Raw genomic sequence first — 115343 nt, forward strand, 5'->3', positions numbered from 1 at the left:
TGTGCACCCGGCTCCTCAAACGGGGTGTGGACGGCGTCGTCGTCTGTGGTACTACCGGCGAAGCGCCGATGCTCACCAAAGAAGAACAACTTAAGGTGCTGGACGCCGTACTGGAAGTCTTGCCCGGCCAGCAGGTGATCATGGGGCTTTCCGGCACGCATATGCCGGTGATCCGCGCCATGCAGGACGCCATTTTAGCGCGTCCTGTCGCCGGTCTGCTTATCCCCGCGCCTTACTATATTCGCCCCTCTCAGGCCGCACTGGTCACCTGGTTTACCGAAATTGCCGACCACTCGACGGTTCCGGTTGTGGTTTACAACATCCCTTATCGCACCGGTGTACACATGGAACTGGACACACTTCGCCAGCTGGCTAAACACCCGCAGATTACTGCGGTGAAAGATTGCGGCGGCAGCATCGACCTGACGCTTTCACTGATTGCAGACGGTGAACTGGACGTTCTGTGTGGCGAAGATGTGCAGATTTTCTCGACCCTGAGTCTCGGCGGCGCAGGCGCGATTGCGGCCTCATCGCATATCTTCCCGGAAGAGTTTGTGGCACTGATTAAGCAGTTCAGAGAGGGGGATCTTATTGCCGCCCGAAAAACATTCTTTGGCCTTCTGCCGATGATCCGGCTGATGTTCTCCGCGCCGAACCCGGCGGCGATTAAATACGCCCTTTCACTCGACGGGCTGATGAACAATGAACTGCGTTCGCCAATGCTGCCTGCACCGGAAAATGTCGAAACGGCGGTACGCGATTTCCTGAACCAGCGTTCCCGCTGATTTCACCGGATGACGGGCGAAACGTCCGTCATCCCCTGCGTTATAAAGTGAACAATTGAACGCCCCGTCACAATTAAATCACTGACTTTTGCTCCCGCCGGTTCTAGGATAGAAGCAGACCTTATATCGCCGTGCAGCTGAATCCCGAAGCCGAAATGTTTCGCGGGCGCAGACTGGTAGCTCATCCAATGGAGTGTTTATGAAACTGTATTACAAACCCGGTGCCTGTTCCCTTTCTCCACATATCGTCCTGCGTGAAGCGGGTCTGGATTTCAGTATTGAGAAAGTCGATCTGGCGACCAAAAAGACAGAAACCGGTGATGACTTCCTGACAGTGAACCCGAAAGGACAAATCCCGACGCTGCTGCTCAGTGACGGCAGCATTCTGACCGAAGGCGTTGCCATCGTTCAGTATCTGGCTGACCAGAAACCCGACCGCCAGCTGATGCCGGAACAAGGTACGCTGGCCCGTTATCACGCGCTGGAATGGCTAAACTACATTGCGACCGAACTCCACAAAGGTTTCTCGCCGCTGTTCAATCCGAAAACGCCTGACGAATTCAAGGCACTGACCCGCGAAGCGTTGAGCAAGAAATTTGCGTACGTGGATGAATCCCTGAAAGGTCACGCATTCCTGTTGGGCACACGTTTCAGCGTAGCCGATGCGTATCTGTTCACCGTGATGGGCTGGGCGAAAGCGCTGAAGTTTGATTTCGCGGCGCTGACCGAGCTGAATGCCTATCTGGAGCGTGTGGCTGCACGTCCGGCTGTTGACGCAGCCATGAAGGCTGAAGGCCTGAAATAAGCACTTCCTGAGTTAAAAAAATGCCCCGACTGAATAATCAGTCCGGGGCATTTTTATTGAAGCGTGATGTCGCGTTTTACGCGGATCCGATCCTTACGCCAGTTACAATTTTACCGCCGGGAAATGATGTTCCGGTTTAACCATTTTGTCCTGCGCTGCGACGATTTGCAGCTCGTACTCACCCATCGAATGAGTAGTCAGCATTACTTCGTAAACAGCGGCAGTCACATGCTCCAGCGCTTTATCCAGTGCCTCGCCTTTGAGCAGATTCACCAGCAATAATCCGCTGGTCAGGTCGCCCACGCCAACCGGCTGACGTACACCGAAATCGACCAGCGGGCGGTCGATATGCCAGGCTTCATCCGCCGTCACTAACAGCATTTCAAAACGAACGCTGTGATATCCCGCACGGCTCAGATGTTTCACCAGCACGATTTTCGGGCCTTTCGCGATAAGCTCACGCGCCGTGGCAACGGCTTCTTCAACGCTTGCCACCGCATGGCCGCTCAGCAGTTCAAGCTCCAGCAGGTTTGGCGCAACGATATCGCAGTTCACCAGCGCCTGATTGCAGTGGAATTCCGCCACGCCCGGCGCCACGATACAGCCTTTCTCAGGGTGTCCCATGACCGGATCGCAAAAATACCAGGCATTGGGATTCGCTGCTTTCACCTTCCGGACAATCTCCAGAATGCTTTGCCCCTGTTCCGGCGAGCCGATATAACCGCTCAGCACGGCGTCGCAGTCTTTCAGGCGATCGATTTCCGCAATACCCTGCGCAATTTCGGTCAGATGGCTGGCGGGCATCACGCAGCCTGTCCAGTGTCCGTACTGGGTGTGGTTGGAAAACTGAACAGTATTCAGCGGCCAAACGTTTGCGCCCATTCGGCGCATAGGGAACTCAGCCGCGCTGTTGCCGGCGTGCCCAAAAACAGTATGAGACTGGATAGAAAGAATGCTTTTCATGAGGAATTTCCGATAGCAGCGTCATCGGTGGATGGCGGAATAGCTGAGATCACAGGTCAAAACGGGGAGCTTTTCGCTCCCCGTCGTGCCGGTCGTAAAACTTATGCCCAGAGCAGCAGGGTGTAGTTCTTTTTACCGCGACGCAGCAAGGTGTAGCGGCCAAACAGACGATCACCGTCAGTAAAGCTGTACTCGGTGTCAGTCTGTTTTTCACCGTTCACGGACACGGCGTTTGACGAAATCATAGTACGCGCCTGACCTTTAGACGGCGCCATACCGGCGATCACCAGTGCCTGTTGCAGGTCGGTATCACGCGGGACTTCAAACAGCTCCAGGCCATCCTGCGCCAGCTGGCCGAAATCGACTTCGGTCATTTCGCTCAGGGAACCGGAGAACAGACTTTGCGTAATACGTTTCGCGGCAGCCAGACCTTCTGCGCCATGAACCATGCTGGTCACTTCTTCGGCCAGAACGTATTGCGCGCGCGGTGCTTTACCGCTGTTTTTATCTTCTTCTTCCAGCGCATTGATGTCTTCGATGCTCATGAAGGTGAAGAATTTCAGGAAACGGTAAACGTCGGCGTCCGCTGTGTTGATCCAGAATTGGTAGAATTTGTACGGGCTGGTTTTCTTCGGATCCAGCCAGACTGCGCCGCCTTCGGTTTTACCGAATTTGGTACCGTCTGCTTTGGTGATAAGCGGAACGGTCAGGCCGAAGACCTGTTTCTGGTGCATACGGCGGGTTAAATCGATACCGGACGTAATGTTGCCCCACTGGTCGGAACCACCAATCTGCAAGACCACCTGATGGCGGTTGTACAACTCGGAGAAATCGTAACCCTGCAACAGGTTATAGGAGAATTCGGTGAAGGAGATTCCGCTGTCATCACGGTTCAGGCGCTGTTTCACCGCTTCTTTGTTGATCATCTGATTAACGGAGAAGTGTTTACCGATATCACGCAGGAAAGTCAGCACGTTCATGCCGCCAAACCAGTCGTAGTTATTCGCGGTAATGGCGCTGTTTTCGCCACAGTTGAAATCCAGGAAAGGAGAAACCTGCTGGCGGATTTTCTCAACCCACTCGTTGACCGTTTCGTTGGTATTCAGTTTACGTTCAGTGGCTTTAAAGCTCGGATCGCCGATAAGGCCGGTCGCACCGCCGACCAGCGCCACAGGTTTGTGGCCGTTCAGCTGAAAGCGCTTCAGGCACAGCAATGGCACCAGATGACCCAAATGCAAGCTGTCTGCGGTAGGATCGAAACCGCAATAGAGTGCAATTGGCCCTTGCGCCAGTTGCTCAGCTAACGCTTCTTCATCCGTTACCTGGGCAACGAGGCCCCGCTCTTGCAATTGTTTAATCAGGTTGCTGCTCGCCATCAAAGACTCCGTTTGTATGTACTGAAAATTATGTACTGAATGTGTGCAGATTCATGTCTGACATCATGCCGCGCATGTGCCTTTTCTCTCACCTTTACGGGGAACGACATAGAATAAAGCGCTCGTCGTCCGAGCGCTAGGGAATCGCGTTTTTTTTCGTGGTTAAGGTGCGAGGCGGTCTATTTTCCAGCCAGTTTCTGTTTCTGTTTCATCGCGCTGATAGATAAACCGGTCGTGCAGACGATGTTCGCCGCCCTGCCAGAATTCCATCGAATCCACTTTCACGCGGAAACCGCCCCAGAAGCTGGGAAGCGGCACTTCGCCGTTGCTGAATTTTTGTTTGAGTTCGAGGAATTTGCTTTCCAGCACGCCGCGCGCCGAGATACGGCTCGACTGCTGCGAAACCCAGGCGCCGATCTGGCTGTCTTTCGGGCGGCTGGTGAAATACTTCATGACTTCCAGCGTCGACAGGCGTTCTGCCTGACCGAGGACGATGACCTGTCTGTCCAGCATATGCCACGGAAACAGCAGGCTGATTCGGGAATTATTTGCTAACTGCTGCGCTTTGCGGCTGCCCAGATTGGTGTAAAACACCAGCCCTTTTTCGTCATAGTGCTTTAACAAAACGATACGCTGGAAAGGCTGTCCGCGTTCATCAACGGTGGCCACAACCATCGCCGTCGGATCCGCCAGGCGCGCATCGCAGGCCTGTTTCAGCCAGTGTTCAAACAAAGGAAGCGGTTCAGGAGTTAGATCTGCGCGACGCAGCCCGCCGCGCGTGTATTCACGGCGCGAGTCCGCAATATCAAATTCTTTGTTATCAGCCATATGGATTCAAATGCGTCTCTGAGGAAGGTAAAATGCATTGTGCACCCGACGCGTCAGGATCTCAACGTCCCTGACGCAGGGTTTTGGAAAGCGGAAAGCGAGGCTATTTCTGGACGCAATCGTCGATAATGACGTTATCCCCGCGCTGGACGAAGGCCTGATTGCCTTTTGACCAGAAGGTATAGCGGCCATCGCTGTAACGGGTTCCTGATGCGGCTTCGACCTGTTTGAGTTTCAGCTGCTCGCCATCAAGCACCATGCTCACCTGCTGTGCCGGTTTATCCAGCGTGACGGTCAGTGGCAACGTACCGCACTGATAATGTAATTCTTCCGTCGGGCTTTCAGCCTGATGACTGAACTGGCTGCATCCTGCCAGCGTTAATCCGGCTAACGAAGCGATAATCGCCTTTTTCATGTGGTGCTCCCTGTAGGTTCTGGTTTACCTCCGTTATGTACCACGCCAGATGGCGCAGCACATTGAGATAAAACCGAGAACGCATCAGGGACGGCTTGAAACCACCGGATAAATCGCGCCAAGCACGGTTTCACGGCTGGCACCGGTCACGGACGGCAGATTCCCCGGCTGGCCGGATAACGTTCTGAATGCCAGCCACGCAAACGCCAGCGCTTCCATATCATCACCGCTGATGCCACAGGAATCCGTAGTGCAGACTTCAGTCCCCGGCAACATCGCCGAGAGCCGCGCCATCAGTAATGGATTACGTGCGCCACCGCCGCACACCATCAGACGATCGCAGCCGCCGGTCAGCTGAACCTGCTCGGCGATGCTTACCGCCGTCAGTTCGGCCAGCGTGGCCTGAACGTCAGCGGGGGCAATTTCCGGTGATCGCGCCAGCTGTTTTTCAAGCCACGCCATATTGAAATATTCACGCCCGGTGCTTTTCGGTGCAGGCTCGGCAAAATAGGGATCCGAGAGCATCTGCTGAAGCAACCGCAGATTGACCCGTCCCTGACCAGCCCATTCCGCACCTTTATCGTACGGCTGGGCTTTATGACGCCAGATCCATGCATCCATCAGCATATTACCCGGCCCGGTGTCATACCCGCGCACCGGTTGCCCCGGCAAAAGCATAGAGAGATTGGCAATACCGCCAATGTTCAGGATCATTCTGCGTTCTGCCGCGTCAGACAGTAATGCCTGATGGAACGCCGGAACCAGCGGTGCGCCCTGCCCGCCCCACGCCATATCGCGGCGGCGGAAATCGCCCACGGTAGTAATACTGGTCATGGCCGCAATACGGTTGTTGTCGCCAAGCTGCATCGAAAAAGTGGTTTTGCCTTTTGGCTGATGCCAGACGGTCTGCCCGTGGCAGCCGATCGCCGTAACTTCGTCCGCCGGGATGTTGGCACTTTTCAGTAAGCCTAAAACCGCTTCACCAAATAAAATTCCCAGCTGTGTATCGAGCTCGCCAACCTGTTCAAGCGTCACCTGTTGCCCCTGGCACATCCCCAGAATGGCATTTTTTAACGCCAGAGGAATGGGATGAGAATAGCTCGCCTGCTGCGCCACCATGCGTTCATCAATGGCAGCCAGCACAACATCAACACCATCGAGACTGGTGCCGGACATCACCCCGATATAGCGACCTGACTTCATAGATAACATCCCCAACTCCTCAGGAAAAACGTCCGACAAAGTAATAGCCACAGAGTAATCGGTATTTAGAGAGCAGCGCCATGAGTTACTGAATTTTTTATTACGCCGTGTGATGACTTCGTGTTTTTCTTGTTACGGTTTTTTATTTTTGAAAAAAGGTGTGCTGCAATAATCGCCAATAACAACATAAAGCGCAGGAATTTTGATTTAACAGATGGCTGTCTAAAACTTAAACCTGCGTTTATTATTAGTTGAGTCCCTCTCTTGTATACTGGAGATAGTGAAGTGAATATGTGTTATGACACCCTCGACACTGATGTTGAACTGTGTACTGTTTTTTCTCTGTTGCTGCCGCTACTCTGAAAGATGTGCAGCAGCATAAAAAAGGAGCTCTTTATGATTAAGCGTTTACTCGTCGTCGCCCTTGCCGGTGCAACCCTTGCTGGCTGCGTCAACGATAATTCTCTGTCTGGCGATGTTTACTCCGCATCTCAGGCTAAGCAAATTCAACAAGTTACCTACGGGACTATCGTTTCTGCACGTCCTGTACAGATTCAGGGCGGGGATGATGCGAACATCGTCGGCGCTTTGGGCGGTGCGGTGCTGGGTGGCTTCCTGGGTAACACTGTCGGTGGCGGTACTGGCCGCAGCCTGGCAACCGCCGCAGGTGCCGTTGCCGGTGGTGTAGCCGGTCAGGGCGTGCAAAGTTCTCTTAACCGTTCAAACGGTGTGGAACTGCAAATCCGTCGCGATGACGGCAGCACAATTCAGGTTGTTCAGAAAGCTGGCCCGACCAAATTCAGCGTCGGTCAGCGTGTGAGCATGGCGAGCAGCGGCAGCACCATTACTGTCTCTCCTGGCGCCTGATAGCTTTCGCCGCAAAACAAAAAACCGAAGCCAATGGCTTCGGTTTTTTTTATGCGCCCTGCTTTTCCGGCAGAGCAAATACAACGCTGTGTGACGTAAAAAAAAACGCAATTCTTATGATTTGCTTTGCAGGGAAGCGATATTTTTTTCCAACCGGGACAGCATTCCGCCCAGTTGTTCAATTTCTGCAGACGACATACCGGACAAAATTTCTTTGCGCGTGGAATCAATCACCGACTCCATTTCACTGATGATAGGTTCCGCTTCTTCAGTCAGCTTGATGCGTTTAGCACGGCGATCGCTGGCACAAGTCTGACGGGTGATCAGTTTCTTTTCTTCAAGCTGATCCAGCGTGCGGACCAGAGAAGGTTGTTCAATCCCAATGGCTTTTGCAAGCTGAATTTGAGACTGTTCAGGAGGTAACATATTGATATTGTGCAGTGTTACCCAATGTGTTTGCGTGAGTTCCAATGGTTTTAGCCGATCGTCAATCAACGCACGCCAGGCACGAACTAATCGTGCTAGATCTGACCCCAGATTCGATTCCAATTATCCCCTCCTTATAATTAGCATGCTAAGATAACTCCCCAGAGTTTAGCTTAGTTTTAGGAACTTTAATCGAGAAATTACAATTCTATATATAATGGTAGGTACTATTGCATCCGGAAGCGGGTCGTCTGCTTCCAAAGGTAAACTTGTTTATAACACAATCACTGGCAGAGATTAATATTGTGAATGCGCAAATGTTTCACTCAGGCTTCCCCCTACCGGATCTGGTCCTGGGTGCCTCACTTTATTTCCCCCCGATGTTCAAAGCATTTTTACTGGGGCTGGTATTCTGGCTTCTGATACACCGGGTTCTGCGTGATTGGATTTATTCTGGTGAAGTCTGGCATCCCACCCTGATGGATTTATCCCTTTTTGTTATCTCTATTTGTGCCGCACTGATGCTTATGGTGAACATCTAAAAATGAAATTTAAGACACTCAAATATTTCTCTACCGTGCTGGTTTTTGCGGTCGCTATATGTGCGGGCTGGTGGATGTGGAATTACTATATGCAATCGCCGTGGACGCGTGACGGCAAAGTTCGCGCTGAAATTGTCGACATCACGCCTGAGGTTTCCGGACGGATTATCGACATCAATGTTCATGATAATCAGTTCGTAAAAAGCGGCGATCCGCTGTTCAGCCTGGATCCGGTACCTTTCAGAATCGCTGTCGATAATGCGCAGGCGGCGCTGGCAAAAGCGGCAGCCGATTTAGCCAAAGCGGAACATGAGGCAACGCGCCGTCGCGGTCTGGGCACCAACGTTATTTCTGCCGAATCGCTGGATGAATCGAATATCAGCGCCAAAGCCATGCAGGCTGCATATCAGGCTGCTCAGGCGTCTCTGGAACAGGCAAAATGGAATCTGAGTAAAACCAATATTGTCGCGCCGACTGACGGTTATATAACCAACCTGCAAACCCGCAAAGGGAATTACGCCACCACGGGCACCCCGCTGGTGGGGCTGGTAGATATTCATTCTTTTTACGTACTCGGCTATTTCGAAGAGACGAAACTAAAAAGTATTCGCGAAGGCAGCCAGGCTGATATCACTTTATTTAACGGGAATATTCCGCTTCAGGGGCGCGTCGAAAGTATTGGCCGCGCCATTTATGATCAAAGCCTGGATACGCCGTCGGATTTGCTGATGAACGTGAAACCTAATGTGCCGTGGGTTCGCCTTGCACAGCGCGTTCCGGTGCGGATTAAGCTGGAAAATGTCCCGGAACATGTCGTTCTGGTGGCGGGTACCACCTGCACCATTTCCATCCGTAATTAAGGCCCTGCCGTGAACCTTTCCTGGCTCGAGTGGAAAAATACGCCGTGGGGCAAAGCGACCGGCGGCCAATGGCGATACGCATTGCGCAATTCCATCGCCATGATCCTGGCGCTGTATATCGCCTTTGAATTCCAGATGGATGAACCTTACTGGGCGCTGACGTCCGCGGCAGTCGTGAGTTTCCCCACCGTTGGCGGCGTTATCAGTAAAAGCATCGGGCGTATTATTGGCAGCCTGCTGGGTGCGGTGGGCGCAGTTTTTATCGCCGGACACTGTCTGAATGAGCCGTGGTTGTTTACGTTTTCTATCGCTGCCTGGCTGGGCGTCTGTACGTATATTTCCAACCACTATCAAAATAACGTTTCGTACGCCTTCGCGCTGGCCGGTTATACGGCGGCGATCATCGCGTTTTCGACCGTAGACGTGACCGACACAACGCAGATTTTTGATATCGCTCAGGCACGCGTCGGGGAAGTGATCACCGGTATTTTGTGCGGCGGTTTCATGATGATGGTTTTGCCAAGCACCTCTGACGGCGACGCCCTGCTCACTTCCCTGCGAAAAATGCACACACAATTGCTGGAGCACGCGCAGTTGCTGTGGCGGGCCGAAATCAATGAGCAGATCCGTACTTCGCATGAAGGACTGATCGGGCAAATTCTGACCATGAATCTGCTGCGCATTCAGGCTGTCTGGAGCCATTACCGCCTGCGGCGCCAAAACAACGTGCTCAATTATTTGCTGCATCAGCAACTGCGCATGACCAGTTACATTTCCAGCCTGCGCCGGATGCTGCTGAACTGGCCCCATCCACCGGAAAATCTTGCCGACGTATTAACCGTTTTACTCGATGAACTCCGCAAACCGGACACGGATAAATATAAGCTGTCGAAAATCCTTCAGTGCATTAAGCCTCATGACACCGCAGATTTTCGCCATCAGGCATTCTGGAAGCGGCTGCGTGATTTTTGCTGGCTATATCTGCGCAGTGAACGCTGGCTGCGCCGTGTTGAAAATGCCAATACCGCAGAAGCAGAAACGCTGCAACCGCCAAAAATCAGCCATCTCGCTCAGCATACTGACACCGTTGAAGCCGCTTATAACGGCCTGCGAACGTTCCTGTGTATTGTTATCGGATGTGCGTTCTGGATGACCACGCAATGGGATTCCGGTGCCGGTGCCGTGGCGCTGACCGCCGTCAGCTGCGTGCTTTATTCCTCAACCGCATCGCCCATCGGCAGCATCACGCTGTTAATTAAATCGCTCGGCCTGTTATTCATTGGCTGTTTTTTACTGAAATTTGGCCTGATGGTGCAGATAGATAACTTCTGGGTGTTCTGCGCGTTCTTCCTGCCGATGCTGGTGACTATGCAGATGATGAAGCTGCAATACAAAAAGTACGCCGGATTGTGGGGCCAGATGATCGTGTTTATGGGCTCGTTTCTTGCCGTTACAAACCCGCCCGACTTCGATTTCGGATCGTTTATGAATGACGGCGTCGCCAAAATTGCGGGCGTCATGCTGGCGGGGATTGCGTTCCAGGTTTTACGCCCAAGTTCGGATAAACGTAAAAGCCGCCGCATTATTCGTGCACTGCGCCGGGACTTTATGGATCAGCTCAGCCGTAAACCTTCTCTGAGCCATTTCCAGTTTGAATCCCTGATTTACCACCGGATGAATCAGCTCAATCAAAGTAAAGATCAGCTTTCGCGCACCTGGCTGCTGCGCTGGGGCGTGGTGCTGCTCAATTGCAGTCACATCGTCTGGCAGCTACGCGAATGGGAAACAAGATCCGACCCGCTTTCTGCGGTACGTGATGTCTGTATTCATTGTCTGAAAGGCGTGATGACGGAACGTGGCGTCAGCCATGCAAATCTGGATGGTACGCTGGCTGAATTACTGCGTATGAGTGAATCACTGGCGCATCATCCTGAACCGGCGGCGCGCGATCTGGCGGGTGTCATCTGGCGTTTATATTGCTCGCTGTCCCAGCTGCAACAGGCGATTTCAACGGATGACGGCCCGGCGGATCCTGCGCTTACTGCCACAAAACCCGCCTGACCGTTAAGACTCAAAACGGGTTACGGAACATCGTAACCCAGAGCCGCTTTACGGATGCGGAACCACTGCTGGCGCGTCATCTCAAGCGATAATGATTTCAGTGCTGACGCCACGCGTTCGATTTTGCCCGAACCGATAATTGGCAACGGCTGTGAAGGCAGGCGCATCACCCACGCATAAACCACCTGCTCAATGGTGTCTGCACCGGTTTCATTGGCCACGGCCTGAAGCTCGTCACGCAGAGGCTGGAATTCTGCCTCGCTGAACAGGCGACCGCCGCCCAGTCAGGACCACGCCATCGGTTTGATACGCAGCTGCTGGCAGAGATCTAAGGTTCCGTCGAGAATAGCGGGCTGATGAATCGGAGAAATTTCCACCTGATTGGTGACCAGTGAAAACGGCAGGCGCGACTGCAAAAGGCTGAACTGCGCTGGCGTAAAATTGGAGACACCAAAGTGTTTCACTTTGCCGCTCTTATGCAACTGCGTGAACGCTTCTGCCACTTCGTCGGCGTCCATCAGCGGATCAGGGCGGTGGATCAGCAGTAAATCCAGAGAATCCGTATGCAGATTGCTCAGGGATTTCTCAGCGCGTTCAACGATATATTTATGATCGGTAATGTAGTGACCAATCTTGTTGTCGGGGTTTGCTCTGGTGGCGATACCGCATTTGCTCACCAGCTGCATTTTTTCGCGCAGCGACGGTTTCAGACGCAGAGCCGCGCCAAACGCCGCCTCACACTGATAATCGCCATAAATATCCGCATGATCGGCGGTCGTGATACCCAGCTCGATATGCTGCTCCATAAACGCCAGAACCTGCTGCTGCGTCATATTCCATTCCATCAGACGCCAGTAACCGCAAATCAGTTTTGAAAAAACCGGGCCTTGCGGCGAAATCGAAGTGCGTGCTTCCATTATGATTCCCTTAAGTTTTTCGTATTTTCAAGCGACAGAATACACAACGTCTGTGACGCTGTATTGATGCGAAGCGGAAGAATTGCAAAGAAGCAGACCGCCATCACGACCCTGACAATCCGCGTTACGTCTTCAGAACAGTTCGGGTTGTTCCGGCAGCGGTTCGTCCGGCTGTTTTCCGGCACGCTGCTGCCGCGCTAAACGTTGCTGACACAAGCGCAGCACATGGCGTTTTTCCGTATCAGTCATTTTTATCCAGCCAAAACGTTCTTCGCGGCTGCGCAGGCAACCACGGCAATAACCACGTTCATCGGCCTGACAAATTCCGCGGCACGGACTGGGGATGTCGAAAAACTCAAGCTGCTGGGCCACACGCCCTCCGCAAATAACGGTGAACTTTTATTCAAGACGTTTTCCCGCCATCCCGCAAGATGATTTATCGCCCGATGTCTCAATCTTCAAATATCTGCAACACGGCGCTGCTACCTTACGCGTGGCTGTTTATTCTGTCTGAAAACAGCCCTACTGTTTCCCCGACATCAATAAGAAAACAGATGTTTGCCCTCACCTCAGCCGGCACCCGCCGGCTCTTTTTTCTTCATTTCTCGCCCACACAGTGATACTACGCAGGGTAAGTTTTTTCGAAAAGGCACCGTGCGCGTAGTCACAAGCGCCCCGGATACGATAGAAAGAGCCATGAATAAACGGTCGTATGCGGGGAGTTCGCTCCATAATGTCATACCGATCAATCCCATAATTTCGGAGTTACTCAAAATGACTAAGCTTTTCACCCCTCTTGTTGTTGGTAAAAACACCCTGCCAAACCGCGTGTTTATGGCGCCACTGACCCGTCTGCGCAGCATTGAACCGGGTGATATCCCGACGCCGCTGATGGGTGAATATTACGCACAACGCCACAGCTCCGGCCTCATCATCACCGAAGCGACACAAGTTTCCTTCCAGGCGAAAGGTTATGCGGGCGCACCCGGCCTGCATACGCCGGAACAGGTTGCGGCCTGGAAAAAAATTGTTGCCGGCGTGCATCAGAAAAACGGCCACATCGCCGTACAGCTTTGGCACACCGGCCGGATTTCGCACAACAGCGTTCAGCCGGACAACCAGACGCCGGTCGCGCCCTCAGCGGTCAATCCCAATACGCGCACCAGCCTGCGTGATGAGCAAGGCCACGCCATTCGCGTCGATTGCCCGACACCGCGCGCGCTTGAGCTGAGTGAAATCCCAGGCATCGTGAATGATTTCCGTCACGCGGCAGCCTGTTCAGCAGAAGCCGGTTTCGATTACATCGAACTGCACGCGGCGCACGGTTATCTGTTGCACCAGTTCATGTCTCCGGCCTCTAACCTGCGCGAAGACCAGTACGGCGGCAGCATTGTAAACCGCACACGTCTGACTCTCGAAGTGGTAGACGCCGCCATTGACGCCATCGGTGCTGATCGCGTCGGTATCCGTATTTCCCCGATGGGCCCGTTCAACGGCCTGGACAACGGCCAGGATCAGGAAGAAGCGGCAATCTATCTGCTGGATGAACTGAACAAACGTAAACTGGCCTACCTGCACATTTCAGAACCTGACTGGGCGGGCGGCAAACCTTACACCACAGAATTCCGCGAAGTGATCCGCGCGCATTATCAGGGCGTGATTGTCGGTGCTGGCGCGTATACCGCAGAGAAAGGCGAAGAGCTGATCGAAAAAGGGTATATCGATGCCGTGGCGTTTGGCCGCAGCTACATCGCCAACCCGGATCTGGTCGAGCGCCTGAAATCACATGCTCCACTCAATGAACCAAAACCTGAAACCTTCTACGGCGGCGGTGCTCAGGGCTATACCGATTACCCAACGCTGTAATCAATAATAAATTTTTACGCCTTCTTTGCGGCAGCCGATGCCCTCCGGTTGCCGCTTTTTTTGGTTAGTCATTCAGCAACTGATTGCCGTTTTACGGACAAAACGGTCACTATCAGTTAGGCTTGAAATAATAATCATCATCCTGCAAATAAAGAGGAAATTATGCGTTTACTCCATACCATGCTTCGCGTCGGCGATCTGCCACGTTCAATCAGCTTTTATACTGACGTTTTAGGCATGCGCCTGCTGCGTTCCAGCGAAAATACAGAGTATAAATATTCACTGGCTTTCGTGGGTTACACCGAAGAAAGTGAAGGCGCCGTGATCGAGCTGACCTACAACTGGGGCGTAGACAGCTACGACATCGGTACCGCATATGGTCACATCGCGCTGGGCGTTGATAACGTGGCGCAAACCTGCGAAGACATCCGCAATGCGGGCGGTAAAGTGACACGTGAAGCAGGCCCGGTTAAAGGCGGTTCAACCATCATCGCGTTCGTGGAAGATCCGGATGGCTACAAAATTGAGCTGATCGAATCCAAACATGCCGGTCAGGGTCTGGGAAATTAATCCTTTGCAATAAAGGCATTAACCACGGACAGGGGCGCTGATGCGCCCTTTTTTATTGCCAATTTCTCCGTGCCCCTGCAACGGGTGACAAAATTTGTCATAATGCGCGCTGAATTCGATAAAGATTAAGAAGCTAATGGCCGAGAATAGTGACATTAACGCCCTGAAAGGTCGTTTTCGTGGTTTTTATCCCGTGGTGATTGATGTGGAAACCGCCGGATTTAATGCCAAAACTGATGCGCTGCTGGAAATTGCCGCAATCACGCTGAAAATGGATGAGGACGGCTGGCTGCAAAGCGACGAGACCGTGCATTTCCACGTTGAGCCTTTCGAAGGCTCGGTGCTGGTGCCGGAAGCTTTGGCTTTTAACGGTATCGATCCGACCAACCCTTTGCGCGGTGCGGTCAGCGAATACGAAGCGCTGCATGAGATTTTCAAAGTTATCCGCAAAGGGATGAAAGAGCAGAACTGCAACCGGGCGATTATCGTGGCGCATAACGCCAATTTCGACCACAGTTTCCTGATGGCCGCAGCCGAACGCGCGGGGCTAAAACGCAATCCTTTCCATCCGTTTGCCACCTTTGATACCGCCGCGTTAAGCGGGCTGGTGCTCGGGCAAACCGTGCTGGCGAAGGCCTGTATCAGCGCCGGTATTGTGTTTGACAGCAGTCAGGCACACTCCGCCCTGTACGACACTGAACGCACAGCAGAACTGTTCTGCGAGCTGGTGAATCGCTGGAAACGTCTCGGCGGCTGGCCGCTGGCACTTTCTGCGGATGAAAACGAAGCGGAAGAAGCGCCGGAAGAGAATCAGCAATAATTTTCGCGGCTTTCATGCGGTCGAAAGGACAAATACAAAGAGCGACATAATGTCGCTCTTTTTTTACCGGTAACCCCGGGTCAGGCTGCCGGTACTTCTGAATCGCCCTGAATTACTCTTCAGAGGATTTGTATTTCTCAGCCGTTTCTTTGATCAGCTGTTGCAGTTCACCGCGCTGGAACATCTCAACCACGATGTCGCAGCCGCCAACCAGCTCACCATCAACCCACAGCTGCGGGAACGTTGGCCAGTTTGCAAATTTTGGCATCTCAGCACGGATATCCGGGTTCTGCAGGATATCAACGTAAGCGAAACGCTCGCCGCACGCAGACAGCGCCTGAACGGCCTGTGCAGAGAAACCGCAGCTTGGCAATTTTGGAGAACCTTTCATGTACAGCAGAATCGGGTTTTCAGAAACTTGCTTCTGAATTTTTTCAATCGTTGGAGTGGTCATTTCTTGCTTCCTCAAGCCGGTACAGGCTGTCACGGTCATTACTCTTCACGCGCAGCACACAGAGACGGTGCGCAATCACAATGCTTTCTATTGTAACGATGGCTGCCACCAGATAAAAACGCCAATTTTTGTGTGGTCTTTCTCAATACTGGCATTTTCCTAAACAATCTTCAGCGCTTGCGTTCAGGCTCACATATTTAAAGATTCATCGAGAATAACATTTTTGCCGTTCCACGATAATGTCAGATTTGCAAAATCCCATTCTTTAACTTAAATAATAACATGATGAAAAGTGGTTATTTTTTTGACTAAAAATGGCGGTTATTTCGACATAAAAAAAGCTATTAACTTTTTCTCACAATATGATCTAGAATCGAGGCAATTCGTGCTTTTTTGTCTCGTTCTTTTAGGCAATACTCTGACATCCCTGATGTTTAATCCTACCACTCATGGTAACGAAGCTATGCGCTTACTGTTCACGCTTTTTGTGCTGCTCTTTACCCAGCTGTTTCTGAATATGGCTCATGCGTCGCCACAGACTCGTGTTGCGGCCGACCAGCGAAAGAGTCATGTCAACCAGGTCACGCCTGAAGAACGCCGAAAGCGAAAAACGGCAGCCGCGAAAACCAGCAAGAAAACCAAAGTCGCGCCGGTTTCAGAACCTAAAACTCAGGAAAAAAATTCGAAGAAGAAAGTCAAAAGCACCGAACTGGTTAAGCGAAAGACGTCTTCTGAAAAAACAGTAAAAACGACGCGGGCCGAGAGTAAAAAAGAAAAAACACTCAAGACAACCCGGGCCGAAGCGAAAGCAGAGAAAGAAACGAAAACCCGCTCTCTCGCTAAAAACAGCAGTGAAAAGGCCAGTAAAAAAGAAGCGTATGGCCGCCACCGCAAAGGCAAAAAGTTACGTGAAGAAGACAGTAAACCGATAACGCTCAGCGCAACACACAAGAAACGTTATCAGCACGCACAACAAACCGCGATGACGAAGCTGATGCACCAGGTCGGCAAACCTTACCGCTGGGGCGGAACGTCACCGAATACAGGTTTCGATTGCAGCGGACTGGTTTACTACGCATACAAAGATTTGATCCGTATTAAAATGCCCCGCACAGCGAATGAAATGTACCACTTGCGCGATGCGGCTCCGGTCAAACGGGGTGAATTAGAATCCGGCGATCTGGTGTTCTTCCGGATTAATAACCGCGGCGCCGCAGACCATGTCGGTGTTTACGTAGGAAACGGGAAGTTTATCCAGTCACCGCGCACCGGCGAAGACATTAAGATCACCTCACTGGGTGACGATTACTGGCAAGATCATTATGTAGGCGCACGTCGGGTAATGACCCCTAAGACGATCCGATAATAAACAATTCGTTAAGTCTGAAGTTTCGCTAATCAGCCATTGAATAGCATTTAACGAAGAGTTTCTGCAGGGAAGAGTATCGGCGGAATGGGTGACTGCGTAAAATTGAAAAGGGCGATTCCTGTTATAGGTAATCGCCCTTTTTTATTGCGGCTTACACGCAAATCAGTTCATCACTGCGGTGAAGCTGAAAGCAATAATCACGAGCAAAGCGCAGACCGTAGTGATCAAAGAAAATTTCAGGTTGCTGTCCATCAAACCCCCTTACGGATCAAATTGTGGCGTTCGTTTAGCCACACTAAATGTGTGCCAACGCATTTTCTCACAATTCGCATTTAAAATCTTGTGCTGAATGACAACAGGTTCATGACAATTTTACTTCCACTTTCCTGCATTATAAGTGAAAATTGTCGGTTACCACGCCTGTGTGCCGGTCGATTTCACCCGAGAGCATTTCACGCCTCACTCTGAATAATCCACCCAACGATTTCACTGCCCTTTTCGAAGTCAGCAGATAAATCCACGCAAGCAAACGATTAACATAATGCTAACGTGCTGAAACACGTGAGCACAGGAGTCATTTTTTACATGGCAACGATTAAAGATGTCGCAAAGCGCGCTGGCGTTTCCACCACAACCGTGTCGCACGTCATCAATAAAACCCGTTTCGTCGCCGAAGAAACCCGAGCCGCGGTTCTCCTTGCAATCAAAGAGTTGCACTATTCTCCCAGCGCCGTGGCACGCAGCCTCAAGGTCAATAACACCAAAACTATCGGTCTGCTGGCAACGTCCAGTGAAGCGCCCTACTTCGCCGAAGTGATTGAGGCCGTGGAAAACAGCTGTTTCTCAAAAGGCTATACGCTGATTTTGTGTAACTCGCACAATAATCTGGAGAAGCAACAGGCCTACCTGCAAATGCTGGCGCAAAAGCGCGTCGACGGTTTACTGGTGATGTGCGCGGAATATCCGGACGAATTGCTGAACATGCTTGAAGAATACCGCTCCATCCCGATGGTTGTGATGGACTGGGGCGAAGCGCGTAAGAATTTCACCGACAGCATTATCGATAACGCGTTCGAAGGCGGTTATATGGCCGGACGTTATCTGATTGAACGTGGTCATCGTGATATCGGCGTGATCCCGGGGCAGCTGGCGCGAAACACCGGCGGCGGCCGCTTCCAGGGCTTTGTGAAAGCACTGACAGAAGCCAATATTCCTCTTCGTGAAGAATGGGTCGTTCAGGGCGACTTTGAGCCGGAATCGGGCTATCAGGCCATGCACAAAATTCTGATGCAGAAAAACCGTCCGACGGCCGTATTCTGTGGCGGCGACGTGATGGCAATGGGCGCAATTTGTGCCGCCGATGAACTGGGCCTGCGCGTACCGCAGGATATTTCCGTGATTGGCTATGACAACGTGCGTAATGCGCGCTATTTCTCGCCGGCACTGACGACAGTTCATCAGCCAAAAGAACGTCTGGGCGAAATGGCCTTTACCATGCTGCTGGACAGAATTATCAGCAAACGCGAAGAATCGCAGACCATTGAAGTGCATCCGAAACTGGTTGAGCGCCGTTCCGTGGCCGACGGCCCGTACCGCGATTACCGCCGTTAACTTTCAATAACCGCCTGTGCCGCAGGCGTTTTTTTTGTCAGTCGCGCAACCATTCCCGGTTCATCGTTTCCGTATCGCCCATGTATTCCAGCAGCCACGCCAGCGAAGGCGACGGATTGCTCTGATCCCACGTCAGGCAGCACGGGCTATCCGGAAAGGTATTTTCCAGCGACAGAACCTGCAATTTTTGCTGTTCAATCCAGGGCGTCACGCGGTGAACCGGCATCATGCCAACACATAAACCTTCGTTCAGACATTCCACCGCACACGTCCAGTCGGGAACCACCAGCCGCCGCTGGTTATCCAGCGTCCAGGTATCGCGTTTCGGCAATGTTCGCGATGTATCTTCCAGGCAAAGCGCCGGATAAGGCCGTAACTGATCGTCACTCAGTATTCCCGACGTCTGCGCCAGCGGATGTTGGGCGCTGACCACACAATGCCAGTCCATAAAACCCATATCGCGGAAATTGAACCGTCCTCCGACGGGGATCGCCCGCGTCGCGCCGATGGCGACATCCGCCCGCCCGTCTACCAGCGCGTCCCAGACACCGTTAAAGACTTCCGAATGAATGATGAGTTCGGTATCCGGGAAATGGCGGTAGAAATCCAGCACCAGCCGCCGTGTTCGCGCAGGTTTAACGATACGGTCAACGGCCACCCGTAATTCTCCGCGCCAGCCGTTGGCGACCTGCTGACACTGGCGGCGGGTCGCTATCATTTTTTTTGTCAGAACGCGTGCTTCATCGACAAAAACTTTACCGGCAGGAGTCAGAACGACGTAGCGGTGTCTGCGTTCAAACAACGAAACAGCCAGCCATTGTTCAAGCTGGCGAACGGTATAGCTGATGGCAGAAGGAACCCGGTGCAAGTCCTGCGCAGCAGCGCTGAAACTGCCTGTTCGGGCGACAGCATCAACCACTTCAAGAGCATATTCTGACCACATCGTTTAGCCTTCAATATTTTTGATAGCAGATTGCAAATATTAGCGTTTCACAAGCCTGTTATCAAAGCGTTAAACTCCGCATCCGATACGATTTCCGCGTCAAATCATCTGCAATAAATAAATTAAAGAGACAATAATGAAACCCTCACTTGGATTTATGCTCTATCTTGCCGGGCTGAGCATGCTTGGCTTTTTAGCGACAGATATGTACCTTCCGGCCTTCAGCGCGATGCAAACCAGCCTGATGACCAGCCCGGGGATGATCAGTGCCAGCCTGAGTATTTTCCTTGGCGGATTTGCCATCGGCCAGCTGTTGTGGGGGCCACTGTCCGACAAGATTGGCCGCAAACCGGTATTGCTGATTGGCTTAGCGCTCTTTGTCGTCGGTTGTCTGGGCGTGTTGTGGGTTGAGAATGTCCGCGCCCTGCTGGCTCTGCGTTTTCTGCAAGCTGTCGGCGTCTGTGCCGCCGCCGTCACCTGGCAGGCGCTGGTGGTGGATCGTTTTTCTGCCGATGTTGCTAAAAAAACCTTTGCCAGCATCATGCCGCTGGTTGCGCTTTCCCCTGCTCTGGCACCTTTACTGGGCGCCTGGGTTCTCAACCATTTTGACTGGGAAGCGATTTTCGTTCTGCTGACCGCTGTGGCAGCTATCTTACTTATCACCACGTTCACACTGCGCGAAAATGCGCCAAAGGTTCATGCTCCTGCTGATAAAGCCGGTTTCGCAAAGCTTCTCGCTTCGCGGGTTTACAGCGGTAACGTGATGATTTATGCCGCCTGCTCTGCTGGCTTTTTTGCGTGGCTGACCGGTTCCCCGTTTATTCTCAGCGACATGGGATATTCCCCGGGCGTGATTGGCCTGAGCTATGTTCCGCAGACGATTGCTTTCCTGCTGGGCGGTTTTGGATGTCGTGTGCTGATCAGCAAAACGGATGGGAATAAGATCCTGCCGTGGCTGCTGGCAGGTTATGGCGTCAGTGTGGCGGGTCTGTTCGGCGTGGCTATATTTACTGATGCGGGGCTGGTGAGTCTGTTAATTCCCTTCTGTCTGATGGCTTTGGTGAATGGCGCGATTTATCCCATTGTTGTCGCAAATGCATTAATGCCATTTCCTGCTAATACAGGTAAGGCCGCGGCGTTGCAAAATACCCTGCAGTTGGGTCTGTGTTTCCTCGCAAGTTTGCTGGTTTCCGCATTTATTGTGCAACCACTCATGGCGACAGTCACCACGATGCTGTCTACACTACTGTTGGTAGTTTTAGGCCGCTGGCTGTCACTGCGCCGGGAAGAAGGGCAATCTGGTGAACAGGAACCGGAGCAGAAACAGCAGGCACGGCATGCGAATTAATAGTGATAATGACTATAAGTAACAATCACTTAATGGACATTTACATTCGCAGCGATTAACTATTGAGAATGCCAGCCGGCGAGCCTATACTCAACTGAACCCAATAAAATAGCATTTTTACAATACTTTTATTACATACTTAGCGTCGGCGCGAGGATCGCGTCACACTATTTATTCTGGTTCGTTTTTCAAGGATGATTTTCCTGCCCACATTTTGTGTGCAGGCGTTCTTCTAATTTCCTCTGTTGGTGTCGAATATCGGACGTGGCGCAAGCCGTCTGTTCTCATAAAGACCTGCACAAATAGCCTTTGCTTTTCCCGGCAGGTTAATAAGTCAGAAGAGAAAGTGATGGAGAAGCTATGAGTTCATCGTGTATAGAAGACCAAAGCATTCAGGACAATCAGTGGTATCGGATAGTCAGTGAAATGCTGGCTACGGCAGACATCCAGGTTAACGGTAATCGCCCTTTCGACCTTAAAGTAAAAAACACTGACTTTTTCAAGCGTGTTTTACAGGAAGGTTCTTTGGGTCTGGGTGAAAGTTATATGGATGGTTGGTGGGAATGCGAGCGCCTTGATATATTTTTCCAGCGCGTTCTCCGTGCCGGTTTGGAAAATAAACTCCCCCACCATTTTAAAGACACACTACGTATCGCGGCAGCACGCCTCACCAATCTTCAGTCCCGCAAACGGGCATGGATCGTCGGGAAAGAACATTACGATTTAGGTAATGATTTATTTACCCTGATGCTCGACCCGTACATGCAATATTCCTGTGGCTACTGGAAAGATGCCACGACGCTTGAAGAAGCGCAGGAAGCTAAACTCAAAATGATCTGCGATAAACTGCAACTGAAACCGGGCCAGCGTATGCTCGATATCGGCTGCGGCTGGGGTGGATTATCTGAGTTTGCAGCCCGCAATTATGGCGTCAGCGTCGTCGGCGTTACGATTTCTGCCGAACAACAAAAGCTGGCCCAGAAACGCTGCGAAGGCCTGGACGTCACCATTTTGCTGCAGGATTACCGCGATCTTAACGATCAGTTCGACCGTGTTGTTTCCGTCGGTATGTTCGAACATGTGGGTCCAAAGAATTATGAGACCTACTTTAATGTCGCCCGGCGCAACATCAAACCTGACGGCATTTTCCTGCTGCACACCATAGGTTCTAACAAAACAGATCTGAGTGTCGATCCTTGGATAGATAAATACATCTTCCCCAACGGATGCCTGCCATCTGTCCAGCAAATTGCTCAAAACAGCGAGTCATTGTTTGTGATGGAAGACTGGCACAACATCGGCGCAGATTATGATCGTACTCTGATGGCCTGGAATGAACGTTTCCAGAAACACTGGCCTGAACTGGCAGAACGTTACGGCGACCGTTTTCACCGGATGTTCACCTACTATCTGAATGCCTGTGCGGGTGCTTTCAGAGCGCGTGATATTCAGCTCTGGCAAGTTGTGTTCAGCCCTGAAGGTGTGGATGGCGGGATGCGCGTGCCGCGCTAATGCGCAAAATTTTTTTACCGCGCTACCAAAGCAAAAAACCGGACGTTAATGTCCGGTTTTTCTTTTTGGTGCTTCTTCACACACGTGCTGAAAATAATTATTCAGCCTTTTCGATCATCGCCTGCGCTGTGGCTATTGCGGCTTCGCGGCTGGCCAGCACACGTTCAACCGTATCGACGATGGCCTGCGTTTGCGGATCAATTTCAATATTAATTTTATCCCCGAGACGCTTAGTGCCGAGCGTGGTTCTTTGCAGCGTTTCAGGAATTAAATGCACACAAAAACGGGTCCGGGTCACTTCCCCGATGGTCAGGCTGATACCATCAATCCCGATATACCCTTTATGTAATACATATTTCATTAAATCTTCATGCGGCATGCGGAACCAGATTTGACGGTTATTTTCTGACGTCAGAATTTTCGCCACTTCGGCAGTACAAATAATATGCCCGGACATTAGATGCCCGCCGATTTCATCATTAAAACGCGCTGCTCGTTCCAGATTGACCTGATCACCGACGTTCAGATCGCCGAGATTGGTCAGACGCAGGGTTTCTTTCATCAGATCGAAACTGACTAAATCCCCCTTCACTTCTGTGACCGTCAGACAACAACCGTTGTGCGCGACAGAAGCCCCCAGCTGGAGGTTATCAAGCATATCCTCAGGCAGACGCACTACATGGGTACGGAAATTCGGTTTTTCGTCAATGGACACGACCGTTCCGGTTCCCTGAACTATTCCGGTAAACATAGCCTATTCCTCAATGTTTAAATCTGCTGTATTAAGACGACGCTAAGGTCAGTTTGCCGCAGAATTAAATGAAAGCCAAATCTCTGCGGACAAAAATAGTCTGGGATTGAAGGATTTCATTATTTAACCGGTCATTAACAGCATTGTTTGCTTAAAAATATTGAAGATGTACAATCTTCTGGCTATTTTCCGCTCTTAAATGCCGCCACGTGTGGCGTTTTTTATTCAATATAATCAACAAAAAAAGGTGTATCAGTGCAGAAGTACCTTGCAGAGGCGCGGGTATTATTGGCGCTTGCGATCCCGGTCATCCTTGCGCAGGTAGCCCAGACCGCCATGGGCGTTGTCGATACCATTATGGCCGGTTCAGTCAGTGCCACCGATATGGCTGCGGTTGCCGTCGGCACCTCCATCTGGCTGCCCGCGATTTTATTCGGCCATGGTTTATTACTTTCACTGACGCCCACCGTTGCTCATCTGAACGGCGCCGGCCGCCGCGATAAAATCGGCCATCAGATCCAGCAGGGATTCTGGCTGGCTTCCGGCGTTTCCGTACTGATCATCGCCGTCTTGTCTCAGTGTGATCATCTCATCGGGCTGATGCACAACATCGATCCTGAACTGAGAGAAAAAGCCGTCGGTTATTTGCACGCCATCATGTGGGGTGCACCGGGGTATTTATTCTTTCAGGTATTACGCGATCAGTGCGAAGGATTGTCAAAAACGAAACCCGGCATGGTCTTCGGGTTTATCGGCCTGCTGGTGAATATTCCCGTTAACTACATCTTCATCTACGGGAAATTTGGCGCGCCGGCTCTCGGCGGCGTAGGTTGTGGTGTGGCGACGGGCACCGTTTACTGGGTCATGTTCTTCATGATGCGATTTTACGTGCGCCGCAATTACACGATGCGCGATATCGTTGCCCCTTCCCGCTTTGCAAAACCTGACTGGCCGACGCTGCGCCGTCTGATTCAGCTCGGGATGCCGATTGCGCTGGCGCTGTTCTTTGAAGTGACGCTGTTTGCCATTGTCGCGCTGCTGGTTTCACCGCTAGGTATCGTGGCCGTCGCCAGCCATCAGATCGCGCTTAATGTCGGCTCACTGATGTTTGTGATCCCCCTTTCGCTGGGCGTTGCGGCAACGATCCGCGTCGGCTCGCGGCTCGGTGAATCTTCGGTAGAAGGCGCCAAAGTGGCCGCTTACACCAGTATTCTGACCGGCATTCTGATGGCCTGTTGTACAAGCATGGCCGCCATCATTTTCCGTGAACATATCGCGTCACTTTATAATGACAATGTCGAAGTGGTGACGCTTGCATCTCACCTGCTGATATTTGCCGCACTGTTCCAGATTTCAGATGCAATTCAGGTGATCGGCAGCGGCGTACTGCGCGGATACAAAGATACGCGTTCGATTTTCTATATTACGTTTGTCGCCTATTGGGTCCTGGGATTGCCGGTGGGCTATGTGCTCGGGCTGACTGATCTGCTGGTGCCGCAAATGGGGCCAAGCGGATTCTGGTGCGGCTTCATTCTGGGTCTGACTTTTGCGGCGGTCATGATGACGTTTCGTATGCGCTGGTTACAAAAACAACCGTCATTTACTATTTTACAAAAAGCAGGCCGTTGATCTGATTTGGGATAGCGTGGTTTGAAATTCCGCGGGCTGCGAATGTGATGCAGCCCGCGGAAAATTTCGTCATCTGACCGGCCGTTATGCCTAAAAAAACAACGCAATGCGCATTAGCTCGGCAATCACTCACAATATGACAGTAAAATGTCTTTTTTCCCTTGCCAGCATTCAGAGAGGTCGCTAATATTCGTCCCCGTCGCCAACACTGGCTGACACCGAAGAAAACGATGCGTCCGTAGCTCAGTTGGTTAGAGCACCACCTTGACATGGTGGGGGTCGGTGGTTCGAGTCCACTCGGACGCACCATTCTTCAAAGCTTTACCGTTGCACATTGTGCGTCCGTAGCTCAGTTGGTTAGAGCACCACCTTGACATGGTGGGGGTCGGTGGTTCGAGTCCACTCGGACGCACCAAAGCAACGTTCTCTCTCCTCCTTTCTGTTTTATACTTTCCCTGAACACTTCCAGTTTCTGAATAAATCTGATTTGAATTTTCCGTTCACCCTACTTCTGAATTTTAAATCGCTCCGCCGTCATCCGTTTGTATTTTTTTAAGATTATTTCTCAAATGTGGCATTTTCGAAGGTACCGTGACGAAACTGTTATCCCTTCGGGTTTTTGCTCTGCCCGCTTTGGATAATTGCGCAACAAAGCTCTGTCATCTGCCCTAAGCTTGCGCAGCATCACGTTTTTTATTTGGTTTCCCTCCCCGTTCCCCTCTATAATACGCATCGTCTCTTCGATTGAATGGTTTCAGCCCCTTGATCTGTCGATATCGCACTTATAAAAGCGTGACCACTCCAGTAGCGATGATTAATCGCACAAATCGCTATGCTTTGGCTGAACTTAATACACCATTCCTTTCACAGTCTTCTACGCTTAGTAATGATTTGATTCAACCAGGCAACACCTCAATTCCGCGCGGGCAGCCATGCTGTCAAGCAAACACTTTTCCAATCCATCACAACTTGTAGATAAAATCGTCATGAAAAAGACCAAAATTGTTTGTACCATCGGGCCGAAAACCGAATCCGAAGAAATGCTGACCAAACTGCTTGATGCAGGCATGAACGTTATGCGTCTGAACTTCTCTCACGGTGATTACGAAGAGCACGGTCAGCGCATCCAGAATATCCGCAATGTTATGGCTAAAACCGGCCATAAAGCAGCAATCCTGCTGGACACCAAAGGTCCTGAAATCCGTACCATGAAACTGGAAGGCGGCAAAGACGCTTCCCTGGTTGCGGGTCAGACTTATACCTTCACTACCGATCAGAGCGTTATTGGTAACACCGAACGTGTTGCTGTGACCTATCAGGGTTTCGCTGCTGACCTGAAAATTGGTAACACCATTCTGGTCGACGATGGTCTGATCGGCATGGAAGTCACTAACGTCACTGAAACTGAAGTGACCTGTAAAGTGCTGAACAACGGCGACCTGGGCGAAAATAAAGGCGTTAACCTGCCGGGCGTTTCTATCGCACTGCCAGCACTGGCTGAAAAAGACAAACGTGACCTGATCTTCGGTTGCGAGCAAGGCGTTGATTTCGTCGCGGCTTCCTTCATCCGTAAACGTTCTGACGTTCTGGAAATCCGTGAACACCTGAAAGCACACGGTGGCGAACACATCCAGATCATCTCCAAAATTGAAAACCAGGAAGGCCTGAACAACTTCGACGAAATCCTCGAAGCTTCAGACGGCATCATGGTTGCTCGTGGTGACCTCGGCGTTGAAATCCCTGTCGAAGAAGTTATTTTCGCGCAGAAGATGATGATTGAAAAATGTAACCGCGCACGTAAAGTGGTCATCACCGCAACGCAGATGCTCGATTCCATGATCAAAAACCCACGCCCTACCCGCGCAGAAGCTGGCGACGTTGCTAACGCCATCATCGACGGTACCGATGCCGTTATGCTGTCTGGTGAAAGTGCGAAAGGTAAATACCCGCTGGAAGCTGTGACCATCATGGCGACCATTTGCGACCGTACTGACCGTGTGATGCAGAGCCGTATCGATGGCCAGAACGAAAACCGTAAACTGCGTATCACCGAAGCTGTTTGCCGTGGCGCTGTAGAAACCGCAGAAAAACTGGATGCTCCGTTGATCGTTGTTGCAACCAGCGGTGGTAAATCTGCTAAAGCTGTGCGTAAATACTTCCCGCACGCCACTATCCTGGCTCTGACCACCAATGAAATCACTGCCCGTCAGCTGATCCTCACCAAAGGTGTTGTCACTCAGCTGGTGAAAGAGATTGCCTCCACTGATGATTTCTACCGTATCGGTAAAGAAGCAGCGATCGAAAGTGGTCTGGCTCAGAAAGGCGATATCGTTGTGATGGTTTCTGGCGCGCTGGTACAAAGCGGCACAACCAATACTTCTTCGGTACATGTTGTTTAATTAGAAACGTGACCCAAGGCATTAATAGACGTTGCATAATGCAGCGTCTATTTCTTCAAAAAGGCTCTTCTTACTTAAAAAGTGCTAAAAGCAGTAGCAGCAAAATTGGGATAAGTCCCATGGAATAAGGCTGTTTTCGCTGCAATTTTTAACTTTTTCGTAAAAAAAGATGCTTCTTTGAGCGAACGATCAAAATATAGCGTTTACCGGCAAAAAATTATTCTCATTAGAAAATAGTTTGTGTAATACTTGTAACGCTACATGGAGATTAACTTAATCTAGAGGGTTTTATAATGAATCGCACTAAACTGGTACTGGGCGCTGTAATCCTGGCTTCAACTATGCTGGCTGGTTGTTCAAGCAACGCTAAAATCGATCAACTGTCTTCAGACGTTTCTACTCTGAACTCTAAAGTTGACCAACTGAGCAACGACGTGAACGCAATCCGTTCTGACGTTCAAGCAGCTAAAGACGATGCAGCTCGCGCTAACCAACGTCTTGACAACCAAGCTCACGCTTACAAGAAGTAATATTTACTTCTCTAGTTCAATGGCGCACTCAGTGCGCCATTTTTTTTGCCTGTCATTCAGTCAGTTCCCCACTCTTCCGTTTCCGTTTCCTGAACATCCCCTGTTGTTCTCTTTCCCATTTTACGCCTTGTACGCCACCTCCTGAGCTTCGGAAACAATAAAGGAGCCCTATTGGCTCCTTTGGGGAAAATCGCTTCTTAAACGTTTTTGTATAACGTTACTGCGTACTTGCCGTCGTAACTGCAGGCGTATCCGCAGACACAGTTTGCGGCGCATTAGCTGCCGGTGGCATATCCGTCGCTTTATCACCCACACTGACCACTACGGGCATCCCTGAACGGCGCCTGATAGCCTCTTTTACAATCTCTGCATTGGTATCATCGCTTTTGATGAATTTTTTCATCGCAGCCGTCAGAAGAATAGGTTTAGTTTGCGGATCGTCCTTCTCGGTATGCGACAACGGCTGATGTACTTCAATGTAACGTTTGCCATCCGGCTCAACGTCAAACTTGATGGGCTGATTGACTATCTGAACGCGGGTGCCTTTTGGCACGGAATTAAACAGCGCTTCGATATCATCCGGACGCAAGCGAATACAACCGGAACTCACACGCATGCCGATACCGAAGTTAGCATTCGTCCCGTGGATCAGATACTGGCCGGTGCCGGCAGAAAGACGCATGGCAAACAGCCCCATCGGGTTATCTGGCCCCGCCGGAACCATACCCGGCAACGTGATGCCGTCTTTCAGGTAGGCTTTGCGGATGTTGGCAGTTGGCGTCCAGGTCGGATTCGGTATCTTCTGGCTTACCGACGTCACCATTTCCGGCGTATTACGTCCTAACTGGCCAATACCAATCGGATAAACAATGACTTTGTCTTCACCCTTCGGATAGTAGTAAAGACGCAGCTCGGCGAGGTTCACGACGATCCCTTCACGCTTGGTATCCGGCAGCAGCATTTGCGAAGGAATGGTCAGCACAGTGCCCGCTTTTGGCAAATACGGGTCGGTACCCGGGTTCGCTTCCAGCATCGCAATCAGCCCGATTTGGTATTTAGCCGCCACGTCCTCTAAAGGTTTGCCGTCATTGGGCACGACATACGTCGTGTTTTCGCCAATCAGGCGGCTGTTATCCGGCGGCAAGGGGTATTCTGCTGCACCTGCGGTCATGGAGTGTGTTGTCAGAAATGTGCCAACCAACATTGCCAGAAGGGGTAATGCGCGTCTCATACTCAGTCCTTTTTCGGCTCGCCTTCAGACCATCTGAAGCAAGACAATTATCTCGTCTTATAATACTAGCAGCGCAGAATCGGGTGGCAATCAAACCACAGAAAATCAGAAAGTTACCTTACGCAGATGCAGGGAAATACACAGAAGATAGTGGGTTGAAAAATCAGGAGTAAATGAGTTCAGACAGGGAGAAGTGAAGAAATGACTTTGCTCATTAGCAGACAATTCCTAATGAGCAAAGGTGTCGCGCAGGAACCGGTTTAGGCCAGCTCAGCCGCTTTTGCACGGATAGAACGAATCATGGCTTCCAGCCCCTGAGAGCGGGAAGGCGTCAGATGCTGGCTGAGTTCAAGCTCAGAGAAGAACGGACGAACATCCAGCTCCACCACATCACGCGGCGTTAAGCCCTGATACAGGCTGAATACGATAGCCACCAGACCTTTCACGATAGCGGCATCACTGTCGCCTTCAAAGGTCAGCGCACCCGTTTCATCCATGCGCATCACGATCCAAACCTGGCTCTGGCAGCCAGCAATCAGGTTTTTATCCTGACGATGTTCTTCAGGCAAGGCAGCCAGCTGGCCGCCCAGTTCAATCACGTACAGATACTTTTCTTCCCAATTCGGGCATCGGGAAAAATTTCTGACTAACTTATTTTTATCTGGCAAAGCCATAACGACGTCCTGCTCAGGGCCGTCAGGATTAACCCAACAGCCGGTGAATACGTTGCAATCCTGCGACCAACCGGTCGACTTCTTCACGGGTATTGTACATCGCCAGTGAGGCGCGGCACATAGCCGGAACACCGTAGAAGGACATTAATGGCATCGCGCAGTGATGACCGGTGCGAATTGCAATACCGTACTGATCGAGGAAACTGCCCACGTCGTAGGCATGGTGTTTGCCGAGATTAAACGCAATCACGCCAGCACGTGTTGCCGGGCCGTAGATCTGGATGTCAGGCACCTGCGCCATCGCTTCAAGCGCATAGCTCATCAGCTCCTGCTCATAAGCGTGGATATTCTCCAGCCCCAGTTCGGTGACATATTCCATCGCCGCGCCCAACCCCATGATGCCACCGGTGTTTGGCGTGCCCGCTTCAAAGCGCCACGGTGCCGCCGCAAAGGTGGTCCCTTCGGTCAGGCTGACGTGCTTGATCATTGAGCCGCCACCTTCCCATGGCGGCATCTGATCGAGCAATTCTTTACGACCGTAAAGAATGCCGATGCCCGTTGGCCCGTAAAGCTTGTGCCCGGACCAGACATAGAAATCACAGCCCAGCGCCTGAACATCCACCGCATGGTGCATGACAGCCTGCGCGCCATCGACCAGAACGGTCAGACCGGCAGCTTTCGCCTGAGGAATGATTTTCTCGATCGGGTTAACGGTACCCAGCACATTGGAAACATGTGCCAGCGTCAGCAGTTTAGTGCGTGGCGTAATCAGCTTTTCAAGCTGGGATAAATCCAGTTCACCTTCAGGAGTGAGGTGCCAGACGTCGATGTGCAGGTCGCGCTCTTTCGCCAGCATCTGCCAGGGAACGATGTTGGCGTGGTGCTCCATTTCGGTCAGAATAATGTGGTCGCCCGGCTGCAATAATTCGCGGCCATAGGTGTTGGCGACCAGATTAATGGCTTCCGTCGACCCTTTTACGAAGACGATTTCTTCCGCTGACGCTGCATTCATAAAGCGAGCGGCCTGAACACGGACGTTTTCCATCTGCTCGGTCGCTTCGGCGCTCATGGTATGAATGCCGCGGTGAACCGCAGCATAACCCTGTTCGAAGAAAGACATCTCACGGTCAATAACCTGACGCGGTTTCTGTGCGCTGGCCGCACTGTCCAGATAAGCCAGCGGCTGGCCGTTGACTTCACGGCTCAGCACAGGGAAATCGCTACGTACTCTTTCCAGTGGAAAACTCATTACGCACCTCGATTGAGTCGGCCTGCAATACGGGCAATCACGACTTCACGCAGGGTTTCATTCTCAATGGCTTCCGTCAGTTCAGCAGCAAACGCAAAGATGATCATTTGCTGAGCATCCTGACCGCTGATCCCACGGGTACGCAGATAGAAAAGCTGTTCGTCGTCGATACGACCCACAGTGGCACCATGGCTACATTTCACGTCATCGGCATAAATTTCAAGCTGAGGTTTGGTATCAACTTCAGTGTGCTTGCCCAGCAACAGGTTGTTGTTGGTCATTTTTCCGTCAGTTTTCAAAGCGTGCTGCGCCACCTTGATCATGCCGTTGAAAATCGCTTTTGCACGATCGTTCACAATTACTTTGTGCAGCTGATTGCTGTTGCAATAGCCTTTGTTGTGTTCCAGGTAAGTACGGGTATCAGCAATTTCAGAATCAACAGGCAATACCAGACTGTTGATGTTCAGATCGCTGTTTTCACCGTTCAGTTGCGCACTGGTGTTATTACGGGTCAGGCCCGCACCCAGCAGGAAACTGTGGCTGGAAACACGGGAATCACGCCCGATAACCAGATCGTTGTGCGAGAAGTGGAAGCTGGCCTGGCTTTCGAAGGCCAGTTTGTAATGCGTGAAACTGGCATTATCGCCCACTTTTACCGTCATACGCGCACCGGTGAAATGACCGTAATCGTTAAGGCTCAGGTAATGTTCGATGACTTCAGCGCTTGCACCGTTTTCAATCTCGATATGATAACGGTGATGAACCGTGTTCATTTCGCGAGACTGATCACGACCGCTGCTCAGATGCAGCAAATACAACGGCTTATCAGCCTCTTTACCGGCAGCCAAACGCACAGCAAAAGAATCCTGCGCCAGGCTTTCCGTCAGGTGCAAAAAGACTTCGGACTGAATCGGATCCGGCAGCGTTTGCTGCGCAGCCGCGTTCAGTTTTTCAATTTCGAATGCGCCGGTATTTTCGTCACTCAGGCTCGCATCAAAACGGCCATCCACGAAAACCAGACGATAGCAATCAAGCGGCAAAGCCAGTGATTTAACATTCTCAACTGTCAATGCCTGCTGCTGCGGGGCGAAGAACTGATTGCCCAGCAGTGAGGAAACTGGCGTGTATTTCCAGTCTTCAAGTTTTGCGTGTGGAAAACCAAGGCGAAGCACCTGTTGCCAATGTGCATGCGCATGAGCAGATTGTTCACCACCCCGGCTTTCAAAAAGACGGTAAAGCTGCTGCATGGCGTGCGAACTGCCCGCCGCAGGTGCATTACTCTTCGTCGGTAAGCCAGCCATAACCCTGCTCCTCTAACTGTTTAACCAAGGTGAAATCGCCGGATTTAACAATGCGGCCCTGATACAGAACATGCACGTAGTCAGGCTTGATGTAGTCGAGGATACGCTGGTAGTGGGTCACAATGACGAATGAACGTTTGCCGTCGCGCAGTGCGTTAACACCGTTAGAGACGATTTTCAGCGCATCGATGTCCAGACCGGAGTCGGTTTCATCCAGAATGCACAGGCTTGGCTCAAGGGCCGCCATTTGCAGAATGTCGTTACGCTTTTTCTCACCGCCGGAAAAACCTACGTTCACTGAACGGGTCAGCAAATCCGCAGGCATTTTCAGCATGGCTATTTTTTCTTCGATGAAATCGGCGAAATCAAAGCGATCCATCGGAGCCTGTTCGCGGTACTTACGTACAGCGTTTACCGCAGTTTGCAGGAAGAAATGGTTGGTCACGCCGGGAATTTCTACCGGATACTGGAAGGCCATAAACACGCCTTCACCGGCACGATCTTCCGGAGCAAGCTCCAGCAAATCTTTACCGTTGAACATTACGGAGCCTTCGGTCACTTCGTAATCTTCACGGCCAGCCAGTGTCGCGGAGAGTGTACTTTTACCTGAGCCGTTCGGGCCCATGATGGCGTGTACTTCACCCGGCTTGATCTCGAGATCAAGTCCTTTCAGAATTTCCTTTTCTTCGACACGGACCTTCAAATTCTTAATGCTTAACATACGTATCCTTGAGTTTGCGCCTGCGCGCTCATAATTCTGTTTATGCTTTGACTGTGCTGAACTCAAACCTGCCCGGCGCCGACGTCACACCACGCGGCGACGGGAGGAAAAGCGCTCGGAAGATTAACCGACGCTGTGTTCAAGGCTGATCGCCAGCAGTTTCTGTGCTTCGACAGCAAACTCCAGCGGCAGCTCGGAAAAGACATCTTTACAGAAACCGTTAACAATCATGGAAATCGCGTCATCTTCGCTGATACCACGCTGCAGACAGTAGAACAGCTGGTCATCGCCGATTTTGGAGGTCGTGGCTTCATGCTCCAGCTGCGCTGTGTTGTTACGCACTTCCACATACGGGAAAGTATGCGCGGCGCTGTCCGCACCAATCAGCATGGAATCACACTGGGTAAAGTTACGGGCATTTTCAGCACTTGGCAGGATCTTCACCAAACCGCGATAGCTGTTCTGGCTGTGGCCTGCGGAAATACCTTTGGAGATGATGGTCGATTTGGTGTTTTTACCAATGTGGATCATCTTGGTGCCGGTATCTGCCTGCTGTTTTCCGCTGGTCAGTGCAACTGAGAAGAATTCACCGATTGAGTTATCGCCTTTCAGGATAACGCTCGGGTATTTCCAGGTAATCGCTGAGCCGGTTTCAGACTGCGTCCACGACATCTTCGAGCCCGCGCCTTCACACAATGCACGTTTGGTCACGAAGTTCAGGATCCCGCCGCTGCTGTCTTTGCTGCCGGAGAACCAGTTCTGCACGGTGGAATATTTCACTTCCGCATCTTTATGCAGAATGACTTCAACCACGGCCGCGTGAAGCTGATACGTATCACGAACCGGTGCGGAACAGCCTTCGATATAGCTGACGTAACTGCCTTCGTCGGCAATCAGGATCGTACGTTCGAACTGGCCGGTTTTTGCCGCGTTAATACGGAAATACGTGGACAGTTCCATCGGGCAACGGACGCCTTTAGGGACATACACGAAAGTACCGTCAGACGCGACCGCCGCATTCAGCGCTGCAAAGAAGTTATCCTGCGAAGGCACAACGGTACCGAGGTATTTACGCACCAGATCCGGGTATTCATGAATGGCTTCGCCGAATGAGCAGAAGATAACGCCTGATTCAGCCAGCTTTTCGCGGTACGTTGTGGAAACGGAAACAGAGTCAAAAATGGCATCAACCGCCACTTCTTTCCCTTCACGCACAGGAACACCCAGCTGTTCAAACGCTTTTTCCACTTCGCTTGTCAGGTAGTTTTTACCGTCAAGCGCAGGAATGCTGTGAGAATTTTCAGGAGGTTGTTGCGTGGCTCCAGGCTGAGAACCACAGGTATCATCACAGCTGCCGCAAGAAGGCGCAGAGTAATAGCTGTAATCCTGATAGTCGAGTGGCGTGTAATACGCTTTCAACCAGTGAGGTTCTTCCATTTTCAACCAGGCATGATAAGCCTGCAGACGGAACTCCAGCATCCACTCCGGCTCATTGCGCTTTGCGGAAATGGCACGCACGACATCTTCGTTGATGCCTGATGCTAATTCATCGGTTGCCAGCTGGGTGAAGAACCCTTCCTTATAGTTCGTCTCCTCGCCGACCCAAGACTGCACATCATCTGGAATTTCTACGTTGCTTCGTGACATGTTGGTTACATCGCTTTGTTTACAATAATCTTAAAGACTGTTTGCCCGGCTGACTTACAGGCCGAAACTTTCACCACACCCGCAGGCATGCTGAGCTTTTGGATTATTGAATTTAAATATCTGATTCAGCCCTTCGCGGACAAAATCCACCTCGGTTCCGTCAATGAAAGGCATCGCCTTCAGCGGAACAAACAGCAAAGCGCCGTCATGCTCAAACACCAGGTCATCGCTGGCCGGTTGTTTGGTTAAATCCAGAACGTAGCCAAAGCCGGCGCAGCCCGATTGTTTTACCGAGAGCTGGAGACCTTTGACTTCTGGATCCTGCTCCATCAGGTTCTTCACCTGTTTGGCCGCAGAATCAGTCAGGATCACACCTTGCCATACGTTGTCGTCTAAAGAGAAAGAGCCGACAGTTTCAGTTTGCATCTGTCTTACCTCATATTTTTACGGTCATAGAGAAGACCTATTGTCTCTATTCTAGTGATAAGATTTATCACTTCAACCTCTTGTTTTAAGAGGGTATAGCGATTGCGCATGAGGAAAGTCGCTCAATGTGCATCGGGTTTACATCTGGCTGCTGGCGGGTCTTGAACACCGCAACCATCAACTGATTGAATAAGTTGTCAATTTTTTGTTAAAAATTAAAATTAACCTTATATTTTGTGTGGCTTAATAGCTTTCATTGTGTCTATTATAAAACATTCATCGGAAATGCCTATTTATGAATTCGCCACAATCAAAATAATTAAAGCTCTTTTTGCTTACCTGCTTTGGCGCAACAAAATCAAAAAAACCGGATGAAAACGTTGATCCGGCGATTTTTTGCCAATATGATACTTATTCTTTGATAATGATTATCATTCAGATAACCCGGAATACTGAGAATGGCTCAATCGGTAAATGCGTGGTTGCAGGGCAAGATAGACGACTACAAATCGAGTGTCCGCGATGCCACCGTGGATTTCTATATGGCGGATGCCGCCTTACGACGTCCGGATGCGCATCTTTGCCAGCTAAAACGCTTTAACAGCATTTGCCTTGATATGGCCAATCTTTGCCTGCAAAACGGAGACGACCACAGTTACCTGCATGCTTTGTGCAAGCTCCACAACCGGCTGATCCTTGAAATCAACAGCGTTGTGCGTTGTGAACTCTTCCGTGTTCAGAGCTATCATTTTGCCAGACACACGCTAAAACTCATTTGTCAGTATTATGCCATGATGGGCATCTGGGAAAAAGCGACGGCATTTCAAACTGATTTTGCCAAGCGCGTTCCCTTCCAGCTTTAGTCAGTTTTCAATGTGTTAGAGAAAAACTTAAGGCAAATAAAAAAGGCGGACACATTACTGTGACTCCGCCTTTTGCATTGAGCTTATGGATATGACGTTGAAAAAATGCGCCAGCCTTATGGCCTGAACTTAATGATCAATGACCATTGTGGTCAGTCTGGACACACAACACAGACCGCCCTGCTCATCGAAAATCTCAATCTGCCAGACCTGGCTCCGTTTCCCGGTTCGCAGCGCACGGCAAACTCCGCGTACAACCCCTTCCCTCGCCGACTTCATATGGCTGGCATTTATCTCAACCCCAACCACCGTCTGATGACCTTCAGTGCACAGATAACCGGCCATCGACCCCATAGTTTCCGCGAGAACCACCGAGGCCCCGCCGTGCAACAGACCAAATGGCTGAGTCGTGCGCGCATCTACCGGCATCGTCGCCTCAAGAAAATCTTCACCCAGTCGGGTGAACACAATCCCCACATGCCCGACCATACATCCCTGACTGCGCTGATTAAGCGCTTCAAGATTTGCGCTCCTTTTCCAGAATGACATCGTGCTTCCTTATCGGTTAGGGGATGATATCCAGCAATGCCTGCAACGGATGGCGAACCCCGTTACCTTCAATACGTTTTACCTGGCTGCGGCATGAGTAGCCTGTCGCCAGGCAACGCTGGCGAGGCAACCGCTGTAAAGAGGTGTGCCAGGACAGCTCGTAAATCCCCAACGAATTCTCAAGGTTTTTACTTTCATGTCCGTACGTCCCTGCCATTCCGCAACATCCCACACTGACATTTTCCAGCTTCGCGCCATAGCGGGCAAAGATATCTCCCCACTGTTTGCTGCTGTTGGGTAATGCCGTGCTTTCAGTGCAATGGCCGAACAGATACCAGGACTCTCCGCTTTGCTGCTGTGCCGGTCGTTCGCCCAGCCAGTTATCCAGCCATTCATGTACCAGTTGAACCTGGAACGAGCCGCGTGATTCTCCAAGGATTTCCTTGTACTCGTCGCGATAACACAGTACCAGCGCCGGGTCGACACCGACAAGCGGCATACCTAACTGTGCCACACGATTGAGGAATACCGACGTCTTGCGTGCCGTTTTCGCGAAACGCGTCAGGAATCCTTTGATGTGCTGCGCTTTTCCGTTTGGAGAGAAAGGCAACAGCACCGGTTTTAGACCCAGTTTTTCAATTAACCGGACAAAATCAGCCACGACCTGCGCATCATAGAAACTGGTGAACGGATCCTGCACCACCAGAACGTATTCGCCGCGCTGTGCCGGAGGGATTTTTTCCAGCTCTTCAAGCGTCATTTTACTGGCGCGATGCCCCAGCAACTGCTCGCGTAACGTCGGGGAGGACAGCAAAGGCAAATCCACCATGCCAATACTTTTGCGGCTCATTTCCCTTACCCAGGGCTGCTTAAGAAAGAAGTTAAACAGCTTTGGCGCTTTAGCCATTATCGGTGCATAGCTTTCGACACTTGCCACGAAATGGTCACTCGCCGGGCGCAGGTAGCGGGTGTGATAAAGCTGGAGGAAGCGCGAACGGAAACCGGGAACATCAATTTTGATCGGGCACTGTGTCGAGCACGCCTTACAGGCCAGGCAACCCGACATCGCTTCTTTTACTTCATGGGAGAAATCGTATTCGCCTTTGTTGGCATGCCAGGTATTACGGGTACGGTCGATCAGGCTGCGGAAACTCAGGCCTTTTTCCGGCAGCGCATTTTCCAGCGCCAGCGGATCGACACCTTGTTCTGAAAGTAGGCGCAACCATTCCCGCACCAGACCGGCACGCCCTTTCGGAGAATGGATACGGCTGCCGGTAATTTTCATCGACGGACACATCGGGCTTTTCGCATCAAAGTTAAAGCACAGCCCGTTGCCGTTACACTCCAGAGCGCCGCGGAATGACTGGCGCACATCCAGCGGGATCCGGCGATCAAGAGTGCCGCGTTTCGGCGCATCGACCTTCATCATTGGCTCATCGCATTCCAGCGGCGCACAAATCTTGCCCGGATTAAGACGATTGTCCGGGTCAAAAACCGTTTTGATCCGGCGTAATTCATGGAACAGCGTTTCTCCGAAGAAAGCCGGGCTGTATTCGGCGCGGAAACCTTTACCGTGTTCTCCCCACAGCAAACCACCGTATTTGGCCGTCAGGGCAACGACTTCATCCGATATCTGCTTCAGCAGCATTTCCTGTTGCGGGTCACACATGTCCAGAGCCGGGCGAACGTGCAAAACACCGGCGTCCACGTGCCCAAACATGCCGTAGCTCAGGTTATGGCTGTCGAGCAATGCACGGAATTCAACAATGTAATCGGCCAGATGTTGCGGCGGCACACAGGTATCTTCTGCAAACGGCAACGGCTTAGCCTGCCCCTTCGCATTCCCCAGCAGGCCGACGGCTTTCTTACGCATATTATAGATGCGTTCAATTCCGGGCAGATCCGCGCAAATCTGGTAGCCAATAACGCCACCTTCTTTGTCGCTCATCAGCCCGTCCAGACGCTCACATAGCGCACTGACCTGATCTTCAATGAGGTCGGCATCATCTCCCGCAAACTCAACAATGTTGAGTCCCTGCATATCCTTACCTTCAACGTCGGTGATGTAATCACGCACGCTGTGCCAGACGATATCTTCACGGGCCAGATTCAGGACTTTGGAGTCAACGGTTTCAACCGACAGCGCTTTGGCTTCCACCATGAAAGGGGCATTGCGCAGCGCGGAGTTGAAAGAATCATATTTAATATTCACCAGACGCCGCACTTTGGGAATTGGCGTGATATTCAGACGCGCTTCAGTAATAAAGGCCAGCGACCCTTCAGAGCCCGTGAGGATGCGGGTCAGATCGAAGGTTTGCAGGTCATCACTCAGGACATGGCGTAAGTCATAGCCCGTCAGGAAGCGGTTTAATTTCGGGAATTTTTCAATAACCAGCGCACGGTTATCGCGGCAACTGTCCAGCACCGTACGGTAAATCCGCCCGATTACCGAATCTTCTTCACCGAGTTTATCCGCCAGCGCCACCGGCACGGCAACGGTATCGAGCATCTCGCCGCCGAGCACAATCGCACGAACCCCGAGAACGTGATCTGACGTTTTACCGTAAACCAACGAGCCCTGTCCGGACGCATCAGTGTTAATCATGCCACCGAGCGTTGCACGGTTGCTGGTCGACAGCTCCGGAGAAAAGAAATAACCAAAAGGACGCAGATAGTCATTGAGCTGGTCTTTAATGACACCGGCTTCGACCTTGACCCAGCCTTGTTCAACGTTGATATCGAGAATGCGGTTCATATGACGGGACATATCAACCACAATTCCACGGTTCAGCGACTGACCGTTGGTACCGGTACCGCCACCACGCGGCGTAAAGACCAGCGTTTTAAAACGTTCCTGCCCGGCAAGACGCGCAATCAGTGCAACATCAGACGTGGCGATAGGGAATAAGACAGCATCCGGTAACAACTGATAAACGCTGTTATCGGTTGCCATCGTCAGGCGGTCCGCATAAGTCGTCGTGACATCACCTGTAAAACCGTTATTTTTAAGCGCTTCCAAAAAATCGAGCACCAGCTGGATGACACCCGGCGCCTGAGAAATCTGTGGGATCATTGAATTATGACTCTGTCTTTGTTGTATGCCTGGCGGGCCCGAGGCGACCTGCCGGATCTGCGAGGCAGATCCACCCTGTTATTTACCCAGAATAAAAACTAACATACTTCGTTTTTAAGCGCTCCGTCTGGTTCACCTTTGTTGCATTTGTTTCATGACACGCCGCAAAAAGCACGACTGGCAACAACGTGTTGCAACTAATTGTGTGCGGCGCTATCCAAAAGCAGCCTGATGTCCCATGCTTATTTATCGCTATCCCAATGTAGCAGTATTTTTTAAGGCACAAGGCGCGTGCCTTACTTCGTTTATCCCAATGAGAAACATGAATGAATCTCCCAATTAAACGTTACGATTTGCCCCAGATTATGTTCGGGGTATTGTTCATAGCACTGATGACCATCGCCAGTATCTGGATTGTTCAGCCTTTTATTCTGGGCTTTGCCTGGGCTGGGATGGTGGTGATTGCAACCTGGCCGCTGATGATTAAATTACAGCGAATTCTGTGGGGGCGGCGTTTTCTGGCCGTCATCGTGATGACGCTGTTGCTGATCCTGTTGTTCGTTTTGCCGATTGCCTTGCTGGTCAGCAGCGCAATTGAAAATGGCGCGCCGCTGGTGGGGATCGCCACCAATCCGTCAACCCTTCACATGCCGGATTTCCACTGGCTAAACTCTATTCCTCTGGTCGGCCATAAACTTTACAGCGGCTGGCATACCCTCATAAACGGCGGCGGTAATGCCCTGATGAGCAAAGTTCAGCCTTATGTCGGGCAAACCGCTTCCTGGTTTGTCACGCAGGCCGGGCATCTGGGCCGTTTTATCGTCCACTGTTCTCTGATGTTGCTGTTTAGCGCGCTTCTTTATAGTCGTGGCGAGCAGGTCGCGATGGGCATCCGCCATTTCGCCGTGCGTCTGGCGGCAGAACGTGGCGATGCTGCGGTTATCCTTGCCGGTCAGGCAATTCGCGCCGTTGCGCTGGGCGTGGTGGTCACAGCGATTGTTCAGTCAGTGCTGGGCGGTATCGGGCTGGCAATAGCCGGTATCCCGTATGCGACGGTTTTAACCGTGGTGATGTTTGTTTGTTGCGTCGCACAAATAGGACCTTTGCTGGTGCTTATCCCGGCCATCATCTGGCTTTACTGGTCGGGTGATAATACCTGGGGTACGGTGCTGCTGGTCTGGAGTTGCGTCGTAGGCTCGCTGGATAACGTCTTACGCCCGGTGCTTATCCGTATGGGTGCAGATTTGCCTATGCTGCTGATTTTATCCGGTGTTATTGGCGGTCTGTTCGCGTTCGGGATGATTGGCCTGTTTATCGGCCCTGTCGTTCTGGCGGTATCTTATCGCCTGATTTCGTTGTGGGTTCACGAAGCGCCAGTACCGGATGCCGATCCGGAAGAAGCGCTAAAAGCACTCGATGAGTAATTGTTTCGCGAAATAATTTCATCCGGCGTTGTCTTGGATCTTAAAAGACAACGCCCTCTTCTTTATTCCTCATTCCTTCGTCCTATTTTGAAACCAGCAAAAACAATCCTTCTCATCTATTAGTATGAGAATAATACCTATTAGGACGATTCTTACAGACTAAATATCTCGAGAAATCTAGTATTATTAACAGTTCGGATTTCAACCCACTGATTTATATACAGGCTTTCCCCTAAGCCGGTATACCCCAAATTGCTGTGTGTAGTCTTTGCCTGTCTCCAATGACGGGCTTTTTTTTTATTTTATCTCCCCGGCGATTAATTACGGCACCTCCATTTTTCTGGTTTGATGTTTCAAAAAAAAAGGCCATTGCCCGAAAGCAACAGCCTTTATTTCATTTATTTAAACCTGACGTGTTTATTTACTTTTCAGCCAGCGCCAGCCAGGTTTGCACCACGGTATCCGGGTTCAGCGACAGACTGTCGATGCCCTCATCCATCAGCCATTGTGCAAAATCCTGATGGTCTGACGGGCCCTGACCACAGATGCCGACATATTTACCCTGTTTCTTGGCGGCTTTGATTGCCATTGAAAGCAAAGCTTTAACCGCTTCGTTGCGCTCATCAAAGAGTTCAGACACCACGCCGGAATCGCGATCCAGCCCCAGCGCCAGCTGAGTCATGTCATTTGAACCGATTGAGAAGCCATCAAAGTGCTCAAGGAACTGATCGGCAAGTAATGCATTCGATGGAATTTCACACATCATAATGACCTTAAGGCCATTCTCTCCGCGCTTCAGCCCCTGATTTGCCAGTTCCTTCACTACAGCCTCAGCCTGCGCCACAGTTCGGACAAATGGGATCATCACTTCAACGTTGGTCAGCCCCATATCGTTACGAACCCGTTTCATCGCCTCGCACTCCAGCGCGAAACAATCGCGGAAGCTGTCTGAAACGTAACGACCAGCGCCGCGGAAGCCCAGCATCGGGTTCTCTTCATGCGGTTCATACTTCTCGCCGCCCACCAGATTGGCGTATTCATTCGATTTAAAATCGGATAAACGCACAATCACACGTTTTGGCCAGAACGCTGCGCCCAGTGTCGCGATCCCTTCCGTCAGACGGGCAACATAGTATTCGCGCGGACTGTCGTAGCCCTGAATCAGTTTCTTAATTTGTTCCTGTAATTCCGGCGTCTGAGTATCGAACTCCAGTAGCGCTTTTGGATGGACGCCGATCATGCGGTTGATAATGAATTCTAAACGCGCGAGCCCCACGCCTTCATTTGGCAGACAGGCAAAATCAAAAGCCCGGTCCGGATTACCGATATTCATCATGATTTTCAGCGGCAACTTTGGCAGCTCATCGACTTCTGAGCTTTGTACCGTGAAGTCCAGTTCGTCCTGGTAGACATAACCGGTATCGCCCTCAGAACAGGACACCGTCACTTTCTGATTTTCTTTCAGTTTTTCAGTCGCATCGCCACAACCGACCACGGCAGGGATCCCCAGTTCACGGGCAATGATTGCAGCATGGCAGGTGCGACCGCCACGGTTAGTCACAATGGCTGACGCTTTTTTCATGATCGGTTCCCAGTCAGGGTCCGTCATGTCCGTCACCAGAATGTCACCTGCTTTCACATGATGCATTTCGCTGATGTCATGGATGATTTTCACCGGCCCGGCACCGATACGATGACCAATAGCACGGCCTTCAACCAGAACTTTGCTGCTGCCATTGAGCTGATAACGTTCCATTACCTGACCGTTTGAACGTACGGTCTCAGGACGTGCCTGCACAATGTATAACTTGCCGTTATGACCATCTTTCGCCCACTCAATATCCATCGGGCGGCCGTAGTGTTTTTCAATCAATAATGCCTGACGTGCCAGAGCCTGCACTTCGTCATCGGTCAGTGAGAAACGGGTGCTCAGTTCAGCCGGCACGTCTTCAATTTGTACCTGTTTACCGTGTTCCTGGCTCGGCGCATAAATCATGCGGATCTTCTTCGAGCCCATGGTACGGCGCACAATCGCAGGCTTATTTTTGGCCAGCGTCGGTTTATGCACGTAGAACTCATCCGGGTTCACCGCGCCCTGCACCACCATTTCACCCAGACCATACGCGGAGGTGATGAAGACCACCTGATCAAAACCGGATTCCGTATCGATGGTGAACATCACGCCCGCAGACGCGAGATCAGAGCGAACCATGCGCTGAACGCCCGCAGACAGCGCAACGCCGCGGTGGTCGTAGCCCTGATGTACGCGATAAGAAATGGCGCGATCGTTAAATAAGGAGGCGTAAACATGTTTCACAGCGATAAGAACTGCATCAAACCCCTGAACGTTCAGGAAGGTTTCCTGCTGCCCGGCAAAGGAAGCGTCGGGCATATCTTCCGCGGTGGCAGAGGAACGCACAGCAAATGACGCGTCTGGCTCGCCTTCAGAAAGCTGCTGATAAGCTTCACGGATGGACTGTTCCAGCTCAGGCTGGAATGGCGTATCAATGATCCACTGGCGGATTTGCGTGCCCGCCTGGGTCAGTTGCCCGATATCATCCACATCTGTTTTGTCCAGTAATTCGTGGATCCGATGGTTAACGCCGCTTTGATCAAGAAAATCATTAAAAGCCTGAGACGTAGTGGCAAAACCGTTAGGCACGGAAACACCCAGATCAGACAGATTAGTGATCATTTCCCCGAGGGATGCGTTCTTACCCCCGACTTTATCAACGTCGTTCATACCCAGTTGGTTGTACCAGATAACATTGCGTAAATCGGGATCGAGATGAGCCATGAAACAATCCTTTCTTAATTTATTCACAGTAAAAGTCAGTAGGAGTGTAAAACCGGTCGTGCAATCGTTGCCTGAGGCAATTGGATGCCAATAAGCAACGTTGTCATTTCGAGACTAGCATAATGATCCATAAGACATAGACAGGTGAATCGATCCAGCAAATTAAACTATTTTCGTTTAGGAAAATTCCAGAACGCTAAAATTCGTCAGCAACACGAAAACAACATAATCCCTTATGAATCAGTGAGAAGTGCGTAGTAGTTTCGCAAGTAAATTAACCATACCAAAGTTGCTGAAGTATTGCTGACGCAATTCATAAAGCTGCGAGATATCGCGGAAAATTTAAAATGCCATTTCATTTATTACAGCCATTTTGCGCACTGTCTCGCAGGGATTAAAGGAAGGTTATGGTTAAGAAGAATTATCCTTTTTATTTCCAGAAATTCTGGTTATTACTTACGGAGTCCCGACAAGGGAAAGTGAACCGATATAAATTTAGGAGCAATGAGTGGACAGATGCGTGTTTTATATTTCCGATGGCACGGCGATTACCGCTGAAGTGGTAGGTCATGCCGTACTTTCACAATTCCCGGTCAATTCGACGACCTACTCATTGCCCTTTGTTGAAAGCGAAGAACGGGCTCAGGCCGTCAGCCGCCAGATCAATGAGATTTTCGAAAAAACGGGCGCCCGCCCGCTGGTGTTCTACTCCATTATTGCGCCGAAGATCCGTCAGATTATTGAAAGCAGCGAAGGATTCTGCCAGGACATCGTTCAGTCGCTGGTCGCACCGCTTCAAAATGAGCTTGGCGTTGAACCGACACCGGTGGCAAACCGTACGCACGGTCTGACCGCCAGCAATATCAGCAAATATGATGCCCGTATTGCGGCTATCGATTACACGCTGGCGCACGACGACGGTATATCCCTGCGTAATCTCGATCAGGCACAGGTTATTTTGCTGGGCGTTTCGCGCTGCGGTAAAACCCCCACCAGCCTTTACCTGGCATTACAGTTTGGGATCCGCGCGGCCAACTATCCGTTTACCGCCGATGATATGGATAATATTCAGCTTCCAGCCGCGCTGAAACCGCACATGCACAAGCTTTTCGGGCTGACGATTGACCCGGAAAGGCTGACCGCTATCCGTCAGGAACGGGTAGAAAACAGCCGCTATGCGTCTTTACGCCAGTGCCGGATGGAAGTGTCTGAAGTCGAAGCATTATTTCGCAAAAACCAAATTCGGTATCTCAACAGTACAAATTATTCCGTTGAGGAAATTTCGGCGAAGATTATGGACAGCTTTGGTATGAGTCGCCGCATGTTCTGATTCATTTAATGATTTGGATGGCAGAACGTGCCGAGAGTGATTGAAATCATCTGTTTTTACGTTATTGTGATCGCCATCACTTCCCGGTATTCCTGCCGCAGCGAAGAAACAAATTTTCGAGAACACCATGTCACAAACAGATGAACTGCGTACGACGCGCATCGACAGCCTGATTACGCCTCAGGCACTGGCAGACAAATTGCCAATCTCCCCGTCGGTCGCACAGCATGTAATGGAATCACGCAAACGTATTGAAAAAATCATCAGCGGTGAAGACCCTCGCCTTCTGGTGATTGTTGGTCCCTGCTCTATTCACGATATTGAAGCTGCAATTGATTACGCAGGTCAGCTCAGCGTATTGCGCGAAAAATATCAGGATCGTTTAGAGATCGTGATGCGCACCTATTTTGAAAAACCGCGAACCGTCGTGGGCTGGAAAGGATTAATTTCTGACCCCGAACTCAACGGTACCTGCCGCGTGAACGACGGAATTGAACTGGCGCGTAAAGTCTTGCTGGCCATCAATCAGTTAGGAATTCCAACGGCCACTGAGTTTCTGGATATGGTTATCGGCCAGTATATCGCCGACCTTATCAGCTGGGGCGCAATCGGTGCGCGCACCACGGAAAGCCAGATCCACCGTGAAATGGCTTCTGCGCTGTCTTGCCCGGTTGGTTTTAAAAATGGTACTGACGGCAATACGCGTATCGCCATTGACGCCATCCGCTCATCACGCACCAGCCACATGTTCCTGTCGCCGGATAAGAACGGTCAGATGACTATTTACCGCACAGCAGGCAACCCTTACGGCCACGTAATTATGCGCGGCGGTAAAAAGCCTAATTATCACGCCGATGATCTTGAACAGGCCTGCCTGAGTTTGTCTGAGTTTGACCTGCCGCAACGTCTGGTAGTCGATTTCAGCCACGGAAATTGCCAGAAGCAGCATCGCCGCCAGCTGGACGTCGCCGAAGACATCTGCCAGCAAATCCGCAATGGCTCAACCGCCGTCGCGGGGATTATGGCCGAGAGTTTCCTGGCAGAAGGCACGCAACCTATTGTTCCCGGCAAACCGCTGGTTTACGGCAAATCCATTACTGATCCTTGCCTGAGCTGGGCTGACACTGAAACCCTTCTGTCGATGCTGGCTGAAGCGACCAATTCAAGATTCTGATCACCCCGAAGTCATCTTCATAAGGGCAACATATGTTGCCCTTTTTAATGCCCGCCCCAGCGCAATTCTCCGTCCCTTCAAACGCTTCCAGTGATTTTCCCCACGGCTTATCCTCCGTAAATTAAGGGGTTATCAGTAAATAATTACATTCCATCAACAAAAATTTTCTTGATGTGTTTGTGCAATGATTTGATAATGATTATCAAATTGATATTAATTCCCATTACCAGCAATGAAGTTAGCTGGTCTCTGGCCCAAATATTTTTACAAATCATTCACATAACAACGCGATTTTTTATCTGCCTGTTGGCAGATGACGTTAAGACAACGAGGAGACAGCAATGCATTCAGTTCACTATCAGGACTATTTACAGGCCAAAGAAGCCAATCCCGGTAAATATGCCCGCGATCTGGCGGGAATTTTAGGTATCAGTGAAGCCGAGTTAACGTCTTTACGCGTTTCGCATGATGCAGTGAAACTGGATGTCGATGCCCGTACATTGCTGGCCGCACTGGAAAATGTGGGCGGGACAAAATCCATCACCCGCAACGATTATGCTGTTCACGAACAGCAAGGGCGCTATGAAAACCAGCATCTCAGCGGCCATGCGGGGTTAATCCTGAATCCGCGCGCGCTGGATTTACGTCTTTTCCTTCAGCACTGGCTGCACGTTTTCAGCATGTCTGAAAACACAGCCCGCGGCGTGCGCCACAGTATTCAGTTCTTTGATGCACACGGCGACGCGGTTCATAAAGTGTATAACACCGACGAAACCGACATGGCAGCCTGGGACGCGCTGATTGCCCAATACAAAACTGATGTCAATCCTCCGCTGCAGATTGAGCCGGTCACGCCTGTGGCTCCGGCCAGCGCTTCCGATACCAGCAGTATCGATGCTGACTGGCGCGCAATGACGGATGTTCACCAGTTCTTCCAGCTTCTCAAACGCCATGATGTCACCCGCCAGCAGGCTTTCAAAGCAGTAGGCGACGATCTGGCATGGCGTGTCGAAAACGGTTCACTGACCCGTTTGCTGAACATCGCAAAAGATGATCAGAATGAAATTATGATTTTCGTTGGCAACCGCGGTTGCGTGCAAATCTTCACCGGCCAGATTGAAAAAGTGATGCCGCACGGCGAATGGATTAACGTTTTCAACGAACGCTTCACCCTTCATCTGGTGGAAAGCGCCATCGCAGAAAGCTGGATCACCCGTAAACCGACCAAAGACGGCTTTGTCACCAGCCTGGAATTATTTGCCGCAGACGGCACGCAAATTGCCCAACTGTACGGCCAGCGTACTGAAGGCACGGCAGAACAGACCCAGTGGCGCGAACAACTGGCACAACTGAGCAGCGAAGGCGTTGCCGCATGAAAACACCTCTGAAAGCGCTGATTGCCGCTGCGGCAATTTTGTCTGCACCCGTGCTCCACGCCGCAGAGAAACTGGTCAGCATTGGCGGCGATGTGACCGAAATTGTCTATGCCCTCGGGGCAGGCGAAGAAATGGTGGCACGCGACAGCACCAGCCTGCGTCCGCAGGCGGTACTGAAACTGCCGGATGTCGGTTATATGCGCCAGCTCAACACCGAAGGGATCCTCTCCATGCGCCCTTCGATGGTGCTGAGCAGCGAGCTGGCAGAACCTTCACTGGTTTTACAGCAACTGGCGCAAAACGGCGTGAAGGTCATTCGCGTGCCGGGCACAGCTTCTGTCGATACCGTACCTAAAAAGATTGAAGTGATTGCAGGCGCGCTCAACCGTCAGGCGGAAGGTGCAAAGCTGATTGCGACGTACCGTTCTCAGCTTGATGCCATCCATCACGATGCTTTGCCGGTAAAAATTCTGTTTGTCATGAGCCACGGCGGAATGTCGTCTATGGCAGCAGGCCAGAATACGGCGGCGGACGCGATGATCACGTCCGTGGGTGCGAAAAATGCCATGCAGGGCTTCAGCCGTTATCGCCCTCTTTCGCAGGAAGGCGTCATTGCCAGCGCTCCGGACATTTTATTGCTGACCTCCGACGGCGTGAAAACGCTGGGTGGCATGGATCAGGTCTGGAAATTACCGGGGGTTGCCATGACGCCGGCAGGCAAAAACAAGCGCATTTTAGTGCTTGATGATATGTCCCTGCTGGGCTTTGGCCTGCAAACACCGGTCGTTATGGCAAAACTGCGTCAGGCGGCGGAACAAGCGAAATGAGCAGCATGAGCCCCCCAATGCCGTCCCGACGCCGTTCTCCTGTCTGGGCGCTGATCGGCCTCGGTGGTGCTCTGCTGGTACTGGCTATTCTGGCAGCCAATACCGGCGCGATGGCGTTGTCGCTGCGTACTTTGTTAACGCGGCCTTTTGACGACGGGTTATGGCAAATCTGGCTGACCGTACGTCTGCCCCGCGTGCTGCTGGCCGTGGTGGTCGGCTGCGCACTGGCCTGTTCCGGTGCCGTGATGCAGGGTTTGTTTCGCAACCCGCTGGCGGATCCGGGTTTGCTTGGGATCAGCAGCGGCGCGGCGCTGGCCGTGGCGCTGACTATTGTCATGCCGCTTTCGCTGCCGCCGATTCTGGCACTCTACGGTCACATGATCAGCGCCTTTGCGGGAAGCCTGGCGATTTCGGCCATCGTGTTTGCGCTGAGCCGTTTCGGGCATGGCGGATTGTCGCGTTTACTTCTCGCCGGGATTGCCATTAATGCCTTATGTGGCGCGGCGGTTGGGGTTCTGACTTACGTCAGCGATGACCAGCAGCTGCGCCAGTTTTCTTTGTGGAGCATGGGCAGCCTCGGACAGGCGCAATGGCCAACGCTGGCGGTTGCCGCATCGTTAATTCTGCCCGCCTGCGTGGCGACATTATTCATGGCGCGTCGCCTGAATATTTTGCAGCTCGGTGAGGAAGATGCGCATTACCTTGGGGTTAACGTCCGCCGCACGCAGCTGCAATTATTGCTTCTGAGTGCGCTGCTGGTAGGCGCTGCAGTCGCAGTTTCCGGTGTTATCGGCTTTATCGGTCTGGTGATTCCTCACCTGCTACGCATGCGGCTGGGTGCGGACCATCGCTGGTTGTTACCGGGATCAGCCATGGCCGGAGCCTGCCTGCTGTTACTGGCCGACACACTGGCAAGAACGCTGGTCGCACCGGCTGAAATGCCGGTGGGCCTGCTGACCAGTCTGTTGGGTGGCCCGTATTTCTTATGGTTAATTTTACGTCCCGGAGTGCCGCGCAATGTCTGATCTCACTTCATTGCTGGTTGCGGAAAATCTGTCCTATTCCGCCGGGGGGCGTCGCTTAATTGACGACGTGTCACTCAGCCTGAAAAGCGGCGAAATGGTCGCGCTGATCGGGCCAAACGGCGCGGGGAAATCCACGCTGATGCGCATGCTGACAGGTTATCTGACGCCGCAGTCCGGGCATTGTACGTTACAGGGAAAACGGCTGGCCGACTGGACATCGAAGGATCTCGCCCGCACCCGCGCGGTGATGCGCCAGAACAGTACGATGGCGTTCGGTTTCAGCGTGCGTGAAGTGCTGACGCTCGGACGCTCGCCGCACGGCCAGCAAAATATGCAACATGCACTGAACGAAGTGATGCAGCAGACCGGTTGTATGACGCTGGCAGAACGCGATTACCGCCATTTGTCAGGCGGCGAGCAGCAGCGGGTGCAGCTTGCACGCGTTCTGATCCAACTCTGGCAACCGGCACCTGCCCCGCGCTGGCTTTTTCTGGATGAACCGACGTCGGCGCTCGATTTATACCATCAGCAACATGCATTGCGCCTGCTGCGCGAGCTGACCCTGAAAACACCATTGTCGGTGTGCTGCGTGCTGCACGATCTCAATCTGGCGGCGCTGTATGCTGACAGGATAATTTTGCTGCACAGCGGTAAAGTTGTCGCCAGCGGAACACCGGCTGAAGTGCTGAGCGAAGAAACGCTAAGCCGCTGGTATCAGGCCGATCTGAACGTCTGCCCGCATCCGGAAACCGCTTTGCCGCAAGTTTTTCTGCGCCAGTAAACACGGCCTCAAAACAAAAATGCCACAACACCGTTTCGGGTTTGTGGCATTTTTTAACTGCGTGTCAGCTGGAGCAGGAAATTTCCAAATGTTTTCCCCAGTCCGGCGGTAATGCCGCCATGGCATCGTGTTGCGGAGCATCGCTGTAGGGGTCGCGAAGCGCCTGATGCAGCTGTGTCAGCGCACTGATATCGTCTTTTTCCGCCTTTTCAATCACCTGCTGCGCCAGATAATTTCGCAAAATAATCCGCGGATTACTTTGCTTCATGGCCTGCTGGCGGGTGGCATCGTCGATATTTTCCGTCTGCAAACGCTCGCGATAGGACTGATACCAGCTGTCAAACGCCGCGCGATCAATGAATTCATCGCGTAATGGAGATTGCGCCTGTTGCTGTTCCACATGGCTGAGCAGCCGGAAAGTCTGCGTGAAATCCCTGCCTTCTTTCGCCATCAGGCTGAGCAATCCGGTCAGCAAATCGTTATCCCGTTTATCTTCCGTGAAAAAGCCCAGCTTACCGCGCATCAGCGCCCCGTAGGCTTTCATCAGCGCCGGTTCGTAGCAGCCCAGCGCTGCCTGCAATTGTTCGGTGCTCATCAGGCCGGACAGCGTTTGCGCCAGCCGGTGAAGATTCCAGTACGCCACCGCGGGCTGGTTATCGTAGCTGTAGCGTCCCTGATGGTCAGAGTGATTGCAGATGTACCCTGGCTGATAGTCGTCCAGAAAACCGTAAGGACCGAAGTCAATGGTCAGGCCGAGAACCGACATGTTATCGGTGTTCATCACGCCGTGCGCAAACCCGATACTTTGCCACTGCGCAATCAGCGCGGCGGTTCGCTCAACCACCTCGGAGAACCATTGCTGGTAACGCCGCGCCTCGTCCGGCTCACTTTCCGGCAACTGCGGCCAGTGATGGGCGATCACGTAATCCGCCAGTTGTTTCACCTGTTCGGGCTGTTTACGGTAATAGAAATGTTCGAAATGGCCGAAACGAATGTGGCTTTCCGCTACGCGCATCAGCATTGCGCCGCGTTCTGGCTGTTCACGAAATACAGGCTCGTCGCTGGTCACAATCGACAACGCGCGGGTTGTCGGCACCGATAAATGATGAAGTGCTTCGGACGCCAGAAACTCACGGATCACCGAGCGCAGCACGGCGCGGCCATCGCCCATGCGTGAATAAGGCGTCACACCCGCGCCTTTCAGATGCCAGTCAAAACGCTGTCCTGAAGGCAAAACCTGTTCACCAAGTAAAATCCCGCGACCGTCGCCCAGTTGTCCGGCCCATTGCCCAAACTGATGGCCGCTATAAACCTGCGCCAGCGGCAACATGCCGGGAAAGAATTTCTCACCGCACCAGAATTCCCGGTGCTCAGCGTTAAAGAGAGTGTCATCCAGCCCCAACTCGCGGGCCAGCGGTTCACTGTGGTACAGAAGGCGCGCGCCCTTCAGCGGCGTGGGCTGAAGCGCGGTATAAAAACCGGGTAACTGGTCTGCGTAATGATGTTCGAATTGCGGCATAAATCCCCCTTTTCTTTAGTGTAGGGCGGCATCGCGGTGATTAACACGGAGTAATAACAGGGAGATTGCGGAGCGCGGAAATGAAAAATCCCGGTGCAGCAGGCGCTGACCGGGATCATGGCACCAGAACTGAAGTTACCGATTAATGAAATTGGGCGGGCCGGACAAGCAGATTATCCAGCTCTGCCGGTTCCACACCCGGCCAAAGCAAACCTTTCATCCCCTGCACGTCGGTTTTACGCAACGCATCAAAGTAGGCCTGACTGTCCAGGCCATCCACCACAATATTGCGGCAAAACCGGTTAACATTTCTCAGGAGCGACGGCATAACAATGGCGAAATGTTCGCCCTCGAAAAGCTGCCAGAACAGATTTTTGTCCAGTTTCACCCACTGAAAAAGGTGATCGAAAACAGGTGCCATCGTGACGTTCCCTGAGCCAAAGTTTTCAAGCCATAAGGGAAAGTGCTGCTTCAGCGCCATCAGCTGAGGGTTTTTCCGGCCTTCAGAGAGTTGCGGAAATGATTCGCTCAGATTCAGATGAATAAAAGGATGTGCCTTAAAAGCATCGCGGAGATTTTCATCCTCGAGCAATAACGCCACCTGCTTTTCTTCCACGCCGATATTTAAAATTACCTGGTTATCACAAAACCAACGGGCATGTTCATTAGCCCAAATTTGTTGCTCATTCAGAAAACGTTGCAGCTGCGTCTGAGTGAGCAAATTCAGTACAAGCTCTGTTGGCATGATTAGCTTGCTGTCTGCGCTGGAAAAACGACACACTAATTCTATCGCGAGTAACTTCCCTTCGATTGAGTAAACCGGCTGGCACAGATAGCTGCTGTTAAACGCCGTATCGAATTGTATTTTCATTTTTGTCCAAAACATCAACGGCACTGCGAATTGATTAATAACTTTTTTGACTATCAATCAGATCATAAAGATACCGGAGCCCCGAGGCGTCACCGAAATATTAGAGAAATTGATATCAAGAAAGAACCTAGCCGGATTCAAGGGTCGAGCACTGATCTCGCGAACGGCAGAGAGATCAAAAAATGTAAGAATGTATGTCCCTTTTGCGCCTTCGTTTTGAGGCGTCTTTCGGTCAGAAAGGGGCTTTCGGACTAATCTTATCGTCAGTGGTGCAAACGCGCAACACAGTCTGTGAGCGCTATCAGACATATTTTGACAAAATTTTGATTATTAATTGTGCAATCGCACAATTAAGCATGTTACTTAATATTTTATCTAATGGTTATAGTGGCTTATGAAATGTTGCGCAAGTATCAGCAGCAAGAATAACGTGCGGTTCGGAAACCCGGTTGACTTTCTAACGCAATAATAAACCAGAGATTATTTCAAATATGTCTGCTGTATCATGGATAAAAGAAGGGGCATTAGAGACGGAGAGGCATTGACGAGTTTACCGGAACCCTTTTTTGCGGCAGAAACGGGTTCCGGTTATCTGGGTTTAGCGGATACAGCGCACCAGCCAGATTTGCAGCTCACCAAGCTCAGCCTGCATTGCCGGGTATTGTGCGGTGATTTCCTGACAGGTCAGTGCGACATCCTGCGCATGGTAACGCGTTCCCACCAGTGCATCAGCCAGCGCCAGCAAAGGCGCTGGATTCAGGCTGTCGGTAAAAATCTGCGCCCGGCTGATGGCGCCTTTTTCAACGTCAAAATGGATGTCCACTCCGCCCCAGACAAAGCGTTCATTGAGTAAATGGCTGAACGCCGGCGCTTTGCCGAAATTCCATTCCCAGCTGCTTTGTTTAGCAAACCGTTCCGGAAAACCGGGAATATCCGGGAAAACGTCAGGAGAGATAATTTCAGGTTCGACGCTGGTGCCATACCATTCGAAAAATGCGGCAGTCACGGCCTGACAGATTTGCTCGTGATTAATATCCGGAACAAATTCATTGAGGTTTGCTACCCGCGAACGGACAGACGTGATGCCTTTTGCCTGTAGCTTTTTAATATCCGGATTAAGGTAGTTTGCCAGACGGCTCAGGTCAGCATTGAGCAGCAGCGTGCCGTGGTGGAAACCGCGGTCGGCCGTTTCACGGTAAGCTGAGCCGGAAATTTTTCTTTCACCTCCGGCAGTCTGAACAACCAAATCGTTGCGACCGGATGCGCTGGCATCAATGCCCAGGCTTTTTAGCGCATTAAGAATAATACCGGTCGAGACACTTTTATCGTATTCCGGTTTGCCTGCCATAAACGTAAAACAGGTATTGCCCAGATCGTGGAAGACCGCCCCGCCACCGCTGCTGCGGCGCGCCAGACGAATGCCGTCTTCTTCCATCCTGCGCGTATTGCATTCTTTCCATGGATTTTGCGCCTGACCAATAACCACGGTTTCGGCGTTTCGCCATAAGAAAAGAACACGCTGCGTCGTCATCTCACGAAAAATACAGTCTTCCACGGCCAGATTGAACCAGGGATCGTAAGAGTCGGAAAGTAAGAGTCTGAGAGGTTTCATTGCATATTCATCCTGAAAAAGTCTGTTCCGATAATAACAGCAAAAATCAGGATGAAATACGCAGCGAAATCAGGGGATAGTTTATTTAATGCGGGGTGTCAGATGCGTCGTGCCTGCCAGTAAACTTTGCGCCAGTAAACATTATCGAGAGAGGAACGCGTTACGCCCTGGCTGGTCGAGGCGTGAATAAACTGGTCGGCAGTATCATAAATACCGACGTGTAATCCATTTTCGCCGCTGCCGGTTTTAAAGAAAACCAGATCGCCGGGAAGGAGTTCATCACGTGAAACCTTGGTGCCGATTTTGGTCTGATCGGCCGTGGTACGCGGCAGAACGACACCAAACCTATCGCGATAGGTGCGGAAGACAAAACCGGAACAGTCGACGCCGCTGGGCTGCAATCCGCCGTAGCGATAAGGCGCGCCGTGCCACTGACTAAGCTGATCGTTAAGCTCTGCGACAACAGTAATAGAATCGGCGAAACGTCCGCTTGGCGGTGGCGCGTGGCTGCTACAGCCGTTAAGAATCAGCGCAGCAACAGCCAGCAGGGAATACATGGATACGGATGACCAGCGCATAGTGCATTCCTTCTTGAATTGCATCACGGCAGGGTCAGACGCGGGAATTTGCGCGGACCGGATAAGTCGCCGTTATCTAAGAACTAATAGAATTTAGCGCTATTTTATCCGTCATCCAATATTTAATAATGTTTTTTATCGTTTAAAGCCGTTTTTAATGGACGTCTTTTACCGGTTTGCTGTGAATTAACCAGACACCGGATAAGATCAGCAGTCCGCCAATCGTTTTGGTTAAGCTGATGCTTTCATTGAACCACGGCAATGTAACCGCCGCGATATACACCAGCGCATAGCTCAAACTCAGTAAGGTATAAGCCCGGTTCAGCGGCAAATAACGTAATGCAAAGAACCAGCAGCCCATCGAAAACGCATACCCGCAAAGCCCCAAAAAGACGGCAATCAGCGGGTTTAAATGGCTGAGAATAAAAGCAATATTGAGCTCAGCCAGTGAAACCCACGGGATCTGCACCATGCCCCATTTCATCAGCAACTGCGCCGCCGTCACCAGCAGAACGCTCGCCCCGCCCCACAGATACCCTTTCATAAGCTGACACTCATCAGTGCAATACCGGCCATGATCAGCGCCACGCCACACCAGTGGCGGGCGTCAACATACTCCCTGAAAAACCAGCGGGCACAGAGCGTGATCAGAACAAAATTCAGGCTGAGCATCGGGTAAGCCAGGCTCAGCGGCAGAAGCTGCAACACGCGCAACCATAACAACATCGCGATGCCGAGCAACAATACCGCCAGCCCGAGCCAGCGTAAGACGCGGGCAACACCGTCACCCGCGACCTGTGCCGCCTGCTTCTGACAAAGCTGACCGGCACAGGTAATAATGCTTACGGCAAGAACCAGAAGGAATCCGGTCATGGAAGTTTTTTGTAGAACAGCAGCGCCTGACGTTCAATCTGCACCGTCTGGTCAGCCGGCGGGAGTTTGCCGGAGATACCTGCATTTCTATCAAGTCTGAGGATCACAGAAACATTTCCTTCCTGACGTGCTTTTTGTAACCATTCCGGGAAGTCCGCGGAATCGACAAATTTTGACTTCGCATCAGGATAACTCAGGCCATATTCCAGCTCACCCTTTTCACCAAACATGATGATATCGTCGCGTTTCAGAACCCAGGCTAAACCGGTTGCAATCCCCACATTATCTGACAGCACAAAACGGCTGTCCTGCAACATCGCAATATTTTTGCCAATGAACCCTTGTGGTTGCTTGGAGTCCATGACTTTTTGCGGGATCGCCTGCCCGACCAGAAGTGCCAGCACCAGCGGACATGCAGCCGCCCAGTACCAGCGTTTTTTCACGTCAGTCAGCGACATCGCACCGGCCAGCGCCCACACGGCAAAGCACAGAATACCAATCAGCGCGCGGGGCAATTCGGCGCGGGTGAACACGGCTTTAACATGCAGCGGTAAAATGCCGGAGATCACCAGAACCGCGACCGCCATCAGCACGCCGAAAACGATGTTAATGGTGCCATTGGCTTTCAGCGCCCGTAATTTTCCGGACTGACGGATCTGATCCAGATGATCGGCCATCAGTAAGGCCAGTGGCGCGAAACACGGCAGTATGTACGTCGGTAATTTACCCTTCGCTACGCTGAAGAAAATCAGCGGCATGATCGTCCAGCTCAGCAGGAAGAATAATTCAGGACGCAGCACACGTTTCGTCCAGCCATCGCGTAAAGCGCCCGGCAGCAGCCCAAGCCATGGCAAAGCACCCAGCAACAATACCGGCACGTAGTACCAGAACGGCGCTTTGTGTTGCGCATTGGATTCGGCAAAACGCTGAATATGCTCAACCCAGAAGAAGTAGCGCCAGAAATCCGGTGCCTCACGGGCAATAGCCAGCACCCATGGCAGGCTGAGTACCACCGCAGCCACAATCGCCAGCGGGCCCCAGCCAAACAGGGTTTTGAACCGTTTCTCACGCCAGACAATCGGCAGAACCGCAATCACCGGTAACGCGAGCGCCAGAAAACCTTTGGTCATAAAGCCCATACCACAGGCCAGCCCCAGCGCAATCCAGCTCAGCGCTTTTTGCCGTGTTCCGGAAACCCGCAGACAGAAATAGCTGGCAACCATCGCGGCGGTCATCCACAACGTGATCATCGGATCCATCACGCTGTACGTACCGATACTGAATACCAGTGTGAAGGAAAGGTAAATCAGCGTGGCAATGTACGCCGTCTGGCGGTTACGCCACATCAGATTCGCCAGCCAGAAGACCAGCAAGGCGCTCAGTAAGGTGCTGAATACTGAACCAAAGCGAACAGCGAAATTGCTGTCACCAAAAATCATCTGGCTGATGTTGTTAAACCAGTAACCGGCCACCGGTTTTTCAAAATAGCGTAAACCCAGAAGATGCGGCACAACCCAGTCGCCGCGCTGTAACATTTCGCGGCTGATCTCGGCATAACGGGTTTCATCGGGCTGCCATAACAGGCGGGAATTAAGAGGAACAAGATAAACCAGGGCAAAGAACACCAAAATTAAGGTGCTCCATACGCCTTTAAGGGATTTAGACATCAGGAAAAACCTTCTTGCTGACAGCCTAACCAGCCTTCCCGACCCGGGAAACTGGCACGAACCACTTTGCCTTTTGGCAACGTGCTGAGGTCCTGAGGCAACAAATCGCCCAACGCACAGAACTGAATCCCCTGCGCGGCAGCCCGAATCAATAACTCATCGAACTGGGCAGCCAGTGACATACCTTCAACTTCTGCATGAATGGTGTAAACCGGCACACCCTGATCCTCAATAATGGCGTTGAGGATAAAAACATTGAAGTTGTCCGCATTGATTTCGCCACCTGCCACTTCATCGTAAGTGGGTAACGTCACCGGAATCTGCACCGTGCCCAGCGTGCCGTTTTCCAGCACCGGCAGGAAAGGATATTTCCCACGACAGTCGCTGTTGTAGTAAAAATGGAACCGCTCTTTGACCTCAATCACGCGTTCATCGGCGCGCCATCCAGCAACGGCTGAACATTCCACATCATGACCCAGGCTTTTTTCCAGTGCATCCAGCCCCAGCTTAATTTGCTGCTCAAGCTGTTGCTCCGACCATTTACCCACTTTTGCCTGCCAGCCCTGATGATCCCAGGCGTGCAAACCGACTTCATGGCCGCGCTTGGCGGTTTCTTTCATCAGATAACCCAGGTCGCGGGCGATGAGTTTTCCCGGCCACGCGGTACCGGCAAGCAGGATATCCCAGCCATAAAGCGAGGCGGCATTGGAGCGAAGCATCTTCCACAAAAAGCGCGGTTTAAGCAGGCGCCACAAGTGGCGCCCCATGTTATCCGGCCCAACGCTGAAGAAGAAACTGGCGGTAATGTTATGTTTCGACAGGACTTGCAGAAGCTGAGGGACACCCTCGCGGGTGCCACTCCAGGTATCTACATCAATGCGCAGACCCACTTTCTTCATCACAGACACCGTTTCAGGCTTTGTCAGCATCAGGATTGACAGAACGCAGGAAGAAATCGAGCGTATCAGCGACGGTTTTATCCATGCCGATTTCCGGTTTCCAGTTCAGCAGACGGCGCGCATTTTTGATGCTTGGCGTGCGGTGCTCAACGTCCTGATAGCCTTTGCCGTAATACGTGCTGCTTTCGACCAGATTGAAACCGGCAAAAGGCGGGAACTGTGCGCGCAACGGGTGGGCTTCGAAGCTGCTCAGCAACATTTCGGCCAGCTCACGAATGCTTGCTTCGTTGGTTGGATTACCGATGTTGATGATCTGGCCGTCGCACAGGTTGTCGCGGTTTTCGATAATGCGGAACAGCGCTTCGATACCGTCATTGATATCAGTGAAGCAGCGTTTCTGCTCGCCGCCGTCCACCAGTTTAATCGGTGAACCTTCTACCAGATTGAGGATCAGCTGAGTGATGGCGCGTGAGCTGCCGATACGTGCTGCATCCAGGTTATCGAGACGAGGTCCCATCCAGTTAAACGGACGGAACAGGGTGAATTTTAGCCCTTCTTTCGCCCCGTAAGCCCAGATTACGCGGTCCAGCAGTTGCTTGGACACAGAGTAAATCCAGCGCTGTTTGTTGATCGGGCCGACGATCAGACGTGAGTTATCTTCATCAAACTCTTTGTCATCGCACATGCCGTAAACTTCAGACGTGGACGGGAAGATAATGCGTTTTTTGTATTTCACGCAGTCGCGGACAATCTTCAGGTTTTCTTCGAAATCCAGTTCGAATACGCGCAGCGGGTTGCGGGTATATTCGATTGGCGTTGCGATGGCCACCAGCGGCAATACGACGTCACATTTTTTAATGTGATATTCGATCCACTCGGAATGGATGCTGATATCGCCTTCAACAAAGTGGAAGTGCGGGTTATCCATGAAGCGGCTGACCGCGTCAGAGCTGATATCCAGACCGTAAATTTCATAACGATCTTCACGCAGCAGACGTTCGCTCAGGTGGTTACCGATAAAGCCGTTCACACCCAAAATCAGAACGCGGGTACGGCGTTTCATCACGGCCGTTGGCAGCGTGGCAACGCGCATGTCCGGCATAATGCCCAGTTCAAGCGCCAGACGGGAACCCTGTACATACAGACCATTTTCGCTCTGCCCTGCCAGCACTTCCAGCGCGCCTTCGCCACAGGCGATGGTCAGCGGATCAGAAGAAAGCACGGTGCCCGGCTGTTTGTCATGCTGAGTCGACAGCGGACGCGCACGCCAGATAGTCAGCTTACGCTGACCCAGGAATGAAAACGCACCCGGATAAGGTTCGGTCACGGCGCGGATCAGGTTGTTAATTTCTGTGGCAGATTTGTGCCAGTGAATTTCACCGTCAGCCGCAGTGCGACGTCCAAAATAGCTCGCCTGCGTTTCGTCTTGTGGCGTCAGGCTGATTTTACCGGCTTTCATTTCCGGCAGCAGTTTAGTCAGCAACTCTTTCGCCGCTTCACGCACTTTGGCGTGCAGTTTCAGCGCCGTATCATCCGCGGTAATCGCGACTTTCTGCTGGCCAACGATGTCGCCCGCATCAGGACGTTTCACCATTTTGTGCAAAGTAACGCCCGTTTCTGTTTCGCCATTCAGCAGCGCCCAGTTCACCGGAGCGCGGCCACGGTAGCGTGGCAACAGAGAACCATGCAGGTTAAAGCCACCGCGCGGCGCGAGAGATAAAATCTCTTCGCTCAGCATGTTGCGGTAGTAGAAAGAGAAAATCACATCAGGCTGCAAGGCTCGGATGCGGTCAACCCACAGCGGATGGTTAACATCTTCCGGCGCATAAACAGGCAGATTGAGATCAGCACCCACACGGGCAACTGAAGAGAAAAACTGATTTTCATTCGGGGCATCAGTATGGGTAAAGACTGCCTGTACGTCGTAGCCTGCATCAACTAAAGCCTGTAAACCAACGCAACCAATATCATGGTAGGCAAATACAATCGCTTTCATCACTCTTCTTCCTGACTGTTTTCTTCGGAACGAACTCCGACGACTTTTTGAACGAAATAACGGGGACGTGCACGAACATCGTTGTAGATACGCCCGATGTATTCACCGAGTAAACCCATACCGACAAACTGCGCACCGATAAACATGAATAACAATGCAAATAGCGTGAACACACCTTCAGCCGCCCATTCGGGGCCGTTGATGAGGCGCATTAAAATCAGGAACACGGCCAGCAGGAAACCGAAGATGGCAATCACGCTGCCTACTACGCTGAGCATGCGCAGCGGTGTTGTGGTCAGACAGGTGATCAGGTCATACATCAGGTTGATCAGTTTCATCAGGCTGTATTTGGAATCACCAAATTCGCGTTCGGAATGCTGAACCGGAATTTCTACCGTTTTGCGGGCGAAGGTATTCGCCAGAATAGGAATAAACGTGCTGCGCTCGTGGCAGTGCAACATGGCTTCGATGATGTGACGGCGGTAAGCGCGCAGCATACAGCCGTAATCGCCCATCGATTTACCGGTCGCACGCTGGATCATCATGTTGATCATTTTAGAAGCAGTTTTGCGGAACCAGGAATCACGGCGGTTTGCGCGAACGGTACCGACGACGTCGTAACCTTCATCGGCTTTCGCCACAAGGCGCGGAATTTCTTCCGGCGGGTTTTGCAGGTCAGCGTCCAGCGTAATCACCAGATCCCCCGTAACATGACTGAAACCAGCCATGATTGCAGAGTGCTGGCCGTAATTACGGTTAAGTAAAACCGCAATAATATGGCTGTCCGCTTCTTCAGCGGCCACGGTGAGCATATCGGCGGAACGATCCGCACTCCCGTCGTCGACCAGAATAATTTCGTATTGTTGCGTTAATTGTTTACACGCGGCCTGCGTCCGGGACAGCAACGCCGGCAGACTTTCTTCTTCGTTATAGACCGGGATAACTACCGAGACTTTACGAATAGGTTCATATTGCGCCACTACTGCGCCTCCAGAAGGGAAAAAAGAGCCGCGACAACACGGTCAACATCGCTGTCCTGCATATCCGGGAACAGCGGCAGACTGCATAAACGATCGGTATTCCATTCGCTGTTTGGCAAGCTCAGGTCAGGATAGCGTTCGCGGTAATATTTTTGAGTATGGGCGGCACGGAAATGCAAACCTGTTCCGATGCCCTGCTCTTTCAGGCGTTCCATCAGCGCATCACGGGTGATCCCGCAGCGTTCTTTATCCACGCGGATCATGAATAAATGCCACGCATGCAGATGCGGATACGCCGGAATGCCCATCGGCAGGAAAGGAGAACCCTGCAATTTATCGAGATAACGCTGCGCCAGTTCGGTACGGCGGGCGTTGATTTCCGTCAGCCGCTTAAGCTGAACAACGGCAATAGAAGCGTGAATATCGGAAAGGTTGTATTTGAAACCCGGTTCAATCACTTCCGCCTGCGGTTTGCGGCCCTGAACCTGACGGTCAAACGCATCGACAGCCAGACCGTGGAATTTCAGTGCACGGACTTTATCAGCCAGCGCGTCGTCATCGGTCGCAATAAGACCGCCTTCGGCGCAGGTCATGTTCTTGATGGCGTGGAAGGAGAAAATAGCGGTCCCCTGCGCGCCAATCCAGCGATCACGGTAACGCGTGCCTGCGGCATGCGCAGCATCTTCAATCACCGGAATACCGTGCTGATTTGCCACGGCATAAATAGGATCAAGATCTAAAGGCGCGCCCGCGTAGTGGACAGGAATAATCGCTTTGGTTTTCGGTGTGATGCCCGCCGCAACGGCTTCTGCGCTGACCATCAGGGTATCGGGATCCACATCAATCATGACCGGTTCTGCACCAAGCAGAACAATCATGTTTAGGGTGGAAACCCAGGTCTGGGAAGGAGTAATGACTTCATCGCCGGGACCAATACCCAGCGCCATCAACGCTACGTGCATACCGCCGGTCGCGGAACTGACCGCTATCGCGTGCTTACAACCGAAAGCTGCAGAAAAATCCTGTTCGAGCTGGTGTGTCTGCGGCCCGGTGGTGATCCAACCGGAGCGCAAAACCTGCCCCACAGCCTCAATCTCTTCATCACCCATCGACGGGCGGGAGAAAGGCAAAAAGTTTTCCATTACGCTATCCCAAAAGGTAATTAACTCATACCGACTTTAGACCGCATTTATTTAACCGTAAGTAAACGCTGCCCTGAAATTATGACTCTTATGATGTCGGTTTAAGCTTAATTTAACCTTAAGGATTTTCCAGTTTTGTGAAGTTAAACAGAAAGTAAATGGAGTGAGAATAAACAAGCAGAAAAAACAAAACCTTTCAATAACAGAAAGTTACATTATTCATTTTTCAATTAAAAAAATGAACTTTATGGAAAAAAAATGACCACTGTATTTTTTATGAACAATATAAGCACGCCGCCAATGTTGAAAACTCAATAATTATATAATTAAAGCGCTATTCATTAAACTCAGATTAATGTCGGTGTTGTCATTATCCAGCGACGCCCTGCCAGAGCATGTATCTGAAAGGGAACTTTATATACCGCAGAAAGTGCTTCTGCCTGCATAACCTCCGAACATTCACCTGCAGCGACCACTTCGCCCGCCGACATCAACCAGACCTGATGCGCGTGATGCAAAGTATGGTTCAGGTCATGATCACTGACGATAACGGAACGCCCTGCGGCACAAAACTCAGCCAGAAGCTGATCAAGTGCCTGCTGCTGAGCAACATCCAGACTGTTTGCCGGTTCATCGAGAAACAGTAACTGACTGTCAGGATTAACCTCCGGCCAGACCTGCAATAATACTGCGGCCAGCCTGACGCGTTGCCATTCTCCGCCTGAAAGATGCGTTACAGGCCGTGAAAGTTTATCGCTGAGCTGTAACGCATCACACAACCGGCCAATCGTATTTTCTAAAAGAGCCGGGGAAGCGCCCGGCGGCTGGTGCAATGACAGATACTGAAAGACCGGCATCAGCGACGCAGGCGTCAGCTGCTGACAAAGCCATGCACGCAGACGTGCCAGCCGCGGCCCTGAGATTTCTGTCAGGTTTTCCCCGCCGATAAAAACGTCACCGTCAGAACCGGAAATCCCCGCCAGCCGGGCCAGCAGGGTACTTTTTCCCGCCCCGTTCGGGCCGATAAGGTGGATCCGGCTACCGGACGAAACTCGCGCGCTAAACGCACGAAGACGCCCGCTCACACTCACCTCACGACATTCCAGCATCTGCGTTCCCTGCTCTTTTATCAACAATGGACTATTTTGTCAGTGCGGCTTTAATGGCACCGGTCAGCAGCGGATCTTCCGGCGTCATGTCCGGCGCGAAACGCCCAAGCACAGTGCCGTCGCGCCCAATCAGGAATTTTTCAAAATTCCACAGGATATTTTCCGGCTTAACAGGTTCACGACCTTTGCTGGCCAGACGTTCGTAAAACGCGCTGTCTTTCGGTTTAACGGCTTCCGGACGGGCAGCGATCAGCGCGGAATACAGCGGATGACGATGATCGCCGTTAACGTCAATTTTGCTGAACATCGGGAATTTCACGCCAAAATTCGTGGTGCAAAAGGTTTTGATTTCATCTTCTGTGCCCGGTTCCTGCGCACCAAACTCGTTGCACGGGAACCCAAGAACTTCAAAACCTTCCGGATGTAATTCCTGATAAAGGCTTTCCAGCCCTTCGTACTGCTTGGTCAGGCCACACTGCGACGCCACGTTAACGACCATAAGTACCGAACCTTTGTAAGCGCCTAAAGTCGTTGTTTCGCCATCGATAGTTTTCAGGGAGATATCAAAAATAGTGTTACTCATCGTTTAGTCCTGAGTTTTGTGGGTTAGGTAAAGGAAGAGCATAGCCGACCCTTCAGAAAGGATCAGCGGATTTGTCCGTTTCTGACCAGCAGCCAGATAAACACCGGAGCGCCGAGCGTGGCGGTCACAACCCCGACGGGCAGCTCAGCCGCATATAAACCAATGCGCGCGATAACATCGGCCAGCAGCAAAACTGCCGCTCCGCTCAGGGCGCAGGCCGGCAACAAACGGCGCTGATCGGTGATCCCGCAAAGCCGGAGAATATGTGGAATGACCAGCCCGATAAAACCGATCACCCCGGCCAGCGCTACGCTGATGCCCACCATCCAGCCGACCGAAAGAACCAGAATAAACCGCCAGGCGCGGAGGGATATCCCCAGTTGCTGCGCCTGTTGCGTACCCAGGGAAAGTAAATTGAGCACCTTTCCCTGAAAGATAAGCCACAGGAGAACCGGCAGCAGCATCGCGCCCAGCCAGATCTGATTCCAGTCCACGCCACCAAATCCGCCCATCATCCAGTACATCAGCTGGCGCAGATCGAGGTTGTCACTGAAATAAATCGCCCATGTCATGAGCGCACTGCACACAATCCCAATCGCGACACCAACCAGCAGCATCCGCGCATTAGTCAGCAGGCGTTTTCGCGCAACATACAAAAGAAAAGCCGTCACAATCAGCGCACCAGCAACGGCCGCGATACTCATGACCCAGACCGGCATAAATCCGTGACTGAGCATCACACAAAAAACCAGCGCTACGCCCGCGCCGTTTGCAACGCCAAGCAAACCGGGTTCTGCCAGCGGGTTTTCAAACAGCGACTGCATAACCGATCCGGCAACAGCCAGGCTTGCGCCGACCAGAATCACCGCAATCGCACGGGGCAGACGCAGCTGCCAGATGAAAAGACGCGCCTCGCTGCTCAGCCATTGATCCGGCCAGAGCCAGCGCTCACCCGCACTCAGGCTTAGCACACCAATCATCAGCAGCAATATGCTCAGCCCGGAGAGCCAGAGACGGTCGCGTGATTTTTGCTGGTGTTCGAGAGCAGAAAAAGTCTGCGGGACAGGCATAAATATCGGATTCCTGAGGCTGAATTCCGGTGGCTGGAATTTTACTATCCTACCGATATTAGGCAGTTAGCTCCACAACAGGGAAGCAGAAATGAAAAAAGCCGGTGACTGAGCACCGGCTTAGGACGTATTTTTCGTTTACGGGGGGATTAATGCCCCTGATGACCGTCCGGCGGGATCGGCTGACCGTTCCCGTGTTGATCATTATGTTGATCGTTATGACCGCCCTGCTGGCCGTTGCCGCCAGGATGACCGTTGTTGTTGCCACGGTGATCATCGCCGTTTGGACGGCCCTGATTATGTGGCTGTGGCTGCGGCCTTGGCGGTGGGTTCGAGTGCCTGCGCTGCGGCGGTTTGGAATCCCAGCGATCGCCATGCCAGTACATGCCATGCTCATTACGGTCACCGTAATGATGACCCTGATGCTCGTGCCACCACTGTGGTGGACGCCAGTCATAGCCATCCCAGTAGTAGCCGCGCTGATCCTGATCCCCGAGGTGGAGCGTTACGCCAGGGACGTTAACGTCAATAGAAACATTTGCCTGCGCGATCACAGGCAATGCCAGTGCACAACAAAGCAATAAGAGAGATTTTTTCACGATAGTCACGCCTTCTTTATTTTTTATGACGTGTTTTTTATATCAGCAGGGAATAGAAGTGAATATGAGAAATAAGCGTATTTTCGGATAACTTGCCGAGCCCTTACAATAAAAATACAAATATATCCTGATTGAAATAACTCAACAGGATGAAGATTATTATCTATTCAAATCTTATTACGACTCTAACAAATCTTAACGTAAGTCTGACAACAACGTTGTTGCGATCTCTTTATACTCGCCTTGTTTATTCAAACAAAGGATGTCTTTTATGCGTCGTATTTTAGCTTTATTTAGCGTAGCTCTGGTCGTCGTCAGCCTCAGTGGCTGTTTATTCCCGCCGTTCTGGGGCCCTGGTGGTGGCGGTCACGGTGGTGGTCATGGCGGCGGTGGCCCTGGTGGACCGCGTATGTTCTACAACCATTAATTTAATATTCTAATCTGACTCTTATATTTTCAGGTCACTTGTCGGGAGAATAAATGCGTGCGCATTTTAACCTGAATATACTGAGTTATTTCACTTAAGGGGCTTCGGCCCCTTTTTAATTATCATCGTTTACACACCAATTAATAATTACGCTCCCTTCCGGCCTTGAAATTTAATCTATCAGACTAATCCTGAAGCGCCCACCCCTTTAACACTATCTTTTCACTTTACGTGCTAATAACTTAAAAGCGTAAAATCACCCTACGGACTTATGTGAATGTGATCACAAAAAATGGGCAAAAAAAAGGCCGCTTTCGCGGCCTTTTTGATGATTTTACTTATTCTTTCGGAGTGGCATTCTCAACACGACTTTTCAATTTCTGTCCCGGACGGAAAGTCACCACACGACGCGCCGTGATCGGAATATCTTCGCCGGTTTTCGGGTTACGTCCCGGACGTTGGTTTTTGTCACGCAGATCAAAGTTGCCAAAGCCAGACAGTTTTACTTGCTCGCCATTTTCCAAAGCACGACGGACTTCTTCGAAAAATATTTCAACAAGGTCTTTGGCATCCCGTTTGCTCAGCCCGAGCTTCTCAAACAGGTGTTCTGACATTTCAGCTTTAGTAAGCGCCATAGGTTCAATCCCTCAAGGATGCTTGGAATCGCTGTTTTAGAGCCTCTACGCATTTTGCAACGGTAGCGGCGATCTCCTCTTCTTCCAGTGTACGGGCGGTATCCTGCAACACCAGACTGATAGCCAGGCTCTTATAACCCTCAGCTACGCCCTTGCCACGGTACACATCAAACAAGTTTACGCCAACTACCTGATTTGCGCCAACTTTCTTGCACTCTGCCAAAATATCGTCTGCGGGCACGTTTTCAGCCACAACAACAGCGATGTCACGACGGTTCGCCGGGAAGCGGGAAATCTCTTTCGCATCAGGCAGTACGCGGTCTGCGACCTTATTCCATAACAGTTCGAAGACAACAGTACGGCCATTGAGATCGAGTTTACGTTCCAGTTCCGGGTGTACTACACCAATGAAACCAATACGTTCGCCGCGTAAATAAATCGCTGCGCTCTGCCCAGGGTGCAGTGCAGGATTTGCTTCAACCTTGAACTGTACATCGTTCATTTTGCCGGTAAGCTCAAGAATAGCCTCAAGATCACCTTTCAAATCGTAGTAGTCAACTGCCTGACGCGCCAGATCCCAATGCTCTTCATTTTTCGTTCCGGAGATCACACCAGATAGCATGACGTCCTGACGGATACCCAAATCGGCTTGAGTATCAGGCACAAAGCGCAGGCCGCTTTCAAATATGCGCACGCGACTTTGCTGACGATTTTGGTTATTGACTACCGCAGTCAGCAGACCAGACCACAGAGAAAGACGCATTGCCGACATTTCGACAGAAATCGGACTTGGCAAAATCAGCGCGTCTTCGCCCGGATGAAGTAATGCCTGCACTTTAGGATCAACGAAACTGTAGGTAATCGCTTCCTGGAAACCACGGTCAACCAGAAGATTTTTCACACGTTTCAGCGACAGGTTAGCTTCACGGTGTTTGGTCATCACCAGGCTGGCTTTCACCGGGACATCAGGAATGTTGTTGTAACCGTAGACACGGGCAACTTCTTCCACCAGATCTTCTTCAATTTGCATGTCAAAGCGCCAGCTCGGTGCGACAGCCACCCAGTGATCGCCTTTATGCTGAACCAGGCAACCCAGACGGGTCAGAATGTCAGTTACCTGCGCATCTTCAACGTGATGGCCAATCAGGCGATCCAGTTTTTCGCGACGCAGGGTAATGGTTGCGGCTTTCGGCAAATCGGCTTCTGACGTTACATCGATAACCGGACCCGCTTCGCCACCACAAATGCTCAGCAGTAACGCGGTTGCGCGTTCGATGGCCTTGAATTGCAGCTGCGGATCAACGCCACGTTCATAACGGTGCGACGCGTCGGTGTGCAGACCCTGACGGCGCGCGCGGCCGGTGATAGACAGCGGAGCAAAAAATGCAGATTCCAGCAGCACGTCCTGAGTTTCGTCGTTCACACCAGAATGTTCGCCACCAAAAATACCGGCCATCGCCAGTGCTTTGCCGTGATCGGCGATCACCAGCGTGTCTTCGTTCAGTTTAGCTTCAGTGCCATCAAGCAGAGTCAGCGCTTCATCTTTTTTCGCCATACGCACAACGATACCGCCGTCGATACGGTTCAGGTCGAAGGCGTGCATTGGCTGACCGAGTTCAAGCAGCACATAGTTGGTGATATCCACGACGGCATCGATTGAACGCGTACCGCAGCGACGCAGTTTTTCACGCATCCACAATGGCGTAGGCGCCTTAACGTTGATGCCTTTGACTACGCGACCCAGATAACGCGGACAAGCCTGAGGAGCCTGAACATCGATAGAAATAGCCGTATCAATAGTGGCTTTAACCGGATTCATTTCCGGCTCAACCAGCGGGAGCTGGTTAATCACCGCAACGTCACGCGCCACGCCCAGAATACCCAGGCAATCCGCACGGTTTGGCGTCACGCTGATTTCAATAGTCGTGTCGTCCAGTTTCAGGAATTCACGAATATCGGTGCCCACAGGCGCATCCAGCGGTAACTCGATGATGCCATCGTGATCATCCGAAATCGCCAGCTCAGAGAAAGAGCACAGCATGCCTTCAGACGGTTCGCCACGCAGTTTGGCTGCCTTGATTTTGAAATCACCCGGCAATACTGCGCCCACTGTGGCGACGGCAACCTTAAGGCCCTGACGGCAGTTTGGTGCTCCACAAACGATGTCCAGCAGACGATCGCCGCCTACGTTTACTTTCGTTACACGCAGTTTGTCTGCATTCGGATGCTGGCCACATTCGACCACTTCGCCCACTACAACGCCGTTAAAAGCGCCCGCGACAGGTTCAACGCCATCGACTTCCAGGCCGGCCATGGTGATTTGGTCGGATAATGCTTCGCTGCTGATGGCTGGGTTTACCCACTCACGCAACCAGAGTTCACTGAATTTCATGTGATATTCCCGCCTTACTTAAACTGTTTGAGGAAACGCAGATCGTTTTCGAAGAATGCACGCAGATCGGTCACGCCATAACGCAACATGGTCAGACGCTCCATCCCCATCCCGAAGGCAAAACCGGAATACACTTCCGGATCAATACCGACGTTACGCAATACGTTCGGGTGCACCATGCCGCAACCCAGCACTTCCAGCCATTTACCGTTTTTGCCCATAACGTCAACTTCCGCAGAAGGCTCGGTGAACGGGAAATAAGAAGGACGGAAACGAATCTGCAAATCAGCTTCAAAGAAGTTGTTCAGGAAATCGTGCAGCGTGCCTTTCAGGTTGGAGAAGCTGATGTCTTTATCAACAATCAGGCCTTCCATCTGGTGGAACATCGGCGTGTGTGTCTGGTCGTAATCGTTACGGTAAACGCGGCCCGGTGCAACAATGCGGATTGGCGGTTGCTGATCTTTCATCGTGCGGATCTGAACGCCGGACGTTTGAGTACGCAGCAGGCGCTTAGCGTCAAACCAGAAAGTATCGTGGTCAGCACGGGCCGGGTGGTGGCCCGGAATATTCAGGGCATCGAAGTTATGATAGTCATCTTCGATTTCAGGACCGGTTTCCACGGTAAATCCGAGTTCACCGAAGAAAGTTTCAATGCGATCGATAGTACGGGTCACCGGATGCAAACCGCCGTTTTCGATACGACGGCCTGGCAGTGAAACATCAATCGTTTCTTCTGCAAGACGCGCATTCAGCACAGCGGATTCCAGCGTATTTTTCCGCGCATTCAGGGCTTCCTGAACCTGCGTTTTCGCTTCGTTGATCACTGCGCCTGCTGCCGGACGTTCTTCCGCTGGCAATTCACGGAGGGTCGTCATCTGGAGCGTCAGGTGGCCTTTCTTACCCAGATATTCGACACGCACGTTATCCAGCGCGGCGATATCCTGAGCACTCTCTACGGCTGCCTTGGCATTGGCAACCAGCTCTGCGAGATGTGGCATTGCTTTCCTCTTCTTCTGGCCAATATGGCCCGATGTAAAATAACCGTGATTAATCAGGGGCGCGATTTTGACCCTGAACCTTAGTGTATAAAGCACAGATACAAAAAAGCCTCCACGAGGGAGGCTTAGGCGCTACTTTTCGTTTCTTCTCTTACGCGCGAAAGCCTTCCTGAGTCAGGCGCTAAAGTAAAAAAAGAAACGGAAAATAGCAGCATTCATGCTTGCGTTACCTTAATGATTGTCTTTCTTGTGCCAGGACGTAAACGGGACTGTCAGTATTAAACAACGAATCAGCCTGTTTTTAAACACAAAATATAAAAGAGGGAGCAAGCTCCCTCTTTCACCTGACTTACGCCAGTGCTGCTTTCGCTTTTTCGACCAGAGCGGCAAATACCACTTTGTCGAATACTGCGATGTCAGCCAAGATCTTACGGTCAATTTCAATAGAAGCTTTTTTCAAGCCGTTAATGAATTTGCTGTAAGACATGTCATTCTGACGAGCTGCTGCGTTGATACGCGCGATCCACAGCTGACGGAACTGACGTTTCTTTTGACGACGGTCACGGTAAGCGTATTGACCAGCTTTGATAACAGCCTGGAATGCAACACGATATACGCGAGAACGGGCACCGTAGTAACCTTTCGCCTGTTTTAAGATTTTCTTGTGACGTGCACGTGCAATCACACCACGTTTTACGCGAGCCATATGCTCTCCTGAGTTTTATATTCTAGATTAAAAAAAGTGTATTTATGCGTACGGCAGACATGCAGAGACCAGACCCAAATCGTTCTTGGATACCAGGCCTTTTGGACGCAAGTGACGTTTACGCTTAGTAGCTTTTTTGGTCAGAATATGACGCAGGTTTGCGTGCTTACGCTTAAAACCACCGTTGGCGGTTTTTTTGAAGCGTTTAGCGGCGCCGCGTACTGTTTTGATCTTTGGCATTTTAAATTCCACTTCGCATTGTTATTAACATGAATCAGAAAGGCGAATCCAGCATGCGCGGTGCGAACACCGCGCAGCAGGATTACTTGGAAGCCTTACTGTTTCTTCTTAGGTGCGAGCACCATGATCATCTGACGACCTTCGATCTTCGTAGGGAAGGATTCGACAACGGCCAGTTCAGAATCTTCACACAGGTCTTTACGGACGCGGTTAAGCACTTCCATACCGATCTGTTGGTGCGCCATTTCACGCCCACGGAACCGCAGGGTGATTTTGGCTTTATCGCCATCTTCCAGAAAGCGAATCAGGTTGCGTAGTTTGACCTGATAGTCGCCATCATCGGTACCAGGTCGGAATTTGATTTCCTTAACCTGAATAACTTTTTGTTTCTTTTTCTGCTCTTTGGTCGACTTGCTCTTCTCGTAGAGGAATTTGCCGTAATCCATGATTCGACAAACTGGCGGCTCGGCATTCGGACTGATTTCTACTAAATCGACGCCCGCTTCCTCAGCTTTTTCAAGAGCTTCATTCAGACTGACAATACCAATCTGCTCGCCATCGACGCCGGTGAGGCGAACTTCTTGCGCGCGAATCTCTTTGTTAATGCGATTAGGACGCGCCGGTTGAACTCGTTTTCCGCCTTTAATACTTTATTCCTCCAGTTGATGAAGACTTCTGCTGCGGATTTCCGCCAGCAGTTTGTCAACGACTTCGCTAACATCCATGCTTCCCAAGTCTTTGCCGCGGCGGGTACGAACAGCAACTTTGCCTGATTCGACCTCTTTATCGCCACAAACTAACATGTAAGGAACACGGCGCAGCGTGTGTTCGCGGATTTTAAAGCCAATCTTCTCATTTCTCAAGTCGGCTTTAACGCGAATGCCTGCATCTTGCAGTTTTTTAGTTAATTCTTCGACATACGGCGCTTGTGAATCAGTAATGTTCATGATCACAACTTGCACCGGTGCCATCCAGGTCGGGAAGAACCCGGCGTATTCTTCGGTCAGAATACCGATGAAGCGCTCCATGGAACCCAGGATAGCACGGTGAATCATTACCGGGACCTGACGGTCGTTGCTTTCGCCAATATAGGAGGCGTTCAAGCGACCAGGTAATGAAAAGTCGAGCTGCACGGTACCACACTGCCACGCACGATCCAAACAATCATGCAAGGTAAATTCAATTTTCGGACCGTAGAACGCACCTTCACCCGGCTGATATTCGAATTCAATCTTGTTTTCGGTCAGTGCTGCGGCCAGGTCATCTTCCGCCTTAGTCCACATTTCGTCAGTACCAATGCGCTTCTCAGGACGGGTGGACAGTTTCACCACAATCTTTTCGAAACCAAAAGTGCTGTACATGTCGTAAACCATGCGGATACAGCTGTTCACTTCGTCGCGAACCTGCTCTTCAGTACAGAAGATGTGGGCGTCGTCCTGAGTGAAACCACGAACACGCATCAGGCCGTGCAATGCACCAGACGGCTCGTTACGGTGGCAGCTGCCGAACTCGGCCATACGCAATGGCAAATCACGGTAGGATTTCAGACCCTGGTTGAAGATCTGAACATGCCCCGGGCAGTTCATCGGTTTGATGCAATATTCACGGTTTTCAGAAGAAGTAGTGAACATCGCTTCTTTGTAGTTTTCCCAGTGACCGGTTTTTTCCCACAGTACGCGATCCATCATGAACGGACCTTTGACTTCCTGATAGTCGTAAGACTTCAGTTTCATACGTACGAAGGCTTCCAGCTCACGGAAAATAGTCCACCCATCGTTGTGCCAGAACACCATGCCCGGCGCTTCTTCCTGCATGTGATACAGGTCGAGTTGTTTACCGATTTTACGGTGATCGCGCTTGCCGGCTTCTTCCAGACGCTGAATGTAGGCATTCAGTTGCTTTTTATCTGCCCAAGCAGTGCCGTAGATACGTTGCAGCATTTTGTTATCGCTGTTGCCACGCCAGTATGCACCGGAAGTTTTCTGCAGTTTGAAATGATGGCAGAAACGCATATTCGGTACGTGCGGACCACGGCACATATCCACATATTCTTCATGATGATACAGGCCCGGACGATCGTCATGGCTGATGTTTTCATCCAGAATCGCGACTTTGTATTCTTCACCACGGCTTGCAAAGGTATCGCGCGCTTCCTGCCAGCTGACTTTCTTTTTAATAACGTCATAATTCTTTTCAGCCAGTTCGTGCATACGCTTTTCAAGCAGTTCGATGTCTTCCTGAGTGAGCGTACGATCTAAATCGACGTCATAATAGAAGCCATTATCGATAACCGGGCCGATAGCCATTTTGGTATCTGGCCACAATTGCTTGATGGCATGACCCAAAAGGTGCGCACAGGAGTGACGCAAAATTTCAAGACCGGCTTCGTCTTTAGCGGTGATGATCGCCAGTTGTGCGTCGGTTTCAATCAGATCGGTTGCATCAACCAGTTCGCCGTTAACGCGACCAGCGATACAGGCTTTCGCCAGACCAGGACCGATATCGAGAGCAACATCAAGAGGTGAAACGGGGCGATCAAAAACGCGCTGGCTTCCGTCAGGAAGAGTAATGACAGGCATGTTAATTCCTTAATCTACAGTGGTGCCCCACACGACAGAGCACATCTAGAAAAATATTTGAGTTTAATTTCATGTAGTTATTCACGCTATTCAGCTTTACTTTGCCAAATATAGGCACCCTGGAATACATCACGTAATTGTATCGGGATGCGACGTGAAAACAGACAGCGAGTTTACCACCCGTAAAGTGCGAATTTCCAGCAACCTGTGTTGCTTAAGATGGATATTTTTCGTGTAATCCCCTCCGGACACGCTAAGGTAAACACAAACGCTTTTCAAAAGGGAAATTTATGTCAGAAGTCAGCCTGTTATTTCAGGCCATCGGATTGGGTTTAGTGGTGATTCTTCCGCTGGCGAATCCGTTAACTACCGTTGCCCTCTTACTTGGGCTATCCGGAAACATGACAGCGCAGGAGCGAAATCAGCAGTCGCTGATGGCCTCGGTGTACGTTTTCATCATCATGATGGTTGCCTACTACGCCGGACAACTGGTGATGAATACCTTCGGGATTTCAATTCCCGGCTTGCGTATTGCGGGTGGCCTGATTGTCACATTTATCGGTTTCCGAATGCTTTTCCCTCAGCCGCACGTTGAAGAGAAGGTGCTGATGGAAAACAAAACCGAGGAGATGAAACGGCAGGATTCACCGAATATCGCGTTTGTGCCGCTGGCGATGCCAAGCACCGCGGGCCCGGGTACTATTGCGATGATTATCAGCAGCGCATCAACCATCAGGGAAGGTTCAGATTTTCCTCACTGGGTAATTTTAGTCGCGCCGGTGCTGATTTTCTTTCTGGTCAGCCTGATTTTATGGCTCACATTGCGCAGTGCGGGTGGAATTATGCGTCTGGTTGGGAAAAGCGGGATTGAAGCAATTTCACGGCTGATGGGATTCTTACTGGTCTGTATGGGCGTGCAGTTTGTGATTAACGGCGTGACTGAAATTATTTCTCATTTTCCGCCAGCAGCCTGATTCGCTACTGGCGGAAAACGAAATTTAACGCATCGCCAGATAGGCGCTGTTCACTTTCCACAGATAACGCGGAGCCTGAGGCGCCGGATGTTTCTGCTGCACATGCTGGTAAAACTCTTGCGGGGACATCTGATTAATTTTCGCAATTGCATATGTTTTATCTTTCGCGAAAGTTCTCAGTAAGGCCCCTGCCCCGTTAACGTAGGCCACCGTCGTTGCAAAACGACGGGTTTCCGGATTACTGATCCCCGCCAGTTGTTGCTGGAGGATACTCAGATACGCCGTGCCCAAGTCGATATTCATCGCCGGGTCTTTCAGTTCATGAGCGCTGGGCTGCCCGTAACGTCCTTTCATCCGGTAGGCATCGCGTCCTGCCGTTGAGGCCTTTAGCTGCATTAACCCAATCGCATTCGATTTACTGACAACGGTTGGGTTATATCCAGATTCAACCTGAATGATTGCTTTAACAAGTGTTTCGTCGACGCCGTAAGTATTTGCCGCCTGGTGAATAACATCACCATAAGGCCCCGGATGCATTAATGAAGTTTCGCTTTGTATGGGTGGCGATGGATTCAAAAAATGCGTGGTTTTAACCGGTGTTTCTTTAGCGCAACCCGCCAGTAAAAGCGCGGCCATCAAATAAAGAATTTTTGGTTTCACGTTTTCTCTCTCGCGACTGGGACGAGGGCTAGCATATACATCTTCTTCCCACACCTGAATATATTTTTAGTCTATTATTATTATTGTTTTGTTAAACAAGGGGGTTAGGCACATGTCGATAAGACAATTCTGCATATAAAACCTCTTTAATGTCACATATTCTGAAATTAACAGATTCATTGATTACACTCTCAGTTCAGCCACGTCGCAATACGCATAAATTAACAGCATCATCTGATTCAGCCGTGCGCGGGATCGGGTTTTTGAACCACAAAAAACGCTAACTTAATGAATTATCGGGCCAGTCAGAAGGGGTGATACCATGTGGCAAGCCGTCAATCGTTTGTTGAGTGAACACCTGGGCAGTGCTGAAATCCGCGAACGTGTTGAACTGCCGGGAGGAGAAATTCACCCGGCCTGGCGGTTGAGCTACGGTGACAGGGATGTATTCGTGAAGTGCAATGCGCGCGAAATGCTCCCTATTTTCGCGGCTGAAGCCGATCAGCTCGCCCTGCTTGCCCGAAGTCAGACGGTTCGCGTACCTGAGGTTTATGGTGTTGGCAGCGATCGTGACTACAGTTTCCTGTTGCTGGAATATATCCCGCAAAAGCCTCTGGATGCCCATAACGCCTACATTTTAGGGCAGCAACTTGCCGCGTTACATCAGTGGAGCGAGCAACTGCAATTCGGTCTTGATTTCGATAATGAGCTGGCGACCTTGCCGCAACCCAACAGCTGGCAGCGGCGCTGGGCGACATTCTTTGCCGAACAGCGTATCGGCTGGCAGTTGCAACTGGCGGCGGAAAAAGGAATGACGTTCGGCAATATCGAAGATATCACTGCAATGGTTCATGCCCGCTTACAGAACCACCAGCCTCAGCCTTCTTTACTCCACGGCGATTTATGGCCGCACAACTGTGGCCTTTCCGAACACGGACCGGTCATTTTCGATCCCGCCTGTTACTGGGGCGACAGGGAATGCGATCTGGCGATGCTTCCGCTGTATCCTAATGTTCCGCCACAATTATATGACGGTTATCAGAGCAAAACGCCGCTTCCGGATGACTTCATTTCCAGGCAACCCATCTACCAGTTATATTACCTGCTAAATCGCAGCAATTTATTCGGAGGGCAGCATCTCGTCGTTGCCCAGCGCGCTATCGAAAGGCTTCTCCACGACGATATTAATTAGCCTGATAAATTTTTTTATGCATAAACAAATAAGGCCTGAATAATAAAAATATTCAGGCCTTATTTATGAGAAAGACAAGTCAGATGTTACAAAAAGTAATCTCAGTTCAACCTGCAATTAAACCTAATAATTTCAAAACGAAATAGGCAACGACTGCAATAACGATGGGCAGGATATAGAGCGGGAAATACTGCACCAGGATTGTATGTCTCGGGATGACAATCCGTTCTTCAATTTGTGGTCGTGTACGCCCTTCCGCGCCTTTCGCCTGTTCGAGGATCAGCTGATCCTGAATGCCTTCACGGATATGTTTCACCTGACGGGACATTCTTGCGCCGGATGCCTGTAACGCCAGACCGACAAAAATCAGCCAGTAGATAATAAAGAACACGATGTTGGCGGTGGTGACGCCCTGCCCCAAAGCGGGAACGGGGGAGTTGTACCAGAAAACGTTAAGAAACGAGGTGTTGAACTTCACCATATCAACCATCACGTGGACGAAATCCAGCATAACGGCATTGATGCCCTGCTCAGTTTTAGTGTGTTCGTTAATAAAATTAAGCAATGAAATCAGTGTTGAAAGCAGCGCAGGGATAAAAATAATCCATCCTGCAATCCGTTTAATCACTGCCACGCGTCCGGCTTGTTGGTACGTCATGAATTCCCCTTGTTAGGACACCTAAAGCAACACGTAAGTTTACCCACAGAAAGTATTTTGCGCCCAATGTTTTAATCAGTTACTGGCGATGCTTGCCTGAAACAGCGCTTATGTCGGTTTTCCTGACCGTTCCTGTATCGGATTTCACCCTCAGAACCGGCGGTGTTAGAGTAAAGCGTCAATTCACTTTTACGGAGTCCGCTTTCATGGCTTATGTTCGCCCTGTTAATGCAGCAATTTTCGATATGGATGGTCTGTTAATTGATTCTGAACCACTTTGGGTTCAGGCAGAACTGGACGTTTTCGGTAGCCTGGGCGTCGATATTACCCAGCGACATTTACTGCCGGATACGCTGGGGTTGCGCGTCGATCAGGTGGTCAGAATGTGGTATCAAACGCTGCCATGGCAGGGGCCCACACAGGACGAAGTGTCTAAAATGATCATCGCGCGCACCATCGAACTGGTGGAACAAACGCGCCCTTTGCTGCCGGGTGTGAACCAGGCACTTGAGCTGTGTCGTGACAGCGGGCTGAAGATTGGCCTCGCGTCTGCTTCTCCTTTATTCATGCTCAGGGCGGTTCTTGAAATGTTCAACCTGCAATCCTATTTTCAGGTGATCACTTCGGCAGAAAACCTGCCTTACAGTAAACCGCACCCCGAAGTTTATCTGCTTGCCGCCGGAGAGTTGCAGGTTGATCCCCTGAACTGCGTCACGCTCGAAGACTCTTTCAACGGGATGATTGCCACGAAAGCCGCACGCATGCGCTCGATTGTTGTTCCCGCCAGTGAGTATCGCGAAGATCCACGTTGGGCGCTGGCCGACACCAGGCTCGCGACCCTTGAAGCTTTAGTGCCTGCACATATCCTCTGAGACATCTTCCCGGGTAAGCCGGCGCAGAAACACACCCCGCTTCTGCGCCGTTCCCTGCTTCAGCCTGACTTCGCATTTTCCCTGCCACATTTCCCCGAACAGCGTTTAATTTCGCGAACCTTGAACTGCCTCATAAAATAAATAAAACGTTATTTCATTTTTATTGAATTAACATGCCAATGAACCTATGCTGCGTTTCACAAGGACGAGCCGGGAGCTCTCCTGCTTCTGTACGCTGTCACTGCCACGCAACGGTCAGACTCGCCCGGCACGTCCTCCTTTATTGCAATCCTATGAGAGGCACCGACATGCAAGTTCGTCAAAGCATTCACAGCGACCACGCCAAAACGCTGGATACCGCAGAATTACGCCGCGAATTCCTCATTGAGAAAATCTTCGAGAAAAACGCCTATACCATGACCTACAGCCATATCGACCGCATTATCGTCGGCGGCGTGATGCCAGTAGAAAAGTCGGTTTCGGTAGGCGACGAAGTTGGTAAACAACTCGGCGTGAGCTATTTCCTCGAACGCCGCGAGCTGGGCGTGATCAACATCGGTGGGCCGGGGCTCATTGTGGTTGACGGAACAACTTATGAGATTGGCCATGAAGAAGCGTTGTACGTCGGCAAAGGCGCGAAGCACGTTGAATTCAGCAGCGTTGATGCCGTAAAACCCGCCAAGTTCTACTACAACAGCGCCCCTGCACACACGACGTTCCCCAACAAAAAAATCACGCTGGCCGAAGCGTCTCCTCAAACTATTGGCGATGCGGCCACCAGCAACCGCCGCACCATCAATAAATTTATCGTGCCTGACGTTTTAGAAACCTGCCAGCTGACGATGGGATTGACGAAACTCGAAGAAGGCAGCCTGTGGAACACCATGCCTTGCCATACCCACGAGCGCCGTATGGAAGTGTATTTCTACTTCAATATGGAAGAAGAAACCGCCGTGTTTCACATGATGGGGCAGCCACAGGAAACGCGTCATTTACTCGTTCATAACGAACAGGCCGTCATTTCGCCGAGCTGGTCAATTCATTCCGGTGTAGGCACGAAAAACTATACCTTCATCTGGGGAATGGTCGGCGAAAACCAGGTATTTGACGACATGGATCACGTCAAAGTCAGCGAACTGCGTTAACCCTTGTGCTCTGCTGCACGGCGGCGGAGCAAATCATCCTTTAATGGCGAACGTGCCGTGCAAAAGAGACTTTAAATATGATCCTCAATGCATTTGAGTTAAGCGGCAAAGTCGCAATCGTGACCGGTTGTAACACCGGGCTGGGCCAGGGTATGGCGCTGGGGCTGGCACAAGCCGGTTGCGATATCGTAGGTATTAACGTTTCGGCGCCAAACGAAACAGCCGAAAAAATCACGGCGACCGGCCGCCGTTTCCTCGATCTTCGCGCTGACCTGAGCAGCATTACGGGCATTCCCGAACTCATCGAAAAAGCGGTCAGCGATTTTGGTCATATCGATATTCTGGTGAACAACGCCGGTATCATTCGCCGGGAAGATGCTATCGAGTTCAGCGAGAAGAACTGGGACGACGTGATGAACGTGAACAGCAAGACGCTGTTCTTCATGTCTCAGGCTGTGGCTAAACAGTTCATTAAACAGGGTACTGGCGGCAAGATTATTAACATTGCTTCCATGCTTTCCTATCAGGGCGGCATTCGCGTTCCTTCTTATACGGCATCAAAAAGTGCCGTCATGGGCATCACCCGGCTGATGGCGAATGAATGGGCGAAACACAACGTCAATGTTAACGCCATTGCACCGGGTTATATGGCGACCAACAACACTGAACAACTTCGTGCCGATGAAGACCGCAGCAAAGAAATTCTTGATCGCATCCCCGCCGGACGCTGGGGTTTGCCGGAAGATGTCATGGGCCCCGTGGTGTTTCTGGCGTCGAAAGCCTCGGATTACGTTAACGGTTATACAATTGCCGTTGATGGCGGATGGCTGGCGCGATAATAGCCCAATAAGTGACAGCAAAAAGGCGTATTTTTGTACGCCTTTTTCTTTTTTATCATATCGTTGACAATTAGTTACAGGGTGTCTCTTCCAAGATTGTGACAGTTTCACTTATACTGGATAAAATAACAGTTATCCAGTTCGGACGCGTCATGACGGCGGAAGGCCACCTCATTTTTTCAATTGCCTGTGCAGTATTTGCGAAAAAGGCACAGCTTTCTCCGGAACTGGCGCACGGTGACTGGTGGCATATTATTGCTGGGTCACTGCTGACGTGCCTGCTGCCCGACATTGACCACCCAAAATCCCTGATTGGCCAGCGCCTGAAATGGATTTCCGCTCCGATCGCGCGGGCTTTCGGGCACCGCGGATTTACGCACAGCCTGCTTGCCGTCGCCGGAGGAATTTTTCTTCTGCGCACCCATTTCCCTCACGACTGGGTGATACCCATCGATGCCTTTCACGCCATGATTATCGGCTATCTGAGCCATATTCTGGCTGATATGCTGACGCCTGCCGGTGTTCCTTTATTGTGGCCCTGCCGCTGGCGTTTCCGTCTGCCCCTCATTAACAGCCAAAAAGGCAATCAGCTGGAGCGGACATTGTGCCTGATGCTGGTCGGGCTCACCCTTTTCTGGCCGGACTGGACGCCCATTATTGGAGCAATTAATCCCGATATTTTTAACCATATTCTAAAACTCTTCATCTGAGCAGCACAAAAACCCGGCTATCTGGCGCAATTTAATACGAATAGAGCGGAAAAGTTATAACGCATTCCTTTTGGATATAAATGATCGGGCACCCAACTGATATTCTTCACCCCAATGCTATGGGATGGTGCAATCCCTTCCGGGAACACCCGTTTTAAAAAATTATAAGTTTGGAGTCTGGTATGAATTTTCCGCTCGTGATTAACGTAGTGGTTTTCGTTGCCCTCCTTTTGCTGCTGGCGCAAACCCGTCATAAGCAATGGAGTCTGGCAAAAAAAGTTTTAGCAGGTCTGGCACTTGGTGTGGTATTCGGTCTGGCGCTGCAACTGATTTATGGTTCCGACGATCCGGTTCTTAAAACGTCAATTACCTGGTTCAATATTGTCGGCAACGGGTACGTTCAGTTGCTGCAAATGATTGTGATGCCGCTGGTCTTCGTGTCAATTCTGAGTGCAGTGGCGAAATTACATAATGCCTCTTCGCTGGGTAAAATCAGCTTCCTGACTATCGGCACTCTGCTGCTGACAACGCTTATCGCCTCTCTGGTGGGGATTTTCGTTACCGGCCTGTTCGGCCTGACGGCAGACGGCCTGGTACAGGGGACGCAGGAAACCGCGCGTCTGACCGCTATCCAGTCCAACTATGTGGGCAAAGTCGCTGACCTGAGCGTTCCTCAGCTGATTCTTTCCTTTATTCCTAAAAACCCGTTTGCCGATCTGACCGGTGCAAGTCCGACGTCCATCATCAGCGTGGTGATTTTCGCCGCCTTCGTTGGCGTTGCGGCACTTCAGCTGGTTAAAGATGATGCAGAGAAAGGCCCGCGTGTTCTGGCATTCATCGATACCCTGCAAGCCTGGGTGATGAAACTGGTTCGTCTGGTCATGAAACTGACCCCGTACGGTGTTCTGGCACTGATGACCAAAGTGGTTGCCGGTTCTAACATTCAGGACATCATCAAACTGGGCAGCTTCGTGGTGGCGTCTTACCTCGGTCTGGCCATCATGTTCATGATTCACGCTGTGCTGTTGTCTTTCACCGGCGTTAACCCGGCGAAATTCTTCCGTAAAGTCTGGCCGGTGCTGACCTTCGCGTTCACCAGCCGTTCCAGCGCTGCCACTATCCCGCTGAGCGTTGAAGCACAAACTCGTCGTCTGGGGATCCCTGAATCGATTGCCAGCTTCGCAGCATCCTTTGGCGCCACTATCGGCCAGAATGGTTGTGCCGGTTTGTATCCGACAATGCTGGCCGTCATGGTTGCGCCAACCGTGGGCATCAACCCGTTTGATCCGGTCTGGATTGCCACGCTGGTCGGGATTGTCACCCTGAGCTCCGCCGGTGTTGCCGGTGTGGGCGGCGGCGCGACTTTCGCAGCACTTATCGTGTTACCGGCCATGGGCCTGCCGGTTACCCTGGTTGCGCTGCTGATCTCCGTTGAGCCACTGATTGATATGGGCCGTACTGCCCTGAACGTAAGTGGTTCTATGACTGCCGGGACAATCACCAGCCAGCTGTTAAAACAGACAGACAAAGCGGTGATGGATTCTGAAGAAACCGCTGAACTGGCTCATCGCTGATCCCGGTTCGCTGAAAAACAAAAACCGAAGCCAAGGCTTCGGTTTTTTTATATCTGCATTATTTAAGCTGACACTCAGAACGGGTAGTCGTGAAAACCAATCTGCTCAGAAATGTTGCGCGCGGCGGTATGCAGCATTTCGACGTAGTGCGCTTTGCTTTCTTCTGAGAAACGGATAGTCGGGAACGAAATACTCAGACCCGCAATCACTACACCAAACCGGTCAAACACAGGAACCGCTATGCAACGAAGTCCCTGTTCCTGCTCTTCGTTATCTTCGCCGTAACCCTGCACGCGCACCTGATCAAGCGCAGTCTGCAAATCAGCCGCATTCATAATGGTGTTTTCAGTGCTGCGGGTAAATTCGATTTCCTGCAACAGCGCGCTGACTTCGGCTTTATCGCCCCAGGCCAGAAGCACTTTACCGATAGCCGTGGTGTGCAGCGGATTACGGCGACCAATGCGTGAATGCATGCGCAGGTTATACATCGAATCGATTTTATGGATGTAGACGATACCGTCTTCATCCAGCGCGCCCAGGTGGATCGTTTCGCGGGTCAGGCGGGACAGCTCACGCATCTGAATATCGGCACTGCGGATCAGATCCACATTTTGCAGCGCTTTCGCCCCTAACTCGAATAACTTCAGCGTGAGCGAATACTTTTCAGATTCCCCTTCCTGCGCCACGTATCCTAAAGATCTCATCGTCTGCAAAAAACGATAGACGGTACTTTTGGACATCATAACGCGCTGAGAAAGTTCAGTAATACCAATCTCCCGCTCTTCGCCCAGGGCCTGCAAAATGCCAAAAACTTTCAGAACGGAAGAAACAGAATCGGGTTGCTTATCAAGATCTGCGATAGCCATAGGATGAATTACCTGCTCGCGTGAGTTTTGTTTCAAAAAAAATAGAACGTAGTTTTTATTATAGTGGTAAGCATCGGCGAGAAGCAATCGACCCGATGCGTGAGAATGTAAGAACTGTTAAGCCAGTTTCAGAACTGAGAGATCAGTAAAAAATTCATTTCATCGTGTGACAATTGTCACTTTAACTTCATTAGCGTAGTAATATTCCCCTCTCTGATGACTACGCACTGACATAACTCATGACACTTACACCCAACGACGGGCTTCCCGTTCCACAACGCTACGGTGCGATCCTCGCAATCGCTCTGGGTATTACCGTTTCGGTGCTGGACGGCGCAATCGCGAATGTCGCGTTACCCACAATTGCCAATGATTTTCATGCCAGCCCGGCGGCCTCAATCTGGGTCGTGAATGCCTACCAGCTGGCAATCACCATTTCATTGCTCTCACTGGCGTCTCTCGGGGATATATTTGGCTATCGCCGCATCTATCAGACCGGCCTGTTGGTATTCAGCATTACGTCGCTCTTCTGCGCCCTTTCCGATTCGCTGCTGACGCTGACCGTCGCGCGCGTATTGCAGGGGTTCGGGGCAGCAGCGATCATGAGTGTGAATACCGCGCTGATACGCATTATTTATCCGCAACGTTTTCTGGGTCGGGGCGTGGGGATTAACGCGCTGATTGTTGCCGTTTCATCCGCCGCAGGACCAACGATTGCAGCGGGGATTTTGTCCGTCGCATCCTGGCAGTGGTTATTTGCGGTGAATGTCCCGATTGGTATTGTCGCGCTGATTCTGGGGCTGAAATTTCTTCCGGCCAACTCAACCCGCAGTCAGGGGCAGCGTTTTGATATCACCAGCAGCGTGATGAACGCGCTGACCTTTGGCCTGCTCATCAGTGCAATTAGCGGTTTCGCTCAGGGCCTGAACCATCTGCTGATTTTGGGCGAAGTGATCGCTCTTCTGGTTATTGGCTGGTTCTTTGTCCGCCGTCAGTTGTCGAAACCTTTCCCGTTGCTGCCGGTGGATTTGCTGCGCATTCCGATTTTCAGCCTGTCGCTGGGCACGTCGTTGTGTTCTTTCAGTGCACAAATGCTGGCGTTCGTTTCACTGCCCTTCTTCCTGCAAAATACGCTGGGGCTGAACTCTGTAGATACCGGTCTGCTGCTGACGCCGTGGCCGCTTGCAACGATGGTGATGGCACCGATCGCCGGGCGTCTGGTCGAGCGTTTCCATCCGGGGATGCTGGGTGGTATCGGGTTGATTGTCTTTTCATTCGGGCTGTTTTCGCTCTCACTGCTGCCGCCAGAACCTACGCATCTGAACATTATCTGGCGCATGTTGCTGTGCGGCGCGGGCTTTGGTTTATTCCAGTCTCCGAACAATCACACCATCATCAGTTCCGCACCGCGTAACCGCAGCGGTGGCGCCAGCGGATTGCTGGGAACGGCACGACTTTTAGGCCAGACGACCGGTGCAGCAATGGTTGCCCTGATGTTTAACCTGTTCCCGTCACACGGGACACATGCCTCGTTAATTCTGGCGGGGGCACTCGCCGGTGCGGGTGCGCTGGTCAGCCTGATGAGAATGACGCAAAAAACCAGCAGCCAGCAAGCCGCTGAGAGTTCCAAACCGTAAGTTCCGGAAAGTAAAATGCCTGGCATAAGCCAGGCATTTTTTTACACATAAACGAACGGACGTTTATTTGATGTACTGACCGCTGCGCAGCGCTTCGATACGTTTGTCCAGCGGCGGGTGAGACATAAACAGCTCACTGAAAGACTTCGATTTGCCGTTGATACAAAACGCCATCATGCTGCCTGCTTCCTGCGGTTCATGACTGGTTTTCAGACGCTGCAACGCAGCAATCATTTTCTCACGACCAACCAGTTTCGCTGAACCGGCATCCGCATAGAACTCGCGGTGACGCGAAAACCACATGGTGATAATGCTCGCCAGAATACCAAAGACCAGCTCAAGCACTGTTGCCACGGCAAAATAGATCATCGGATTGCCGTTACTTTCTTCGCCATCACGGTTTCCGGAAAGGAAACCAGAAGCCACCTGCGCAATCAGACGCGAAATGAAGATCACAAAGGTGTTCACGATCCCCTGAATCAGCGTCATGGTCACCATATCGCCGTTCGCAATGTGGCTGATTTCATGGGCGATAACCGCTTCGGCTTCGTCCTGATTCATGCTTTGCAACAAACCTGTGCTCACCGCTACCAGCGAAGCGTCACGGCGCGCACCGGTTGCGAAAGCATTAATATCTGGCGCGTGATAAATCGCGACCTGTGGCATGGCAATGCCTGCCTGCTGAGACTGGCGACGAACCGTTTCCATCAACCAGCGCTCAGTTTCATTTCGTGGCTGCTCAATAACTTCACCACCCACCGAACGCAACGCCATCCACTTCGACATCAGCAACGAGACAAAAGCACCACCGAAGCCAAACAGCCCGGCCATGATCATCAGCCCCGGCACGCTGCTGGACTGGATGCCCGTCAGGCTTAAGACCAGCCCAAAGACCAGCATAACCGCCAGGTTAGTCAGCAGGAACAACGCTATACGCATCATAAAATTTTACTTCCTCATTGTTACTTCGTTGTTATTGATTGAGTCACACCACCGGCACATAGCCTGCACGGCTGTACTGATCCTATGGGCTTCTTGCCCAGATTCAAGAGTCCCTGCCCGCTAAAGGCCTAAAATCACAATACTTTACATTTTGAAGCGTTTTATTTCACAACCGTCGCTGAAATCTATGGAGTTTCCGCGTCCCGGCAAGCTTTCCTGCCCGGTTTAGCGCATAAAAAAAGCGCACCGGAGTGCGCTTTTCATCTGACTACCGGGTGAAGAATTACTTCGCCGCGGTCTGGTTGCCCTGAGCTTTTTCCAGATTGCCCAAGTCAACGGCAATGTGGTCAGCTTCATCGAGATAAGGATCCGGCGCCACGTAATCTTTCGGCAAATCGTCGAGAGATTTCAGCGGTTTCTTACCTTCACGTTTGAAGCGTTCGTTCAGACGGCTCAGACGTAATGCATCGTCCTCTTTGTCCTCTTTATCACGCTGTGCGTAATTAAGGGAGGCGGTATCACGTTTGTCCTTCAGCGCTTTATAACGGGTGATATCCTGCTGGATGTACTGGAACTCAGGATCCTTCGCAATACGTGCTTCATGATCTTTCAGCAAATCAGGCAGGAACGGTTTCATGTCGCCCAATTTGGTGTAAGTCGCCGCGTTGATGCTATCCCACGGAAGCGCGTTATCTTCGAACTTCTCACCCGTTTCAATCGATTCAATACCGGTTGGCATCAGAATATCCGGGGTAACCCCTTTACGCTGAGTACTGCCGCCGTTGATACGATAGAATTTCTGGATTGTGTACTGCACAGAGCCCAGCGCAGGCCATTCCGGACGCAGCATCTGATCATAGATGCGGTTTAGTGAACGGTACTGCTGCACGGTCCCTTTACCGAAGGTCGGCTCACCGACAATCAGCGCACGGCCATAATCCTGCATTGCGGCGGCAAAGATTTCTGAAGCTGACGCACTGAAGCGGTCAACCAGAACCACCAGCGGGCCTTTGTAGTAGACGACGCCATCGGTATCGCTGTCCTGACGGATACGACCGTTGTTATCGCGAACCTGCACAACAGGGCCACTTGGGATAAACAAACCTGACAAAGAAACCGCTTCAGTCAGGGCACCGCCGCCGTTGGTACGGAGATCGATAACCAGGCTGTTGACGTTTTGCTTCGCCATTTTCTGTAGCTGGACTTTAACATCGTCCGTCAGCCCCACGTAGAAGCCCGGAATGTCCATCACGGCCACTTTTTGGTCGCCGACGTTTTTGATGGTCATTTTGACTGCGCGATCTTCCAGACGGATTTTTTCGCGTGTCAGGGTAATAACATGGTTTTTAGCATTTTTGCCCGCAGGCAGGATCTGCAGGCGTACTTTGCTACCTTTAGGTCCTTTGATGAGCGCGACGACATCATCAAGACGCCAGCCGATCACATCAACAATTGGGGTTTGCTTGCCGGCCTGAACCTGGCCCACACCCACAATACGGTCGCCAACCGCAATGGATTTGCTCTTGGCCGCCGGGCCTCCAGCTACCATTGAATTGATGACGGTATAATCATCGTCACCCTGCAAGACGGCGCCGATACCTTCCAGAGACAGGCTCATCTCGGTATTGAACTGCTCGGTGCTGCGGGGAGAGAGATAATTGGTGTGCGGGTCGATTTCATGCGCAAAGGCATTCATCACCAGCTGGAAAACATCTTCGCTGTTGCTCTGCGTCAGACGTTTCATCGCAAAATGATAACGTTTGGAGAGCACATCGCGGATTTCCTGATCGTTTTTGCCGGTCAGTTTGAGGTTCAGCTCGTCATATTTGACTTTCGCATCCCACAACTTATCCAGCTCAGCGCGGTCTTTCGGCCACGGTGCTTTACTGCGATCAAGCTCAATGGTGTCGTTGCCAGTGAAATCCATCGGACGCTCAAGCACTTTCAACGCGTAGTCATAGCGTTCAAAGCGACGTTTTTGCGCCAGATTGAATAAGGCATAAGGCGTGGTTAACTGACCGGATTTCAGTTCCTCACCCAAAGTGGCACGTTTATCAGTAAACTGCGCCACGTCGGAAGCCATGAGTACGTTATGGCCATAATCGAGCATGTTGAGGTAACGGTCGAAGATTTTCGCTGAGAAATCTGCATTAAGGTCGAACTGACGATAATGTGAACGGGTAAAGCGTGCGGTCACACGCTCGCTTACCGTTGCATCCTGCGGATCTTGCGTCAAATTAGGGAGTTGAGCGAGAGTCACCGGTGCACTCTCGTTCGCTGCAAAGCTGGTATTCACCAGCCCTGCCCCTGCCATTAACAGACCCGCGATAACGCTTAATCTGACAAATTTGTTCATGCCTGAGTTGGCCTCCGTATCAGAACTGCAAGTGTTCTGCGCGCACAATCATCGCCAGACCCGAAGAGAGCTGAACGCGAACACCGTCTTTGGCAATTTCCAAAACGGTTGCATCCATCGCACTCTTACCTGCTCTGACTTTGATTTCCTGGCCAATTTGCAGTTTTGAAATGTCTGTTACTGGCACCTGACGCGGTTCACGTTTTTCCTCACGCGGTGGGCGAGGTGTACGTGGTTTGCGATTTTCCTGACCAGCCACAGCTGCGGGCGCATTTTCACGACGCGGCGCAGGTTTTTTAGCGGCCGGACGTGGACGACGTGGCTCAGTGGTTTCACCGGCTTCACGACGTTTAGCCTGTTGTTCTGCACGTTGTGCCTGAACGCGGGCTTTTGCTTCTTCCAACTGTTTACGGGCATGTTCGACGTGCTGCTCTTCGAGAACGCCACATGAATTACCATCAAGGTCAACGCGTTCTGCGCCAACTTTAACGCCATACAGATAGCGCCAGCTTGAGGTATACAGACGCAGAGCAGAGCGTAACTGAGTTTTGCTCAGATTCTCTTCACCTTGCACGCGCTCGACCAAATCCGCAAAGATACCGATCTTTAATGGGCGTGCTTCGCCTTCGGCGGTAAAACAGAGCGGGAACCGCTCAGCCAAAAAGGCGATGACTTCTTTACTACTGTTCAACTTAGGTTGATTTTCCATGAAATTTCCTGATTACAACGGGTTTGCCAACCGGCGCAGGCATGAACAGGCGCCATTATAATGACGCCATTATTAAATGCCACGTTATCCGACGATCAACTTACGATCAGATTGACATATTTTTCAGCATCGCAGTTTTCGAGATGCTGGCAAAGCCCGCTGACCAACTCTGTCAGCCCCTGTTCATCGGCTTCATCGAAGCGCTGATAAACGGTGCTATCAATGTCTAATACGCCAATAACTGTGCCTTTCACCGTGATGGGAAGGACAATTTCGGCATTACTTGCAGCGTCACAGGCGATGTGGCCCGGGAAGGCATGAACATCACCAACACGCTGTACGGCATTTTCTGCAACAGCGGTACCGCAGACGCCTTTTCCTACCGGAATACGCACGCAGGCAATTTTACCCTGGAATGGCCCCAGCACCAGCGATGTGCCGTCCATCAGATAAAAACCTACCCAATTCACGCCGTCAAGACGCTCAAAAAGTAAGGCACTGGCGTTCGACAGAGTCGCAATAAAATTGTTTTCTCCGGCGATCAACGCGCTCAAATCACGTTTTAATTCCGTGTAGAATGCTTCTTTATTCATGTAGTAACCAATAATAACCTAAGGGCACTGAGCCGTTCTGGTGTGCTTAACCCCTATAAAATAAGCATTAAATGCCCATATGAACAAGGTTAATCCTGTGTGACATCAAAAAGACTCACCTACAATAACTGTTTGCCGACCGCATAATACGTTATTTTGTCAAAAAAACCTGGCTGATATTGGCTCAATGGCCTCGCCTGACCCCTTCGGGGGATGCGTAATTGTAACAACAGGTATTCTTTACTATTCCAGGTACTATGAAAATACACACAATTTCAGCCCAACTGCCGCATATTCGCTACCAGCGGTGCAGTGAATGTGACTACCTTTTTGCGCTTCCCGCTCTGTTGCGGACGCAAACGGCGCACTGTCCGCGCTGTAACGCCAAAGTCGAAAAGGGTCGGGTTTGTTCCCTGCCACGTCTGATCACGATTGCCATCAGCATTTTACTGCTGATGCCGTTTGCCTATACCGAGCCCCTTATCAGCATCCGCCTTCTGGGCACGCGTATTGACGCCAGTCTGCTGGAAGGAATCTGGCAAATGTCGCGTCAGGGCGATCCGGTCACCGCCAGCATGGTCGCGTTTTGCACTATCGGTGCGCCGCTGACGCTGGCGCTCTCCATTCTTTACCTGCATTTTGGCAGCAAACTGGGCATGAACCTGAAACCCGTGCTGCTGATGCTCGACCGCCTGAAAGACTGGGTGATGCTCGATATCTATCTGATTGGCATGGCCGTCGCCAGCATTAAGGTCAAAGAGTATGCCGACATTAATGTCGGGATTGCGCTGGCGGCGTACCTGATGATGACCGTCATGGTCACGCTGACGATGATTAACCTGAATATCGAACAATTGTGGGAAGAGTTTTATCCGCAGCGCCAGCCTAAAGGCGTGCCCTCTTCGCTGCGCTTGTGTCTGGCCTGTAAATTTACCGGACAACCGGATGAACGAGGCCGTTGTCCGCGTTGTCACGTACCGATGCGGCTGCGTTATAAACACAGTTTGCAAAAAACCTGGGCGGCGCTTATTGCGGCCATCATCTTCCTGATCCCTGCGAACCTGCTGCCGATTTCGATTATTTATGCCAACGGACAACAGCTGAAAGACACCATTTTCTCCGGCGTCGTGTCGCTCGCCACGTCAGGCAACGTGCCGATTGCCGCCATCGTGTTTATCGCCAGCGTTCTGGTGCCTTTCACAAAAGTTATCGTGATGCTGACGTTACTGATCAGCATCCATTTCAAAGCGATTCAGGGATTGAAAACGCGTATTCGCCTCTTACGGCTGGTGACCTGGATCGGACGCTGGTCGATGCTCGATTTGTTTGTTATTTCATTGATGATGTCGCTGGTAAATCGTGACCAGCTTTTGTCATTTACAATGGGACCGGCTGCCTTTTACTTTGGCTCTGCCGTGATCCTCACCATTCTTGCCGTTGAATGGCTTGATAGCCGCTTGATTTGGGATGCACATGCAACAGGAAACGCCGAATACACCGACTGAAGCACGGATAAAACACAGGCGCCGGATTTCACCCTTCTGGCTTCTGCCGTTTATTGCTTTACTGATTGCCGGATGGCTGATTTACAGCAACTACGAGGAGCGCGGGACGACTGTTACTATCGATTTCCAGTCAGCGGCGGGCATCGTTGCTGGCCGTACGCCTGTGCGTTATCAGGGCGTTGAAGTCGGATCGGTCGAATCCATCAGCCTGAGCAAAGATCTGCGCACCATTCAGGTAAAAGTCAGCATTAAAAGCGATCTGTCTGACGCGTTGCGCGAAGGCACTCAGTTCTGGCTGGTGACGCCGAAAGCATCGCTGGCGGGCGTTTCCGGCCTTGATGCACTGGTGGGCGGTAACTACATCGGCATGATGCCAGGCCCCGGTAACGAGAAAGATCACTTTGTCGCCCTCGATACACAGCCGAAATTCCGCCTGAATACCGGCGAACTGATGGTTCATCTGCACTCAAAAGATCTGGGCTCGCTGAGCACCGGTTCGCTGGTGTATTACCGTAAAATCCCGATCGGAAAAGTTTACGATTACGACATCGAAAGCGGCAACAACGGTGTGACGATTGATTTACTGATCGACACGCGCTTTGCCAATCTGGTCAAAGACAATACGCGGTTCTGGAATGTTTCCGGCTTTAAAGGCGATTTCAGCCTGAGCGGTGCAAAAGTTCAGATGGAAAGCCTGGCTGCGCTGGTCAACGGCGCGATCTCGATGGATTCTCCGAATGACGGGCAACCCGCCAAAGCCGACCAGTCTTACGTTCTTTACCCCGATCTGGCGCAAAGCCAGCGCGGCGTGGAAATCGACCTGGATTTGCCGAATGGCAATGGCCTGTCCGAAGGCCAGACACCGCTGATGTACCAAGGTTTGCAGGTCGGTACGCTGACAAAAATCACCTTGCAGCCGGATAACAAAGTCACCGGGAAACTGACCGTCGACCCTTCCGTGCTGGATATGATGCGCACCGGAACGCGCATCGAAATGAACAGCCCGAAACTCAGCCTGAATAATGCCAATATCAGCCAGTTGCTGACCGGCAACACGCTGGAACTGATTCCGGGCGACGGCGATGCGCAGAAGCATTTCACCGTCCTCGACAGCAACCAGCGTTTGCTTCAGGATCCGGCCACCAGCAGGATTCAGCTGGTTGCGCCGCAAAGTTATGGTATTGATGCGGGCCAGCCAATCAAACTGTATGGCATTACCGTTGGTCAGATCATCGATCGCACACTGACAGATGAAGGTATTTTGTTTAATGCCGCTATCAAGCCGGAATACAAAAACTTACTGCATAAAGACAGCAAGTTTGTTGTCAACAGCCGCGTTGATGTGAAGCTGGGTATCGACGGGATGGAAGTACTGGGCGCCAGCGCGCAGGAATGGGTGGATGGCGGCATTCGCATTATTCCGGGCGGAAAAGGCGAACCCGCGCAGAAATATCCGCTGTACAGTAATGCGGAAAAAGCCGCTGAAGGCATTCAGGGCGATCAACCCGGCGCTACGCTGACGCTGACCGCGAAAAGCCTGCCAGACATTCAGGCCGGTTCCGTGGTGCTTTACCGTAAATTCCAGGTGGGCCAGATTGTGAACGTGCGCCCGAAAGCCAGTGAATTTGACGTGGATGTCTACATCCTGCCGCAATACCGCAACCTGCTGACCGAAAAGAGTATTTTCTGGGCAGAAGGCGGAGCCAAAGTTCAGCTTAACGGCAGCGGCCTGACCGTTCAGGCATCGCCGCTGGATCGCGCACTGAAAGGGGCGATCAGCTTCGATAACTTTGAAGGCGTGCTGACCAGCAAAGGCACCAAGCGCATTCTTTATGATTCCGAAACCTCCGCACGCGCCGTGGGCAGCCAGATCACACTCAATACCTACGATGCCAGCAAACTTTCCGCGGGCATGCCAATCCGTTATCTGGGGATCACTATCGGCCAGGTGGAATCCCTGAAACTGGATCCTCAGCTTAATCAGGTTTCCGCCAAAGCCGTGCTGTACCCGGAATACGTCGACAACTTCGCCCGCCGTGGCACACGCTTCTCGATCGTTTCACCGGAGATTTCGGCCGGAGGTGTCAGCAATCTTGATACCTTGCTTCAGCCGTACATCAACGTTGAAGCCGGAAAAGGCGTCCCTGCGCGTAACTTTGATTTGCAGGAATCCACCATTACCGATTCGCGTTACACCGACGGACTGGGCATTGTGGTTGATGCAGCAGAAGTTGGCTCACTGCAAATCGGTACGCCGGTGCTGTTCCGCGGCATCGAAGTAGGTACGGTTTCAGGCTTCTATCTGGGCGCGATGGCTGACCGAGTAAACGTGACATTGCGCGTCAGTAAAAAGTACCAGTATCTGGTACGCGAAAACTCCGTGTTCTGGCTGGCCTCCGGCTATGACCTACAGTTCGGTCTGACCGGTGGCGTATTCAAAAGCGGAACATTCCAGCAGTTCATCCGCGGCGGGATTGCCTTTGCAACGCCACCGACCACCCCGCTGGCACCGAAAGCCGCCAACGGCAACCACTTCCTGCTCAATCCGGAAGCGCCGAAAGACTGGCAAAAATGGGGAACGGCGATCCCAAGGAATTAACCGATCCCGCGCTTTCAGAGGCCACCTGCGGGTGGCCTTTTCATTTCATTCGGCCAACACCCGCGCCTTCATATGCCGGCAAATATGCTAAACTCCGCGGCAGAAAACACCTTCAGTTCTGGAAACCAACTCTTGTCAAAGCTCACCACTGCCAGCGATTTCGCTGATAAATTACCTGCCGCCTTTCTGGATGCGACGCGCGCAATCATGCCAGCCAGACTGACCATGGAAGATTTTATTGCGATATGCCAGCGCCCTCTGCGCCCCAGCCTGCGGGTCAATACCCTGAAAATCAGCGTGACGGATTTTCTCGAAATGGCGTCAGGATTTCAGTGGGATTTAGAGCCAGTGCCCTGGTGTGCCGAAGGTTTTTGGATCAACCGCCACGCCCTGGATGATTCCCGATTAGGTAACGCGCTGGCTCATCTCGCCGGGCTTTTTTACATTCAGGAAGCCAGCTCCATGCTCCCCGTCACGGCCCTGTTTGCTCACGACACACAGCCTGCGCTGGTGATGGACGTTGCCGCGGCTCCGGGCTCAAAAACGACGCAGATTGCCGCACAGATGGAAAACCGCGGGGGCATCGTTGCCAATGAGTATTCCGCCAGCCGCGTGAAAGTGCTGCATGCCAACATCAGCCGCTGCGGCGTGAGCAATACCGCGCTGACCCATTTCGACGGGCGCGTGTTCGGTGCCGCGCTACCCGAAACGTTTGATGCGATCCTGCTGGATGCGCCCTGCTCCGGCGAAGGCGTGATTCGAAAAGATCCTGATGCCATGAGCAACTGGTCAGAAGCCAGCGTGGCTGAAATTGCTACCACGCAACGCGAGCTTATCGACAGCGCGTTTCACGCCTTAAAGCCAGGCGGCGTTCTGGTGTATTCCACCTGCACGCTCAATGCGCAGGAAAATCAGCAGGTTTGCCAGTGGCTGCTGGATACCTACGCCGGTGCGGTGGAAACAGAATCTCTGGAAGATCTATTCGATGGCGCGCAAAAAGCGGTGACACAGGAAGGTTATCTCCACGTATTCCCGCAGATTTATGACAGCGAAGGTTTCTTCGTTGCCCGTTTTCGTAAAACAGACTCTGTACCGCGTTTGCCGGTTCCCGGATATAAAGTCGGCCGCTTCCCGTTCTCGCCACTTTCACGTCAGGACAGCGCGGAAATAATCAAAGCCGCCGCCAGCTCCGGGCTTTCATGGCCTGAAAAACAATACACATTGTGGCAGCGCGACAAAGAAATCTGGATCTTCCCGGCCGTGCTGGAACCCTTATTCGGCAAGGTCAGATTTTCGCGTATTGGCGTCCGTCTGGCTGAACGCTTTCCGAAAGGTTTCCGCTGGCAGCATGAAGCCGTTGTTGCTTTCAGCGTCAATGACGCCAGCAACCGGTTTGAAATTGATGATGAACTGGCACAGAACTGGTTGCGCGGCGTCGATATTTATCCTGAAAACACCCCGGCGACGGATGAATGTCTGGTGACGTGGGCAAATCAGCCGCTGGGGCTGGCAAAAAAAATCGGCAGCCGGATTAAAAATAGCCTGCCCCGCGAACTGGTCAGGGATGGAGCAACGCGGCACCAGACATTTTCGAACGATTAATTAATTTAACTCTTTCAGTAATTTTCTGTGCCACAGGATCCTCCTGCTGGCGCAGAAAATTCTAATAATCTTTTCTTAAATTCGATAAAAATAAGTCTGCTATGCTTTTAACCTGATTCTGCGCCGGTACATTTTTAGGTGAAATCAGGGTGACAAACTGCATGGAACAAATGACTGTGAAAAATTTTGTGCTACATATATTGGATATCCTTTTATTTTATCCATATAGGTTAATGGAATTATAAGTAGGAATAATCCTAGCCTGACATGTATTATTGCCCTCAAGATAACATTGCCGGTGATATATCATTTTTAGATATAAATCATAGTGCCTGATGTTGAGTAAAGACCTGCCAGTCGGAGAAGTATCATGTCGGATGAAATGAAACTCGAATCAGCAGATGGCCTGCTTTTACAGCAAATGGCCAGTCTGCGGGATATTATCGATAACAATTCTGACTGGATCTGGGAAGTCGATGCACAAGGACGTTACGTCTTTTCCTCAAATAAATGCATCGAGTTTCTTGGCATTCCGCCCGAACAAGTTTTAGGCAAAACGCCTTTTGACTTCATGCCGCCTGACGAAGCCAAACGCGTGGGTGAGCAGTTCGCTGCGATTGTTGAACGCCGCGCCCCTTTTGGCGGATTACTGAACCGTAATATCCGGCCGGATGGCAGCGAAGTGATTCTCGAAACCAGCGGTGTTCCGCTGTTTGATAACGACGGCAATTTCCGCGGCTATCGTGGCATCGACCGTAATCTGACCAGTCTGGATCAGGCTCCCGGACAACGTCTTTTCCAGCTCGAAACCATTTATTCCAACGCCCCTGTTGGCCTGTGCTTTATCGATCTGCAAATGCGTTATGTCACCGTGAATGATGCGATGGCCAACATCATTGGTCTGCAACCGTATGAAGCAATTGGCCGCAAAATCGGGGTTTTCCTGCCCGGCCTTTCACCTTTGCTCAATAACGCACTGGAGATGGCGCAGCGTAACGAAACGACGCCAGACCGTGAATTTTCCGTTCCCGGTAAAAATCAGGTTTTCTTCGTGCGTATCAAAGCGGCTTACGACGCACAAAATCAGCTGAACGGGCTTTCTGTGGCGATGACAGATATCACCAGCCTCAAGCGTATGGAGCGGGCACTGCGCGAAAGCCAGGAGCATTACCGCAACATGGTGGAACTGAACCCGCAAATCCCATGGACCGCCGACCCGCGCGGCATGCTCAATGACGTCAGCTCGCGTTTTCAACGCATCACCGGCATGACACGTCAGGATATTCTGGCGGATAAATGGATCCAAAGTATGCATGTTGAAGACCGCCGTGCCGCGGTTCAGACCTGGGAGCAATGCCTTAAAACCGGCGCGCCTCTGGATATAGAAGTCCGGTTCTGCCACGTTGACCGCGGCTGGAACTGGATGCGCATCCGCGCGGCGGCCAGTTATGCAACGGACGGCTCAATTCAGCGCTGGTACGGCACCGCAGAAGACGTTCACGAACGCAAATTGCTGGAACTTAAGCTGGTTAAAGCCAACCGTCGTCTGGAAATTCAGGCACGTACCGATTCACTGACCAAACTGCCGAACCGTCGCGAATTTAAAAAAGTGCTCAGTCACGAATATATGCGCGCCAAACGCAACCGTACGCCGCTGACCGTGGTGATGATCGACATCGATTATTTCAAACATTTCAATGACCACTATGGCCATCTCTCGGGCGATGCCTGTCTGCGTCTGGTGGCAAGAACGTTGCGGAAATCACTGAAACGCAGCACAGATGTGGTCACCCGTTTTGGCGGTGAGGAATTTGCCGCTATTTTGCCGGATACTGATTTGAAAGGGGCATGGATTGTCGCCCAGCACATTATGGAATCAATCGAAACGTTGGGCATCAAACACAGCTTCAGCGAGTTTAACCGCGTGACCATCAGTCAGGGCATTGCAACATACCGGCCAGATCAGGACCCGGATATCGAAGATCAGTCAGATATTGTCAGCGCGGCAGATGAAGCGTTGTATCTTTCCAAAAATAATGGCCGTAATCAGATCAACGCAATGCCGGTTTCAATCAGATTTAACCCGCTCTGAAAACAAATTAAAGGGGCCAGTTCGTTTATCAAACACTGGCTCCTTATTCCCTTCCTTCCGCACTTTGGTTTCCCCTCTGAAAATTCGTTTCTTCACTGCCATAAAAAATCCAGTGGCACTTTTTGTGCTGTCGACTATTCTGAGATCAGGGCGCCCAACTGGTCGTACCTGATGTTACTGAAATCACTGACGTCATCCTGGCAAGGAGTACCTGATGGGAAAATCGAGTATCAGAATTGGCAGTTATGAAATTGACGATGCACATCTCTCAACGCCTGAAGCAAAAGGCGGCGATAAAGTGCATATTCCGTGCAAGTCAGACCCTGATTTGTGCATGCAACTTGATGCGTGGGATGATCACACCAGCGTCCCGGCGGTTGTCGATGGCCGTCATTCTGTGTTGTATAAAGAGAAGTACGATAAGCAGAAAGATGAGTGGATCATGCGACTGGAGTAACACAGCATGGCGAACGGAATTGTGTTCGCCATGCCGCTTGCGGTCAGTCAGTGTCAGACACCAGAGCTATTCCGCGCCCGGCAAAAAAGCGGGCAAAAGTTTCAACCGGCAGGGTGACATCCTGCTGCGAGGAAATATCGTGACCCGACGGGTTATGGAAGGTTACAGATCCGGCATCAGCCCGCGTGACCAGAACCAGATGTCCGCCCTTACCCGGCGGAAAAGATTCAGGGATACGAATCGACGGATGCACCGAAGCAATGAAAAACCGGTGAACATCGAGCTGTGAAGCAATATCTTGCGCAGAAATATTCACTTTGACCAGTGCGGTCAGCCCTAACTCCTGCCGGACATACTCCACAAACGGCGCGTAAATAAGCCCTTTAATGTTATTCCCTTCACGGACATAAGCGCCGTACGCCTGGCTGCGCCGGGTCAGTTCGAGAACGGGCACGACGTTTCCGGAAACTGCCGCAAGCACCATTTTCAGGCAACACATTCCGCAGACATGGTTGGCCCATTCGATAAATTCTTCCTGAGAAGCCGCGCCAGACTGGCGCCAGAGGCGGATATCGCTGAGCGCAATATCACCAGCGATAATCCCCGCAGCGCAGGACGGATCTTCCCACTGGCTGAAATACGGTACTCCGCAAAGGGGTGAAAACGTATGAGGGTTTGCTGTATTGGCGGACATGACTCATTCCTGAACGACAGATCGACAACATCAGGTAGATCTTATGCCTTGGGGTTTTTTGGCCTGATTTTCCTTATCAGGCCACATGATGAAGTTAGAACTTTTCGATCATCCGGAATTTCATGAGCAACAGAGGCATGGTCGGTTCAAACATTTCATATTCTTCGAAGAAACGCTGATGCTCTTTACGCCAGTAAGCCAGCGTGCGGTCACCTTCACCTTCTTCCCAGGCATGCTGCTCTGTTACCTGATCAAACGGAACTTGTTTCACTTCGGTCAGTTGTACGGCACAAACCGGATTGTTGCGGCCATCGACTACAACAAACACTTCGCCCGGCTCAGGTTCCGGATCATCATCGAGATTTGAGCAGGTCGCTGTTTTGGTACCGGCCATGACACGTTTGGCCAGTTCATCTGCTGACGATTCAGTATCACCAAAAGACCAGCGTTCTGCGTCCCTGTATTTAAGCGGGATCTGCGGGATCATAATTTATCCTTTCAATTGAGATAGTTCACTGCCATTACAGTTAAACATTAGCACAAAAAAACCCGCCGCAGCGGGTTTTGAACGCCAGCATCAGACTCAGGGTTTGCAATTATCCGGCATTTTCTGTGGCCACTGGCGAGAGCTGCCCGCGCCGTATAAAACAGAAATGCCGCACTCTTTATCTAAGCGTGCGAGTGGCTTGCCAGTCTTGTCGATCATCATCGACATTGCCGGTGTCGATACAATCGCCACCCCACCGTCAAACGGTGAAACTGCGCTGTAAACAGGCGCGATCACGTAGTTACCCTGCGCATCCACAAAGCCGTAGGTAGTATCCGCTTTAGCGAACGCCAGGCCGTCATGAGGCAAACCGAGATCGGCGTAAGAGACAGCGTCAGCGGCTTTCCCCTGCCCGTCAATCCAGGTTTTTGTGCCATCAGCACGCGTGAGAACAGCATGTCCGTCAACCATACGGCTGGCGAAACCTGCCACAGTCAGAACCAGTTTGCCGGTATTATCGACATAGCGTGTTGTGGCCTCACTGTTTTGCGGATCATAAGAAACAGGCCACGTGCTGCCCAAAGGCAGGCTCCATTTCCCTTCAGGCATCGCGGCGACACGCGCACCTTTGTCGTCAATCAGCTCAGATCCGGCAGCTGTTGTACGCAATGCGCGCCCCTGTGCAAAGGCGGAGCCCCGGGTATCGATAGCAGGTTGGATCTGCCAGTCACCTTGCGCAGATAAATAACCTTCCTGCGGCTGTCGGGATAGTTTCACCCAGTCACCCAGTGCGCTGATTCGGGTTTGCTGCTCATGAAGCTGGATATTGCCTTTGGCGTCCAGAAGCCAGGATTGCCCGGCGGCAGACGTTGCCAGAATGCGACCATCACTGAACTGATTTACCGCCAGACCGGCCGTCGGCGCAATCCGTGTTTTCGTATCATTGCCAATGATTTCTGCGATCACACCGGACTCTGGCTGATCGTCCGTTGCCGGTTGTGTCAGCAGCCACAAAGCAGAATTGATGCGCTTAACTTTGGCGTATTTAGCTTCCACCATGGTTTTACCCTGACCGTCAAGGATCCCCCAAAGGCCATTTGGCGTCTGAACAGCAACCTGATTGTTGGCATAATCACCCACATCCTGATAGGAAGGCTGAATGACGATTTTCTGGTTAATGACATCGTAAATTCCCCACAATGCCCCTTCAGCTGCCGTTTCGTGATAACGGAACCAGCCGTTACCGACCGACTCCAGATCAAACACATCCGGCAAATTGTAATGCTTACCGGCATGGTCGAGCGCCGTCAGCTTGCCGTCCAGATAATCCAGCGCGTAGCCCTGTACAAACGGAGATATGTTGTCTTCTGTCAGAGGAATAACCACTTTCCCTTGCGCATCAATCACGCCGGTGCCATCGGCCGTTCTGACAATAAATTGCCCGATATCTTCGCTGCTGTCCGCTGATTCAATATCCTGCCATTTGTTATCAATTTGCAGAGAGCCGTCCGGTTTCAGGAAACCAGCTCCTGTTTTGCTGGTCCCTGCCTCAGGGCGGATCAGAGCCAATGGCGACTGCGGGGTAACGTGATCACCGCCACCGTTGAGCGGTTCAATCCGGCTATTTTCAAGCGCGCTGATCGTCTTCTGATTCAGCAACGCCTTTCCGGTCGCATCAACAACATTCACGACGTCGCCCTGATCATTGCGCAGCCACAGACGGTGATTGATCACTTCCGCACTGGAAATTTGCGCCAGCCAGCCGACATTCTGTGCACCACCAATCATTCCACCTGAAGGCGCAACAATCGCGTTCACTTTTTTCTGCTCACCGCGGGTGGTCACCAGAAACTCACCGGTAGTCTGCCCCCACGGCTCGCTGGCGGCAGGCAACGTCAGAGGTTGTTTACGGCCGGGAACAAATACGATGAGATTTTCTTTCGGTGTCGGGTTAAGGACATAGTCCCCCGAAACCCGCAGAGAGGCGGCATCAGAATCGCTAAACGTTGCTATCACAACGGCGGAGTTATCCAGTAACTTCACACCATCAGCCGTTTTCGCCAGCCAGAAAGCGCCGGTTTCTTCACTTACTGATAAATACTTTTGCTCATCCTGGATGCCGTCTGCACGAATTAGCGTAATTCCGTCGGAATTTTTCGCGAGTGCCACTGCCGGATTACGCGGGTCGAGAGTAATTGCGGCGTACTGTGGTGCAACGCGCCAGCTCAGATTTTCATCCACGATGCCATAACCTTTGCTGGCATCGAAGGCGATGAATAATCCCTGAGTACCAAAAGGTTCAGCAACTTCCATTTTGTCTGTTGCTACATGGCGAACACCATTGGGGGAAAGCAGCACGCTGTTAAAAGACAATTGTAAACGTGCCGGAAGACCATTACTCAGAATGGCCTCGTCCACTAAATCATCCAGCGCTTTTCCAACCTGCGCGCCTTTACGATCGATAATCTGCGATTTCCCGGCTACCGTTACAACGGCTAAACCGGATTCAGTGAAAGGTTGTACCGCATCGAAACCCGGCTGAATCAGCCAGTTCCCGGTGGTATCAATAAACCCCCACTTTCCCTGTTGTTTAGCGGCTGCGACGCCGTAGTGATAATCACCGACATCTTCAAAGACAGGTTTTATAACCAGTTGCCCCTGATTATCCAGAAAGCCCCAGCGCTCACTGGCTGCGTCAGCAGCCGGTAAAAGCACAGCCGCGCGCCCTTCACGAACATCACGGATACACAGGTTTTGAACAACCGGCAACGCGTTACGCCGTTGTACATCGTTTTGCGAAGCAGGCAACGGAGCAAAACAACCGGAAGGTTCAGCCGCATTTGCAGAAGCTGTCAGCGTCAATAAGGCCAGTGCGCTGCTGGTATTCAATGCGCAAAGAAGTGCTATCCGTAGCCTTGAAGGTTTGCTGACAATCATTAATTACTCCCGGTACCGCATGAAGGCGCTTTTGCAGGCCAGAGATAAGCGCCTTTTGCGTCCACGATTACGCGCTGATTACAACGCACCTGAATTTTCGCCTGAACGGCACCTTCCGCGTTCAGTAAGCTGACGACACCTTTGCCGCCTGCCCATGCGTGTTTCTCGCTGAAATTATCGGCCCAGTCGAATTTAGGCAAGATAGCGAAACGGCCGGTCGTGCTGATATAACCAAAGAGATTGCCGTAAGTCGATTTCTTCATGGCTGTGGCAAAGTTATTATTCATAGCGCCAACCTGATCAAAATAAGAACCGATCAGTTTCTTACCTTGTTGATCAACGAAACCATAAAGCCCTTTGCTGTCGCGTAACGGGATAACACCGGCACTGGCTTTATCTGCCTGCAAGCTGTCGAGCCCGGCGAAACGCTGGATCTCATTACCGTCATTGTCATACAGCACCGTTTCGCCAGTCACGTCATCATTCATAGTCAGACGCACCAGCGAATTCAACGGTTGAGCCTGCTCGAAACCGTCCAGCGGAACAGCACCGTGATCGTTAATCAGCGTGGTATGCCCGTCGCTGACGGCACGGCTCCAGTTCAGTGGCGAAATGAAATTGAATTCTGTCGTATAAAAAGGCTGAATCTGCCAGTCACCCTGCGGGTTAATGGCACCCAAGTGAGGAGAGAAACTGAGCATTACCCAGTCGCCCTGCACTGAGCTTGATGAAGCTGCAATGGCTTTGCTGACAGGATAACGACCCGCGCTGTCTAACAGCGCTACGCCCCCTTCGGAAGGCTGGACCAGCCAATGCCCCTGCCCGACGGATTGTGGTCTTGCCAGCAGATCCCCGGCGATTGCCTGACCGCTGTTTGCGCTGTACAGGCTGTAATGACTCGAAAGACCACTGCGTTCGCCTGGCTGATCGTTATCTGACAGGGTGAAAACGCCTTGTCCGATATATTGGAACTTCCCGCTGCGGCTTGAATCCGGCGCAATTGCCCATACGCCGTTGGTGCCGATAACACCCCATCCGGCATCGGCTTTCGCCAGAGCGAACCCCTCATTGAAGGATTCGATTTGAGTAAACTGAGGGGCTGCTTTAATACTCTTGCTCGCAATATCCCATAAGCCCCAGCGACGGGCATCATTAGCACCTTCGGTGTAATACAACAGACCGCCGGAAAGACGCTGGGCGTTTTGCAAGATATCTGCTGGCACATCCGTTGCGCTGCCATTGCGGTCAATTAGGCGTTTGGTATCGGTATTATTAGTGTTTTCGACAGCCCAGGTGTAGTCACCGGAAAACGCGCTGATCTGCTGGTAAACCGGCTGAATAACCCATTTACCCGCGCCGTCTACCGCCCCCACTTTTTGGGTTTGGGTATGGACTATCAGCGGAGCCTGAGACGCATCGCCATCGATAGCAGCCCACTGAGGATCCGAAAGAACGTTCCCCTGCGAGGTCAAAATTGCCGGTGGTTTTGTGGTATCGGCAGGCGTCAGAACCGCCCATGGTAGCGTGTGCGCTACATCCGCAGTGACTTCCGGCAATGTGGCGATATCATCGGTCAGCACCGAGGTACCCAGTGGCTTCACCTGATAATCTTTCAGCGCCGCGAGCGTGGCATCATTGAGTAATGCAACGCCATTGTTGTCATAAACCTGAACAACCTGCGGAGTTTTACCTTCAGTCTGCATAACCCAGAGGCGGTTGCCCTGTTGCAGGAACTGAGGTTTATTCATTTTCAGGGAAACAACCTGGTTATCGGCCCCAACAATGACAATACCTTTGCTGCCCGTTCCCAGCGTTGCCTTGCCCCAGACGATAATATTTTCGGACTGATCGGCAGGAATATCCTGCACTTTTTCCAGTTTGCTGCTGAGCAACTGCCTGGAATTATCGTTGCCGGTAACCAGCCAGCTACCAGAGGAGAGAGGACGTACAGATTTATACTGTTCTTTATTTAATGAAACGCCCTGACGATCAACGAAACTCCATACGTTTTTGATTTTGACAGCAACCACGTCGCCGCTGAGCTGAGGCTCATCGCGCGCTTTCAGGATCATCGGATCAATTGCCCAGTCACCGTTTTCGTCCAGATATCCCCAGTAACCGTCATTTGCGGAATCACGCTTTTTAGCAGGGATGAGACCGGACTGCGGCAGATCGAGCGCCATAACATCGTCAGGCAGGGAAAGGGAACGATCGGTTGCAGCATTCCACAGCGTCGGGGATACCTGAGTTTGGACGCTTGCCAGCGCCTGTCCGCCCGCAAAACCATGGGTGTCGAGAGAAACAGCAAACGGCAGCGTTTTCACAACGGCACCTTTGCGGTCAATGATTGCCAGACGATTATCCGTGACGACCAGCGCCGTACCCTGTGCATTGAAATCGGTTGCGCGGGTAAAACGCGGTTCAATGACCCAGTGGCCTTTCTTATCGATGTAGCCGTATTGATCGCCTTTTTTAACAACGGCGAGATCATTAACAAATCCGCGCGCGTCGCTGAAATCAGGTTTGATTGCCATGTGCCCGGTGGTATCAAGATAGCCCCATAGTGGCTCACGTGATAACCCTACCTGAACAGCCGAAAGCCCCTGTTGAAAAGGTAGCTGGCAGTCTTTGGCCGTTTTTGCATTGCCACATGCCCGTAACTGCGAGTCATCCGCGTGTACCGGCAGGCTAAAAGTCGCATTCAGAACCAGGGCCAATGCGCTTAAATTTCTGAAATGTTTGAATTTTTCGGAGCAAATCATCCGATGCCCTTATAACTGGAGAAAATAAGAAAGTGTAGCGCACGTTTTTTTCATCACCCGCATTGTGCGCGTGTGAGACGGTAAAAAATCCGATAATAATCAATTTCAAGCGCACGCACATGCTATACACCTATAGGGTGTCAGCTTGCGAAAGAAAAAGCAGCTAATTTATTACCCTGTAACGAATGAATACACTTCATCACTGCATAGAAAGATAATCTTCGGATGTTACCATTCAATTTAATTTCTCACCGGTCATTAACCGCGCAACTACATTCACGCTGCATTGGTAAAAGTATGGTCATTTTCATTTACAGCTGCATGACTGACGAATAATTAATCTTCAGAAGAGTTTTACAAGTTTTGATTAATGTCATTATTCCCCCTGCTTTACTCTGGTTTTATAGGTTAAAGAGCGTTATGTGACCAAAATCACTCCTGGTCTGGGTGACGTAAAACCTGGCAGTGTTCGGTTACAGCGTATTTCAGGTGCTTTATCTTCATTGGGGGAAAGTCATGCCTATCGTTCGAGCCAGATTGAGTCTGTTTGGTGGCGACACTGTCGTCATTCGTTGTTCAGAAAAATGCCACATCCATCTGATGTGTGAAAATGATATTGAGCGAAATGGACGCCACTCAGGTTTCGGCGATATTTTGACGGTTAACGATCAAAATACGGCCTACGTTGGCATCCCTTATAAAGGGATCTGGAATGTGCTTATCGATTCCCAATGCGATTCTCTGGAGCATTCCATTAGCTACATGCCCGCTTAATCCTCTTTATCTCCTCTCCGACATCTTCATTATCTTGAGACGTCATATCAGGCGGATGCACAGCATTTGCCTGATATTTATAAAAATCTGCCTATGCCGGTACAAGCAATACAACGGTATAGACATGCGACCAGAGCGTCCAGAGTCAAAATCATTAATTACGCAGCATCGCGTAAAAACTTTAGCTCGTTACATCAATTACATACCGTGATTGAATTGAACATTCCATAATTTCAAAAACCCGGTTTTCTCACTGATTAATTGATTGCCAGCCGGGTTTTCGCATTGCATTCTGTTCCCTGTAATGACGTGGCACCGGTCCTGAGGCCGGATATCTTCCAGGCAAAAACAGATCCTCATAATGAATAATAAATCATTTTGCACCATCGCTGACGTGGCCGACCTTATTCCGGGGCTGCGTGAAGTGCGCCAACACCTGCATCAGAATCCTGAGCTTTCTAATGAAGAATCCGACACTGCCGCTTTAGTCGCTGAGAAGCTGCAGTCTCTGGGCTTTAAAGTCACGTCCAGCGTCGGTGGTCACGGGGTTATCGGTTCGATGACTCTGGGGACAGGTAAACGCAGTATCGGCATTCGCGCAGATATGGATGCCCTGCCCATCACTGAACTGACAGGTGTCAGTTATGCGAGTCAGTCACCGGGGAAAATGCACGCCTGCGGCCACGATGGCCATACCGCCATGCTGCTGGGAGCCGCCGAGCAACTGGCGCGCAGCAAAAATTTCTCAGGCACAGTGAACCTGATTTTCCAACCCGCTGAAGAAATTGGTTTCAACAGTGGCGCAGAACGTATGCTGGCCGAACAATTGTTCGAGCGTTTTCCCTGTGACGCGGTATACGGCCTGCACAATCACCCCGGTTATCCGGTTGGAAAAATGATGTTCCGCTCAGGCCCGTTCATGGCGGCCTGCGATACGGTAAATATCACGATCCACGGCAAAGGCGGTCATGCTGCGCGCCCCCATATGACCGTTGATCCGATTCTGGTCGCCAGCAGTCTGGTTGTGGCGCTGCAATCCATTATTTCCCGGAACATCGATCCCAATGAAACCGCCGTTGTCACCATCGGCTCATTACATTCAGGGCATGCGGCCAATGTGATCCCGGAAACAGCTTGCCTTGAAATGAGCGTCCGTTCATTTGATTCAGGTGTGCGAAAAATATTGGAAGATCGTATCCGTACGCTGGTATCAAATCATGCCGCAGGCTATGGCGCACGTGCTGAGATTGAATATGTACCGGGATATCCGGTGCTGGTTAATCATGATAAAGAGACGGCGTTCGCACTGGAGGTTGCAAAAGAGCTGGTCGGCGAAGAGAACGTGGTCGAAAATCTGGCCCCTATTTCCGGCAGTGAAGATTTTGCTTATTTCCTTCAACAAAAACCCGGCTGCTTCCTGCGCCTCGGTAACGGTGACAGCGCTGTTCTCCATAACCCTGCCTACAACTTTAATGATGAAAGCCTGAGTTTCGGTGCGGCTTACTGGGCACGTCTCGCCGAGCGTTATTTAGCCGATGAATAACTAGCGGCAAAAACCAAACAAGCACAGGCCAAAGTAAAGTTTGATTTTAACGTTTAATGTAAAGCGGTATCGGCGGGAGTTACATGTTGCAGAGTAAACTTACTCAGGTTTGACATAAATCGACATTAGGTTTGTTACCTTTATTCCCGAGGAAAACATTCCTTCTCCTGTGTCCACTATGAACTGTCCTTCATAGTGTGTAAGACCCTCGCAATACCCCTTTCAGCCCGCCCCGAGCGGGCTTTTTTTTATCTGCAGAATCACTGGCATCATCACGATGATATGCCATGAGTGACGCCGAAATATTTCCAGCGGCGCCACCCACATGATGGGAATTTTATTTATGCGTAAAATCGATCACCATTCTGCCCTTAATTTTGCCTTGTTCCATTTCGCGGAAAATAGCATTGATATCGCCCAATGGACGTTTAGTGACTTTTGGTACGACTTTACCTTCTGCGGCAAACTGGAATGCTTCCGCCAGATCTTCACGCGTACCAACCAGCGACCCTACAACCTGAATACCGTCCAGAACCAGACGCGGAATGTTCAGACTCATGGATTCAGGGGGCAGCCCCACTGCGACGATACGGCCACCGGCACGCATGGCGTCAACGGCAGAGTTAAATGCCGATTTCGCCGTTGCAGTCACAACCGCAGCATGAGCACCACCCACTTTTTCCTGAATGATTTTTGCAGCATCGTCTTTCAGCATATTGATGGTCAGATCTGCGCCCATCTCGGCAGCAAACTCTAATTGCAGATCGTTCACATCGATTGCGATAACTTTTGCATTAAACACATTCTTGGCATACTGCAACGCCAGATTGCCCAGGCCACCTAATCCATAAATGGCAATCCATTTACCCGGCTGGATACCTGAAACTTTCACAGCTTTATACGTTGTTACACCTGCGCAAGTCACACTGCTGGCTGCAGCAGACTCCAGACCGTCCGGCACTTTCACTGCATAATCAGCTGAAACGATACATTCTTCAGCCATACCACCGTCCGCGGTATAACCCGCATTCACAACCTGACGGCAAAGTGTTTCATTGCCGGTGGTACAGTACTCGCAGTGTCCGCAGCCTTTGAAGAACCAGGCGACGCTCGCGCGATCACCCACTTTCAGCGCAGTTACACCCGGACCAATTTTCTTAACGATACCAATGCCTTCATGGCCAAGGATCACGCCAGTCTTGTCACCAAAATCCCCATTTTTTACATGTAAATCCGTATGACAAACACCACAGCACTCCATCTGTAAAAGTGCTTCACCATGCTCCAATGCACGCAGAGTTTTCTCAACGACATTAACAGAATGGTCTTTATTGACAACAGCAGCTTTCATTTTCCTTTCCTCTCATTGTGGCGGAATATCAAAGTTAAAACTGTCACTCTGTAACTGCAATACAAATAATAATTATTTCATGTAATACAATAAATTAGGACTGTATTCCCAGGTTTACAAAGCGTGTAATCCTGCCAAAAAATCGGGTTGTAGTCTGAAAATGGAGTGAGAAAAGCTAATCCCTTTTAGTTAAAAACCCTCTGCTGATACACTTTCCGATTGATTCTTCTGAAGAATTTATTATTTATCGTCGAGGGCTACGTCTTGCTTTGGAATATCCTGACCTATTTTGGTGACAGTATGCTCATTTTACCCACCGGAATAACCCTCGCTTTATTTATGTTATGGAGGGCTGACAGCCCGGCAACAACATTAATATGGCTGATTACTCTGGGTATTTCGGGTCTTGCAGTGAGCATCTCAAAACTACTGTTTCTCGCCTGGGGTATTGGCAGCAGTACATTTAATTTTACAGGCTTCAGCGGACATACCACGATGTCTGCCACTTTATGGCCGGTGATGCTCTGGCTGATAAGCCAACGTTTTCAGCCTGACAGACGCAGGCTGATGATTGCTGTTGGGTATTTCATTGCCATTATGGTAGGTATCAGCCGGCTCGCACTGCATGCTCATTCCGTCAGCGAAGTGCTCTCAGGGTTAATCCTCGGCAGTCTTTGCAGCGGAATCTTTTTATATACACAGCGCAGCCGTGACATGCGCTATTTCACATTCACTCCATTAGTTATTCTTCTTATTCTTCCTCTGTCCCTTATGAGCATTGGCAAGAAAGCACCCACGCAGCAGTTCATCGAACATCTCGCCACGCAAATCACAGGCAAACAACCCTGGACGCGAGCAAAACTGCTTGAATGACTGGCGAAATTTACTGGGAAAAGGCTAAGGCTAAGAGAGCTGAGATGCAGTTATGGAATAAGCAGGAAGAGATGTAACTTACTGATTTAAAAAACAGGCAAAAAAAAGACCGAATACTTATTAATGTTATTTAGATCAATAATTTAAATTCATAATTGGCGATGGAGTGGCGGCGAGCTTTTTAACGCTGATTAGTAAACACTAATCTCAATCATAATTTCAGGGGGTTGCCTTAATCTGCACTCTCAATCACATGCCATTTTCTACCATACAAAGCTGCAGGTGTTGTAACACAGCTGCAATGGTTGGTGGAAATGATTTTGTTTTTTAATCATAGAGAAACTGGTTACTCTGACAGGCGCAAGGTGGTGTATCCGTGGCACTTATTGTAGTTGCATGAAAACAACCACAGATAACTGGCGTGTCGGAGATATAGCTCTCGCTTAAGTTAAAATATCTTGAGTAAATGATAATAAAATGTATTTTAGAACTGCATAGCAAAACGTAACAACTCATAAGGATAATGATTATAATGCAAATTGTTTCTATTATAAACTATAAAGGTGGAGTTGGTAAAACAACTGTTACTTCTAATTTGGCTGCTGAATTAGCATTCAGAGGCAAGAATGTTTTAGTTTTGGATATGGATGCTCAAGCAAGTCTCACGTTTTCTTTCTTAACTCCGGACTACTGGGATGAGCATCTGAAAAATGATAGGACTATTAAGAATTGGTTTGATTGTATAAGTCAAGGTGAACAAACTATGCCGCTTTCAACTCTTCGGATAAGACCCGATGAGGTAAATAGCAGCCTTGGAAGAAAAGGGGGTTGTCTGGATTTGATATCCTCTCACCTTGGACTAATAAATGTTGATCTTGAGCTTGCAACTTTACTTGGGGGTGCAAGCCCAAGTCAGACTCAAAAAAAATATCTTAAAGTCCATGGAAAACTTAGAGAAGAGCTTCAGATTTTAGCTAAAGAAATGAGTTACGACATCGTTCTTATTGATTGCCCTCCTAATTTCAATATAGTCACTAAGAATGCGCTAATTGCTTCGGACAAAATTCTAATACCAGCTAAACCTGATTACCTATCAACACTAGGCATAGACTATTTGAAGAGAAGTGTTGATTCTTTGGTAACTGATTATAATTTTTATGCTGATAAAGATGAAGATTATGGAAGAGTTTCTCCTGAAATACTTGGCGTAGTTTTTACTATGATCCAAATCCATTCAGAACAACCTATTGCTGCACAAAGGCAATATATTGCACAAACTAAACGCCTGCGCGTTCCCGTATTTAATTCTATTTTCAGAGAAAATAAAAGCATTTTTGCTGATGCTCCTAGAGATGGGATTCCAGTTGTATTAAATGTTTATTCAAACTCAACACACTCATCAATTGTTGGGGAGATAGAAGAGTTTGTAGATGAATTCCTTCTGAAGATTGGAGAATGAAAGTGAGTAAAGCTAAAACATTAACTTCACTTTTTCGTGAGCTGCAAGATGCCGTTCTTGAGCTTAGTGATGGAGAATTAGAAAAAGTTATCTCCGGTGAGTTTCAGTTTTCATTAAAGATTGTTAAAAAGAAAAATATTAATAACTCAAAGGCAAGTTTGATTGACAATTTCAGTTATGATAAATTGCTTGATTTACTCAACAAATGTGATTCCAGAGAACAAGGTAATGAGTTATTATCCAGGGAGTTAAACACGAAGTCTGAATATGAGAAGTTCGCTCGTCACGTTGAAGTTGCTGTGATGAAAAGCGATAAAGTCGATAAAATAAGAGATAATATTATTGAGTCAACTGTCGGAGCAAAACTTCGCTCTGATGCTATTCAGAATAAAAATTAAATAAATGCCGCCCCAAAAGGCGGCCATTTTTACCCTCCTGAGGAAGTCATATTATTTACTTTCACTTGATGCTACATCACTATGTTTTTATGTTCGACCTATCCTTTAGTTGAGATGACTTTCGTCACAGTATAGTGAGTTAACCCATAAAGATTACAGCCTTTCATACAACCTCGTAAAAACCAATCAATAAAAATGTGAATTTTATTGAAAAAAAAAGAAATTACAAAATTAGAATTTACCGCACAATAAAAACACAAGGACAATGAATTAATATGTTAGAAAAAATAAAAGTGTTTTTTTCAAGGAGCGAACCTTCAAATCTGCACAGCGCAATTTCCGAGAAAATAACAAAGGAAATAGACCCTGAGCCTTTACTCTCCTCCCAAGCTAAAGTAAATACCCAGCATAATGTTATTCATCAAAACGAGAGCTTTTTAATATATTTAACTTCCACTAATGATTTAGGATGGAAGTTAAATAACATACCGGATAAAACTCTACTTGCATTGAGGGAATTCATTTTTATTAATGGTCTAATTGGATTGCACATGAATAGATTAAATAAAAAAAGCGCCTCTATTTTTTTAGCTAATAGATTATATTATTGCCTTACCACAAAAGAACAATATGATGCAGTGCTGATATTTAAGGAAGTCAAGGACTATGTCAACAGTTTCGTAGGTTCCATCAAGAAAAGAGTAATAGAGACCCCTCGATTCTCTGTATATTTAAGCCGTAATAATAATATTGATTGGTGGTATTACCAAGACATACCTGAGTACATGGTCGATGCATTAGAAGAATTTGAGGTGTTGAAAGAATTATCAACAACTACCTTGCCGCAATCCTATAAATATATTGTCATGAATAAGCTAGCTTCCGCCTTAGCAAACGCATTCAACAAAGATACAAATGAAAAAGCAAAAGATTGCTTTAGAGATGTTAGAAAATTTTTGATATCTAAGTCAGAGTCATTCTTGAAATTAAAGCTTTTCTTAATTAGCATATCATTCTCTCTTCTTTCACTAATCACTGTCATCTTTTTATGCATCTATTTGCCTAGCGCTAAAATATATGCGATGGGGATAGGGGCCGGAGTTATCGGAGCAATGGTTTCCAGCCTTCAAAGAAATAGCTTTATTTCACTTGATAGTTACGCTGGTGAATATAGCTTATACTGCGAGAGCTTTTCAAGGATAATTATAGGAGCAGTTTTTGGATGTTTCTTAGTGTTTGGAATTAAATCTGAAATATTTTTAGCTCCTTTCAAATCTAATTTGCACGCGATCATATGCTTTTGCTTTATTTCTGGATTCGTTGAAAGATTCGTTCCTGAGCTTATTAATAGTGTAGTGAAAAAAAATGAACAAGGTAGTCAATCATGATAACAACAAACTAGCTATCAAAAACATCTCTATAAATAGAGTGATTAATTGAACGTTTATTATGTAAACGTTCCAACTAGATGCATCCCTGTTTCGCCCTCATTAAAAAAATCATTATAGGATTGGCCTATAAGGCATTTTTCAAAATAAGAACTACCAATCCTTTTACTATCACTTCATTTGTTAAACATTCAAACTCTCCATCACTTCCTACAATTCTAAGTTTATTACCAGGACGTTTAGATACTGCGTAAACATCCAAAGCACCATCGATATCTAACAGCCATGACCCATTTGATAGTTGGTTAACACCCATCTCAATCACCCATGCTGATTTTCCACTACGTACGTAGTTGAGGCTGTTGAAATTGGCCCCCTGAGGAACAAATGACTCATCGATATAGCAAAAACCGTCATCATCAAGTTTGCCAGCAAGAAGTATTTTTTTTGGGATTGATGGTGTTCCTGAGATTGCTGATTCTTCCTGAGACTCGGTATTCATCTCACCAGTAGCGAGCCATTCCAGTGAGGCGCCAGTATCTAATGCGCAGGTAATCACTACATCGCCAGGAAAATATTCCCTACGAAACCATGTACTAATCGTTCCTGTAGAAATCTCTAAATATTCACCTAATTCTTTCTGAGTCGTAAAACCGTAAGCATCCATAATTCGCTTAAGAACTGCCTTTCCACCCGTAGATAACATTTTTTTTAATAATGATTTTCCACGATCAGTTCTCAAACCTCTTGAAACATAAGTTTTTTTAAAATTTGCATTTGCAAACACACCATTAACTAACCAGCTGAGATCTGCACCGGTATCTAATGCGCATTTAATGATGGCGTTTCCTGGAACGCTACCTCTCTGCATCCAGGCGCTCACATTTCCCGCAGGTATCTCAAGGCACACAGCTAGTTCTTTCTGTGTTGTCACTCCATAAGAGGAAGACAAACGTTCAAGTACTTCAGATGCGTTAGGTTTAGATTCAGACATTGCTCACCTTAAAAACACAAAAGCATTTTACAAATCTACGTTTGTATTCTAAAGTGTCAACACACCACATGTTACACAGTAGAACTCAAACTGCTTAAAAGGAGATTTTGCTTTATGTCTGATCAGAATGCAATTCAAGTGCCTGTTGATAAGACAGTCGTTTCTAAGGAACTGTTAAACTCAGTAGTTTCGCAGCTCCTTCCAGCATTAGAGTCAGCCCTGTCTGCAACTATCGTGAACTCAATAAGTTTGCAACTGACCACCCTCGCTAACTCCCCAACAATTTCTAAGAAAGATTTTGCTGCAATCAACGGCATCAGCTCCGCAGTGCTAGAAAAGTGGATCGCCAACGGCGTAGTCCTGCTTGCACCAACTCCTACAACTACGATCACGCAACAACGTAAAAATCGCAAAACAGGTCAAATGCAAACTTTTGTGATGGAACGTCATGGCAATGCGCTGATCAACCTCGAAGCTTGGCGTCAGAAGAATCGTCAGCAAGCCATCAAGTGCCGATACATAAAGCCTTGAGTCAGAATATTCAAACAAGTAGGGACTAACAATGTTTGATTATCGTGTTTCCAAACACTATCACTTTGACGATGCATGCAAGGCTTTTGTGAATCGTCATAATCTCACCGAACTTGCAGCTCAGATGGGCACTAAGCCACAAATCCTGCGCAATAAATTTAATCCGGCACAACCTCACAAACTCACTTGCGAGGAACTTTTGTTGATAACCGATCTCACCGAAGACGCTGCATTGCTCGACGGTATGCTGGCACAAATTAACTGCTTGCCCTCTGTACCCGTCAATGAAATCGCAACATCTAATCTTTCGACTTACGCGCTACAAGCAACCGCTGCCGTAGGTTCAATCGCTGCAGATGCGGTAAAGGGCGGAACAGTCAGCTCACAAAGAAAAATGTCACTTCTGGCAGGCGTGAACGCCGGTATCCGACATTTATCGCTGATCGGTCTGGTTGTACAAGGCCGAGTACATGCATCACCGGCTCTGGCGTCTGCAGTGGGCGCTATCGCGAACGTGACGACTAACGGACTGCTGTAATCATGCCTATTTCAATCGCACCTCTTCTGAAGCAACAGAGTCCATCCCGTCATTTTGGTCATGGCTGGCTGGAAATGCCTGATGGAAATATATGGAACCCAGTAATCAAAAAGCGTCCCATTTGCCAGGCTCAGAAGAAAAGAAACTCTGTCTTAAAACGTATATTTAGTTGAGGTGATTATGTTTTTAGTTAATGAAGAACATATTCAAATTGGCAAGAAACATCTGTCAAAAATTAAACAGATGCTGGAACACAAAAAGAATGTAGCGCAGGAGACATTTGATACTCAGCCACTGCATATGCGCAAAACAATCTGCTTTCATGCTGGTTTAAAACAGCGACATGTTGACATGAAGTATGCAGAGTTAACGCCAACAGAAAGGCATCAAGTGGTTGCAGCATTGAATTCTTTACTGGGATTAACTGAATCACTGCCTAAATTTATCAGCGAAGACGACTGCAAAATAAATATTAAACACTAACCCACAACAAAATTAATAGGCGTCTACTCGCCGGGCATTCTTTTGCCTAAAAAACAGGAAAACACTATGAACAACATCATCAATAAATCTCGTCACGGCTTTGCTGGTTTACCGGTTACCGGTTTCGATATGGCGTCAGCAGCTGAAGGTGATTACACCCCTAAACTCACACTGATGCTGGACTCCGCGCGTAACGAAGAGCGCGCCAATCGTGCTGCAGTATTTGCTTCCCGTCTTGAGGCTATTGCCAGTTTCATCACAAAAAAGGAAATGACCGGCATCGAAGCCGCTGAAGCTTTGCGTGATGAAGCTACGCGCATTCAAAATGAAGCCGGAGATTTTCACTGATGGTCGAT

The 115343-nt window shown here is 50.6% G+C and carries 107 protein-coding genes, 2 tRNA genes, 1 other RNA gene, 1 pseudogene and 1 other annotated feature (2 of these 112 only partly in view); of the genes and pseudogenes, 53 read left to right on the plus strand and 58 right to left on the minus strand.

Annotated features, from left to right (window positions below; genetic code table 11):
- Together dapA and gstA are read left to right on the plus strand one after the other, a co-directional pair.
- On the plus strand, positions 1–785 hold the 3' portion of the coding sequence (gene dapA / locus IV433_RS13210) for a 4-hydroxy-tetrahydrodipicolinate synthase (protein WP_195814471.1). It extends 82 nt beyond the left edge of the window; only the last 785 of its 867 coding nucleotides appear in the window; its start codon lies off the left edge, out of view; the stop codon is at positions 783–785.
- A 199-nt stretch (positions 786–984) separates the two neighbouring features.
- Positions 985–1590 carry a glutathione transferase GstA gene (gstA, locus tag IV433_RS13215; RefSeq protein WP_195814470.1) on the plus strand — a complete coding sequence of 202 codons (606 nt, stop codon included), beginning with the start codon at positions 985–987 and terminating at the stop codon, positions 1588–1590.
- 102 nt (positions 1591–1692) lie between these two features.
- Here gstA and pdxY read toward each other — a convergent pair whose 3' ends face one another.
- The 5 genes from pdxY to anmK all read right to left on the minus strand — a co-directional run bounded on the left by pdxY (position 1693) and on the right by anmK (position 6375).
- Positions 1693–2553: a pyridoxal kinase PdxY gene (gene pdxY, locus IV433_RS13220; RefSeq protein ID WP_195814469.1), complete on the minus strand. Its 861-nt coding sequence runs from the start codon at positions 2551–2553 to the stop codon at positions 1693–1695.
- Between the two features lie 101 nt (positions 2554–2654).
- Positions 2655–3929, minus strand: a complete 1275-nt coding sequence (tyrS, locus tag IV433_RS13225; RefSeq protein WP_195814468.1) for a tyrosine--tRNA ligase — start codon at positions 3927–3929, stop codon at positions 2655–2657.
- 162 nt (positions 3930–4091) lie between these two features.
- Positions 4092–4757 (minus strand): pyridoxamine 5'-phosphate oxidase, encoded by a 666-nt coding sequence (gene pdxH, locus IV433_RS13230; RefSeq protein ID WP_195814467.1) that lies wholly within the window; start codon positions 4755–4757, stop codon positions 4092–4094.
- Between the two features lie 103 nt (positions 4758–4860).
- Complete coding sequence (locus tag IV433_RS13235) at positions 4861–5172, minus strand: MliC family protein (RefSeq protein WP_152325736.1); 312 nt, start codon at positions 5170–5172, stop codon at positions 4861–4863.
- 84 nt (positions 5173–5256) lie between these two features.
- Entirely contained in the window at positions 5257–6375 is a 1119-nt protein-coding gene (gene anmK, locus IV433_RS13240) for an anhydro-N-acetylmuramic acid kinase (RefSeq protein WP_195814680.1), read from the minus strand.
- A gap of 396 nt (positions 6376–6771) precedes the next feature.
- Here anmK and IV433_RS13245 point away from each other — a divergent pair, with 396 nt between their 5' ends.
- On the plus strand, positions 6772–7242 hold the full coding sequence (locus IV433_RS13245; protein ID WP_152325735.1) for an outer membrane lipoprotein: 471 nt from the start codon (positions 6772–6774) through the stop codon (positions 7240–7242).
- Positions 7243–7356: 114 nt separating this feature from the next.
- Here the strand turns inward: IV433_RS13245 and slyA are convergent, their stop codons facing one another.
- On the minus strand, positions 7357–7791 hold the full coding sequence (gene slyA / locus IV433_RS13250) for a transcriptional regulator SlyA (RefSeq protein WP_152325734.1): 435 nt from the start codon (positions 7789–7791) through the stop codon (positions 7357–7359).
- Between the two features lie 194 nt (positions 7792–7985).
- On the opposite strand from slyA, the gene IV433_RS13255 reads away from it, so the two are divergent.
- From IV433_RS13255 to IV433_RS13265, 3 genes are read left to right on the plus strand one after another with little or no spacing between them, the layout of a single operon-like run.
- Positions 7986–8210, plus strand: coding sequence for a DUF1656 domain-containing protein (locus tag IV433_RS13255; protein ID WP_152326335.1), 225 nt, complete (start codon positions 7986–7988; stop codon positions 8208–8210).
- A gap of 2 nt (positions 8211–8212) precedes the next feature.
- Positions 8213–9070 (plus strand): efflux RND transporter periplasmic adaptor subunit, encoded by an 858-nt coding sequence (locus IV433_RS13260; protein WP_195814466.1) that lies wholly within the window; start codon positions 8213–8215, stop codon positions 9068–9070.
- Between the two features lie 9 nt (positions 9071–9079).
- Positions 9080–11131 (plus strand): FUSC family protein, encoded by a 2052-nt coding sequence (locus IV433_RS13265; RefSeq protein WP_195814465.1) that lies wholly within the window; start codon positions 9080–9082, stop codon positions 11129–11131.
- 20 nt (positions 11132–11151) lie between these two features.
- On the opposite strand, the pseudogene IV433_RS13270 reads toward IV433_RS13265, so the two are convergent.
- Positions 11152–12048, minus strand: a pseudogene (locus IV433_RS13270) (aldo/keto reductase).
- A gap of 132 nt (positions 12049–12180) precedes the next feature.
- Positions 12181–12420: a DUF1289 domain-containing protein gene (locus IV433_RS13275; protein WP_195814464.1), complete on the minus strand. Its 240-nt coding sequence runs from the start codon at positions 12418–12420 to the stop codon at positions 12181–12183.
- A gap of 402 nt (positions 12421–12822) precedes the next feature.
- Between IV433_RS13275 and nemA the strand changes: the two genes are divergently transcribed.
- The 3 genes from nemA to rnt all read left to right on the plus strand — a co-directional run bounded on the left by nemA (position 12823) and on the right by rnt (position 15304).
- Entirely contained in the window at positions 12823–13914 is a 1092-nt protein-coding gene (nemA, locus tag IV433_RS13280) for an alkene reductase (RefSeq protein WP_195814463.1), read from the plus strand.
- 162 nt (positions 13915–14076) lie between these two features.
- Positions 14077–14484 (plus strand): lactoylglutathione lyase, encoded by a 408-nt coding sequence (gene gloA / locus IV433_RS13285; protein WP_195814462.1) that lies wholly within the window; start codon positions 14077–14079, stop codon positions 14482–14484.
- 136 nt (positions 14485–14620) lie between these two features.
- Complete coding sequence (gene rnt / locus IV433_RS13290) at positions 14621–15304, plus strand: ribonuclease T (protein WP_195814461.1); 684 nt, start codon at positions 14621–14623, stop codon at positions 15302–15304.
- A 112-nt stretch (positions 15305–15416) separates the two neighbouring features.
- On the opposite strand, the gene IV433_RS13295 is transcribed toward rnt, so the two are convergent.
- A complete protein-coding gene (locus IV433_RS13295) occupies positions 15417–15758 on the minus strand; it encodes a Grx4 family monothiol glutaredoxin (RefSeq protein ID WP_015697793.1) in 342 nt (113 codons plus the stop codon).
- 463 nt (positions 15759–16221) lie between these two features.
- Here IV433_RS13295 and IV433_RS13300 point away from each other — a divergent pair, with 463 nt between their 5' ends.
- A complete protein-coding gene (locus tag IV433_RS13300) occupies positions 16222–17124 on the plus strand; it encodes a C40 family peptidase (RefSeq protein ID WP_195814679.1) in 903 nt (300 codons plus the stop codon).
- 165 nt (positions 17125–17289) lie between these two features.
- Here IV433_RS13300 and cydH read toward each other — a convergent pair whose 3' ends face one another.
- Positions 17290–17379, minus strand: a complete 90-nt coding sequence (cydH, locus tag IV433_RS26400) for a cytochrome bd-I oxidase subunit CydH (protein ID WP_104922526.1) — start codon at positions 17377–17379, stop codon at positions 17290–17292.
- A 333-nt stretch (positions 17380–17712) separates the two neighbouring features.
- Between cydH and purR the strand changes: the two genes are divergently transcribed.
- Positions 17713–18738 (plus strand): HTH-type transcriptional repressor PurR, encoded by a 1026-nt coding sequence (gene purR, locus IV433_RS13310; RefSeq protein ID WP_104922527.1) that lies wholly within the window; start codon positions 17713–17715, stop codon positions 18736–18738.
- Positions 18739–18775: 37 nt separating this feature from the next.
- Here the strand turns inward: purR and punR are convergent, their stop codons facing one another.
- Positions 18776–19681, minus strand: coding sequence for a DNA-binding transcriptional activator PunR (gene punR / locus IV433_RS13315; protein ID WP_195814460.1), 906 nt, complete (start codon positions 19679–19681; stop codon positions 18776–18778).
- 136 nt (positions 19682–19817) lie between these two features.
- On the opposite strand from punR, the gene punC reads away from it, so the two are divergent.
- Both punC and cfa read left to right on the plus strand, forming a co-directional pair.
- Complete coding sequence (gene punC, locus IV433_RS13320; RefSeq protein ID WP_195814459.1) at positions 19818–21029, plus strand: purine nucleoside transporter PunC; 1212 nt, start codon at positions 19818–19820, stop codon at positions 21027–21029.
- Between the two features lie 360 nt (positions 21030–21389).
- Positions 21390–22541 carry a cyclopropane fatty acyl phospholipid synthase gene (gene cfa / locus IV433_RS13325; protein WP_195814458.1) on the plus strand — a complete coding sequence of 384 codons (1152 nt, stop codon included), beginning with the start codon at positions 21390–21392 and terminating at the stop codon, positions 22539–22541.
- A 97-nt stretch (positions 22542–22638) separates the two neighbouring features.
- Here cfa and IV433_RS13330 read toward each other — a convergent pair whose 3' ends face one another.
- Positions 22639–23292, minus strand: coding sequence for a riboflavin synthase subunit alpha (locus tag IV433_RS13330; RefSeq protein WP_195814457.1), 654 nt, complete (start codon positions 23290–23292; stop codon positions 22639–22641).
- Positions 23293–23547: 255 nt separating this feature from the next.
- On the opposite strand from IV433_RS13330, the gene IV433_RS13335 reads away from it, so the two are divergent.
- The 5 genes from IV433_RS13335 to IV433_RS13355 all read left to right on the plus strand — a co-directional run bounded on the left by IV433_RS13335 (position 23548) and on the right by IV433_RS13355 (position 27850).
- Entirely contained in the window at positions 23548–24921 is a 1374-nt protein-coding gene (locus tag IV433_RS13335) for an MATE family efflux transporter (protein ID WP_195814456.1), read from the plus strand.
- Between the two features lie 232 nt (positions 24922–25153).
- A tRNA-Val gene (locus IV433_RS13340) sits at positions 25154–25230 on the plus strand.
- A 29-nt stretch (positions 25231–25259) separates the two neighbouring features.
- Positions 25260–25336 (plus strand) — tRNA-Val (locus IV433_RS13345).
- 571 nt (positions 25337–25907) lie between these two features.
- The gene (gene pykF / locus IV433_RS13350; RefSeq protein ID WP_015697801.1) at positions 25908–27320 is read left to right on the plus strand and encodes a pyruvate kinase PykF; all 1413 of its coding nucleotides are present in this window, start codon (positions 25908–25910) and stop codon (positions 27318–27320) included.
- 293 nt (positions 27321–27613) lie between these two features.
- A complete protein-coding gene (locus tag IV433_RS13355; protein ID WP_013576093.1) occupies positions 27614–27850 on the plus strand; it encodes a major outer membrane lipoprotein in 237 nt (78 codons plus the stop codon).
- Positions 27851–28067: 217 nt separating this feature from the next.
- Here IV433_RS13355 and IV433_RS13360 read toward each other — a convergent pair whose 3' ends face one another.
- From IV433_RS13360 to sufA, 7 genes are all read right to left on the minus strand, one after another.
- Entirely contained in the window at positions 28068–29081 is a 1014-nt protein-coding gene (locus IV433_RS13360) for a L,D-transpeptidase family protein (protein ID WP_152325721.1), read from the minus strand.
- Positions 29082–29341: 260 nt separating this feature from the next.
- Positions 29342–29755 carry a cysteine desulfuration protein SufE gene (gene sufE, locus IV433_RS13365; RefSeq protein ID WP_195814455.1) on the minus strand — a complete coding sequence of 138 codons (414 nt, stop codon included), beginning with the start codon at positions 29753–29755 and terminating at the stop codon, positions 29342–29344.
- 28 nt (positions 29756–29783) lie between these two features.
- Positions 29784–31004, minus strand: a complete 1221-nt coding sequence (sufS, locus tag IV433_RS13370; protein WP_195814454.1) for a cysteine desulfurase SufS — start codon at positions 31002–31004, stop codon at positions 29784–29786.
- Positions 31004–32305: a Fe-S cluster assembly protein SufD gene (sufD, locus tag IV433_RS13375; RefSeq protein ID WP_195814453.1), complete on the minus strand. Its 1302-nt coding sequence runs from the start codon at positions 32303–32305 to the stop codon at positions 31004–31006. The genes sufS and sufD overlap by 1 nt, the downstream gene beginning before the upstream one ends.
- A complete protein-coding gene (gene sufC, locus IV433_RS13380) occupies positions 32280–33026 on the minus strand; it encodes a Fe-S cluster assembly ATPase SufC (protein WP_165056895.1) in 747 nt (248 codons plus the stop codon). Before sufC ends, sufD begins: the two co-directional genes overlap by 26 nt.
- 123 nt (positions 33027–33149) lie before the next feature.
- A complete protein-coding gene (gene sufB, locus IV433_RS13385) occupies positions 33150–34673 on the minus strand; it encodes a Fe-S cluster assembly protein SufB (RefSeq protein WP_195814452.1) in 1524 nt (507 codons plus the stop codon).
- Positions 34674–34727: 54 nt separating this feature from the next.
- Positions 34728–35099, minus strand: a complete 372-nt coding sequence (gene sufA, locus IV433_RS13390) for a Fe-S cluster assembly scaffold SufA (protein WP_104922540.1) — start codon at positions 35097–35099, stop codon at positions 34728–34730.
- A gap of 458 nt (positions 35100–35557) precedes the next feature.
- Here sufA and IV433_RS13395 point away from each other — a divergent pair, with 458 nt between their 5' ends.
- Complete coding sequence (locus IV433_RS13395) at positions 35558–35962, plus strand: hypothetical protein (RefSeq protein WP_152325715.1); 405 nt, start codon at positions 35558–35560, stop codon at positions 35960–35962.
- A 129-nt stretch (positions 35963–36091) separates the two neighbouring features.
- On the opposite strand, the gene IV433_RS13400 is transcribed toward IV433_RS13395, so the two are convergent.
- Complete coding sequence (locus IV433_RS13400) at positions 36092–36511, minus strand: hotdog fold thioesterase (protein ID WP_195814451.1); 420 nt, start codon at positions 36509–36511, stop codon at positions 36092–36094.
- A 16-nt stretch (positions 36512–36527) separates the two neighbouring features.
- On the minus strand, positions 36528–39584 hold the full coding sequence (gene ydiJ, locus IV433_RS13405; RefSeq protein ID WP_195814450.1) for a D-2-hydroxyglutarate dehydrogenase YdiJ: 3057 nt from the start codon (positions 39582–39584) through the stop codon (positions 36528–36530).
- A 326-nt stretch (positions 39585–39910) separates the two neighbouring features.
- Here ydiJ and ydiK point away from each other — a divergent pair, with 326 nt between their 5' ends.
- Positions 39911–41008 carry an AI-2E family transporter YdiK gene (gene ydiK / locus IV433_RS13410; RefSeq protein ID WP_195814449.1) on the plus strand — a complete coding sequence of 366 codons (1098 nt, stop codon included), beginning with the start codon at positions 39911–39913 and terminating at the stop codon, positions 41006–41008.
- Positions 41009–41197: 189 nt separating this feature from the next.
- Positions 41198–41308, plus strand: an RNA gene (gene rprA / locus IV433_RS13415) — antisense sRNA RprA.
- Between the two features lie 121 nt (positions 41309–41429).
- Here the strand turns inward: rprA and ppsA are convergent.
- Entirely contained in the window at positions 41430–43805 is a 2376-nt protein-coding gene (gene ppsA, locus IV433_RS13420) for a phosphoenolpyruvate synthase (protein WP_195814448.1), read from the minus strand.
- A gap of 508 nt (positions 43806–44313) precedes the next feature.
- On the opposite strand from ppsA, the gene ppsR reads away from it, so the two are divergent.
- From ppsR to IV433_RS13450, 6 genes are all read left to right on the plus strand, one after another.
- Complete coding sequence (ppsR, locus tag IV433_RS13425) at positions 44314–45135, plus strand: posphoenolpyruvate synthetase regulatory kinase/phosphorylase PpsR (protein ID WP_101077080.1); 822 nt, start codon at positions 44314–44316, stop codon at positions 45133–45135.
- Between the two features lie 127 nt (positions 45136–45262).
- Positions 45263–46309, plus strand: a complete 1047-nt coding sequence (locus IV433_RS13430; RefSeq protein WP_195814447.1) for a 3-deoxy-7-phosphoheptulonate synthase — start codon at positions 45263–45265, stop codon at positions 46307–46309.
- Positions 46310–46650: 341 nt separating this feature from the next.
- Positions 46651–47685, plus strand: coding sequence for a hemin-degrading factor (locus IV433_RS13435; RefSeq protein WP_195814446.1), 1035 nt, complete (start codon positions 46651–46653; stop codon positions 47683–47685).
- The gene (locus tag IV433_RS13440; RefSeq protein WP_195814445.1) at positions 47682–48512 is read left to right on the plus strand and encodes a heme/hemin ABC transporter substrate-binding protein; all 831 of its coding nucleotides are present in this window, start codon (positions 47682–47684) and stop codon (positions 48510–48512) included. Before IV433_RS13435 ends, IV433_RS13440 begins: the two co-directional genes overlap by 4 nt.
- On the plus strand, positions 48509–49537 hold the full coding sequence (locus IV433_RS13445) for a FecCD family ABC transporter permease (protein WP_370530258.1): 1029 nt from the start codon (positions 48509–48511) through the stop codon (positions 49535–49537). Before IV433_RS13440 ends, IV433_RS13445 begins: the two co-directional genes overlap by 4 nt.
- Positions 49530–50318, plus strand: coding sequence for a heme ABC transporter ATP-binding protein (locus IV433_RS13450; protein ID WP_195814444.1), 789 nt, complete (start codon positions 49530–49532; stop codon positions 50316–50318). Before IV433_RS13445 ends, IV433_RS13450 begins: the two co-directional genes overlap by 8 nt.
- 64 nt (positions 50319–50382) lie before the next feature.
- Here the strand turns inward: IV433_RS13450 and IV433_RS13455 are convergent, their stop codons facing one another.
- The 15 genes from IV433_RS13455 to IV433_RS13525 all read right to left on the minus strand — a co-directional run bounded on the left by IV433_RS13455 (position 50383) and on the right by IV433_RS13525 (position 65816).
- Positions 50383–51837: a protein adenylyltransferase SelO gene (locus IV433_RS13455; protein ID WP_195814443.1), complete on the minus strand. Its 1455-nt coding sequence runs from the start codon at positions 51835–51837 to the stop codon at positions 50383–50385.
- A gap of 142 nt (positions 51838–51979) precedes the next feature.
- On the minus strand, positions 51980–52765 hold the full coding sequence (locus IV433_RS13460; protein WP_229893368.1) for an EAL domain-containing protein: 786 nt from the start codon (positions 52763–52765) through the stop codon (positions 51980–51982).
- Between the two features lie 541 nt (positions 52766–53306).
- The gene (locus tag IV433_RS13465; protein WP_195814442.1) at positions 53307–54320 is read right to left on the minus strand and encodes a lipoate--protein ligase A; all 1014 of its coding nucleotides are present in this window, start codon (positions 54318–54320) and stop codon (positions 53307–53309) included.
- Positions 54321–54418: 98 nt separating this feature from the next.
- Positions 54419–54898, minus strand: a complete 480-nt coding sequence (locus tag IV433_RS13470) for an NlpC/P60 family protein (RefSeq protein WP_082465713.1) — start codon at positions 54896–54898, stop codon at positions 54419–54421.
- Positions 54899–55052: 154 nt separating this feature from the next.
- Complete coding sequence (gene arnF, locus IV433_RS13475) at positions 55053–55442, minus strand: 4-amino-4-deoxy-L-arabinose-phosphoundecaprenol flippase subunit ArnF (RefSeq protein ID WP_195814441.1); 390 nt, start codon at positions 55440–55442, stop codon at positions 55053–55055.
- Positions 55439–55771, minus strand: a complete 333-nt coding sequence (gene arnE / locus IV433_RS13480; protein WP_195814440.1) for a 4-amino-4-deoxy-L-arabinose-phosphoundecaprenol flippase subunit ArnE — start codon at positions 55769–55771, stop codon at positions 55439–55441. The genes arnF and arnE overlap by 4 nt, the downstream gene beginning before the upstream one ends.
- On the minus strand, positions 55768–57438 hold the full coding sequence (gene arnT / locus IV433_RS13485) for a lipid IV(A) 4-amino-4-deoxy-L-arabinosyltransferase (protein ID WP_195814439.1): 1671 nt from the start codon (positions 57436–57438) through the stop codon (positions 55768–55770). The genes arnE and arnT overlap by 4 nt, the downstream gene beginning before the upstream one ends.
- Positions 57438–58337: a 4-deoxy-4-formamido-L-arabinose-phosphoundecaprenol deformylase gene (arnD, locus tag IV433_RS13490; RefSeq protein WP_195814438.1), complete on the minus strand. Its 900-nt coding sequence runs from the start codon at positions 58335–58337 to the stop codon at positions 57438–57440. Before arnD ends, arnT begins: the two co-directional genes overlap by 1 nt.
- A gap of 13 nt (positions 58338–58350) precedes the next feature.
- On the minus strand, positions 58351–60333 hold the full coding sequence (arnA, locus tag IV433_RS13495; protein WP_195814437.1) for a bifunctional UDP-4-amino-4-deoxy-L-arabinose formyltransferase/UDP-glucuronic acid oxidase ArnA: 1983 nt from the start codon (positions 60331–60333) through the stop codon (positions 58351–58353).
- A complete protein-coding gene (arnC, locus tag IV433_RS13500) occupies positions 60333–61313 on the minus strand; it encodes an undecaprenyl-phosphate 4-deoxy-4-formamido-L-arabinose transferase (protein WP_152325699.1) in 981 nt (326 codons plus the stop codon). The genes arnA and arnC overlap by 1 nt, the downstream gene beginning before the upstream one ends.
- Entirely contained in the window at positions 61313–62455 is a 1143-nt protein-coding gene (gene arnB / locus IV433_RS13505) for a UDP-4-amino-4-deoxy-L-arabinose aminotransferase (RefSeq protein ID WP_195814436.1), read from the minus strand. The genes arnC and arnB overlap by 1 nt, the downstream gene beginning before the upstream one ends.
- A 347-nt stretch (positions 62456–62802) precedes the next feature.
- Positions 62803–63564, minus strand: coding sequence for a vitamin B12 ABC transporter ATP-binding protein BtuD (btuD, locus tag IV433_RS13510; protein WP_195814435.1), 762 nt, complete (start codon positions 63562–63564; stop codon positions 62803–62805).
- A 31-nt stretch (positions 63565–63595) separates the two neighbouring features.
- Positions 63596–64147, minus strand: a complete 552-nt coding sequence (locus tag IV433_RS13515) for a glutathione peroxidase (RefSeq protein WP_195814434.1) — start codon at positions 64145–64147, stop codon at positions 63596–63598.
- A 62-nt stretch (positions 64148–64209) separates the two neighbouring features.
- Entirely contained in the window at positions 64210–65217 is a 1008-nt protein-coding gene (btuC, locus tag IV433_RS13520) for a vitamin B12 ABC transporter permease BtuC (protein ID WP_195814433.1), read from the minus strand.
- 149 nt (positions 65218–65366) lie between these two features.
- Positions 65367–65816: a DUF2502 domain-containing protein gene (locus tag IV433_RS13525; RefSeq protein ID WP_195814432.1), complete on the minus strand. Its 450-nt coding sequence runs from the start codon at positions 65814–65816 to the stop codon at positions 65367–65369.
- Between the two features lie 271 nt (positions 65817–66087).
- Here IV433_RS13525 and IV433_RS13530 point away from each other — a divergent pair, with 271 nt between their 5' ends.
- The gene (locus IV433_RS13530; protein ID WP_165056879.1) at positions 66088–66243 is read left to right on the plus strand and encodes a hypothetical protein; all 156 of its coding nucleotides are present in this window, start codon (positions 66088–66090) and stop codon (positions 66241–66243) included.
- 338 nt (positions 66244–66581) lie between these two features.
- Here the strand turns inward: IV433_RS13530 and ihfA are convergent, their stop codons facing one another.
- The 8 genes from ihfA to thrS form a co-directional block, all read right to left on the minus strand.
- Positions 66582–66878: an integration host factor subunit alpha gene (gene ihfA / locus IV433_RS13535; protein ID WP_004089944.1), complete on the minus strand. Its 297-nt coding sequence runs from the start codon at positions 66876–66878 to the stop codon at positions 66582–66584.
- 4 nt (positions 66879–66882) lie between these two features.
- Entirely contained in the window at positions 66883–69270 is a 2388-nt protein-coding gene (gene pheT, locus IV433_RS13540) for a phenylalanine--tRNA ligase subunit beta (protein ID WP_195814431.1), read from the minus strand.
- Between the two features lie 14 nt (positions 69271–69284).
- Positions 69285–70268, minus strand: a complete 984-nt coding sequence (gene pheS, locus IV433_RS13545; RefSeq protein WP_195814430.1) for a phenylalanine--tRNA ligase subunit alpha — start codon at positions 70266–70268, stop codon at positions 69285–69287.
- Between the two features lie 99 nt (positions 70269–70367).
- Positions 70368–70492: a sequence feature (Phe leader region), on the minus strand.
- Positions 70443–70487 carry a pheST operon leader peptide PheM gene (pheM, locus tag IV433_RS13550; RefSeq protein WP_106120997.1) on the minus strand — a complete coding sequence of 15 codons (45 nt, stop codon included), beginning with the start codon at positions 70485–70487 and terminating at the stop codon, positions 70443–70445. Its footprint overlaps the feature before it by 45 nt.
- 125 nt (positions 70493–70617) lie before the next feature.
- Positions 70618–70974 carry a 50S ribosomal protein L20 gene (gene rplT, locus IV433_RS13555; RefSeq protein ID WP_056773451.1) on the minus strand — a complete coding sequence of 119 codons (357 nt, stop codon included), beginning with the start codon at positions 70972–70974 and terminating at the stop codon, positions 70618–70620.
- Between the two features lie 42 nt (positions 70975–71016).
- Positions 71017–71214: a 50S ribosomal protein L35 gene (gene rpmI, locus IV433_RS13560; protein WP_013576135.1), complete on the minus strand. Its 198-nt coding sequence runs from the start codon at positions 71212–71214 to the stop codon at positions 71017–71019.
- Positions 71215–71309: 95 nt separating this feature from the next.
- A complete protein-coding gene (gene infC, locus IV433_RS13565; RefSeq protein WP_013576136.1) occupies positions 71310–71861 on the minus strand; it encodes a translation initiation factor IF-3 in 552 nt (183 codons plus the stop codon).
- A 3-nt stretch (positions 71862–71864) separates the two neighbouring features.
- A complete protein-coding gene (thrS, locus tag IV433_RS13570; RefSeq protein ID WP_101077102.1) occupies positions 71865–73793 on the minus strand; it encodes a threonine--tRNA ligase in 1929 nt (642 codons plus the stop codon).
- Positions 73794–74083: 290 nt separating this feature from the next.
- Here thrS and IV433_RS13575 point away from each other — a divergent pair, with 290 nt between their 5' ends.
- Positions 74084–74767, plus strand: coding sequence for a MarC family NAAT transporter (locus IV433_RS13575; RefSeq protein ID WP_104922568.1), 684 nt, complete (start codon positions 74084–74086; stop codon positions 74765–74767).
- A 24-nt stretch (positions 74768–74791) separates the two neighbouring features.
- Here the strand turns inward: IV433_RS13575 and IV433_RS13580 are convergent, their stop codons facing one another.
- Positions 74792–75427 (minus strand): transglycosylase SLT domain-containing protein, encoded by a 636-nt coding sequence (locus IV433_RS13580; protein ID WP_195814676.1) that lies wholly within the window; start codon positions 75425–75427, stop codon positions 74792–74794.
- A gap of 322 nt (positions 75428–75749) precedes the next feature.
- On the opposite strand from IV433_RS13580, the gene IV433_RS13585 reads away from it, so the two are divergent.
- Positions 75750–76619, plus strand: a complete 870-nt coding sequence (locus IV433_RS13585) for a fructosamine kinase family protein (RefSeq protein WP_195814429.1) — start codon at positions 75750–75752, stop codon at positions 76617–76619.
- 106 nt (positions 76620–76725) lie between these two features.
- Here the strand turns inward: IV433_RS13585 and IV433_RS13590 are convergent, their stop codons facing one another.
- The gene (locus IV433_RS13590) at positions 76726–77277 is read right to left on the minus strand and encodes a YniB family protein (protein WP_195814428.1); all 552 of its coding nucleotides are present in this window, start codon (positions 77275–77277) and stop codon (positions 76726–76728) included.
- 206 nt (positions 77278–77483) lie between these two features.
- Here IV433_RS13590 and hxpB point away from each other — a divergent pair, with 206 nt between their 5' ends.
- From hxpB to IV433_RS13615, 5 genes are all read left to right on the plus strand, one after another.
- Complete coding sequence (hxpB, locus tag IV433_RS13595; RefSeq protein ID WP_195814427.1) at positions 77484–78149, plus strand: hexitol phosphatase HxpB; 666 nt, start codon at positions 77484–77486, stop codon at positions 78147–78149.
- A gap of 308 nt (positions 78150–78457) precedes the next feature.
- Positions 78458–79294, plus strand: a complete 837-nt coding sequence (kduI, locus tag IV433_RS13600; RefSeq protein ID WP_195814426.1) for a 5-dehydro-4-deoxy-D-glucuronate isomerase — start codon at positions 78458–78460, stop codon at positions 79292–79294.
- A gap of 77 nt (positions 79295–79371) precedes the next feature.
- Positions 79372–80133 (plus strand): 2-dehydro-3-deoxy-D-gluconate 5-dehydrogenase KduD, encoded by a 762-nt coding sequence (gene kduD / locus IV433_RS13605; protein WP_195814425.1) that lies wholly within the window; start codon positions 79372–79374, stop codon positions 80131–80133.
- Between the two features lie 152 nt (positions 80134–80285).
- Positions 80286–80843, plus strand: coding sequence for a metal-dependent hydrolase (locus IV433_RS13610; protein ID WP_195814424.1), 558 nt, complete (start codon positions 80286–80288; stop codon positions 80841–80843).
- 182 nt (positions 80844–81025) lie between these two features.
- Positions 81026–82417: an L-cystine transporter gene (locus IV433_RS13615; protein ID WP_195814423.1), complete on the plus strand. Its 1392-nt coding sequence runs from the start codon at positions 81026–81028 to the stop codon at positions 82415–82417.
- Between the two features lie 74 nt (positions 82418–82491).
- On the opposite strand, the gene kdgR is transcribed toward IV433_RS13615, so the two are convergent.
- The gene (gene kdgR / locus IV433_RS13620; RefSeq protein WP_195814422.1) at positions 82492–83283 is read right to left on the minus strand and encodes a DNA-binding transcriptional regulator KdgR; all 792 of its coding nucleotides are present in this window, start codon (positions 83281–83283) and stop codon (positions 82492–82494) included.
- Between the two features lie 239 nt (positions 83284–83522).
- Between kdgR and IV433_RS13625 the strand changes: the two genes are divergently transcribed.
- Positions 83523–84920, plus strand: a complete 1398-nt coding sequence (locus tag IV433_RS13625) for an MFS transporter (protein ID WP_195814421.1) — start codon at positions 83523–83525, stop codon at positions 84918–84920.
- Positions 84921–84983: 63 nt separating this feature from the next.
- Here IV433_RS13625 and htpX read toward each other — a convergent pair whose 3' ends face one another.
- From htpX to IV433_RS13645, 4 genes are all read right to left on the minus strand, one after another.
- Positions 84984–85862 (minus strand): protease HtpX, encoded by an 879-nt coding sequence (gene htpX / locus IV433_RS13630; protein WP_152325681.1) that lies wholly within the window; start codon positions 85860–85862, stop codon positions 84984–84986.
- A 283-nt stretch (positions 85863–86145) separates the two neighbouring features.
- Complete coding sequence (gene prc / locus IV433_RS13635) at positions 86146–88218, minus strand: carboxy terminal-processing peptidase (protein WP_195814420.1); 2073 nt, start codon at positions 88216–88218, stop codon at positions 86146–86148.
- 19 nt (positions 88219–88237) lie between these two features.
- The gene (proQ, locus tag IV433_RS13640) at positions 88238–88927 is read right to left on the minus strand and encodes an RNA chaperone ProQ (protein WP_015697850.1); all 690 of its coding nucleotides are present in this window, start codon (positions 88925–88927) and stop codon (positions 88238–88240) included.
- Positions 88928–89022: 95 nt separating this feature from the next.
- The gene (locus tag IV433_RS13645; protein ID WP_152325678.1) at positions 89023–89520 is read right to left on the minus strand and encodes a GAF domain-containing protein; all 498 of its coding nucleotides are present in this window, start codon (positions 89518–89520) and stop codon (positions 89023–89025) included.
- Positions 89521–89777: 257 nt separating this feature from the next.
- Between IV433_RS13645 and yebS the strand changes: the two genes are divergently transcribed.
- From yebS to IV433_RS13670, 5 genes are all read left to right on the plus strand, one after another.
- A complete protein-coding gene (yebS, locus tag IV433_RS13650; protein WP_152325677.1) occupies positions 89778–91025 on the plus strand; it encodes a membrane integrity lipid transport subunit YebS in 1248 nt (415 codons plus the stop codon).
- A complete protein-coding gene (locus IV433_RS13655) occupies positions 90994–93624 on the plus strand; it encodes a PqiB family protein (RefSeq protein ID WP_195814419.1) in 2631 nt (876 codons plus the stop codon). The genes yebS and IV433_RS13655 overlap by 32 nt, the downstream gene beginning before the upstream one ends.
- Positions 93625–93708: 84 nt before the next feature.
- Positions 93709–95226, plus strand: a complete 1518-nt coding sequence (gene rsmF / locus IV433_RS13660) for a 16S rRNA (cytosine(1407)-C(5))-methyltransferase RsmF (RefSeq protein ID WP_195814418.1) — start codon at positions 93709–93711, stop codon at positions 95224–95226.
- A gap of 370 nt (positions 95227–95596) precedes the next feature.
- The gene (locus IV433_RS13665) at positions 95597–97318 is read left to right on the plus strand and encodes a sensor domain-containing diguanylate cyclase (protein WP_152325674.1); all 1722 of its coding nucleotides are present in this window, start codon (positions 95597–95599) and stop codon (positions 97316–97318) included.
- Positions 97319–97532: 214 nt separating this feature from the next.
- Entirely contained in the window at positions 97533–97775 is a 243-nt protein-coding gene (locus IV433_RS13670) for a YebV family protein (protein ID WP_152325673.1), read from the plus strand.
- A 43-nt stretch (positions 97776–97818) separates the two neighbouring features.
- Here IV433_RS13670 and IV433_RS13675 read toward each other — a convergent pair whose 3' ends face one another.
- The 4 genes from IV433_RS13675 to IV433_RS13690 form a co-directional block, all read right to left on the minus strand.
- Positions 97819–98469 (minus strand): hypothetical protein, encoded by a 651-nt coding sequence (locus IV433_RS13675; protein ID WP_195814417.1) that lies wholly within the window; start codon positions 98467–98469, stop codon positions 97819–97821.
- A 94-nt stretch (positions 98470–98563) separates the two neighbouring features.
- Positions 98564–98956, minus strand: coding sequence for an ASCH domain-containing protein (locus IV433_RS13680; protein ID WP_165056871.1), 393 nt, complete (start codon positions 98954–98956; stop codon positions 98564–98566).
- 96 nt (positions 98957–99052) lie between these two features.
- Entirely contained in the window at positions 99053–101893 is a 2841-nt protein-coding gene (locus IV433_RS13685) for a WG repeat-containing protein (protein ID WP_195814416.1), read from the minus strand.
- Positions 101893–104610, minus strand: coding sequence for a WG repeat-containing protein (locus tag IV433_RS13690; RefSeq protein WP_229893369.1), 2718 nt, complete (start codon positions 104608–104610; stop codon positions 101893–101895). The genes IV433_RS13685 and IV433_RS13690 overlap by 1 nt, the downstream gene beginning before the upstream one ends.
- Before the next feature lie 561 nt (positions 104611–105171).
- Between IV433_RS13690 and IV433_RS13695 the strand changes: the two genes are divergently transcribed.
- Together IV433_RS13695 and IV433_RS13700 are read left to right on the plus strand one after the other, a co-directional pair.
- On the plus strand, positions 105172–105429 hold the full coding sequence (locus IV433_RS13695) for a DUF1883 domain-containing protein (RefSeq protein WP_152325668.1): 258 nt from the start codon (positions 105172–105174) through the stop codon (positions 105427–105429).
- Positions 105430–105790: 361 nt separating this feature from the next.
- Complete coding sequence (locus tag IV433_RS13700; protein ID WP_195814414.1) at positions 105791–106972, plus strand: M20 aminoacylase family protein; 1182 nt, start codon at positions 105791–105793, stop codon at positions 106970–106972.
- Between the two features lie 337 nt (positions 106973–107309).
- Here IV433_RS13700 and adhP read toward each other — a convergent pair whose 3' ends face one another.
- Positions 107310–108323 carry an alcohol dehydrogenase AdhP gene (adhP, locus tag IV433_RS13705; protein ID WP_195814413.1) on the minus strand — a complete coding sequence of 338 codons (1014 nt, stop codon included), beginning with the start codon at positions 108321–108323 and terminating at the stop codon, positions 107310–107312.
- Positions 108324–108587: 264 nt separating this feature from the next.
- On the opposite strand from adhP, the gene IV433_RS13710 reads away from it, so the two are divergent.
- The 4 genes from IV433_RS13710 (at position 108588) to IV433_RS13725 (ending at position 112441) form a co-directional block, all read left to right on the plus strand.
- Positions 108588–109196, plus strand: coding sequence for a phosphatase PAP2 family protein (locus tag IV433_RS13710; protein WP_195814412.1), 609 nt, complete (start codon positions 108588–108590; stop codon positions 109194–109196).
- A gap of 532 nt (positions 109197–109728) precedes the next feature.
- A complete protein-coding gene (locus tag IV433_RS13715; protein ID WP_195814411.1) occupies positions 109729–110655 on the plus strand; it encodes a ParA family protein in 927 nt (308 codons plus the stop codon).
- Positions 110652–111053 (plus strand): hypothetical protein, encoded by a 402-nt coding sequence (locus tag IV433_RS13720; protein WP_229893370.1) that lies wholly within the window; start codon positions 110652–110654, stop codon positions 111051–111053. Before IV433_RS13715 ends, IV433_RS13720 begins: the two co-directional genes overlap by 4 nt.
- A gap of 275 nt (positions 111054–111328) precedes the next feature.
- On the plus strand, positions 111329–112441 hold the full coding sequence (locus IV433_RS13725; RefSeq protein ID WP_195814409.1) for a hypothetical protein: 1113 nt from the start codon (positions 111329–111331) through the stop codon (positions 112439–112441).
- A 127-nt stretch (positions 112442–112568) separates the two neighbouring features.
- Here IV433_RS13725 and IV433_RS13730 read toward each other — a convergent pair whose 3' ends face one another.
- Positions 112569–113435 carry a helix-turn-helix domain-containing protein gene (locus IV433_RS13730; RefSeq protein WP_195814408.1) on the minus strand — a complete coding sequence of 289 codons (867 nt, stop codon included), beginning with the start codon at positions 113433–113435 and terminating at the stop codon, positions 112569–112571.
- A gap of 114 nt (positions 113436–113549) precedes the next feature.
- Between IV433_RS13730 and IV433_RS13735 the strand changes: the two genes are divergently transcribed.
- The 6 genes from IV433_RS13735 to IV433_RS13760 all read left to right on the plus strand — a co-directional run.
- Positions 113550–113966 carry a hypothetical protein gene (locus IV433_RS13735; RefSeq protein ID WP_195814407.1) on the plus strand — a complete coding sequence of 139 codons (417 nt, stop codon included), beginning with the start codon at positions 113550–113552 and terminating at the stop codon, positions 113964–113966.
- 31 nt (positions 113967–113997) lie between these two features.
- On the plus strand, positions 113998–114504 hold the full coding sequence (locus IV433_RS13740) for a phage regulatory CII family protein (RefSeq protein ID WP_195814406.1): 507 nt from the start codon (positions 113998–114000) through the stop codon (positions 114502–114504).
- A 2-nt stretch (positions 114505–114506) separates the two neighbouring features.
- Entirely contained in the window at positions 114507–114677 is a 171-nt protein-coding gene (locus IV433_RS13745; RefSeq protein ID WP_195814405.1) for a phage filamentation protein Fil family protein, read from the plus strand.
- 7 nt (positions 114678–114684) lie between these two features.
- A complete protein-coding gene (locus tag IV433_RS13750) occupies positions 114685–114987 on the plus strand; it encodes a hypothetical protein (protein WP_195814404.1) in 303 nt (100 codons plus the stop codon).
- Positions 114988–115053: 66 nt separating this feature from the next.
- A complete protein-coding gene (locus IV433_RS13755; protein WP_229893371.1) occupies positions 115054–115335 on the plus strand; it encodes a DUF2732 family protein in 282 nt (93 codons plus the stop codon).
- Positions 115335–115343: the beginning of a TraR/DksA C4-type zinc finger protein gene (locus tag IV433_RS13760; RefSeq protein ID WP_195814403.1), read on the plus strand. The gene runs 216 nt beyond the window's last position; only the first 9 of its 225 coding nucleotides appear in the window; its start codon is at positions 115335–115337; the stop codon falls past the right edge of the window. Before IV433_RS13755 ends, IV433_RS13760 begins: the two co-directional genes overlap by 1 nt.

It is taken from the genome of Rahnella laticis, from assembly GCF_015644585.1.
GTDB lineage: Bacteria > Pseudomonadota > Gammaproteobacteria > Enterobacterales > Enterobacteriaceae > Rahnella > Rahnella laticis.

Coding starts and splice junctions, on each gene's coding strand:
- gstA (WP_195814470.1), top strand. CDS start 985: ATGAAACTGTATTACAAACCCGGTGCCTGTTCCCTTTCTCCACATATC.
- pdxY (WP_195814469.1), bottom strand. CDS start 2,553: ATGAAAAGCATTCTTTCTATCCAGTCTCATACTGTTTTTGGGCACGCC.
- tyrS (WP_195814468.1), bottom strand. CDS start 3,929: ATGGCGAGCAGCAACCTGATTAAACAATTGCAAGAGCGGGGCCTCGTT.
- pdxH (WP_195814467.1), bottom strand. CDS start 4,757: ATGGCTGATAACAAAGAATTTGATATTGCGGACTCGCGCCGTGAATAC.
- IV433_RS13235 (WP_152325736.1), bottom strand. CDS start 5,172: ATGAAAAAGGCGATTATCGCTTCGTTAGCCGGATTAACGCTGGCAGGA.
- anmK (WP_195814680.1), bottom strand. CDS start 6,375: ATGAAGTCAGGTCGCTATATCGGGGTGATGTCCGGCACCAGTCTCGAT.
- IV433_RS13245 (WP_152325735.1), top strand. CDS start 6,772: ATGATTAAGCGTTTACTCGTCGTCGCCCTTGCCGGTGCAACCCTTGCT.
- IV433_RS13255 (WP_152326335.1), top strand. CDS start 7,986: ATGTTTCACTCAGGCTTCCCCCTACCGGATCTGGTCCTGGGTGCCTCA.
- IV433_RS13260 (WP_195814466.1), top strand. CDS start 8,213: ATGAAATTTAAGACACTCAAATATTTCTCTACCGTGCTGGTTTTTGCG.
- nemA (WP_195814463.1), top strand. CDS start 12,823: ATGACTAAGCTTTTCACCCCTCTTGTTGTTGGTAAAAACACCCTGCCA.
- gloA (WP_195814462.1), top strand. CDS start 14,077: ATGCGTTTACTCCATACCATGCTTCGCGTCGGCGATCTGCCACGTTCA.
- rnt (WP_195814461.1), top strand. CDS start 14,621: ATGGCCGAGAATAGTGACATTAACGCCCTGAAAGGTCGTTTTCGTGGT.
- IV433_RS13295 (WP_015697793.1), bottom strand. CDS start 15,758: ATGACCACTCCAACGATTGAAAAAATTCAGAAGCAAGTTTCTGAAAAC.
- IV433_RS13300 (WP_195814679.1), top strand. CDS start 16,222: ATGCGCTTACTGTTCACGCTTTTTGTGCTGCTCTTTACCCAGCTGTTT.
- cydH (WP_104922526.1), bottom strand. CDS start 17,379: ATGGACAGCAACCTGAAATTTTCTTTGATCACTACGGTCTGCGCTTTG.
- purR (WP_104922527.1), top strand. CDS start 17,713: ATGGCAACGATTAAAGATGTCGCAAAGCGCGCTGGCGTTTCCACCACA.
- punR (WP_195814460.1), bottom strand. CDS start 19,681: ATGTGGTCAGAATATGCTCTTGAAGTGGTTGATGCTGTCGCCCGAACA.
- punC (WP_195814459.1), top strand. CDS start 19,818: ATGAAACCCTCACTTGGATTTATGCTCTATCTTGCCGGGCTGAGCATG.
- cfa (WP_195814458.1), top strand. CDS start 21,390: ATGAGTTCATCGTGTATAGAAGACCAAAGCATTCAGGACAATCAGTGG.
- IV433_RS13330 (WP_195814457.1), bottom strand. CDS start 23,292: ATGTTTACCGGAATAGTTCAGGGAACCGGAACGGTCGTGTCCATTGAC.
- pykF (WP_015697801.1), top strand. CDS start 25,908: ATGAAAAAGACCAAAATTGTTTGTACCATCGGGCCGAAAACCGAATCC.
- IV433_RS13355 (WP_013576093.1), top strand. CDS start 27,614: ATGAATCGCACTAAACTGGTACTGGGCGCTGTAATCCTGGCTTCAACT.
- IV433_RS13360 (WP_152325721.1), bottom strand. CDS start 29,081: ATGAGACGCGCATTACCCCTTCTGGCAATGTTGGTTGGCACATTTCTG.
- sufE (WP_195814455.1), bottom strand. CDS start 29,755: ATGGCTTTGCCAGATAAAAATAAGTTAGTCAGAAATTTTTCCCGATGC.
- sufS (WP_195814454.1), bottom strand. CDS start 31,004: ATGAGTTTTCCACTGGAAAGAGTACGTAGCGATTTCCCTGTGCTGAGC.
- sufD (WP_195814453.1), bottom strand. CDS start 32,305: ATGGCTGGCTTACCGACGAAGAGTAATGCACCTGCGGCGGGCAGTTCG.
- sufC (WP_165056895.1), bottom strand. CDS start 33,026: ATGTTAAGCATTAAGAATTTGAAGGTCCGTGTCGAAGAAAAGGAAATT.
- sufB (WP_195814452.1), bottom strand. CDS start 34,673: ATGTCACGAAGCAACGTAGAAATTCCAGATGATGTGCAGTCTTGGGTC.
- sufA (WP_104922540.1), bottom strand. CDS start 35,099: ATGCAAACTGAAACTGTCGGCTCTTTCTCTTTAGACGACAACGTATGG.
- IV433_RS13395 (WP_152325715.1), top strand. CDS start 35,558: ATGGCTCAATCGGTAAATGCGTGGTTGCAGGGCAAGATAGACGACTAC.
- IV433_RS13400 (WP_195814451.1), bottom strand. CDS start 36,511: ATGTCATTCTGGAAAAGGAGCGCAAATCTTGAAGCGCTTAATCAGCGC.
- ydiJ (WP_195814450.1), bottom strand. CDS start 39,584: ATGATCCCACAGATTTCTCAGGCGCCGGGTGTCATCCAGCTGGTGCTC.
- ydiK (WP_195814449.1), top strand. CDS start 39,911: ATGAATCTCCCAATTAAACGTTACGATTTGCCCCAGATTATGTTCGGG.
- ppsA (WP_195814448.1), bottom strand. CDS start 43,805: ATGGCTCATCTCGATCCCGATTTACGCAATGTTATCTGGTACAACCAA.
- IV433_RS13430 (WP_195814447.1), top strand. CDS start 45,263: ATGTCACAAACAGATGAACTGCGTACGACGCGCATCGACAGCCTGATT.
- IV433_RS13435 (WP_195814446.1), top strand. CDS start 46,651: ATGCATTCAGTTCACTATCAGGACTATTTACAGGCCAAAGAAGCCAAT.
- IV433_RS13440 (WP_195814445.1), top strand. CDS start 47,682: ATGAAAACACCTCTGAAAGCGCTGATTGCCGCTGCGGCAATTTTGTCT.
- IV433_RS13445 (WP_370530258.1), top strand. CDS start 48,509: ATGAGCAGCATGAGCCCCCCAATGCCGTCCCGACGCCGTTCTCCTGTC.
- IV433_RS13450 (WP_195814444.1), top strand. CDS start 49,530: ATGTCTGATCTCACTTCATTGCTGGTTGCGGAAAATCTGTCCTATTCC.
- IV433_RS13455 (WP_195814443.1), bottom strand. CDS start 51,837: ATGCCGCAATTCGAACATCATTACGCAGACCAGTTACCCGGTTTTTAT.
- IV433_RS13465 (WP_195814442.1), bottom strand. CDS start 54,320: ATGAAACCTCTCAGACTCTTACTTTCCGACTCTTACGATCCCTGGTTC.
- IV433_RS13470 (WP_082465713.1), bottom strand. CDS start 54,898: ATGCGCTGGTCATCCGTATCCATGTATTCCCTGCTGGCTGTTGCTGCG.
- arnF (WP_195814441.1), bottom strand. CDS start 55,442: ATGAAAGGGTATCTGTGGGGCGGGGCGAGCGTTCTGCTGGTGACGGCG.
- arnE (WP_195814440.1), bottom strand. CDS start 55,771: ATGACCGGATTCCTTCTGGTTCTTGCCGTAAGCATTATTACCTGTGCC.
- arnT (WP_195814439.1), bottom strand. CDS start 57,438: ATGTCTAAATCCCTTAAAGGCGTATGGAGCACCTTAATTTTGGTGTTC.
- arnD (WP_195814438.1), bottom strand. CDS start 58,337: ATGAAGAAAGTGGGTCTGCGCATTGATGTAGATACCTGGAGTGGCACC.
- arnA (WP_195814437.1), bottom strand. CDS start 60,333: ATGAAAGCGATTGTATTTGCCTACCATGATATTGGTTGCGTTGGTTTA.
- arnB (WP_195814436.1), bottom strand. CDS start 62,455: ATGGAAAACTTTTTGCCTTTCTCCCGCCCGTCGATGGGTGATGAAGAG.
- btuD (WP_195814435.1), bottom strand. CDS start 63,564: ATGCTGGAATGTCGTGAGGTGAGTGTGAGCGGGCGTCTTCGTGCGTTT.
- IV433_RS13515 (WP_195814434.1), bottom strand. CDS start 64,147: ATGAGTAACACTATTTTTGATATCTCCCTGAAAACTATCGATGGCGAA.
- btuC (WP_195814433.1), bottom strand. CDS start 65,217: ATGCCTGTCCCGCAGACTTTTTCTGCTCTCGAACACCAGCAAAAATCA.
- IV433_RS13530 (WP_165056879.1), top strand. CDS start 66,088: ATGCGTCGTATTTTAGCTTTATTTAGCGTAGCTCTGGTCGTCGTCAGC.
- ihfA (WP_004089944.1), bottom strand. CDS start 66,878: ATGGCGCTTACTAAAGCTGAAATGTCAGAACACCTGTTTGAGAAGCTC.
- pheT (WP_195814431.1), bottom strand. CDS start 69,270: ATGAAATTCAGTGAACTCTGGTTGCGTGAGTGGGTAAACCCAGCCATC.
- pheS (WP_195814430.1), bottom strand. CDS start 70,268: ATGCCACATCTCGCAGAGCTGGTTGCCAATGCCAAGGCAGCCGTAGAG.
- rplT (WP_056773451.1), bottom strand. CDS start 70,974: ATGGCTCGCGTAAAACGTGGTGTGATTGCACGTGCACGTCACAAGAAA.
- rpmI (WP_013576135.1), bottom strand. CDS start 71,214: ATGCCAAAGATCAAAACAGTACGCGGCGCCGCTAAACGCTTCAAAAAA.
- thrS (WP_101077102.1), bottom strand. CDS start 73,793: ATGCCTGTCATTACTCTTCCTGACGGAAGCCAGCGCGTTTTTGATCGC.
- IV433_RS13575 (WP_104922568.1), top strand. CDS start 74,084: ATGTCAGAAGTCAGCCTGTTATTTCAGGCCATCGGATTGGGTTTAGTG.
- IV433_RS13585 (WP_195814429.1), top strand. CDS start 75,750: ATGTGGCAAGCCGTCAATCGTTTGTTGAGTGAACACCTGGGCAGTGCT.
- IV433_RS13590 (WP_195814428.1), bottom strand. CDS start 77,277: ATGACGTACCAACAAGCCGGACGCGTGGCAGTGATTAAACGGATTGCA.
- hxpB (WP_195814427.1), top strand. CDS start 77,484: ATGGCTTATGTTCGCCCTGTTAATGCAGCAATTTTCGATATGGATGGT.
- kduI (WP_195814426.1), top strand. CDS start 78,458: ATGCAAGTTCGTCAAAGCATTCACAGCGACCACGCCAAAACGCTGGAT.
- kduD (WP_195814425.1), top strand. CDS start 79,372: ATGATCCTCAATGCATTTGAGTTAAGCGGCAAAGTCGCAATCGTGACC.
- IV433_RS13610 (WP_195814424.1), top strand. CDS start 80,286: ATGACGGCGGAAGGCCACCTCATTTTTTCAATTGCCTGTGCAGTATTT.
- IV433_RS13615 (WP_195814423.1), top strand. CDS start 81,026: ATGAATTTTCCGCTCGTGATTAACGTAGTGGTTTTCGTTGCCCTCCTT.
- kdgR (WP_195814422.1), bottom strand. CDS start 83,283: ATGGCTATCGCAGATCTTGATAAGCAACCCGATTCTGTTTCTTCCGTT.
- IV433_RS13625 (WP_195814421.1), top strand. CDS start 83,523: ATGACACTTACACCCAACGACGGGCTTCCCGTTCCACAACGCTACGGT.
- htpX (WP_152325681.1), bottom strand. CDS start 85,862: ATGATGCGTATAGCGTTGTTCCTGCTGACTAACCTGGCGGTTATGCTG.
- prc (WP_195814420.1), bottom strand. CDS start 88,218: ATGAACAAATTTGTCAGATTAAGCGTTATCGCGGGTCTGTTAATGGCA.
- proQ (WP_015697850.1), bottom strand. CDS start 88,927: ATGGAAAATCAACCTAAGTTGAACAGTAGTAAAGAAGTCATCGCCTTT.
- IV433_RS13645 (WP_152325678.1), bottom strand. CDS start 89,520: ATGAATAAAGAAGCATTCTACACGGAATTAAAACGTGATTTGAGCGCG.
- yebS (WP_152325677.1), top strand. CDS start 89,778: ATGAAAATACACACAATTTCAGCCCAACTGCCGCATATTCGCTACCAG.
- IV433_RS13655 (WP_195814419.1), top strand. CDS start 90,994: ATGCAACAGGAAACGCCGAATACACCGACTGAAGCACGGATAAAACAC.
- rsmF (WP_195814418.1), top strand. CDS start 93,709: ATGCTAAACTCCGCGGCAGAAAACACCTTCAGTTCTGGAAACCAACTC.
- IV433_RS13665 (WP_152325674.1), top strand. CDS start 95,597: ATGTCGGATGAAATGAAACTCGAATCAGCAGATGGCCTGCTTTTACAG.
- IV433_RS13670 (WP_152325673.1), top strand. CDS start 97,533: ATGGGAAAATCGAGTATCAGAATTGGCAGTTATGAAATTGACGATGCA.
- IV433_RS13675 (WP_195814417.1), bottom strand. CDS start 98,469: ATGTCCGCCAATACAGCAAACCCTCATACGTTTTCACCCCTTTGCGGA.
- IV433_RS13680 (WP_165056871.1), bottom strand. CDS start 98,956: ATGATCCCGCAGATCCCGCTTAAATACAGGGACGCAGAACGCTGGTCT.
- IV433_RS13685 (WP_195814416.1), bottom strand. CDS start 101,893: ATGATTGTCAGCAAACCTTCAAGGCTACGGATAGCACTTCTTTGCGCA.
- IV433_RS13695 (WP_152325668.1), top strand. CDS start 105,172: ATGCCTATCGTTCGAGCCAGATTGAGTCTGTTTGGTGGCGACACTGTC.
- IV433_RS13700 (WP_195814414.1), top strand. CDS start 105,791: ATGAATAATAAATCATTTTGCACCATCGCTGACGTGGCCGACCTTATT.
- adhP (WP_195814413.1), bottom strand. CDS start 108,323: ATGAAAGCTGCTGTTGTCAATAAAGACCATTCTGTTAATGTCGTTGAG.
- IV433_RS13715 (WP_195814411.1), top strand. CDS start 109,729: ATGCAAATTGTTTCTATTATAAACTATAAAGGTGGAGTTGGTAAAACA.
- IV433_RS13720 (WP_229893370.1), top strand. CDS start 110,652: ATGAAAGTGAGTAAAGCTAAAACATTAACTTCACTTTTTCGTGAGCTG.
- IV433_RS13725 (WP_195814409.1), top strand. CDS start 111,329: ATGTTAGAAAAAATAAAAGTGTTTTTTTCAAGGAGCGAACCTTCAAAT.
- IV433_RS13730 (WP_195814408.1), bottom strand. CDS start 113,435: ATGTCTGAATCTAAACCTAACGCATCTGAAGTACTTGAACGTTTGTCT.
- IV433_RS13735 (WP_195814407.1), top strand. CDS start 113,550: ATGTCTGATCAGAATGCAATTCAAGTGCCTGTTGATAAGACAGTCGTT.
- IV433_RS13740 (WP_195814406.1), top strand. CDS start 113,998: ATGTTTGATTATCGTGTTTCCAAACACTATCACTTTGACGATGCATGC.
- IV433_RS13745 (WP_195814405.1), top strand. CDS start 114,507: ATGCCTATTTCAATCGCACCTCTTCTGAAGCAACAGAGTCCATCCCGT.
- IV433_RS13750 (WP_195814404.1), top strand. CDS start 114,685: ATGTTTTTAGTTAATGAAGAACATATTCAAATTGGCAAGAAACATCTG.
- IV433_RS13755 (WP_229893371.1), top strand. CDS start 115,054: ATGAACAACATCATCAATAAATCTCGTCACGGCTTTGCTGGTTTACCG.